This window comes from Pseudomonas sp. FSL R10-1350 (assembly GCF_009600525.1).
Taxonomy (GTDB): domain Bacteria; phylum Pseudomonadota; class Gammaproteobacteria; order Pseudomonadales; family Pseudomonadaceae; genus Aquipseudomonas; species Aquipseudomonas helleri.
Genome location: NZ_WIVR01000007.1, coordinates 1 through 113,362, shown reverse-complemented (window position 1 = coordinate 113,362; position 113,362 = coordinate 1). Strand labels below are relative to the sequence as shown.

Genomic DNA, 113,362 nt, shown 5'->3' with positions numbered 1-113,362 from the left:
AAACACCACCAGGTTCTTGCTGGCGACCCACCAGCGGTCGTTGTCGTACAAACGCTGGTATTGCGCCAAGCCAGCCCACTTGTAGGTCGGCAGAAAGGTCGAGGTGGTGAACGACAGAACGAACGTCCACAGGATGTAGCCATAGAAGCCCACCAACACGATGATCATGCTCGGCGCCAGCACCAGTTTGGGTAGCCAGCGTTGCAACACATCGAAGGGCGAGACTTTCCTGAACGCAGCAACAGAACTCATGGAGGAAATCCGTGCGAGGAAAAAGTAGAGACTGCTCCGGGCAGGAGCGAGCTTGTCTGGCGATCTTTTAGAACCTCAAAAGATCGCGAGGCGAGCTCGCTCCTACAGGAGTGGGGTTACTTGGCGGACTTGATCGCTGCGCCAAGTTTTTTGGCGGTGTCGGCCGGATCGGCTTTAGGGTCGTTGATGTAATTGGTGATTACGTCAAAGAACGCCCCCTGCACGGCCAGCGTGGTCGCCATGTTGTGCGCCATGCTTGGCTGCAGGCCGCCGGACTTGGCGTCTGCCAGGAAGTCCTTGGCCGAGGTCTGGGCACAGGCGTCAAAGCCGAGCTTTTCCATGTTGTTCAACATGTCGTTGCGAACCGGAATTGAGCCCTTGTTGATGCTGAAGACTTTCTGGAAGTCTTCACCCAGCGCCACCTTGGCAATGTCTTGTTGACCGGCCTTGGTGCCCTCGTCTTTCACCTTGAACACCGCCAGAGAGTCGATGTTGTAGGTGAAGGCTTTGTCAGTGCCCGGGAAGGCTACGCACTCATAGTCCTTGCCGGCGATTTTCTTGGCCGCGGTCCATTCACTCTTGGCCCAGTCACCCATGATCTGCATGCCGGCCTTGCCGTTGATGACTTTGGCCGCTTCCAGGTTCCAGTCCTGGCCTTTGCCATCGGCGTCCATGTAGGTCGCGACTTTCTTCAGCTCGGTCAGCGCCTTGACCATTTGCGGGCCGGTCAGGGCATCGTTGTCGAGGTCAACCAGGGCTTTTTTGTAGCCATCGACGCCCATGACCGAGAGCACCACCGCTTCAAACACGGTGCTGTCCTGCCAAGGCTGGCCGCCGTGGGCAAGCGCAATAAAGCCCGCGGCCTTGAGCTTGTCACCGGCTGCGTAGAATTCTTCGAGGGTGGTCGGTGGTTTTTCGATACCGGCTTTTTTGAAGACTTCAGGGTTGATCCACAGCCAGTTCACGCGGTGGATATTCACCGGCACGGCCACGTAATCACCGTCGTACTTCACGGTGTCGGAGACTTTCTTGTCGAGCAAGCTGTCCCACTTTTCGTCTTTGGCGACCGTCTTCAACACGTCAGTGTCGAGCAGCCCGGTAGACGCCCACTCTTGAATGTCCGGCCCTTTGATCTGTGCCATACCCGGCGGGTTACCCGCCACAGCACGGCTTTTCAGTACGGTCATCGCGGTGGCACCGCCCCCCCCGGCGACAGCGCCGTCCTTCCAGGTGAAACCGTCTTTTTCAACTTGAGCCTTCAGCACATCGACAGCAGCTTTTTCGCCACCTGACGTCCACCAGTGCACCACTTCAACCGAACCTTTGGAGTCGGCGGCATAGCTGCTCAGAGGGAATAGTGTGGCGAGAGAGATAACGACGGCGAGGCGATTGAATGAATTCATGAGATGCCCTTTCTTGTTGTTATAGCTGTGCAAGTCTTTTGCTTGCGCTACCAATGAGTGTATCCACGCGCCACCCGCCTCAAGTAACGAAGAGACGTCTGTTTGTCACCGTCCGGTGACATTCCAGAACGCGGCCACGGGGCTGTTTGAGATCTTTCAGTATGAGCAACGTCAGCCATCTTGTAGGCCAGAACCGTTGAAATCCCCACGAGATACAGTTTTTTCCGCATTGCCTGTAGGACGCATCCCGAAGTCGTTTTCCCACGTTGTACCCGCAAATAACATCAGCGAGTCTGCTACTCATCGTCGTAGAAAAAGAACGGATGCCGACCCCCTCAGGAGATTTTAGCCATGACAGAACGTAACTTAACGTCCCGGAATCATTGCTTCATTTACCCCATCAAAGATCAGGAAGGTCGCCCCTACGCCTGGAAAATCGATATTCAACGCGCGGGCAAAGTGCATGTGCATCACTTTGCTTTCGACCAATATGGCGGCGAGATTCCCGCCCTGGAGGCCGCCGAAAACTTGCGCAACCAACTGGTCCTGAAAATGCCGCAGTCTTTTACTTATGAAGACCGCCAGCGCCTGATGCCGCATAACACCAGCGGCCACCCCGGCGTGTACCGCGTGCAGTCCAATCAGATTGATTACTGGCGTGCCACCACGCGCATTCACGGCTACAACCTGAGCAAGAGTTTTCGCATTGACAAGTATGGCGATGACCAGGCCAAACAGCTGGCGCTTGAGGAGCGTGAACGGCAGCTAACCCTGTGCAGCGACCCCTACGATGTCGCCATGGAGAAGCTCCAGCATCACTTCAGCCAGACCAGCCGGCGCGTGCGCGAAAACCGTATCAAGGCGGCGATGCACAAGCCCCGCGAGCCAAAGCCCACCGCCCAGGAGGTCTCTGGCACGCAGATGGAACGCATACTGCCGATCAGCGCCGAGCAGGCCAGCCTGTCTATCAGTCGGCATTTCGCGGCAAGTACAAAGTGACACGCAAGCCGCCCACACGCAGGTTTTGCAAGCTCACTTCACCGCCATGGCTGTGGGCGATGCTGCGCGCTATTCCCAGCCCCAAGCCATAGCCTTGTTGCTGCCCAGCCAGGCGAAAGTGCGGCTCAAACACCTGCTCAAGACGCTGTTCGGGCACGCCCGGCCCCTCGTCGTCGACGGTCAGCACAAACGCTTGCTCGTTGTCGTCTATGCGCAAGTGCGCGTTGGTGCCGTACTTGAGTGCGTTATCAATCAGGTTGCCCATGCAGCGGCGCAGGGCCAGGGGTTTGCCGTGATAAGGACTGGTCGCTCGCCCCTGCAGCGTTACCCGGCCATTCCCCTGCGGCAGCACATAGGGTTCTATCAGACAGTCGAGCAAAGTATTGACGTCGACCGGCTCGATATTCTCGTGAATGTCGGTGTCTTTCACGCATTGCAGCGCACCTTTGACCAGCATTTCCAGCTCGTCCAGATCGCGACCAAACTTGTATTGCAGTTGCTCGTCATCCAGCAGTTCCACGCGCAAACGCAGCCGGGTGATGGGCGTGCGCAGGTCATGGGAGATGGCGCTGAATAACTGACCACGCTCGGTCAGGTATCGGCTGATGCGCGCGCGCATGGTGTTAAAGGCCCGCCCCACTTCAACCACTTCGCTGCCGCCGCCCACTTCGACAGGCTGGACCTCGTCTTCGCCCAGTGACATGTCACGGGCCGCCCTCGCCAAACGCTTGAGCGGGCGGCTTTGCCAATGCACCAGCACGCCGATAAACAACAGCAAAAAGATACTGCTCAGCACGATAAACCACAGTTGCAGCGCAGGCAGCCCTTCTTCTTCAAGGCTGGTGTAGGGCTGGGGCAGCAAGGACGCGATGTACAGCCACTCGCCCTGAGCCATCTGGATTTGCGTCACTAGCACCGGCGGGTCAACCGGCTCCAGAGTCAGGGCAAAGTGCGCCCACGAACGCGGCAGCTCATCGAGCTTCAGGCCCGCGTTGAAAATACGTAAGTCCTGGGGGCTGACAAACTTCACCGACAGATCGACATCAGGCCCCAGCGACTGGCGTAGCACTTGGTCCACGGCGTCCAGCACTGCTTGTTTACGCTGGGTTGGCGGTAACACCTGCATGTCCAGCGGCCGGTCATTGAGGCTGACGACAAACCGCGTGCCGCCCATGCTGCGCATTTGATCCAGCACCAGCGGGCGATAGGCCAGCGGCAGGGAGCGCAAGTACGTCACCGTGGCGTTCATGGAGTGCGCCATGCTGCGGGCACTGTTGACCAGGCCTTCAAGCTGGGTGGTGCGCAATTGTGAGAGCCAGATGGCACTCGACAACGTCTGCGCCAGCAAGATGGCCAGCAGCGTCAGCAGTAACATGCGACCCAGCAACGAACGGGGAAGATGCAGGCGGGATAAAAACTTAATGGCCATTTCCGACGGTGACCTCAGCTGCCAACTGGTAACCGCTGCCACGGATCGTGCGGATAAGCCGTGGCGGCTTCTCGGTGTCACGCAGGCGCTGGCGCAAACGGCTGACCGCCATGTCGACAATGCGATCCAGCGGCATCAGATCGCGGCCACGGGTGGCGTTGCCAATCATGTCGCGATCCAGGATCTGCTGCGGGTTGTCCAGAAACAGCTTGAGCAAGGCGAAATCCGCCCCGGACAAAATCACCTCTTCGCCATCGGTATGGAACAGCCGATGGGTCACGGTGTTGAGCCGCCACTCGTCAAACGCCATAACTTCATGACCGGCGCTCGCACTGGAAAACTGCGCACGGCGCAACAAGGCCTTGATGCGCGCCTGGAGTTCACGGGGGCTGAAAGGCTTGCCCAGATAGTCATCAGCGCCCAGTTCCAGGCCGATGACCCGGTCGGCTTCATCGGAACTGGCGGTGAGCATGATGATCGGAATTTGCGCAAAACGCGGGTGCTGGCGCACCCAGCGGCACAGGCTGAAACCGTCTTCGTCGGGCAGCATCACGTCCAGGATCAATAAATCGCTGGCCTGCTCATCAAGCGCCCGCCTGAAGCCCGCACCGTCCGCCACGGTGCGCACCTGAAAGCCGGCACGGGTGAGGTAGATATCAAGGAGCTCGCGAATTTCCTGGTCATCATCGACCAGCAAAATGGATTTGCCGGATGTGCTCACAGGCGCTGATCCTTATTGTTGTTATGGACGAAAGATCACTCGGTAGGAGCGAGCTTGCCTCGCGATCTTTTCAACGGTCAAAAGATCGCGAGACAAGCTCGCTCCTACAGTCAACCGAACGCTTGTTGCAGTGCCACGCCGGCGCCGATCAAGCCCGAGTACGGTGCGGTCACCAGCCAGACCGGGATACCTTTGAGATAGTCGCTCATGCAGCCTTTGTCGGCAAAGCTTCGGGCAAAGCCGCTGGCCACAAAAATATCGGCAAAGCGCGGGATCACGCCGCCAACAATGTACACCCCGCCACGCCCGCCGACTGTCAGCACGTTGTTGCCGGCCACACGGCCCAGCCAGCAACTGAAGTGCTCCAGCACCTGCAACGCCACCGGATCACCCGCCAACGCTGCCGCAGTGATCGCCCGGTCGCTGTCCAGCACCGGCTCATGCCCGTCGACCGCACAGATCGCCCGATACACACGCGGCAAACCGCTGCCGCTCAAGATACTTTCGGCGCTGACGTGGCCGATTTCGTTGTAGATGTGCTGCCACAACTGCACTTCACGCGGGTTGCTCATGGGCAGGTCGACGTGGCCGCCCTCCCCCGGCAAGGCCATCCATTGCTCGTCGCCCAGGTTGAGCAACGTGCCTACGCCCAACCCCGTGCCTGGCCCGATGACCACCGCCGGGCGCGCCGGATCGGCAATGCCGGGGCACACCTGGCGCACGTCTTCGGGTTGCAAGCGCGTCATGCCCAGGGCCATGGCGCTGAAGTCATTGATCAGTAGCAGGTGATCGACCTGCAAGGTTTCGCAAAACGCCGACCGGCTCAAGCGCCAATGGTTGTTGGTAAAGCGAAACTCGTCGCCACTCACCGGCCCGGCCACCGACAGGCACACCGAACCCACCGCACCGGGCGCCAGGTTCAACTCATTAAGGTAAACCGTGATTGCGTCTTCCGGGCAGGCGTAATCGGCCGTGGCCAACACGCTGACTGAACGCAACTGTTCGTCTTCCCAGAGGGCAAAACGGGCGTTGGTGCCACCAATATCACCGACGAGGGCGAGTTTCATTTCAGGGATTCCAGAGACGAGGTAAAGGTACTCGCGCCCTGCTCGGCCGAACTGAAGGCCTGACGCATAAACGCAAACAACTCGCGCCCGGTACCGACGGCATTGCTCAAGGTGCCGACAGCCGGGGTGCGTGCGGCGAATTCTGCCTCATCCACCAACAGTTGCAACGTGCCTTTTACGCCATCGACGCGAATCAGGTCACCGTCCTGGACCCGCGCCAGCGCGCCGCCCACTTCCGCCTCGGGGCTGACGTGAATCGCCGCCGGGATTTTGCCCGATGCCCCGGACATGCGTCCGTCAGTAATCAGCGCCACTTTGAAGCCGCGATCCTGCAGCACGCCCAAGAACGGCGTCATCTTGTGCAGCTCTGGCATGCCATTGGAGCGCGGGCCTTGAAAACGCATCACGGCAACAAAGTCGCGTTCCAGTTCACCGGCCTTGAAGGCATCGGCCAGTTGCTGCTGGTCCTGGAATACCCGCGCCGAAGCTTCGACAATCTGATGTTCGGGCGCAACCGCCGAGACCTTCATGACCCCGCGCCCCAAATTGCCTTCCATCACCCGCAGGCCGCCCTCGGCCGAGAACGCACGGGCAACCGGGCGCAAAATAGTCTCGTCGAGGCTTTCGATCGGGCCATCACGCCAGACCAGCTGGCCATCCACGAGGAACGGCTCGCGGGTGTAGCGGCTCAAGCCGTAACCGGCCACGGTGTTGACGTTTTCGTGCAACAACCCGGCTTCGAGCAGCTCACGAATCAGGAACGCCATGCCGCCCGCGGCCTGGAAGTGGTTGATGTCGGCTTTGCCGTTTGGATACACATGGGACAGGGTTGGCACCACCTCGGACAGGTCGGCCATGTCTTGCCAGGTCAACTGAATACCCGCTGCCATGGCAATCGCCGGCATGTGCAGGGTGTGGTTGGTGGAGCCGCCAGTCGCGTGCAGGGCAACGATGGAGTTGACCAGAGAACGCTCGTCCACGATCTCGCCCAGCGGTGTGAAGTTACCGTTTTGCTGGGTCAGACGGGTGACTTGATGCGCCGCTTCGCGAGTCAGGGCATCGCGCAATGGCGTGTAAGGATTGACGAAAGAAGCACCCGGCAAATGCAGGCCCATCACTTCCATCAGCAACTGGTTGGTGTTGGCGGTGCCGTAAAAGGTGCAGGTGCCGGGGCTGTGATAGGACTTCATCTCGGATTCCAGCAGCTCTTCACGGCTGGCTTTGCCTTCAGCGTAGCGCTGACGTACGTCGGCTTTTTCTTTGTTGGAAATGCCCGACGGCATCGGCCCGCCCGGCACAAAGATGGTCGGCAGATGACCGAAGCGCAGCGCGCCCATCAGCAGGCCCGGCACGATTTTGTCGCAAATGCCCAGCATCAGCGCCGCGTCGAACATGTTGTGCGACAGCGCCACCGCGGTCGACAGCGCGATCACTTCGCGGCTCAACAGGCTCAGTTCCATGCCGGCCTCGCCTTGGGTCACGCCGTCGCACATTGCCGGGGTGCCGCCCGCGAACTGGCCCACAGAACCCATTTCACGCAGGGCTTGCTTGATTTGTTCCGGGAAGTGCTCGTATGGCTGATGCGCCGAGAGCATGTCGTTATATGACGAAACAATTGCCACGTTGGCGGCGTTCATCAGCTTGAGGGTGTTTTTGTCTTCTGTGCCACATCCGGCCACGCCATGGGCAAAGTTGGCACATTGCAGCTTGCCGCGTTGCGGTCCGTCACTGGCCGCATCACGAATAAGCGTCAGGTACGCCTCGCGGGTAGCTCGACTGCGGGCAATAAGACGCTCGGTGACTTCAAGAACGCGGGGATGCATGTGTTGAACTCCAGGCTAACGGATGTGGCGACCTGTGCGTGTCCTATGCTGACTGAGGCTCGCAGACGCGTGCTCAGTCGTTCGGACCCGTTGATTCAGGTCACTCGTTGTAGATAAAACAAAATATTGCCACTTAAATGGCTTGTTTTCTATTTTTATGAGAATAATCTTGTAATTCCAACAACAAATTGATGACAGGTGCTGTCCATGACATTACGAATCGCAATCAATGGTTTTGGCCGGATCGGCCGTAACGTCCTGCGAGCACTGTATACCCAAGGCTACCGACAGGACTTGCAGATCGTCGCCATTAACGACTTGGGCGACAGTTCAATCAACGCTCACCTGCTCAAGTACGACACCGTTCACGGCACGTTCGATGCCACTGTTGAGCATGATCAGGAAAGTCTGACGGTCAATGGTGACCGAATCGCGGTGAGCGCCATCCGTAATCCGGCTGAACTGCCTTGGGCCGACCTGAAGGTTGATGTGGTGTTTGAGTGCACCGGTTTCTTCACCGAGCGTAGTAAAGCAGAGGCTCACATTACGGCCGGTGCGCGTAAGGTGATTATCTCGGCTCCGGGTAAAAATGCCGATGCGACGGTGGTCTATGGCGTTAACCACGACATTCTGCGCCAATCGCATCAAATCATTTCCAACGCGTCGTGCACCACCAACTGCCTGGCGCCTGTGGCGCAAATCCTCAACCGCGAATTCGGCATTGCCAACGGCCTGATGACCACCATCCACGCCTACACCAATGACCAGAACCTCACCGACGTTTATCACACCGACCCGTACCGCGCGCGTTCGGCCACGCAGAACATGATCCCGAGCAAAACCGGCGCCGCCGAAGCCGTGGGTCTGGTGTTGCCAGAGCTAGCCGGCAAGCTGACCGGCATGGCGGTACGCGTGCCGGTGATCAACGTGTCGCTGGTCGACCTGACGGTTGAACTGACACGCGAAGTCACGGCGGCAGAAGTTAACGCGGTGTTTAAAGAAGCCAGCCAACATTCCAAGGTGCTGGGTTACAACAGCCTGCCGCTGGTTTCCAGCGACTTCAACCACAACCCGCTGTCGTCGATTTTTGACGCCAACCACACCAAGGTCAGCGGCAAGCTGCTTAAAGTGCTGGCGTGGTACGACAACGAGTGGGGCTTCTCCAACCGTATGCTCGACAACTGCCTGGCGCTGCACAACGCGGAGTGACGCGATGATCGGTATCAGCTTCACCACGGCCACCTTGGCGGCGCGCAAGCGCATCGCCCTGGTGGCGCATGATCACTGCAAAGGGTTTTTGCTGGACTGGGCCGAACGCCACAAGGCCGCGCTCAGCCAGCATGACTTGTGCGCAACGGGCACCACCGGCCTGTTATTGAGCAAACGCCTGGGGTTGCCGATCGAAAGCATGATCAGCGGTCCGTTGGGCGGTGATCAACAAGTGGGGGCGCAGATCGCCGAGCAGAAAATCGACATGCTGGTGTTTTTCTGGGACCCGTTCGAGCCACAGCCCCACGACCCGGACATCAAGGCCCTGCTGCGCGTGGCGGCAGTGTGGAACATTCCGGTGGCGAGCAATGAATGCACCGCTGACTATTTGCTCAGCAGCCCCCTGATGAACCAGCCGCACGAACACCGCATTCCCGATTACGCCGCGTATTTGAAAGGCCGGGCATAACCTGGGATAGAACACATATCTTGTGGGAGCGGGCTTGCTCGCGAAGAGGATCGACTCGGTCAACCCTCAGACCGCGTCGCCCCAATCGCGAGCAAGCCCGCTCCCACAGACTGAACTGCCCAAGCAACAAACTCAAAACATCACTTGACCAAACACACAGATGATAAGCATTATCATTCGCTCAAAATCGGTCGGGTAGTGCTGTGAGTCAGTCCCAGTTCAATCAAGTCTTCCTTACTCAGCGGGTGACCTTGCTGCGCACGTTACAGCGGATGGTGAATAACCCCAGTACCGCCGAAGACTTGCTGCAAGAGACTTACCTGCGGGTTACCCGCGCCTTGAACGAGCGTTCGGTCGAGCACCTGGAACCGTTTGTCTACCAGACCGCGCGCAATCTGGCGCTCGATCACCTGCGCTCGCGGCGCATTCAGGCACGTACGGTGGTTGAAGATGTCCCGATCGAAGTGCTTGAGGGCATTGCCTCTACCCACAGCACCCCGGAAGAAGCCCACCAAGCAGCGCAATTACTGGAGCGTTTGAGTGTGAGCCTGAGCCAGTTGAGCGCACGTCAGCAGCGGATTTTTATCCTCAGCCGGCTGCATGGCTGCAGTTATCAAGAGATCGCCGAAGAACTTGACGTGTCATTGAGTACCGTTCAAAAGGAACTCAAATTGATCATGGCAATCTGCATCGGGGTAGCCGACAGGCTGAATCGGCCTTAACCTTGCCCTTCAATGCCACGCGAACGCCCTGAAACTGCCAAGGAACCTCTGTGACGGACACTCACAAATCTGCTGCGCCCGACCCGGCGCACGAGGTGCTGCAAGACAGCGCCATGGATCAGGCACTGGATTGGCTGATCACCCTTGAGTGTGCGAGCGACGAACAGAAAATCGTGTTTGAGCAGTGGCTGAATGCCGACCCGGCGCACGCCAGGGCGTTTGCCAAGGCCAACGCCATCTGGAACGGGCAACCCGTGCTAGACGCTGCACAAACCCTGCAAACCCGACGCAAACCCAGCGTACTGCGGCGTATCAGCCGGCATTGGAAGCACGTGGCTGCGGCGGCGGTGCTGGTTCTGACAGTCGGTAGCTATACCAACGTGCCGTTACGCCTTCAGGCAGACCACCTGACCGTGGTGGGTGAGCGCCAGCGCCTGCAACTCGAAGACGGCTCCAAAGTGCTGCTCAATACCAACTCGGCATTTTCCAGCAAAGTGGTGAATACCCAGGCCCGCGCCCGGCTGTTGCAGGGCGAAGCCTTTTTTGAAGTCCCGGCCAATCTTGAACTGCCCATGGTGCTGGATGCCGGCCCGGTGCGCGTCAGCGTGCGTGACACCGCGTTTGCAGTGAGCTACTTCAATGGCGAAGCGCAAGTGCGGGTGCAGCGCGGTGATGTGGACTTGCGGGTGAACAGTGTCGGCACACAAATGCGCCTGTCGGCGGGCAACAGCGTCAGCATTGGCCCGAACGGCTTCGGCCGCCCCACCACCCTCAACCCCCAAACCGACCTTGCCTGGGTGCAAGGCCGATTGGTGTTTGAAAACTGCCCGATGAGCAAAGTGCTCGATGAAGTGCGCCGCTACTACCCCGGCTGGATCGTCAACAACAACGAAAAACTCGCCAACGTGGCCGTCACCGGCAACTACCGGCTCGATCAGCCACTGGATATCGTGCGCTCGCTGGCCCACATCACCTCCAGCCGCCTCTCGGAATACCCGGCGCTGGTCATCCTCAATTAAAAAAATTAGATTAATCGACTCTTTTTTTACTCGATAGCCCAAGGTCATTCGTCTCGTTGTGATCAATGCAACTGATTCGCATTTTGAGTCAGCTTCGCAACTACAAGACTTGTCACTTCTGGAGCGCTATCAATGCCCACACGTTTCAACAGCCGGTCCACTTCCAACGCTCGCACTGGCGGCTTGCACCAGTGCACATTGTCGTTGTTGACCGTTGCCATGCTGATGGCTGGCGTACAGGCCGCACCGGCCCTGGCCGCAACCGATCCGCAGCCAGCCAGCCGCTCCGTGGGCAGTTATAAGTTTGCGATCGCTCAGCAGCCACTCGCCTCTGCGTTGAATGACTTCAGCAGCGTGACCGGATGGCAAGTCGGCCTGCCAGCAGAACTGGCACAGGATGTGGCATCGCCCGGCGTACGTGGCTCCCTGACCCCAGAAAAAGCCCTGGAGCGCCTGCTCACCGGCACCAACCTGACGTACCGCAAGCTGAGCACTAACAACATCGTGCTGGAAAAACGCAGCGCGACCTCCGGCACCCTGGCCTTGCAGCAAGTGACCATCAGTGCCACGCGTAACGCACAAGACGTCAGCGCCGTACCCAGCACCGTCACCGTTCATGACCGCCTGGACCTGGACCGCGAAAACGTTAACACCATCAAAGACCTGGTTCGTTATGAGCCGGGTGTTTCGGTAGGCGGCGCCGGTCAGCGCGGCGGCATCACCGGCTACAACATTCGCGGCATCGACGGCGACCGGATCCTCACCCAGATCGATGGCGTTGAGATCCCGGACTCGTTCTTCAACGGCCCTTACGCCCAGACCCAACGTAACTACGTTGACCCTGAAATCATCAAAAGCGTAGAAATCCTCCGCGGCCCGGCGTCCGTGCTGTACGGCAGCAACGCCATTGGCGGTGCCGTCAGCTACTTCACCCTGGACCCGGACGACATCATCAAGCCGGGCCAGGACGTTGGCGCCCGCCTCAAAACCGGTTACAGCTCGGCTGATCGCAGCTGGCTCAAGTCGGGCACCGTGGCCGGTCGCTCGGGTGATTTCGACGGTTTGCTGCACTTTAGCCAGCGCGATGGCCATGACACCGAATCGTACGGCGACCGTGGCGGCAACGGCCTGGCCCGTACCGCGGCCAACCCTGAAGACGTGAGAACCACCAGCGTGCTGGCCAAGGCAGGCTGGAACTACAACGATGACGACCGTCTGGCCTTCACCTACGAGAAGTACAAAAACCACGACGACGTCAATGTGAAGAGCGCCGTCGGCGGGCCGTTCACCAATGGCCAGCCATTGGGCATGTACCGCTCGCGTACCGGCACCGACACGGTGAGCCGTGAACGCTTCGGCCTGGTCAACACCATGACGGTCGACAGCCTGGTTGCTGATCACATCAAGACCAGCTTGAACTACCAAATCGCCAAAACCGACGAGACCACGCTGGAAGATTATTTCCCGTTCACCCGCAATGTCATGCGCTCTCGCGACACCACGTATCAAGAGAAGCAATGGGTCCTCGACGCACAAGCAGACAAGGCCTTTAGCATCGGTGAAACCGATCATTTGCTGACCTACGGCGCCACCCTGAAAAACCAGAAAGTCACCAGCTCGCGCAGTGGCTCGGGTACGTGCCTGGCAGTAGGCCGCGGCTGTACGGCAATCGGCGCTGACAGCCCGTCAGATTATCTGGTCAAGTCCAGCGACTTCCCGGACCCGACCATCAACACCTACAGCCTGTTCGCCCAAGACCAGATCAGCTGGAACGACTGGACGTTCTCACCGAGCTTGCGTTACGACTACACGCGCCTGACGCCGCACATTACCCAAGAGTTTCTCAACACGATCCCGGCCGATGAACGCGCCAACGTCAGTGACGAGAAGAAAATCTGGCACCGCGTATCGCCAAAATTCGGCCTGACGTACGCCCTGACTGAGCAATACACCTGGTACGGCCAGTACGCGGAAGGTTTCCGTACGCCGACGGCCAAAGCGCTGTACGGCACCTTCGAAAACCTGGCGGCCGGTTACAAAGTAGCGGCCAACCCGAACCTGGAACCGGAAAAAAGCAAAAGCTTCGAAACTGGCCTGCGTGGCAAGTTTGATGCGGGTTCATTCGATGTAGCGGTGTTCTACAACAAATACCGCGACTTCATTAACGAAGACGCCATCACCCCCGGCTACAGCGAGACCACGTTCCAGAGCAACAACATCAAACACGCCACCATCAAGGGTGCCGAGGTTAAAGGTCAGTTGAACCTGGATGCGTTCGGTGCACCAAAAGGTCTGTACACCCGCGGTTCGGTGGCTTATGCCCACGGCAAAAACGACGACAACGGCGAGCCGATCAACAGCGTCAACCCGCTCAAAGCCGTTATGGGCTTGGGCTACGACCAGGAAACCTACGGCGCTCTGGTTAGCTGGACACTGGTCAAGCGCAAGGACCAGGTGGATAACACCAGCTTCTTTGCCCCGGACGGCACCAGCAAGCAATTCAAGTCGCCAGGTTATGGCGTAGTGGACCTCACCGGTTTCTACAAAGTCACCAAGGACGTCACCGTCAACGCCGGCCTGTACAACCTGACCGACAAGAAATACTGGAACTGGGATGACGTGCGCGGCTACGACAGCGTGGGTGAAGCCGGTGTGCTCAACCCCGCCAACATGGACCGCCTGACCGCTCCAGGTCGCAACTTCTCGGTCAATTTGGTGTGGGACATCTGATAGACACATCCACTGCGTAGTCTTTTCAGGCTACGCAGTGAGGAATTTTTACTGTGATGCGTCTTCTTGATCGTCTAGTTACAAAGCGCATCTCATTCTCAAGGATATTTGCATGACCACTCCTGATACCGCACAGCGTCCAGCCTTGCGTTCTCAACGCCTGAACCAGATCACCAACGAGCCGCATCAAAAGCTCGATGCGCTGGTAAAAGCTCACAAGCCTTTCGACACCCGCGAAAACTTCGCCCGTTTTGTTGTGGCTCAATACCTGTTCCAATCCGAGCTGCAAGCGCTGTACACCGACGCGGCCTTGAAAGAGATCGTGCCGGACCTGCCAGAGCGTTGCCGTGCAGAACAAGCCAAGGCTGACCTGGCTGACCTGAACACCCAGGTGCCTGCTCCAGTCGCTGGCGCAGTCAATGCTCCGAGCAAAGCTGAAGCCTTGGGCTGGATCTTTGTGTCGGAAGGCTCCAAGCTTGGCGCTGCGTTTTTGATCAAGCGTGCTGTGGCACTGGAACTGAGCGAAACTTTCGGTGCGCGCCACTTGGGCGAACCGGCCGGTGGTCGTGCTGAAGGCTGGAAGAGCTTCGTTAAAACCCTCGACGGCCTGGAACTGAGCGCCGAAGAAGAAGCCGACCTGGACAAAGGTGCAGTCGCCGCGTTTGAACGTTTTACCGTATTGCTGGAACATGCTTACGCTGCTGAGCCAGAACTGGCCTAAGCAGGATCTGCTCGGTCAGCGAGCGCTGACCGAGTATCTTTTTCTGCGCCTTGAGCCTATGACACACCCAACTCAATCCTCATCCAAAATCGCCCGCTTCCTGTTTGGCGTGCTGGCCTACGTCAGCTTGGGCATCGGCCTGATCGCCATCGTGATCCCAGGCTTACCCACCACCGAATTTATTTTGCTCGCTGCCTGGGCTGCGACCAAAAGCTCCCCTCGCCTGAGTGCCTGGCTCGAAAACCACCGTTTGTTTGGCCCGATTTTGTTCAATTGGCGCAACGGTAAAATCATCCAGCGCAAAGCCAAAGTCAGCGCCACCATCAGCATGCTGCTGTGTGCCGGGTTGATGCTTTATGTACTTGATCACGACTGGCCGGTGTTCCTGGCCATTGCCGGCATGAGCATGGGCAACCTGTGGATCTGGTCCCGCCCGGAACGCTTGCCGCTGGCGAGCGAGTAACGGCCTGACTAACTGTAGGAGCGAGCTTGCCTCGCGATTTTTTGATTTTTTAAAAGATCGCGAGGCAAGCTCGCTCCTACAGTTTTATTGGGGGTTAGAGCGTTAACGCCCCGCTGTACAGCCCGTACGCCGCGCCCAGCGCGGTAATCACGACTGCCGCGAATATCAGCGGCTCTATGCCCTTGAACAACGCCTGCCCTTGCTCACGCTTGGCCTTGGCAAACAGAAATATCCCCGGCGCATAGAGCAACGCAGACAACAGCAAGTATTTGGGCCCCGCCGCATACAGCAACCACATCGCGTAGATCAAAGCGATGGCCCCTATCAGCAGGTCCTTGACCCGGCTACGACTGGCCTTGGCGTAGGTTTCACCGCGCACACACAACAACACCGAATACGCCGCCGACCAGAAGTACGGCACCAAAATCATCGATGAAGCGAGGTAGATCAGGGTGGTGTAGGTGCCCGCAGACACCAGCGTGATGACCAGAAACAGCTGAATCATGATATTGGTCAGCCACAGGGCGTTGACCGGCACATGGTTGGCGTTTTCCTTTTTCAGGAACGCCGGCATGGTTTTATCCCGGGACGTCGCGTACAAAATCTCGGCGCACAACAATGCCCATGACAGCAGCGCCCCGAGCAATGAAACCGCCAGGCCGATGCTGATCAGAATCGCCCCCCAATCCCCCACCACATGCTTGAGCACCCCGGCCATGGACGGGTTTTGCAGTTGCGCCAGTTCGGGCTGAGTCATGATGCCCATCGACAGCACGTTCACCAGCACCAGCAACGCCAGCACGCCGAGAAACCCGATGACGGTGGCCTTGCCCACATCGGAACGCTTTTCGGCGCGCCCCGAGTAGACACTGGCGCCTTCGATGCCGATAAACACAAACACGGTGACCAGCATCATGTTGCGCACCTGGTCCATCACACTGCCGACGCTGGGCATTTCTGAGCCCCACAGGTCACGGGTGAAGATGTCGGCTTTAAACGCCACGCCGGCCAGCACGATAAACATCACGATCGGTACGATTTTCGCGACGGTGGTGAGCTGGTTGATAAACGCGGCCTCTTTGATGCCGCGCATCACCAAAAAATGCACGCCCCACAGCAACAGCGATGCACAGCCAATGGCAATGGGCGTATTGCCTTGGCCAAACGCGGGGACGAAAAAACCCAAGGTGCTGAACAGCAACACGAAGTAACCCACGTTGCCCATCCAGGCACTGATCCAGTAGCCCCAGGCCGACGAGAAGCCCATGTAGTCGCCAAACCCGGCCTTGGCGTAGGCGTACACCCCCGAATCCAGCTCTGGCTTGCGATTGGCAAGGGTCTGGAACACAAAGGCCAGCGCCAGCATGCCCACCGCCGTGATTGCCCAACCAATCAATACCGCAGCGCCAGCGGCTCGTTCGGCAATATTTTGTGGCAATGAAAAAATACCGCCGCCAATCATCGACCCGACCACTAACGCAATCAAGGCATTGAGCCGAAGCTTCTGGGTCTGCTGAGACATCGCTACCTCTTTGTTGGGTGTTTTATTAATGCTGCTGATCTAGCGACAGACACTTGCGAGTAAATAAATGTTCGACCCACACGTTTAATAAAGTTGCGCTATAAGCCTGATTTTTTTAACAGCAAGATTTTCTATTAAAGACCAAAAACCAGCGCAGATGCAGATGACGTTTTCATTTCACAGGCCGTTAAATGAAACATCCGGCCCACATTTGCAAATTCTCAAATAGTGTCTAGCTTCATTCCCCACGACGAATCAATTAAAGCCGCTGTATTACCTGAAAGCCCTCTGGAGCCGGGTTTCCAGCGCGCGTCATAAAAATGCGCAATAGCGACCTCCCCGCTCTACTGACAATGGAATGTAGTCATGACCTGACCTAAGTCAACAGGGTAAGCAAACAACGCAATAACCTCTGAGACATCACTTCACATGGATTGGAGTCACTCTAAATGTCTGACACTCCTGGAAAACTTCGACTAGGTGCATTGGTTGCTCTGGTAGTCGGTTCAATGATTGGCGGCGGGATCTTTTCGCTGCCGCAAAACATGGCAGCAAGTGCGGATGTCGGGGCGATTTTAATCGGCTGGGCAATCACCGCCGTGGGCATGCTGACCCTCGCATTTGTGTTCCAGACCCTGGCCAATCGAAAACCCGACCTGGACGGCGGCGTGTACGCCTACGCCAAAGCCGGGTTTGGCGATTACATGGGCTTTTCGTCTGCCTGGGGGTACTGGATCAGTGCCTGGCTGGGCAACGTGGGTTACTTCGTGCTGCTGTTCAGCACACTCGGTTACTTCTTCCCGATCTTCGGTGAAGGCAACACGGTCGCCGCCATCGTCGGCGCGTCAATCCTGCTCTGGGCTGTGCACTTTCTGGTCTTGCGCGGCATCAAGGAAGCAGCGTTCATCAACTTGGTGACCACCGTCGCCAAGGTCGTGCCGCTGATTCTATTCATTCTGATTGCACTGTTCGCGTTCAAACTGGACATCTTCACCAGTGACATCTGGGGCCTGAAAAACCCGTCGCTGGGCAGCGTGATGGACCAGGTGCGCAACATGATGCTGGTCACCGTGTGGGTGTTCATCGGTATCGAAGGCGCGAGCATCTTCTCGTCCCGTGCCGAAAAACGCTCAGACGTCGGTCGCGCCACCGTGATCGGTTTTATCACCGTGCTGCTCTTGCTGGTGCTGGTGAACGTGCTGTCGCTGGGCATCATGACTCAGCCAGAACTGGCAAAACTGCAAAACCCTTCGATGGCGGCCGTGCTTGAACACGTGGTCGGCCACTGGGGTGCGGTGCTGATCAGCGTCGGCTTGATCGTGTCCTTGCTGGGTGCCCTGCTGTCGTGGGTGTTGCTGTGTGCAGAGATCATGTTCTCGGCCGCCAAAGACCACACCATGCCGGCGTTCCTGAAGAAGGAAAACGCCAACCACGTACCGGTCAACGCCCTGTGGCTGACCAACGTGATGGTGCAGATCTTCCTGATCATCACCCTGTTCTCGGAAAGCACCTACCTGTCGCTGATCTATCTGGCGACCTCGATGATCCTCGTGCCTTACCTCTGGTCGGCGGCCTACGGCCTGCTGCTGGCGGTGCGCGGCGAGACTTACGAGAACGCCCTGGCTGAACGCAAAAAAGACCTGATCATCGGTTCTGTCGCACTGATCTACGCGATCTGGCTGATCTATGCCGGTGGTCTGAAGTACCTGCTGCTCTCGGCCCTGCTGTATGCACCTGGCGCCATCTTGTTCGCCAAGGCCAAACGCGAAAGCGGCCAACAAGTGTTTACCAACATCGAGAAAGTGATTTTTGCAGCAGTGATTATCGGTGCCCTGGTGGCAGCGTATGGCCTCTACGACGGCTTTCTAACCCTGTAATACCCTGTTTTATGTACTTTGGAGGATGACTGTAATGACCACGGAAAAAGTGAAGTACGGCGTGCATTCCGAAGCCGGCAAGCTGCATAAGGTTATGGTGTGTTCCCCAGGCCTGGCTCACCAGCGTCTGACCCCGAGCAACTGCGACGAGCTGTTGTTTGATGACGTTCTCTGGGTCAACCAGGCCAAGCGTGACCACTTCGATTTCGTCACCAAAATGCGCGATCGCGGGATTGATGTGCTGGAGATGCACAACCTGCTGACCGATATTGTTGCCATTCCAGAAGCGCTGGACTGGATCCTTGACCACAAGGTCACACCAAATCAAGTGGGCGTAGGCCTGGTCAATGAAGTCAAAGCCTGGCTCAAGAGCCTTGAGCCGCGCCACATTGCCGAGTACCTGATTGGCGGTGTCTCTGCTGACGACCTGCCCAATAGCTTCGGTGGCAAAACCATCCAGATGTTCCGTGACTTTCTGGGCCACACCAGCTTTATCCTGCCGCCCCTGCCCAACACTCAGTTCACCCGTGACACCACCTGCTGGATCTACGGTGGCGTAACGCTGAACCCGATGTACTGGCCAGCCCGCCGTCAGGAAACCCTGCTGACCACGGCAATTTACAAGTTCCACCCTGAGTTCACCCAAGCTGAATTCAAGGTCTGGTACGGCGACCCGACCGTTGACCACGGCAATGCCAGCCTCGAAGGCGGCGACGTCATGCCAATCGGCAAGGGCGTGGTGCTGATCGGCATGGGCGAGCGCTCGTCACGCCAGGCCATCGGCCAACTGGCACAGAACCTGTTCAAGAACAAAGCGGTTGAGCGTGTGATTGTTGCCGGGCTGCCCAAGTCTCGGGCGGCGATGCACCTGGACACCGTGTTCAGCTTCTGCGATCACGACCTGGTGACCATCTTCCCGGAAGTGGTCAATCAGATTGTCGCCTTCTCCCTGTACCCGGATGAAAGCAAAGCCGGTGGCATTGACGTTCGCCGTGAAGAAGCCAGCTTCCTCGATGTGGTCGCCAAGGCCTTGGGCCTGAAAGCCCTGCGCGTTGTCGAAACCGGCGGTAATAGCTTCGCCGCCGAACGCGAGCAGTGGGATGACGGCAACAACGTCGTGGCTCTGGAGCCGGGCGTGGTCATCGGCTACGACCGCAACACGTACACCAACACCCTGCTGCGCAAGGCCGGTGTTGAAGTGATCACCATCAGCGCCTCTGAACTGGGACGCGGCCGTGGCGGCGGTCACTGCATGACCTGCCCGATCGTACGCGACCCAATCGATTACTAAGTCACCCATTGATTGCTTGCGCTGACCCCACAAGGGGCGGCGCAAGCCGGTTAACCAGAAACCCAGGAGATCCCCATGGCGTTTAACATGAAAAACCGCAGCTTGCTGAGCTTGGTTCATCACACCCCTCGTGAGCTGCACTTCTTGCTGGATCTGTCCCGTGACCTCAAGCGCGCCAAGTACACCGGTACTGAAGAGCCGCACTTGAAAGGCAAGAACATCGCGCTGATTTTTGAAAAAACCTCGACCCGCACCCGTTGCGCGTTCGAAGTCGCGGCCCACGACCAGGGCGCGCACGTGACTTACATCGACCCGGTTTCTTCGCAAATCGGCCACAAAGAAAGCATGAAAGACACCGCTCGCGTTCTCGGTCGCATGTTTGACGCCATTGAATACCGTGGCTTTGAGCAAGTGGTTGTCGAAGAGCTGGCCAAGTACGCAGGCGTACCGGTGTTCAACGGCCTGACCGCTGAGTTCCACCCGACGCAAATGATCGCTGACGTGCTGACCATGCGCGAACACAGCGACAAGCCGCTGCACAACATCAGCTACGCCTACCTGGGCGATGCGCGCAACAACATGGGTAACTCGCTGCTGCTGATCGGCGCCAAACTGGGCATGGACGTGCGCATCGCCGCACCAAAAAGCCTGTGGCCAGAAGAAGCTTTCGTCAAACAGTGCCAGGAATTCGCCAAGGAAAGCGGTGCCAAAATCACCCTGACCGAAGACCCGAAAGCAGCGGTCAAAGGCGTGGACTTCATCCACACCGACGTGTGGGTATCGATGGGCGAGCCGGTTGAAACCTGGAACGAACGCATCAAGCTGCTGCTGCCTTACCAGGTCAACACCGACATCATCAAGGCGGCAGAAAACCCGCGCGTGAAGTTCATGCACTGCCTGCCAGCGTTCCATAACAGCGAAACCAAAGTCGGCAAGGACGTGGCAGAGCATCACCCGAACCTGAAAAACGGCATTGAAGTGACCGAAGAAGTGTTCGAGTCGCCGGTCAACATTGCCTTTGAACAGGCTGAAAACCGCATGCACACCATCAAGGCCATTCTGGTGGCGGCGCTGGCTGATATCTAAGCCCTGGTTCGGTTGGCCTGTGCACACCGGCCTTCTGTGGGAGCGGGCTTGCTCGCGATGGATTCAGCGCGCGTTCAGAGACAGACCGCGTCGTCAGCATCGCGAGCAAGCCCGCTCCCACACCACAGCGTCGCTTACCCTCCCCTTTAAATAAGGACATTTTCTATGCGTATCGTCGTTGCACTGGGCGGTAACGCCCTTCTTCGTCGCGGTCAGCCCATGACCGCTGACAACCAACGCGAAAACATCCGTACGGCCACCGCCCAAATCGCCCGCGTCGCCCCTGGCAATGAACTGGTGGTGGCGCACGGTAACGGCCCGCAAGTGGGCCTGCTGTCGCTGCAAGCCGCTGCCTACACTGACGTCGCGCCCTACCCGCTGGACGTACTCGGGGCTGAAACCGAAGGCATGATCGGTTACATGATCGAGCAAGAACTGGGCAACCTGCTGCCCAAAGACGTGCCTTTCGCCACCTTGCTGACCCAGGTAGAAGTCGACCCCAAAGACCCGGCCTTCCAGAACCCGACCAAGCCGATCGGCCCGGTGTACAGCGAAGCTGACGCCAAGCGCCTGGCCGCTGAAAAGGGCTGGGACATTGCCCCGGACGGCGACAAGTTCCGCCGCGTGGTGCCAAGCCCCAAACCTAAACACATTTTTGAAATCCGCCCGATCAAATGGCTGCTGGAAAAAGGCACCGTGGTGATCTGCGCGGGCGGTGGCGGTATTCCGACCATGTACGGCGAAGATGGCAACCTCAAGGGCATTGAGGCGGTGATCGATAAAGACCTGGCCTCTTCCCTGTTGGCCCAACAACTCAACAGTGACCTGCTGGTGATCGCCACAGACGTCAATGCCGCCTTTATCAACTGGGGCAAACCTGACCAGAAAGGCATTGCTCACGCGCACCCGGACGAACTGGAAAAACTCGGCTTTGCCGCCGGTTCCATGGGCCCGAAAGTCGAAGCGGCCTGCGAATTTGCCCGCAAGACTGGCAAGACTGCTGTTATCGGCGCACTGGCAGACATTGAAGCAATCGTTCAAGGTAAGGCAGGTACTCGAGTGAGCACCGAGAAATCGGGTATTACCTACTTTTGAACCCAAGGGCAGACCTGGCGGTCTGCCCTTGATTACTTAGCCTCAAGGAGCAGCTCTATGGCCTCGTTCGACCCCGGTCACCTGCATATCCGTCGCGCACCGCTGCAGCCGGGCGACTTTGGTTATGACATCACAATCGATTACCAGGTCGTTCAGGACCCCAAAGAAGGCAAGTCGATGCAGTTCGACATGCACGGCCAGATCAATGGCAAGGATTTCAAGGAATCGTTCACGCTGCCCAAGGACATGGCGTTCGACTTTGCCCGGGTAGGCTTCAAGATTGCCGTGAAAAACGGCATGCCAAAGAGTGCGACTATTTGGTCGATGCACAAAGAATACGACGAGATGTTCGAGGACGTCAGAAAACAACTTGGCCACGAATTGGGCGACCCGGTAAAACCCGAGCATCTGGAATAACCCCCTCCTGTAGGAGCGAGCTTGTCTCGCGATCTTTTAAACGATCAAAAGATCGCGAGACAAGCTCGCTCCTGCAGAGCCGATGTGCGGCTCACATTTCACCAATCCTCCCCGCCAAGGCATACTGGCCATCCCCTGGCTTAAGTTTTCTCGTTCCCATGCGTATCCATGTCAGTTTTATCGACCGTGTCGGCATCACCCAGGAAGTTCTGGCGTTGCTCGGCGGGCGTAATCTCAACCTGGATGCCGTGGAGATGGTGCCGCCCAACGTCTACATCGACGCCCCGACCCTCAGCCCGCAAGTACTCGACGAGCTGCGCGAAGCGCTGTTTCGGGTCAACGGCGTGCAGTCGGTGCGGGTGGTCGATATCCTTCCCGGCCAACGCCGCCACTTGCAACTCGACGCCCTGCTCGCCGCCATGACCGACCCGGTACTGGCGCTGGACAGCGGTGGCCACGTGCTGCTGGCCAACCCGGCGCTGGTCACGCTGTACGGCCGTGACCCTACCGGTGAAAGCATCGGCGAGCTGTTTAGCGATCCCGGCCTGCTCAATGTGTTGCTGGAAAACGGCTTTCGCCTGCCGTTGCGCGAAGTGACGCTCAACGGCCAGCCGCTGATGCTCGACGCCACGCCGATTACCGACGCCGGTGCCTTGCTCACGCTGTACCAGCCCAGCCGTATTGGTGAGCGGCTGGCCGCCCTACATCACGACCACGCAGAAGGCTTTGACGCGCTACTCGGTGACTCCCCGGCGATCCGCACCCTGAAGGCCCGTGCCCAGCGCGTGGCGGCGCTGGATGCGCCCTTGCTGATTCAGGGCGAAACCGGCACCGGCAAAGAACTCGTGGCCCGCGCCTGTCATGCGATCAGCACCCGTTTTGCAGCGCCGTTTTTGGCTTTGAACTGCGCGGCGCTCCCGGAAAACCTGGCCGAAAGCGAGCTGTTCGGCTATGCCCCCGGCGCCTTCACTGGCGCCCAGCGCGGCGGCAAACCGGGGCTGATGGAGTTGGCCAACCACGGCACGGTGTTTCTCGATGAAATCGCTGAAATGTCGCCCTACTTGCAAGCCAAGCTGCTGCGTTTTTTGAATGACGGCAGCTTTCGTCGGGTGGGCGGCGAGCGTGAGGTCAAGGTCAACGTGCGGATCCTCAGCGCGACCCACCGTAACCTCGAAAAAATGGTCAATGAAGGGACGTTTCGCGAAGATCTGTTCTATCGCCTGAACGTGCTGAACCTTGAGGTGCCGCCGCTGCGCGAGCGCGGCCAGGATATTTTGCTGCTGGCACGCGCCTTTATGCAGCAGGCTTGCACGCAGATCCAGCGCCCGGTGTGCCGCCTGGCACCCGGCACTTATCCGGCGTTGCTGGGCAATCGCTGGCCGGGCAATGTACGGCAATTGCAGAACGTGATTTTCCGCGCGGCCGCGATCTGTGAAAGCACGCTGGTGGATATCGGTGACCTCGACATCGCAGGCACTTCGGTGGCCCGGCAAAGCGATGGCGAGATAGAAACCCTGGAGCTGGCGGTCGAAACGTTCGAAAAAGCCCTGCTGGAAAAACTCTACGTCAGCTACCCCTCAACTCGCCAATTGGCCAGCCGCCTGCAAACCTCGCACACCGCCATTGCGCACCGCCTGCGCAAGTACGGCATCCCGGGTAAAAATTAATCCAGAAAAGCCACATGTTCCGTATTGAATTCATTCCAGCGGAACGATTTCGATACAGGCACGCCAATCCTCAGTAACCCAAGGCTTTGATCCACTTGGATTTTTTAATTGCGCCAGCACTGTAGCGATTTCGCTACAGCGTGATGAGTCAGTCATCTGCGAAACCAACCTAAGCCACTGATAAATAAGCCTTTTTATAAACTGGCAACCATCTTGCAGTGATCATGGCAATTAGCTCGACCTGCACGAGCATTACACCTGTGACCACCAGACATGTCTGGCCCTGAGGAGTTTCGATGAGCGAATTGCGTTTTACTGAAGACCACGAATGGCTGCGTGCCGAAGCCGATGGCAGCGTGACCGTTGGCATTACGGCTTTTGCGCAAAACGCTCTGGGCGATGTGGTGTTTGTTCAGTTGCCAGAGTTGCAGGCTTACGACAAAGGCGCTGAAGCCGCCACGGTTGAGTCGGTCAAGGCCGCCAGCGGCGTGTACATGCCACTGGACGGTGAAGTCCTCGAACTGAACGCTAAACTCGAAGACAGCCCGGAACTGGTCAACGAGGATCCGCTGGGTGAAGGCTGGTTTTTTCGCTTTAAACCGGCTGATCCCGAGGCGCTCGGCAAACTGCTGACGCAGGACGCTTACGACCGCTTGATCAAAGCTCAAGACGACAACTGAGGAGCCGGCCATGACGATTAATCTCAGCACTGCCAATGAATTCATCGCGCGCCACATCGGCCCGCGTCAGGCCGACGAACAGGCCATACTCACCACGCTGGGCTTTGACTCGCTGCAAGCGCTCAGCGCCAGCGTCATCCCGGAAGGTATCAAGGGCACCAGCGTACTCAACCTGCCCGCTGGCCAAAGTGAAGCCGATGCCCTGGCATCGATCAAAGCCATCGCGGCGAAAAACCAGTTGCATAAAACCTATATCGGCCAAGGCTATTACAACTGCCACACGCCTTCGCCGATCTTGCGCAACCTGCTGGAAAATCCGGCCTGGTACACCGCTTACACGCCGTATCAGCCGGAAATCTCCCAGGGTCGTCTTGAAGCCTTGCTGAATTTCCAGACGTTGATCAGCGACCTCACCGGCCTGCCGATTGCCAACGCTTCGTTGCTCGACGAAGCCACCGCAGCCGCCGAAGCCATGACCTTCTGCAAACGCCTGAGCAAGAACAAAACCAGCGAGCGCTTTTTCGCCTCCCGCCACTGCCACCCGCAAACCCTCGATGTGCTGCGCACCCGTGCCGAGCCGTTGGGCATTGAAGTGGTGGTGGGGGACGAGCGTGAGTTGAGCGACCTGTCGCCGTTCTTCGGCGCCCTGCTGCAATACCCGGCAAGCAACGGCGATGTGTTTGATTATCGCGATCTGGTTGAACGCTTCCACGCCGCTAACGCGTTGGTGGCGGTAGCGGCTGACTTGTTGGCGCTGACCTTGCTGACGCCGCCCGGTGAGTTCGGCGCCGACGTGGCCATCGGCAGCGCCCAGCGCTTTGGCGTGCCACTGGGCTTCGGTGGCCCGCACGCGGCTTACTTTTCGACCCGCGATGCCTTCAAGCGCGACATGCCGGGGCGTCTGGTCGGCATGTCAGTAGACCGTCACGGCAAACCGGCGCTGCGTCTGGCGATGCAAACCCGCGAGCAACATATCCGCCGCGAGAAGGCCACCAGCAACATCTGTACCGCTCAAGTGTTGCTGGCCAACATCGCCAGCATGTACGCCGTGTACCACGGGCCTCAGGGCTTGACCCAGATTGCCCGGCGCATTCATCAGTTGACTGCAATCCTTGCCCAGGGCCTGAAATGGCTGGGACTGAACGTTGAACAAAGCCAGTTTTTCGACACCCTGACCCTGCACACCGGCAACCGCACCAGCGCGCTGCACGCCAAGGCTCAGGCCCGGCACATCAACCTGCGTGTGGTCGATGACGAACGCCTTGGGCTGTCGCTGGACGAAACCAGCAGCCAGTCTGACGTCGTTGCTCTGTGGGCCTTGCTCGCAGTCGATGGCCAGACGCTGCCTGACTTCGACGCGCTGGCCCAATCGGTAACAGGCACGCTGCCTGCGGCGTTGCTGCGCCAGTCGGCGATTCTGAGCCACCCGGTGTTCAACCGTTATCACTCCGAAACCGAGCTGATGCGTTATCTGCGCCGCCTGGCTGACAAAGACCTGGCGCTGGACCGCACCATGATCCCGCTGGGCTCGTGCACCATGAAGCTCAACGCCGCCAGCGAAATGATCCCGGTGACCTGGGCCGAGTTCGGCAACCTGCACCCGTTTGCCCCTGCCGAGCAAAGCCAGGGCTATCAGCAACTGACCCGCGAGCTGGAACTCATGCTCTGCGAGGCCACCGGCTACGACGCCGTGTCGCTGCAACCCAACGCAGGCTCCCAAGGTGAGTACGCAGGCTTGCTGGCCATTCGTGCTTACCACCAGAGCCGTGGCGAAGAGCGCCGCGACATCTGCCTGATCCCCTCCTCGGCCCACGGCACCAACCCGGCGACCGCACACATGGCCGGTATGCGCGTGGTGGTGACCGCCTGTGACGCGCGCGGCAACGTCGACATTGAAGACCTGCGCGCCAAGGCCATCGAACACCGCGATCACCTTGCCGCGTTGATGATCACCTACCCGTCGACCCACGGCGTGTTCGAAGAAGGCATCCGCGAAATCTGCGGCATCATTCATGACAACGGCGGCCAGGTGTACATCGACGGCGCCAACATGAACGCAATGGTCGGCCTGTGCGCACCGGGCAAGTTTGGCGGCGACGTGTCGCACCTTAACCTGCACAAAACCTTCTGCATCCCCCACGGCGGTGGCGGCCCGGGCGTTGGCCCGATTGGCGTCAAGTCGCACCTGATCCCGTTCCTGCCGGGCCACAGCGCCCTGGAGCGCAAGGAAGGCGCGGTGTGTGCCGCTCCGTTCGGCAGCGCCAGCATTCTGCCGATCACCTGGATGTACATCCGCATGATGGGCGGCGAAGGCCTGAAACGCGCCTCGCAGCTGGCCATTTTGAACGCCAACTACATTGCCCGCCGTCTCGAAGAGCATTACCCGGTGCTGTACTCGGGCGCCAACGGCCTGGTGGCGCACGAATGCATCCTCGACCTGCGCCCGCTCAAGGAAACCAGCGGCATCAGCGTTGATGACGTGGCCAAGCGCCTGATCGACTTTGGCTTCCACGCCCCGACCATGTCGTTCCCGGTGGCGGGCACGTTGATGATCGAGCCGACTGAAAGTGAATCCAAACAAGAGCTGGATCGCTTCTGCGAAGCCATGATCCGCATCCGCGAGGAGATTCGCGCGGTCGAAAACGGCAGCCTCGACAAAGACGACAACCCGCTGAAAAACGCCCCGCACACGGCCGCAGAAATCGTTGGCGAGTGGACCCACCCGTACAGCCGCGAACAAGCGGTGTACCCGGTCGCGTCGTTGATCGAAGGCAAATACTGGCCACCGGTAGGCCGTGTCGACAACGTGTTCGGTGACCGCAACCTGGTCTGCGCGTGCCCGTCGATCGAGAGCTATCAGGAGGCTTGATCCCGATCCGTAGGAGCGAGCTTGCCTCGCGATCTTTTGATCTTTTAAAAGATCGCGAGACGAGCTCGCTCCTACACGTTTTGCTTGCCAATTCATCTATAAGAAACCGGAGAACCCTATGTCGTTAAACGTGTTCGACCTGTTCAAAATTGGCATCGGCCCTTCCAGTTCCCACACCGTCGGCCCCATGCGGGCTGCCGCTCGTTTTGTCGAAGGTTTGGCCCGCGAGGGTTTGCTGCCGAGCACGGCCTGCGTGAAAGTCGAGCTGTATGGTTCCCTCGGCGCCACCGGTAAAGGTCACGGCAGCGACAAAGCCGTGTTGCTGGGGCTTGAAGGCGAACTCCCGGACACCGTCAACACCGAAACCGTGGCTGAACGCCTGGCCCGGATTCGCAGCAGCGGGCGTTTGAACCTTAACGGCGAACACGCCATCGATTTCAACGAAAAACTGCACCTGGCGATGATTCGCAAACCCTTGGCTTTTCACCCCAACGGCATGATTTTTCGTGCCCTGGACGCCGCCGGAATACAGATTCGCAGCCGCGAGTATTACTCGGTCGGCGGCGGCTTTGTGGTGGATGAAGACGCTGCGGGCGCTGACCGCATCGTCGAAGACAGCACGCCACTGAAGTACCCGTTCAAAACCGCCAAAGAGCTGCTGAACCATTGCACCACGCAGCACTTGTCCATCAGCCAGGTGATGCTGGCCAACGAAAGCGCCTGGCGCCCGGAAGCCGAAACCCGCAGTGGCTTGCTGCACATCTGGCAAGTGATGCAGGACTGCGTCAGCGCGGGCTGTCGCAATGAAGGCATTTTACCCGGTGGCTTAAAGGTCAAACGCCGGGCCGCCGCGCTGCACCGTCAACTGTGCGGCCACCCGGAAGCCGCCCTGCGCGATGCGCTGTCCGTGCTCGACTGGGTCAATCTGTATGCACTGGCGGTAAACGAAGAAAACGCCAATGGCGGGCGTGTGGTCACCGCGCCCACCAATGGGGCTGCGGGGATTATCCCGGCCGTGCTGCATTACTACATGCGCTTTATCGGCGGTGCCAACGAAGACGGCGTGGTGCGGTTTCTGCTGACGGCTGCCGCCATCGGCATTTTGTACAAGGAAAACGCCTCGATCTCGGGCGCCGAAGTCGGCTGCCAGGGCGAAGTCGGTGTGGCCTGCTCCATGGCCGCGGGCGCGCTCTGCGAAGTGCTGGGCGGCAGCGTGCAACAAGTCGAGAACGCCGCCGAAATCGGCATGGAACACAACCTGGGGCTGACCTGCGACCCGATTGGCGGGCTGGTGCAAGTGCCGTGTATCGAGCGCAACGCCATGGGCTCGGTCAAGGCTATCAACGCCGTGCGCATGGCGTTGCGCGGCGACGGCCAGCACTTTGTCTCGCTCGACAAGGTGATCCGCACCATGCGCCAGACCGGCGCCGACATGAAAAGCAAATACAAAGAGACCGCCCGCGGCGGTCTGGCTGTCAACATTATTGAGTGCTGATTTTCAAGGAGTCACGAATGTCCACCGAACACTTGCTCATCACCCCGCTGCACGCACTGCACCTTGAACTCGGCGCCCGCATGGTGCCGTTTGCCGGCTATGACATGCCCGTGCAATACCCGCTGGGCGTGATGAAAGAACACCAGCACACCCGTGAACAGGCCGGATTGTTTGATGTTTCGCACATGGGGCAGATCTTGCTGACCGGCGCCGGTGCCGCCAAAGCCCTGGAAACATTGGTGCCCGTCGACATCATCGACCTGCCGGTGGGCATGCAGCGTTACGCCATGTTCACCAACGAGCAAGGCGGCATTCTGGATGACCTGATGGTTGCCAATCTGGGCAATGACCGGTTGTTTTTGGTGGTTAACGCCGCCTGCAAGGCGCAGGACCTGGCGCACCTGCGCAAACATCTGGGCGCCCACTGCGAGATCCAGCCGCTGTTTGAAGAGCGCGCCCTGCTGGCCCTGCAAGGCCCGGCAGCGGTAAAGGTGTTGCAGCGCCTGACACCTGACGTGGCCAAAATGACCTTTATGCAATTTGAGCCTGTGACGCTGCTGGGCGCGGCGTGCTACGTCAGCCGCTCGGGTTATACCGGTGAAGACGGCTTTGAGATCTCGGTACCGACAGCACACGCAGAAAAACTCGCCCGCGCACTGTTGGCTGAACCTGAGGTTCAGGCCATTGGTTTGGGCGCACGTGATTCTTTGCGCCTTGAAGCCGGTCTGTGCTTGTACGGCCACGACATGAACGAAAAAACCACGCCAATTGAAGCCAGCCTGTTGTGGGCGATCTCTAAAGCGCGTCGTGCCGACGGCCCGCGTGCGGGTGGCTTCCCAGGTGCCGACACCATTTTTGCTCAGCAACAACAAGGGGTTGCACGAAAAAGGGTCGGCCTGCTGCCCCAGGAACGCACACCGGTGCGTGAAGGCGCCGAGGTGGTCGATGCACAGGGTAACGTCATCGGCACAGTGTGTAGCGGCGGCTTTGGCCCTACCCTGGGCGCACCGCTGGCCATGGCGTATCTGGACAGTGCATTCACCCCGATAGACACCGAGGTCTGGGCGATTGTTCGGGGTAAACGTGTGCCGATGAAAGTGTCTAAACTGCCGTTTGTGGCGCAACGTTATTATCGGGGCTAAACCCCGGGCTTTTTATACAGTTGTATGACACTTGCGTGCCATACAACTGCCACAAAACAGTGCGAAGTTTCGATAGTGAAAAAAGCACTTTAAACATGAAAACAATTGAACACCTCTATGAACACACTCTCTTTAACGCTACCCACACCCCACTGTAGGAGCGAGCTTGCTCGCGATCTTTTGATCTTTTAAATGCGTTGCTATAAGTGAACTACATGAGGTTATAAAGGGGGGTATTTAAGGGGCTTGTTTTTTTAATCCTGTTTTCGTAGAGTTTGACCACTGTGTTTGCATGGGTCGCTGGAATCGTGACCTGGGCAGTAGCTCTATGTTTGCTACAACCCGTTCTGCGTCTCTTACTTTCCTGCAACCCAGCACCAGTCCTCTTTCAACGTAAGGAGGCTGCCATTAATTGTTAGCGTCAAGGAATTAAGAAATGTCTCAACGTCAGAGCGGTACCGTCAAGTGGTTTAACGACGAGAAAGGTTTTGGTTTCATCACTCCGGAAAGCGGTCCGGATCTGTTCGTACACTTCCGTGCCATTCAAGGCAACGGTTTCAAAAGCTTGAAAGAAGGCCAGAAAGTGACCTTCATCGCTGTTCAGGGCCAAAAAGGCATGCAGGCTGACGAAGTTCAAGCCGAAGCCTAAGCTTCTGTTCCACAAAAGCCTCTGATGCTGACATCAGAGGCTTTTTTATGGGCGCAATTTCGTAAGATGGGTTTTTCCTTCACGAGAGCCTGCCATGTCGAAACCACCACTTAGCCCCCAAGGCGATTTCCCCGCCGCTGGCCTGGGGCGCCGTCTGGCAGCCATGTTCTATGACTTTTTGCTGTGTACGGCCCTGCTGATCGTGACCACGTTTATCTACAAGCTGATCATGATGAGCTTTATCGGTGAAGCCAAAATGCGCGAGCTGACCGAAGCCGGGGCGCTGGATGGCGACCCGTTGCTCTCGACCATTTTGTTGTTTGTCCTGTTCGCGTTCTTTGCCAAGTTCTGGACCCACAGCGGCCAAACCCTGGGCATGCAAGTGTGGGGCGTGCGCGTGCAAAACGCCGATGGATCGGCGATCAGCCTGTGGCAAGCGCTGTTGCGCTTTATGGTGTCGATTGGTTCGTGGCTGTGTTTAGGGCTGGGGTTTATCTGGTCTGTGTTCGATAAACGCAAGCGCACCTGGCACGACATGTACTCCGACAGCCAACTGGTTCGCATCCCTAAACAGAAGAAATAAAAAAAGCCCGTATCTCGCGATACGGGCTTTTTATTTTTGCTGTGTTTGTGTGGTGACTGCCGTTTACTGGAGAAACGGGTTGCTGCGCACCCTTCGCAGCCTTCGGCAGCGACTACAAGGGTTGGTTACTCTGCCAGCTTGAAGGTAATGAAGCTGGCGCGGCCCTGACGCAGTACACGCATCGAGACCGAACGATTTTTTGGCAATGCCTTGGCAATTTCAGTGAATTGCTTGGCATCGGTAATCGCCTGATTGTTCAGATGAGTGATCACGTCACCCGGTTGCAGACCAATCAACGCCGCAGGACCGTCCTGTACGTCTTTGATGATCACGCCACCTTTGATGTCGTTGGCTTTCTTCTGCTCGTCGGTCAAGTCAGCGACAGCGACGCCCAGACGGTTGCTGCTTTGCTCAGCACCGGTCAGGCCAGCCATCTCCTTGCCTTCATCCGGGATAGCGCCCACGGTGAGGTCCAGGGTTTTGCGCTTGCCGTCACGCACCACTTCAAGGGTGGCTTTGCTACCGGCTTTCAGCGCGCCTACCAGGTGCGGCAGGTCGGCCGACATGACGATCGGCTGGCCATTCATGCTCAGGATCACGTCACCTACTTGCAGACCGCCTTTGGCAGCCGGGCCGTTGTCCAGTACTTGAGCAACCAGCGCACCGGCAGGTTTTTCCAGACCGAAGGATTCCGCCAGGTCTTTATTGACCTCTTGAATCACCACGCCCAACCAGCCACGGCTAACCTTGCCGCCGGCTTTGAGTTGGTTGGAAACGTCCATGGCCACATCGATAGGGATCGCGAACGACACGCCCATAAAGCCACCGGAACGGGTGTAGATCTGTGAGTTGATGCCGACCACCTCACCTGCCAGGTTGAACAGCGGGCCACCGGAGTTACCCGGGTTGATTGGCACGTCAGTCTGGATGAACGGCACATAACTTTCATTCGGCAGGCTGCGGCCGATGGCGCTGATGATGCCTTGGGTGACGGTGTGGTCAAAGCCGAACGGCGAGCCGATCGCTACCACCCATTGACCGGCCTTGAGGTCCTGAGACTTGCCCAACTTCAGCACCGGCAGGTTTTTGCCATCAATTTTCAGCAGGGCCACATCGGAACGCGGGTCGGTACCGACCAGCTTGGCTTTCATTTCGCTGCGGTCAGACAGACGCACGATGATTTCGTCAGCGTCAGCCACTACGTGGTTGTTGGTCAGGATGTAGCCGTCCGGGGAGATGATAAAACCCGATCCCAGCGATTGAGCTTCGCGCTGACGCCCACCTTGGCCACCGCCCATGCCTGGCGGCATGCCGCGTTCAAAGAAATCACGCAATCCCGGCGGCAAGCCTTCGAGGTCTGGCATGTTCGAGACTTTGCGGTCCGGCAGCTTTTGCGTCGTACTGATGTTGACGACGGCGGGTGATGCCTGCTCGACCAACTGCGTGAAGTCGGGCAACTGCGCTTCAGCCAGCGCGGGCACTGCCTGGCCGAGCATCAGCACGGCAGCAAAAATGGGTAAGTAAGACTTCAATCGAGGCATTGGTTTACAGCTCCCGTTAATAGCCAGCAGGGTTGTGCAATGAGTCCCAAAAACTTAAGCCAGCATAGACCGGTTTTTGGGCGGACCAGAAACAAACAAGGTCAGAGCCCATTAGGCACTGACCTTTGTAAAAAAAATGAAAAAAACAATTTGAAATGTTCACCGCTCATTTCAGTGTTCCATCAAGGTTTGACCGTCGTCGAGGGTTCGGCCTGCCCTGCCCGCATCGAGAGTGCAATACGCTCTGCGGTGCCCATCGGGATCTCGCCCACCACGGTTGCGAGGATCTCTGCGTCAGGGGTCGAGAGGTGCCTTGAGACCGCAACAGTCGGACCCAGCTGCAGGCGCATGTCGGGCACAGCGTCGCCTTTCAGGGGTTCGAGGAACACCGAGAAACGCGTCAAGCCGTCGTCATACATGAGGCTGGTGACTTCTGTTTTGGTTTTGGGATCACGACGCACGTTGCTGCTCAAGAGTTCAAACCCTGGCGGCAACCAGTCGGAATGCCAGCTGTGCACAGGTTTGCTCACAGGTGCAGCCGCTTGAGAGGTGGCCACGGCCTGACAACGGTCACCGGGGGTGAGCTGGCTGTCGTTGGGCGGCGTCGTTTCAAGGTGGGTGAACTGAAAACGTTCCAGCAACTGCCCTTTGTCATTGACCAGCAATGACTTCAAAGGCAAGCCGGTTTCACGGTCCAGGTACAGTTCAACGCCATAGCGATGCTGGTCACGCGGGGTTAACACAATGACCGCCACAGGGCGACCGGCTACCCGCGAATCACCCGCGCGAGTCACGGCATACCAGTTTTCAAGGCGTTGCAAATCCAGCTGTCGCGCGGTGGTGTCGGCGACATCTGCAAGGCCGTTGATCAGTTTGCCAGTGACGCACTCGGTGCGCCCATCGGCACGAACCACCTCATAAGGTGCACCATCAAGCTGCACCAGTCGTTCACGCACTTTGCCGTCTTGCACGCGGTGCCAGATGCGATGGGTCGAAAAACTCCCATTGCGCTCGTAAACAAACGTGCCTTGATAGCTTTGCTGCTGCTCAGCCGCGCCTAAGCGTTTTAGCCAGTCTTGGGCGTCATCGGCATGAGCAGGTACAACAAAAAAACCACTGAGCAGAAGCGGTAACAGAGGTAGGACGCGCATGATGGCCCTTAACGGTTTTCCAGGCTTGCAGCTCGTGCGTAAGGCAGAGGGCTTTCAGTTCCTTTCATGGCCGCTTGTTCAGCGTGCTGGCGCAAATAGCCCGGCAAACGCTGATTCTGCCAACCAGCCTGGCCTTGCAGTACACCATTGGCCATTGGCCCGGTGCCCTGATCAGAGCTCTCACTGTAGTTGGCCAGTACCGCCGGGCCTTTAACTGTCGGCGCACTCAGGCTCGGCTGATTGCCTTGCTGGGCCAGTTGGGCGCCCACGATGTCATCCTGGTTGTACAGTCTGACACCCGCCAGAACAGCCACCGTCACCGAGGCAGCAACTGCCAGGCGGCCAATGCTTTGCCAGTGACTGCGCTTGGCTTTGGCGGGTGTTTGTTCTTCGGCCAGTGCGGCCGATACTGCAGATGCGATGTCCAGGCGAGGGATCAGCAGATCTTTGTGCATCACAGCACGGGCAACCTGATAGCGATTCCAGGTGGCACGTGTTTGTGCATCGTCAAAGGCATTCAATACCCGACGTAATTCCAGTTCGTCCGCTTCGTTATCCATCACTGCGGACAGCGATTCCTGCAGGGCTTCACGACTCATGGCGGTTCCTCTCTTGGCTGTCGCCGCTGTCTCAGTTTTCCTGCAACAACGGCTGCAGGGCTTTATCGATGGCTTCCCGAGCACGGAATATCCGGGATCGTACGGTACCCACCGGACATTGCATGACGCTCGCAATATCTTCGTAACTCAGACCATCAAACTCACGTAAAGTTAATGCCGTACGTAAATCTTCTGGCAGTAGCTGAATGGTGCGGTGAACCGTGCCTTCGATCTCATCGCGAAGCAAAGAACGCTCCGGCGATTCCAGATCTTTCAGACCGTGATCACCATCATAAAATTCAGCATCTTCAGAACTCACATCGCTATCGGGTGGACGACGACCGCGTGACACCAGATAGTTTTTCGCCGTGTTAATGGCGATGCGGTACAGCCACGTATAAAAGGCGCTGTCTCCGCGAAAATTGCCAAGTGCACGGTAAGCCTTGATAAAGGCTTCTTGTGCCACGTCCTGGGCTTCATGGGTGTCGTGCACAAAACGCACGATCAACCCGAGAATTTTGTGCTGGTATTTCAGCACTAGCAGATCAAATGCACGCTTGTCGCCGCGCTGCACGCGCTCGACCAGCTGCTGATCCTCTTCCTGGGTTAGCATGAATACTCCTCATAAGACCGGGAGGAAGAGTGTTTTGCTAATTGATCAGGCTTGCAAACATAGACTCGGGCTTTTCGCAAAAGTTCTCTCCCCCCTGGCAAGTTTCCTGCGCACTCGGATTTGGCACGCACGAAAACGCAGCTCGGGCCTGGCCGGCTGCGTCAATAATCTTGTCGTCAAAGTCACCTGCGCGGGCCGTAAAATCAACCCCGTATGGCATTGACGCAACTCCCCTTTATGGCGGGCAACCTGCTATTGAACCCTGAGCTGTCGGAAAAGTTCCAAAATTCAGATCAGGTGTAACGTCTATAGCAGGATAAAATACAGTTCGTGCGCAGGTTGTGCCCGACGCGCAGCCTCTGGTTTACCGATTTATTCTGCAAAACGGCATGCAGATCGCCACACTCTGAGGCACACTTCTCGCCCGCTGTAATGACCCAACGCCACAAAGGCCCGGCTATTGTGCCGATCCCCCCCTCTATATACTAGTGGGCGCTTTTTTTGCGGACATAAGAAGAATGAGCCAACATTTTCAACACGATGTGCTGGTGATTGGCAGCGGGGCTGCCGGTCTGAGCCTGGCGCTGTCACTGCCAGGCCATATGCGCATTGCAGTTTTGAGCAAGGGCGACCTGGCCAACGGCTCGACATTTTGGGCACAAGGCGGCGTCGCTGCCGTGCTGGATGACACCGACACGGTCCAGTCCCACGTCGAAGACACCCTCAATGCCGGGGGCGGCCTGTGTCATGAAGATGCCGTGCGTTTTACGGTCGAACACAGTCGCGAAGCCATTCAGTGGCTGATCGACCAGGGCGTGCCCTTCACCCGCGATGAGGACGCCGACCCTGAGCACCCAGGGTTTGAGTTCCATCTCACCCGTGAAGGCGGCCACAGCCATCGGCGCATCATTCACGCCGCCGATGCCACCGGCGCGGCTATCTTCAAGACTCTGCTCGAACAAGCCCGCCAGCGCCCCAATATTGAATTGCTCGAACAACGCGTGGCCGTTGATCTGATTACCGCCCGTCGCCTGGGCCTGGAAGGTGACCGCTGCCTCGGTGCCTACGTGCTCAACCGCGCCACCGGCGAAGTCGACACCTACGGCTCGCGCTTCACCATTCTGGCCTCAGGCGGCGCAGCCAAGGTATACCTCTATACCAGCAACCCCGATGGCGCCTGCGGTGATGGCATTGCCATGGCCTGGCGCTCGGGATGCCGGGTCGCGAATCTGGAATTCAACCAGTTCCACCCCACTTGCCTGTATCACCCGCAAGCCAAGAGCTTTTTAATCACCGAAGCCCTGCGTGGCGAAGGTGCACACCTCAAGCTGCCGAATGGCGAGCGCTTTATGCACCGTTTTGACCCGCGTGGTGAACTGGCCCCGCGGGACATCGTGGCCCGCGCCATCGACCACGAAATGAAACGCCTGGGCATTGACTGCGTGTACCTGGATATCAGCCATGAATCCGACACGTTCATCAAGACCCATTTCCCGACGGTCTATGAACGCTGCCTGGAATTTTCCATCGACATCACCAAACAGGCGATTCCGGTGGTGCCTGCGGCGCACTACACCTGTGGCGGGGTCATGGTGGACGGTCACGGGCGCACCGACGTCCCCGGCCTGTATGCCATTGGCGAAACCAGCTTTACCGGCCTGCACGGTGCCAATCGCATGGCCAGCAACTCATTGCTGGAATGCTTCGTGTACGCCCGCTCTGCGGCAGACGACATCCTCACGCAACTCGAACACATCGACATTCCGGATTCGCTGCCCAGCTGGGATGCCAGCCAGGTGACCGATTCGGACGAAGACGTGATCATCGCCCACAACTGGGATGAGCTGCGGCGCTTTATGTGGGACTACGTGGGCATTGTCCGCACCAACAAGCGCCTGCAACGGGCCGAGCACCGCGTGCGCCTGCTGCTGGACGAAATTGACGAGTTTTACAGTAACTATAAAGTCAGCCGCGACCTGATTGAGCTGCGCAACCTGGCGCAAGTGGCCGAGTTGATGATCCGCAGTGCAATGGCGAGAAAGGAGTCACGGGGGCTGCATTACACCCTCGACTACCCGGACATGCTGCCTGAGGCGCTGGACACTATTCTGGTGCCAACCACCTACGCCGACTGAACTTGAGTCGCACGCGCAAGCGCCGGTGCTGATCCGGCGCCAGCGCGTCACGCGGAATGCACACCGCCCTCACCCACCACTCGCCCGGCACGCGGAACCGCAGCAGCACCATCATCGGCAACGCCAGGCTGTCGCGTTGCAACTGCACGGCCTGCCAGCCCTTGGCCCGACTCCATAACTGCCAACCCTCGGTATTTCGGCGAAGACCACTGAAGGCCTTGGCGTGGGTCAATCGAATATGCCGGGGCACTGCCCAAACGCCATGCATCAGGCACAACAACAGCCCAAGCAGGCGAGCCCACACGGGTATCGAAAGAAGGCAGATTGAGATCAGTGCCAGCGATTGCGCTGCCAGATACGCCGCCAGCAATTGCCCGGAGGCGTGCCAGCGGCATTCAAAAAAATCACTTGGGCTGGACACGGTCCAGAATCATGCGGACCATGCGCTGCAGCTCGGGGTCTTGAGACTCGCTGCGCTCCATGAACCAGCCGAACATGTCCTGGTCTTCGCACTCCAGGAGCTTGCGATAGACTTCGCGATCAACGTCATTGAGGTGCGGGTAAACCTCCTTGACGAACGGTACCAACAGTACGTCCAGCTCAAGCATGCCGCGGCGGCTGTGCCAGTAGAGACGATTGAGTTCAACATCTTCGACCATGGAGCGCTCCTCAAATAGAGCGCAAGTATACAGACCGATCCAAGAGAGAACAGTCGGCTTTGGTCGGTTGTCGAGAACCTTTGCGAACTACCCATTTACAGGTCACCCCTCTATGATGTGTCCCAGACTTTACAACCTGCGATGACTCATGGCCGACTCTGCTTTTTTCTGCACCTTGTCTCACGAAGGCGTTCTTGCTGTTATTGGCAACGACGCCAGCAAGTTCCTGCAGGGACAACTCACCTGTAACCTCAATTATCTGAGCGACACGCACTCAAGCCTCGGTGCGCGTTGCACGCAGAAAGGCCGGATGCAGTCGAGTTTCCGTATCCTCCTCGAACCGCAGGGCTGCTTTCTGGCCATGGCGCGTGAACTGGTCGAGCCACAATTGGCTGACTTGAAAAAGTACGCGGTGTTCTCCAAATCAAAATTGACCGATGACAGCGATCACTGGGTGCGCTTTGGCCTGAGCCAGGGCGACGCAGTATTGCAAGGCCTGGGCATCGACCTGCCTGCCGACACCGACAGCGTCGCCCGTGCGAATGGCCTCATCGCCATTCGTGTATCAGAGGGCCGCGCAGAACTGTGGGCGCCGTCCGAGCAAGCCGAACACCTGCACCAGCAGTTGAAGGCCCAGTTGCCTGAAGCCGATATCAACCAATGGACACTCGGCCAGATCCGCGCTGGCATTGGTCAGGTCATGCCGCAAACGCGCGAACTGTTCATCCCGCAAATGATCAACCTGCAAGCGGTAGGCGGTGTCAGCTTCAAAAAGGGCTGCTACACCGGGCAAGAAATCGTTGCGCGCATGCAATACCTCGGCAAGCTCAAACGCCGTCTTTATCGCCTGTCGCTTGAGGCGGGCAATGCGCAGCCAGAGCCTGGCACGCCGCTGTTTGCACCGACACACAGCAGCGCCGTGGGCGAAGTGGTGATTGCTGCTCATACTCCGGAGCGTATTGAACTGCTGGCCGTGTTGACATCTGACGCGGTGGAAGCGGGAGATATTCACGTGGGCGATCTGCAAGGCCCTGCGCTGACCTTGCTTGACTTGCCTTACCAACTCGACCGTGATCGTGAGATACAGCGTTAATTCTCGAGAATAAAAATGAGCATGTTGGCGAGCAAAGTCCAGATGGACTTGGTAAAGGCCATCGTTCGAGATGACCTGGTTTTGCCCACGCTACCGGAAGTGGCGTTAAATATTCGCAAGGCAGCGGAAAACCCGGAAATCAGCGTCAGCAACCTCAGCAAAGTCATCGGTCGCGATACCGCGCTGGCGGCGCGGCTGATTAAAGTCGTCAACAGCCCGCTCCTGCGCGCGTTGTACGAAGTGACAGACTTGCACACCGCCATCACCCGGCTGGGCGTGAATTACAGCAGCAACCTGGCCATTGGGTTGGTCATGGAACAGATCTTCCACGCCCGCTCGCCCGTCGTCGAAAGCAAAATGCGCGACGTCTGGCGACAAAGCCTGGAGGTGGCCGGTGTGTGCTATGCGTTTTGTCGGCGGTATACCTCGCTCAAACCCGATCAGGCAGCGCTTGGCGGGTTGGTGCATCAAATTGGCGTATTACCGATCCTGATTTATGCCGAGGAACATAACGAACTGCTCGCAGACCCCGTGTCGCTGAACCATGTGATCGAGCGCATTCACCCGGTGATTGGCGACAAATTGCTCGCGGTCTGGGAGTTTCCGGAAATGCTGCTCAAGCTGCCGGGTCAATATCAGGACGTTGGCCGAGAGTCCAAGGCCATCGACTACATCGACCTGGTGCAGATCGCCACGGTGTTCTGCGAACAGCGCGACACCCCGACACTCAGCCACAACCTGAATGCGCTGCACGCATTCAAACGGCTTAAGCTGGATGCTGACAGCGAGGTGTTTCAGCAACAAATGAACGATGCACGCGGGATGTTCATGTAACGCCACACCCGTAGCCGTGACGGGCCTTGCGAGGCGGCCGCAAGATCAAAAGATCGCGAGGCAAGCTCGCTCCTACAGCACGCTAAATCTGTAGCAGTTGACGAGCTTTGCGAGGCTACGTCCGGCTGCGAAGCGGCCGTAAAATCATCCAACCCTGTACCGGCCGGTGCGCCGTAAGATCAAAAGATCGCGAGCAAGCTCGCTCCTACAGAACCCGTAGTCGCTGCCGAGGCACGAAGGCTGCGATAACTCGCGCCTACAGCGAACGATTGTCGGCTGCCGATACGAAGCTCACCCGCACTTTTAGCCCGCGCTCGGCGCCGTCATGCAGGCTGATGTGGGCCAGATGCGCGCGGCAGATTTCGCCAACAATGGCCAGCCCCAAACCACTCCCCGCCACTTGCTGGTTACGTCGATAAAACCGCTCAAACACTCGCTCACGGTCTTCATACGGGATACCCGGACCGTCGTCTTCAACTTCCAGTACCGCTGGCAAGGACACCCGCAAGATCACGTTACCCCCAGTACAGGTGTGCGCCAGTGCGTTGTCGATCAGGTTGCTCAATAGCTCATTGAGCAAGGTCGGTTCGCCGCGCAGCCAGACCGGCTGGTCGGCTTCCAGCGCCAGGGCCACGCCTCGGGAATGCGCCAGGGGCGCCATGGCCATGCCCAGCTCTCGGGCCAGTTGGCTGAGATCGAGCAATTGCGCCCCGCCCTCAGCAATCGCCCTCGCACCATTTTCAATACGCGCCAGCGACAACAACTGGTTCGCCAAATGCGTCAGCCGGTCGGTGTCTTTAACCGTTTGTTCCAACGTGTGACGCAAAACCTGCGAGTCATGTGTGCGCAAGCCCAACTCAATGCGGGCCTTGAGCACGGCCAGCGGGGTGCGTAACTCATGGGCCGCGTCGGCAATAAACTGCGCCTGGCGCTCAAACTGCCAACGCAGGCGCTCGGTAAAGTGGTTCAAGGTTTGCACCAGCGGCCTTAGCTCACGCTGCACAGGCACCAGCGGCAACGGCCGCAGATCATCCGGCTCGCGCTCTTCAACGGCGGTACGCAAACGCTCCAGCGGGCGTAAGGCGGCGCTCACGGCAAACCACACCACTAACAATGCGCCCAGCCCCAGCATGCCCAGACGCAGCAAGGTGTCAGCCATCAGGCTGCGCGCCATGGCCACGCGTGCCTCATCGGTTTCTGCCACGCGAATCTCGGCCATGCCATTCATGTTCGGTTCGCTAACGGCCTTGAGCAGGCTCACCACGCGGACGTTTTGCCCACGGTATTCAGCGTTGTAAAAACGCGCCAGCGCCGGGTAATCGTCAGTCCGTGGCGTGCCGGGTGGCGGTGCCGGCAAGTGTTCATAGCCCGAAATCAGCCGCCGCTGAATATCGTAAACCTGGTAATAGATGCGTCCGGCACTGTCGTAGGCAAAGGTATCGAGTGCCACGTAAGGTACGTCGGCACTCAGGCTGCCATCACGCTGTGACAAGCCGGCGGCGATGGTGCGGGCGGATGCCAGCAAGGTGCGGTCGTAAGCCGTGTCGGCGGCTTCGCGACCATTGAAGTAAGCACTCAGGCTGCTGGCGAGCATCAGCACCACCAGCAACAGGGTCAGGGTCCACAGCAACCGCCAACGCAGGCTGTCGACTTTAAACATCACGGCCTTCCAGCAAGTAACCCAGGCCCCGGAACGTCACAATTGCCACCGCATGGCCGTCGAGTTTTTTGCGCAAGCGGTGCACGTAGATTTCAATCGCGTCCGGGCTCGCTTCTTCGTCCAGACCAAACACTTGAGCCGCCAGTTGCTCCTTGCTCATGACCCGCCCCGGCCTTGCGATCAACGCTTCCAGTACGGCCTGCTCGCGTGAGGTCAGGGTCAGTAATTCGTCTTTTAGCGTGAAGCGCCGGGTCTCCAGATCGTAAACCAGCGGGCCGCAGCGCTGCTGACGCTCGCCACCCAACACGCTACGGCGCAACAGGGCTTTGACCCGCGCTTCGAGCTCAGCCAGCTCAAACGGTTTGGCCAGGTAATCATCGGCGCCCAGATTGAGCCCATGCACCCGGTCCTTGACGTCACTGCGTGCGGTCAGCATCAACACCGGCAAGGTTTTGCCCCGCGCGCGCAAACGCGCCAGCACCTCAAAGCCATCCATTCGCGGCAGGCCCACGTCCAGAATGGCCATCGCATAGTCTTCGCTGCTCAGTGCCAGGTCAGCGGCCACACCATCGTGCAGGACGTCCACGGTCAGGCCAGTACTTTTCAACGCTTGAGCAACACTCTCGGCCAACTGCAACTGATCCTCGACCAAAAGAACACGCATCGGATTTACCTCATTATTTTTGTTCAGGCCTGTGGCTCTGTGCGCGAAGTGTACAGACGCAAACGGGGCTGTGAACCCCAAATAAACACTGAAAGAAAACTGAAAGGTTCACGAAAGGTTGGCGGATTAGGATTCGCCAACAAACAGTTACATCTGTTGCGCAAATGATTTTTTAGCGCTGCGCAAAACACCTCGACGTGTTTTCGCCAATAAGAACAATAATGGAGCACACCGTATGCTGACGCCTCAGCCTATCGCCCTTTGCCTTCCTGCTTGCCCCGTCTTCGCTCACCGCCACACAGGCCTGCGAACGACATTCTGTTGCCCCTCGCTGTACCCATGACGCTGACGATGCACGGCACTTGCCCTGCGTAAACGTTGGCGATGGCCACGACTGATAACAGCACTTTTCTGCTCATTTAAAACAATAACTCCTGCGGAGACATTATGAATTTCTCACTGCGCTCTTTGGCTCTTGCTGCCGGCTGCATGTTGTTCGCTGGCCAATTGATGGCTGAACCTAAACGCCCTGAATGTATCGCCCCGGCCTCCCCTGGCGGCGGTTTTGACCTGACCTGCAAGCTGGTGCAAAGCGCACTGGTAAACGAAAAACTGCTCAGCAAACCGATGCGCGTGACCTACATGCCGGGTGGCGTGGGCGCGGTGGCGTATAACGCGGTAGTCGCGCAGCGCCCGGCAGACGCCGGCACGTTGGTGGCATGGTCCAGCGGTTCACTGCTGAACCTGGCACAAGGCAAGTTCGGGCGTTTCGATGAAGGCGCTGTTCGCTGGCTCGCGGCCGTCGGCACCAGCTACGGCGCGCTCGCCGTGAAAAAAGACTCGCCCTACAAGAATCTTGACGATCTCGTTCAAGCACTGAAAAAAGATCCGGGCAGTGTGGTGATTGGTTCTGGAGGCACAGTGGGTAGCCAGGACTGGATGCAGACAGCACTGGTCGCCAAAGCAGCAGGTATCAACCCGCGTGAATTGCGATACGTAGCGCTGGAAGGCGGCGGCGAAATCGCCACGGCCTTGCTGGGCGGCCATATCCAGGTCGGCAGCACCGATATTTCCGACTCCATGCCTCACATCCAGAGCGGTGACATGCGCCTGCTGGCGGTCTTCGCCGATGAGCGTCTCGACGACCCGCAAATGAAAGAGATCCCGACCGCCAAAGAACAGGGCTACGACATCGTCTGGCCGGTGGTGCGCGGCTTCTACTTGGGGCCAAAAGTCAGCGATGCCGACTATGCGTGGTGGAAAGAGACCTTCGACAAACTGCTGGTGTCCGAAGACTTCGCCACCTTGCGTGATCAGCGCGAACTGTTTCCGTTCTCGATGACCGGCCCGGAGCTGGACGCCTACGTGAAGAAACAAGTGACTGATTACAAAGTCCTGGCCAAGGAATTTGGCCTCATTCAGTAACCGTCGCTGATCGCTGACTGTGCCCTTTACCGTGGGGCACAGCCCTGGAGTGAACCATGCTCTTACAACGTGTTTTTGCCTCGGCGCTGCTCATCGTCTGCCTCTGTCTGGCGGCGATGGCCTGGCCCTATCAGGCGTCTTTTTCTTACGAACCGGTCGGCCCACGCGCCTTCCCGCTGTTGATGCTCGGCCTGATGAGCCTGGGTTTGATCTACATGATCTTTCGCCCCTCGCCGGTGGTGCACAGCGAAGATGACCCGCAACTGGATCGCGAAACCCTGATCAAAATCGGCCTGTGTGTCGTGCTATTGCTGATCTTTGCCGGCACCTTCGAAACCCTCGGTTTTGTCCTCAGCGCCATCTTGGCCGGCATCCCGATGGCACGCCTGTATGGCGGCCGCTGGTTGCCGAGCATTGTGATCATCAGCCTGATGAGCGTCGGTCTTTATCTGCTGTTTGATAAAGCGATGGACGTTCCGCTGCCGCTTGGCCTGCTCGAAGTTCTGGAGAACTGATATGGATACTTTTAGCTATTTGGGCCAGGGCTTCGGCGTCGCGCTCAGCCCTTACAACCTGGTTACGGCACTGTGCGGCACCTTGATCGGCACCGTAGTCGGCCTGCTGCCCGGCCTTGGCCCGATCAACGGCGTGGCCCTGCTCATCCCGATTGCCTTCGCCCTCGGCCTGCCGCCAGAGTCCGCGCTTATCTTGTTGGCCGCGGTGTACCTGGGCTGCGAATACGGCGGGCGTATCAGCTCGATTTTGCTGAACATCCCCGGCGAAGCATCGACGGTCATGACCACCCTTGACGGCTACCCAATGGCCCGTAAAGGCCTGGCCGGCGTGGCGTTGTCGCTCTCGGCCTGGAGCTCGTTCATCGGCGCATTCATTGCCACCTGCGGCATGGTGCTGTTTGCCCCGCTGCTGGCCAAATGGGCGATTGCCTTCGGCCCGGCAGAATACTTTGTGCTCATGGTGTTCGCGATTGTCTGCCTGGGCGGCATGGCCGGCGACCGACCGCTCAAGACGTTTATCGCAGCACTGATCGGCCTGTTTCTGTCGTGCGTCGGGATCGATGCCAACAGCGGTGTGTATCGCTTCACCGGCGATAACATCCACCTGACTGACGGCATCCAGTTTGTCGTGTTGGTGCTCGGGCTGTTTTCCATCAGCGAGATTCTGCTGTTGCTGGAAAAAACCCATCGCGGCCAGGAAGCCGTGAAAGCCACCGGCCGTATGATGTTCAACCTCAAAGAAGCCTCCGCGGTGTTCGTAGTGAACATCCGCTGCGGTTTGCTGGGCTTCATCATGGGCGTGCTGCCGGGTGCCGGTGCAACCTTGGCCAGTGCTGTTGCCTACATGACGGAGAAACGTCTGGCCGGTGCCACAGGCACATTCGGTCAAGGTGACTCGCGTGGTCTGGCGGCACCCGAAACCGCTATCGGCGCTTCGGCGTGCGGTGCCCTGGTCCCGATGCTGACACTCGGTGTACCGGGTTCCGGCACCACGGCGGTGATGATCGGCGCCTTGTCGCTGTACAACATCACCCCGGGCCCACTGCTGTTTGAACAGCAACCGGACATTGTCTGGGGCCTGATCGCTTCGTTGTTCATCGCCAACATCATGCTGGTGATCCTCAACATTCCGATGATCCGCATCTTCACGCGCATTCTGGCCGTGCCTAACTGGGCACTGGTACCGGTGATTGCCATCATCACGGCGATTGGCGTGTATGCCGTGCACGCAACCACCTTCGACTTGTTCTTGATGATCGCCATCGGCATCTTCGGTTATATCCTGCGCAAGCTCGACTTCCCGCTGTCGCCGGTCCTGCTGGGGTTCATCCTGGGCGGGCTGATGGAGCAGAACCTGCGTCGGGCGCTGTCGATTTCCAATGGTGCACTGGAGATTTTGTGGGCCAGCCCGATCACCATGAGTGTCTGGGGCCTGACCGCCGTGATGCTGCTGTTCCCTATCGTGCGTATCTGGCGCAAGCGCAGCGCCAAACGCCACACCACAGCCAATGCCTGAATCAGGCGTTAAAGGCTGCGAGTAACACCGCCGCCAGTCGCCCTGACTGGCGGTTGCCTTTATGGCAACCCATTAAAACGCCTGGCGGGCGCCCTGCTCGCCAGGTAACGAGTTGATCACCAACTTTTGTGCAATCAACTTAAACACCCATGCAAGCGTATGTATAAAACACTCGCATCTATGTAGGAATATTCCATTACTGTCATGGACATTCCTACAACCTTGCCACGTTGTTGAGTCGTCAGCAGACCGATTATTTTTAGCACATCAAGAATGATCTTCTCGTCCGGCACACTCCTCAATGCAAGGGCAACATATGAAAAAGTGCAGTTTTTCCAGGCGACCACTCTCGCCGGATACACCCTCTACATCGCCTGATTTCATACCCTCTCTAACGCCTAAAGAGCATGAAGTCCTCAGTTGGTGCGCCCAAGGAAAAACCAGTGCCGAGGTGGCGCTCATTCTGAACAGATCAGAAACAACGATCAATTTTCATATCGCCAATGTACGAATGAAATTCGGCGTCACGTCACGTCACGCCGCCGTCATCAAAGCCATTAAGCTCGGCATGCCGCTGCTGCCTTAGCGGGCAATAAAAAGGCGTGCCAAGGACTATAAGCATGAGCCTATCAACATCCTCTCTCTCACTATCAGACTGCACCAGCGATGATGCGTTTTGGCCCCCCATCAACTTGACATCGCTCAGGAAGGCACTGTCCTTGAGTTCAAGTATCAGTGAAGGGCGGCTTAGAACAGCAGCGCACGGTGCAACTGCCACCGTCAATAAAGCACTGACCGTGTGGCAGCAGCATGTTCAACAACAAGGTTATGGGTATTTAGAAGAAGTACCCGCCCCCACTGTCAATAACTGTTCCGTGTTGGTGGCTCACTACCTCAGCGCTGTTGAAGCCACTGCAGCCATTGAGCTTTATCAGCACTTTAAAATTGAAAAGTGCGGACGCCGCTGTTCTATGAATGAACCGTCTGCCGCCCATTTGTTCACGCATGAGTACCGACATCATGACGAATGAAATGATTAGATTGGCTTCGTACTGGTATCTGGAAATCGGGCTTGCGATGATCGCGATGATCGACCGTGATGCAGTGTTTGGTGCCTGCCTGGGGGCGTGGGTGGTCACCAGTGCACGCAGGTCTCTCAAGGGCTGGCAACATGCAGGCTCCTTCCTGCTGAGCGCCTGCGTCGGTTATTTATTCACCCCTGTTGCCCTGCCACACTTAAACGGTTTATCCGTGGGAGTCACTGCATTTATTTGCGCACTGGTGGTCATACCCATCAGCATAAAACTCATGATTTGGGTGAGCTCTGCAGATATTTTCGATGTACTGCGACGTTTTAAAGGGCCTAAATAAATTAACGGCGAGCGGCATCATACTCAAGACGGGCTGACAGCTCTTCAACTTGACGAAGCAACAGATAAAGCTGTTGTTTTTCTTCGGCCACTTTATACACAACGCGTTGATCGGAGCGTTTTAATGTTCGAAACATCAATACCATTTTTCGTTCATGTTCCGACAGCCTGCCTACGGATTCGACCACCGTCGCCGGCGACTGCAATAACATTGGACCCTGACCACCAAATAGCCAGTCAAGCGAGACACCATGTGCGCTGGCAAGTTCCATACACACCGAGTAAGGAATGCGATCACGCCCTTTCCAACTACTGAGTGTTTGCGGACTTACTCCCAGAATCTCAGAAAGCCCGGAGTCTGTTTTAACGCGGGTTATTTTTTTCAACCGTCCAAGTATTTCAATAGATTTACTGCTACTCAATTTGAATTTTTCCAATTTGACATTGTTGTGTTTTTTGGCAGAATTTACGCGTATTGAGTATTTTTTAGTTATAGATATGTAACATTTCCCATCAAAACAAAAGACTATTGAAACAGCCCATTAGGAAAAAACAAACACATAAAGAAAACCAGAAAAAAAGATTACTTATCCGGAGTCATAATTCTTACAAGAACAGTTAAAAAGGATTACTCATCATCAAAAAACTGACTAACCCCGACATAAGGTGTCAGCCTGCATGATCAACGGATTGATCTTTCTTTGAAATTAACGTGCTTATTCAAACGAGCACACAACAATAGTTCAATTGGAGTCAGTCATGAGCACCTATAAAATGGTTTGTCCGCATTGCTTAAGCAGAATGCGTATTCGCACCAGCGAAGGTCGACATATCTTCTTACGCGTCGCTTATTTGCAATGCACAACCGAAGCCTGCGGCTGGTCAGTCAGGGCAGAATTTGAAATGACCCATGAGCTGTCTCCCAGTGGTATGCCGAACCCGGACGTGCGCCTGCCGGGTGTCAATCAGGAGTTGCGCCAAGCGGCGCTACCCTCCGAAAAAATCACTGCCGAGGGCGCCCGCGCATGACTCTTATTTATTCGCAAATCGAAGACCACCCCTACCTTCAGCAAGCTGCGCTGGTGTTCTTGCAACGTTATCAGGCTCAGCACCCCGGTAACGATCAGGTGCTTTTTTGCAAGGCAGTTCGGTATTTGGTCACGACGTTTGAATTAAGCACAGCGCTTGCGGAAAAGCTGGTCAGTCATGCCTATGGCGATTTAAAAACCATTCATGAACGACGACGTCTGGACGTCAGTGCCAGCAGCGACACGCTCGCTGTGATTACCGACCCGGCCAACGGCATGACCTGGGCTGTGCCTGTCGCCGCAATAGTCGGCAGAGTGATTGAGGCGCCCGATAACTGTCGCTTGCGCCTGGTCTGACCCGCACAGGCTCAGATCATTGCGCCTCAGCACACCAGGCGCCTTACCTGGTGTGCCAACGGCGTGTGAGCCCTGATCAAACAGGCGGTAACTTCCAGTCGATCGGGGTCAGGCCATTTTGCTCAAGGAACTTGTTGGTACGGCTGAAATGCCCATTGCCGATAAACCCACGGTAAGCCGACAACGGCGACGGGTGCACCGAGGTCAGCACCAGATGTTTAGTCGCATCGATCAGCTTTTGCTTACTCTGCGCATGGGCACCCCAAAGCAAAAAGACCAGCTGTGGTTGCTGCTCACTGACGATTTGAATAATGCGATCGGTAAAACGCTCCCAGCCTTTTTTGGCATGGGAGGCGGCAATCCCCCGCTCCACAGTCATCGTCGTGTTAAGCAACAACACGCCCTGATCCGCCCAGGACTGCAAACAGCCGTGAGGCGCGATATCAATATTCAAGTCACGCTTGAGTTCTTTATAGATATTGACCAGCGAAGGCGGCACTGCGACACCCGGCTGAACCGAGAAACACAAACCATGAGCCTGGCCAGGCCCGTGATAGGGGTCCTGCCCCAAAATGACCACTTTGATGTTGTTCAGCGGCGTTGAGTTCAGCGCATTGAAAATCAACGGCCCGGGCGGGTAGATTTCTTTGCCGGCGGCATGTTCCTGGCGCAAAAAATCGCGCAGCTCACCCATGTAGGGCTCATCGAACTCCTCACGCAAAGCCTGCTTCCAGGCAGCTTCAAGTTTTATACGATCATCCGACGTCATGGCTACACCCTTAAAAACAATGCCGCGGACACTAGAAAAGCTCGCTCCCATTGTCAATTGATCAATACCCGCAGCGCAGACTGACGATACGCACGCCAGCCTGCGACGCAGGGATTAGTCGCGTTACGTGCTCTGTGTTTTATCGACCTCCCCAGCCTCGGCCGTACCCTCCCCCATAACCATAGTGATACCCAGGTCCTGGGCCCCAGTAGTGTGGCGACGGGGCGTAGTAAGGGTGCGGGTAGACGTAATAAGGTCGGTAAACGCCGTAGTAATAAGGTGCTGGCACCGTATAAACATCAGAGCGATAAACGCTGTAACCCGAGTTATAAGGCACACACGCAGACACAGCCAAACCCAATACAACAATAGTGAGTAGACGTCGGAACATGGCGGCCTCCTGGACCGCGAAGGGGCACGATCCAGCGGCGCTGGACGGCGCCAAACAGCAATGCTGCCTGACGATTTATATGACCGCAAAAAGCAGACTCAGTGCCATGCAACACTAACCCTCAGACCAGTGGCCAGGCCAGTACGCGACAAGGTGTATAGCGCAGCGCCATTGCACAAGGCATACACTGGCGCCACCGATGCCAGCCACTCCACGGACACCCGACATGACAGCCCCCAACCTCTGCCCCGCCTGTGGTGCGCGTAATGACTGCTCTATGGCCAGTGCACAGACCGAGCACCTGCCCTGCTGGTGTTACAGCGTCAGCATTGATCCTGAGATCTTGCGGGCTTTGCCGCCCGAGCAACGCAACAGCGCATGCCTGTGCCCCCGCTGCGCCGACGTACTCAGCCAATTACCTCCAGCGCCCCCAAAACACCTCGCGTAAGATACAGGCCTGTATCTCTTGTGATTGATCGCTATGCGCGTAGACCGATTTCTGAGCAACCTGCCCCAGTTCAACCGCCAGCAGGCTCGCTTGTTGCTGATTGAAAAGCGCGTGCGGGTTGATGGCCAGATCGTCTCTGACCCGCACCATGACATTCGCGAGTTCAGCCGGGTTGAGCTCGATGAACACGTGTTGCAAGTCGGCAAACCCGCGCGTTATTTCATGCTGCACAAACCGCCTGGCTGCGTCAGCGCCACCCAAGACCCCGAGCACCCGACCGTGCTCGATCTGCTGAACGAAGACGACAAGCACGACTTGCACATCGCGGGTCGACTGGACTTCAACACCAGCGGCTTGATGCTCATCACCAATGACGGTCATTGGTCTCGCCACCTGACGCAACCACAAACCAAACTACCCAAGGTGTACTACGTCGAAACTGAACAAGACATCACTGACGCTTACATCACCCGGTTCGAACAGGGCGTATATTTCGCCTACGAAGACCTGACCACCTTGCCTGCCACACTTGAACTGCTCGGCCCACGCTCGGCGCGCTTGAGCATTGTGGAAGGTCGCTATCATCAGGTTAAACGCATGTTTGGCTACTTCGACAATAAGGTCGTGCGCCTGCACCGTGAAAGCATTGGCCCGCTGATGCTCGACAGCCGACTCGCCCCGGGCGAATACCGCGCGTTGACGTCTGAGGAAATCCAGCAGTGCTGCCCTGCGATGCAACCGCTGTAGAAGCGAGCTTGCCTCGCGATCTTTTGATCGTTGAAAAGATCGCGAGACAAGCTCGCTCCTACAGATGTGAACTGCGCTTAAGGCCACGCCTGCCTGTCACAATCGCGGCGCATTATCAGTCTGACAGACGCTCGATTCACTGGAGTCAGACCCATGATGAAGCCCGAAATCGCTGTGCTCGACATTCAGGGGCAGTATCGAATTCACACTGAGTTCTACCGCTCTGATACCGCGCAAAACACCATCATTCTGGTCAATGGGTCGATGTCCACAACAGCATCGTTCGCCCAAACCGTCAAAAACCTGCACCCGCACCTCAACGTCGTCCTTTACGATCAGCCCTACGCAGGCCAGTCCAAACACCATAACCGGCATCAGACCCCTCTGACCAAAGAACTGGAAGCCGACGTGCTTCTGGAGTTGATTGAGCACTTCGACGCCCAATACGTGCTGTCATTCTCATGGGGAGGCACCGCCGCGCTGACCGCGCTGGCCAGCTCACCCCGGCGTATCGAAAAAGCCGTCATCAGCTCATTTTCGCCCCTCATCAATGTCCCCATGCGCAACTACCTGGAGCGCGGCCGCCGCTGCCTGGCAGACTGCAACCGCACGCAGGTCGGCAATCTGGTCAACGACACCCTGGGCAAACACCTGCCTTCCCTGTTCAAGCGCTTCAACTATCGGCACGTCAGCACCTTGGCCGAACACGAATACGCGCAGATGCACTTTCACATCAACCAGGTGCTGAGCGGCGACCCTCAGTGCTATCTCAAGGCCACACAACGCATTGAAATACCGGTGCTGTTCATCAATGGCGAATGGGACGAATACACCGCCGCCAATGACGCACGGCAATTCGCACACGCGATCCGCGACAGCCAATTTGTCAGCGTAGAAAACACTGGACACTTTCTGGACATGGAACACAAACAGGCCAGCCACATCAGCAAGATTGCCTTGCTCGACTTTTTAAAACCGCCAGCGCCTGTCATCACAAGGCCCGCACAGCGACTGTCGATAGCGCTGTAACGGTGCTTGAAACACGAAAAGGTTTTAACCAACACCCTGAAATGCACGTTTCAAGAATAAAAAACTTCTCATCAAGGCCGACTTCTGGTAAAAAGTTAGCCGCTTTGAGCGGGTATAGTTTAGTGGCAAAACGAAAGCTTCCCAAGCTTTAGTTGAGGGTTCGATTCCCTCTACCCGCTCCAATTCTGCTTCTCCCTCGTTGTCCAGTATTCTCCTCTCCAGCTATCCACGCCCGCCCTCAGCCTCCAAACATCTCTTCCGACAAGCCACTCATACTCCTCATACGCAATGGGTCGTCGTTTGCGTACTGAAATTCGTTGGCTACCCCTTCAAGATTGGACCGGATCATCCTGTATCCACAGCGCCAGACTTGGAGAAATACCTTGCTGACTGACGGTCTTTACAACGGCTTTTTTATGCATAGAAAATATGCATAATGAGAGCATTCAGGATTCAATACGACAGGGCCAAAAACCTCGCCAATCAGCAAAAGCACAAAGGCATTAGTTTGGCTGATGCGGAGCAAGTGTTTTACGACGAGGCTGGCGTAACTATTCAGGACCATGACCACGACGAAGAACGCTGGGTCACCATGGGGCTGGATGCAAAGGGCCGTGTACTGGTTGTCGCCTATACGTATCGAGATCCGCATTTTGTGCGCGTCATCAGTGCCAGACTGGCAACCAAACATGAACGACGCCAGTACCAGGAGGCTTGAACCATGAAAGACGAATACGATTTCAGTACTGGCAAACGCGGCGCGGTTGCCAGCAGCAAAGGCAAGACACGTATCACCATCATGCTCGACGATGTCGTGATTGAAGCAGCCCGCAACCGCGCGGAAAGTGCGGGTACAGGCTATCAGACGTTGATCAATAACCTTCTCCGACAAGCATTGGTCTCTGAAGACGCGCACAACCTGGCCCCTGCTCCGAAAAAACGAGCCAGTACGTTGTAGGTGATTAACGATGGGATCAGCCAGTCAGATGTCGAAGCGTTGGAGCAACAACTCATCGCTGTCGCCGTCGAATTAAATCGAGTTTTAGGCACGCCAAAACCGAGCAAATCCAAGGCTAATGAATACCTTTAAGAAGGTACGCAGTTGCCTCACTAGCAACAGGCTGTAGGAGCGAGCTTGCCTCGCGATCTTTTAAAGATCAAAAGATCGCGAGACAAGCTCGCTCCTGCAGATTGGATTTACAACACGCTCTCACGCAGTTGCGGAAAGACCTTCGACACTTTGTTCAGCAGGTAGTCGCCATATTCCCCGTTGAAGGCGTGCACGTTGGCCTGGTCCCAGCGTTGGGCGCTGTCGTCTTGTTGTTCAACCGCAGGCAAGCCTTCAATGGGCTGGACCCGCGCGCGGTAGTTGGGGTCGAAGAACAGCGGGAATGACAGGCGGTCCGAACCCGAGGTGTTGCGCGCCACGCGATGCGGTGTCGAGCGGTACAGGCCGCCGGTCATGCGGTCGAGCATGTCGCCGATGTTGCACAGAAACGCGCCGGGGATCGGTGTCGCTTCAATCCAGCCTTGCGGGGTGCGCACTTGCAGGCCGCCTATGCTGTCCTGATGAAGGATGGTCAGCAGCCCGTAATCAGTGTGCTCGCCCACGCCCCATTGCACATCCAGCCCTTCTGGCACGGGTTGCGAGGGGTAATTGAACAGCCGGAACAGTATCAGCGGGTCGGCGGTGTAGCGGTCGTGGAAATACTGCGCGTCCAGCCCCAGGCTCAGGGCGACGCCTTCGAGCAGCCGATGCCCAAGCTGAGTCACCGCCTCCATGTAGGCAAGAATGGTCTCGCGAAAACCAACAACATCCGGGAACAGGTTTGCACCATGCACCGGGGTCCTGGCCACGACTTCGGGTGCCGTGTCGCCCAGCTCAGTGCCCAGATACAAGCCCTCTTTCCAGTCGGGGCGGTTTGAGGTCAGTTCGCCGCCCAGCGGAAAGTAACCCCGCCAGGCACGTCCGCCGAGCTCCATGCGCCAGCGCAATTTGGTGGCTTCGTCCAGGGCAAAAAACTCATGGCTCAAGGCTTCAAGGCGCTGAACCAGTGCCGGGTCAATGCCATGCCCGACGACATAGAAAAACCCCTGTTCGCGGCAGGCGCGGCTGATCTGCTCGGCGACGTCACTGCGCCCGCTTGCAGTGAACAATGGCGCCACATCAATGATGGGTAACTCTCGGATCGCAGTGCTCATGACCACTCAGCCCTCAAACGGCAGACGAAAAAGGTGTACGGATATCCGCCAAAAATTTCTGCGTGCGCGGATGTTCCGGGTTCTGGAAAAAGCTTTCGGCAGGCGCTCGTTCGAGTACCCGGCCCTGGTCCATAAATAAAACCCGGTCGGCCACTTCACGGGCAAAGCCCATCTCGTGGGTCACCACGACCATGGTCATGCCATCGCGGGCCAAGTCGCGCATCACCAGCAACACTTCACCGACCATCTCCGGGTCGAGCGCACTGGTCGGCTCGTCAAACAGCATCAGCGGTGGGCGCATCGCCAGCGCCCGGGCAATGGCCACGCGCTGCTGCTGACCACCGGATAAATTGATCGGAAAGGCACTCGCCTTGTGCGCAAGGCCCACACGGTCGAGTAACGCCATGGCTTCTTTTTCAGCGTCTGCCCGGCTCAGGCCGCGCAGACGAATCGGCGCCAGCGTGCAGTTTTCCAGCACGGTGAGGTGCGGGAACAGGTTGAACTGCTGAAACACAAAGCCGATGTGTGAGCGGAACTGGTTAAGGTCCAGGTCCTTGGCGTGGATGTCCTGGCCATCTATCAGAATGCGCCCGGACTTGATCGGCTCCAGGCGATTGAGGGTGCGGATCAAGGTCGACTTGCCCGACCCCGACGGCCCGCAAATCACGACTACCTCGCCCTTGGCAATGTGCTCATCGACATCCACCAGTGCCTGATAGGTGCCGTACCACTTGTTAACTTTTTCCAGGCGAATCATCAGGTCACCTTGCTGTTGTCAGTTAAGGAAACACGTTGCGTCTGACGCCGCTCCAGCCAGAAGGCGAAACGTGACAGGCCAAAGCACAATACAAAATACGTGAGCCCCAGAATCAGGTAGACCTGAGCCGGCATGGTGAACACTTGGGTGTTGATCTGCGAGGCGATAAAGGAGATTTCCGTGAGGCCAATGATGTAGCCCAATGAGGTTTCTTTGATCGTCGAGACAAACTGGTTAACCAGCGACGGCAGCATGGTGCGCAGCGCCTGTGGCAGGACCACCCAGCGCATCGTGCGCCAGTAGCCGAACCCCAGCGAACGCGATGCCTCCACCTGCCCGCGGTCCAGCCCCTGCACCCCGGCGCGAACGATCTCTGACAGGTACGCCGCGTCGAATATCACTAGTGCAATCAGCATGGTGGTGAATTGATCGGTCTTGAACCCGGTGAGGCTGGGCAGAAAAAAGTACGCCCAAAAAATCACCATCAATAACGGGGTGCCACGCACCACAAACACCAGCGCCGTGACCGGCCAACGCAGCCAGCGCCACGGGCTGAGCCGCGCCAGGCCGAACAGCACACCCAGCGGCATCGCCAATACCAGCGCGGCAGACGCCAGGATCAAGGTCAGCGCCAACCCGCCAAGCGGACCGTTGGGGTATTGACCGACCAGGAAGTACACCCAGTACGAATCGATCAACTCTAATGTGGTCATCGTGATTTCGCCTGCACGTAGCGGTGTTGATACCACGCCGCAGCACCGGTAATCAGCAGCGACACGCTGAGATAGGCCGATGTGGCAAAGGCAAAGGATTCAAGGCTGCGGAATGTTGCGGTTTCAACCTGCCCGGCCTGATACATCAACTCGGCCACACCGACTACCGTGGCGATGCTGGTGTTTTTCCACAGATTGAGGGTTTGCGAGATCAGCGGCGCGACGGTCACCCGCAAAGCTTGCGGCAAGACCACCAAACGCATGCTCGCCAGATAACCAAAGCCCAGGGCACGCCCGGCTTCCAGTTGCACAGTGGGGATCGCCCGGATACCGCTGCGAATGTCTTCGCTCATAAAGGCTGCGGTGTACAGCGTCAGTGCGACGATGGCACTGATGGCCTCGATGTTGCCGGCGTAGAGCCACTCGCGAAAGGACTCGGGCAAAAACTCGGGCGCCGCGAAATACCAGAACAGCATGTGCGCCAGCAGCGGAATATTGCGGATGGACTCGACGTAGGCAAAACCCAGCCATTGCAGCGGCCGCACAGGTGACAGGCGCAGCAAGGCAATAAACAGGGCCAACGGAAGTGCGCACACTAACGTGACACAGGCGAGCTTGATGGACAGCATCAAGCCACTGAGCAGCATGTCGTGGTATTGACCGCTCAGGAGTAACGAATAATCAAAATCCAGCATCTCGCGCAAAACTCTTGGAGACCGGCCGGCCATTCATTGGCGTTGCCTGGGGTTACCAGACCAGCAATGTCATGACCGGCCCGCCTAATGGCAGCGGTTACTCAACCTGATCGGAGTCGATCTTGAAATGGCGCTCGGCCTGGTTCGATTTGGTGCCCGGGCCGTACCATTTCAGGTACAGCTTCTCGGCTTCGCCCGAGCTTTCAAGTCGCGCAAGAGTCTTGTCGACAGCCACTTTCAAGTCGCCGCTGTCTTTGGGCAATGCCAGCGCCAGCGCTTCGGTGCTGAGGTTTTCAGGGAGAATTGCGTAACCTTTGGCGCCCGCACCGATCTTCGCAAAATCGTTGGTCAGCGCAGATTCATCATCGACAAACGCCTTGCCTTTACCTTGCTGCAACGCTAGCAGTGCTTGTTGCGAAGTGTCGAAGGTCACGACTTTAGCGGTCGGCAGCGCCTTGAGGATGTTGGGTTCCTGAGTACCGCCTTTGACGGTGAGGATTTTTTCTCCGGCCAGTTGATCAAGTGCCGTCACGCCGCTGGATTTCTTCACCATGGCTTTTTGCCCGGTGATCAACACTGAATACGAGAAATCGACCAGCGCCTCACGTTCTTTGTTGTGGGTCAGAGAAGCGGCCAGCAGATCGACGCGGCCCTGCTGCAACTCTGGAATCCGCGCAGCTACGGCGATCTGCTTGTAGACCGGCTTGACGCCCAGGTCCTTGGCAATTTCATTGCCCAGATCAATCTCATAACCAATGATCTGACGGGTCTTGGGGTCAACGAAACTGTTGGGCTCATCAGTACCCAAGGTACCGATCACAATCTCGCCCTTGTTTTTGATGGAGGCGACATCGGCAAAAACGCCAGCGCTCACGAGAGACAAAGCAACTGCAACGGCCGAACTCAGAAGGCTAATTCTCATCTCAGGATCTCAGAAGAAAAACTTAAGAACGTGACCCCGCCACTGATCAGCAGTGCAGGCCATTAGCCTTGAAGTCTAACAACCCGAACCATTGGTAATAAAAGAACTATTTAATATATCTATATCGCATTAATGATTGTCGGACAGCTGTGACGAGCGCCATTCCTCCCTGTGGGAGCGGGCTTGCTCGCGATGCAAGCGACTCGGTCTATCTGTTACACCTTGTCGATCCAATCGCGAGCAAGCCCGCTCCCACAGAGTACAGACGCTTTAATTCCCCTTCATCGCCGCCGTCAGCTTGTCGACGTTGTAGCGGAACATTTGTGCATACGTTGGCGCCGGGCCATCGGCAGGTGACAACGATTCAACGTAAAGCTCGCCACCCGGCTGCGCGCCGCTGGCATCAGCGATTTGCTTGACCAGCCGCGGGTCGCTGGAGTTTTCGAAGAAGTAGGTGCTGACGTGTTCTTGCTTGATCTGTTTGATCAGCTTGGCCACGTCCGAAGCCGACGCTTCAGTCTCGGTCGAAAAGCCCAGCGGCGACAGGAAGGTCACGCCGTAGGCATCGCCGAAGTAACCAAACGCATCGTGCGAGGTCAGGACCTTGCGTTTGTCACTAGGGATTGCCTGGACCTGCGCGCGGGCATAAGCATCCAGTTGCTCCAACTGCTGGATGTACTGCTCGCCTTTGGCCTGATAATCGCTGGCATTGGCCGGGTCAGCCTTTTGCAAGGCGCTGATGATGTTACGCACATACACCACACCGTTCGCCGCACTGTTCCAGGCATGCGGATCGGTGATGCGCTTGCCGTCTTCTTCCATGCTGCGGGTCTTGATGCCATTGGACAGCACCACCGGCTGGCCCTGGTAACCCGAGGCCTTGATCAAGCGGTCAAGCCAGCCTTCCAGGTGCAGACCGCTGACAAACACCAGATTGGCCCGCTTCAACGCCTGCGCGTCATTGGGCGTTGGCTCGTAGGCATGCGGATCGCCGTTAGGGCCGATCAGCGAGGTCACGTGCACATGGTCACCGCCCACGTTCTGCACCATGTCGGCAAGCACGGTGAATGACGCCACCGCTTCGATGGGTTTTGCCTGGGCAAGACCGGCCATACTCGACAATGCAAAAACAGCAGCCAGCAGCATTTTTGGCTTCATGCGAATCCCCTTTGGGTGAGTGTCGGAAATCAGTGGGTGAGATGCGTTTTCGGGAGCAAGCGACGGACAATTCCACTGCGGCCAAACAGCAGCGAAATCACATAAAAAGCACTGGCGGTCAGCACAATCGCCGGGCCGGAAGCGACGCCGGCATGAAACGAAACGATCAAACCAATAAAGCCCGAGAGCGTGGCGACCACGGTCGAAATGATCATCAGCGCACTTAATGATGTGGCCCAGAACCGCGACACGGTGGCCGGGATGATCATCATGCCCACCGCCATCAACGTGCCCAGCGCTTGAAAACCGGCTACCAGATTGAGCACTACCAGCAGCAAAAACAGCACGTGATACAGCGAGCCTTTACCCCCCACCGCACGCAGGAAGCCGGGGTCGAAACACTCCAGTATCAGCGGTCGATAAATCAGGGCGAGCACGATCAAGGTGAATGAGGCGATGCAGCCGACCATGAAAATGGCCTGGCTGTCGATGGCCAAAATGGTGCCGAAAAGTACGTGCAGCAGGTCCACGCTGGAACCATGCAACGAGACAATCAACACCCCGGCAGCCAGCGAAGTGAGGTAAAAACTCGCGAAACTGGCGTCTTCGCGCAAGGTCGTAAAGCGGCTGACCAACCCGGCCAGTAACGCCACCAACAACCCGGCGATCAACCCGCCAAAGCCCATGGCGGGCAATGACAAACCGGCGAACAAAAAGCCGACTGCCGCACCGGGCAATACCGCGTGGCTCATCGCATCACCGACCAGGCTCATGCGTCGCAACATCAACAACACACCCACCGGACCGGAGCCGATACCCAGCGCCAGGCAAGCCACTAAGGCGCGGCGCATAAAGCCAAATTCAACAAACGGTTGCACGACCATCTGATACAGCATCATGAAGGCTGCTCCTCGTTCATATCGCAGGCCGTGGCATCGTCACTCCAGTACTCGGCCATGTTGCGCGCGCGGCGCAAATTGTCGGCGTGCAACACAGTCGCGGTATCGCCCCAGGCAATCGCCTCGCGCGCCATCAGCAGCGTATTGGGGAAATGTTTGCGCACCTGTTCGATGTCATGCAGCACCGCGATCACGGTGCGGCCCTGACCGTGCCAGTCGCGGATCAGTTTGAGCAGGTCTTGAGTGGTGCGGGCATCAATGGCGGTAAAGGGTTCGTCCAGCAAAATCACCGAGGCGTTCTGCATCAACAAGCGCGCAAACAGCACCCGCTGAAACTGCCCGGACGACAACGAGCCGACACTGCGATCTTCAAACCCTTCAAGCCCGACGGCGATCAACGCCTCCTGGGCCTGCCGGGCTTGCTCACGGCTGACGCCACGAAAGGCACCGATGCTGCGCCATGCGCCCATCAGCACCGTATCGACAACATTCAGGGGGAAGCTGCGATCGATCTCGGCCGCTTGCGGCAAATAACCAAGATTGCGCAACGCCAGATTCCCGCGATCCACCCGCCCGGCGGCGGGCTTTAGCGTGCCGGCAATGGTTTTGATCAGCGTCGACTTGCCGGCACCGTTAGGGCCGACAATCGCAGTCAGGCTGCCTGCATCGAAGCAACCGCTGATGTGATGCACCGCCGGTCGGCGCTCATAGGTGACGGTCAGGTCATCCAGGCTAATGCTCGCTGCACTCATGGAATCGCCACCGCCCAGGCGATGCCCAGCCACAGCACCACCAACACACACAACGAGGTTAACAGTCGCTTACCCGCAGACTGGGCCAGCGCAGAACTGACAATGCCTGCAACAAGGGGGGATCGGGGAGTCTTCACGCGGGTCGCTCGAAATATAATGTAATGATATTACATCCCAGCAAACTGTTATGCCTAGTGAATACATGCTACTGGCCAGCGAAATCTGTACAGCCTGCACCCGCAGCAAATCCGCACTCAGCAGAAAACGCGGCTGTATCAAGCACTTGCCTGAGGCGCGTGCCATTTTGTCGCACCACCCTTGATCGCTTGATTGACGCGGCGTGGCGCCTCGCCAGAACGCAGGCTCGGTACACATCGCTGTGAGTCGAGAAAAAGCAGTGGTAGATTCCCGCCCCATGAGATTTGCCCGTGACCACCGTTCGCTCGTTGCCTGGATGCTGCTGGCTTTCATCCTGTTCAACGGCCTCGCCTGCAGTATCTGCCACGGGCAGATGCTCGGTGCGTTTTCGCGGGCACCTACACGGATGGAGTGCGGCATGAGCCACACCCCCAGCCATGCCATGAAAGGCATGTCGAAGATCAGCGACATGTCACCAACGTCCATGAAAGCCATGGAAGACACCTGCTCATTTGCCGCCTCGGTGGCTCAGGCGTTGATCTTCTTTATCGCACTGGGCTGGCTGATCCGCCGTGCACGCCCCACTCGAGCCCAGCCCCGTGACCCGCTCAAACCCCCGCCCCGCTACGTGATCCCCAGGCTTCAACCACAAGCCCCGTAACCCCACGTTCGTTCACGGCGCGCACCTGCGTCGCTCACTGATTCGACAACGTTATGCCGGCGCGCAGTGCGTGTGCGCGCGGCTTTGTGGTGAAAACATGTCTGAACACATTGTAAAAATGGCGCCTGTGGCGTCAGGGCACTTGCTCGCCCTGTTGAAACGTACCGGCTTGCCGATCAAACCGTTGCTGCTGGCCAGCGCCAGCATTTGGCAACTCCCGGCCCTGGCCGACGCCCCCACACCCGTGGTCCTCGAGGCGTTACAGGTCAACGCCACCGCGCTCTCCCCGCTGCAGGACCCGCTGCACCTGGATGAGCAGAACACCACCGGCAGCCGACTGGGCCTCACCGCCCGCGAAACCCCGGCCACGGTCGAGGTCAAAACTCAGCAAGACATGCAGGTCAAAGGCCTACGCACCACCAAAGAGGTGTTTTCCGACATCAACGGCGCCACGGTCGGCAACGTCCCGGGCAACCCGGCCGTACTGACAATGCGCGGCTTCAGTGGCAGTGCAATTAATGTGATGCAAGACGGCGTGCGCGTGGCGTCCTCGACCCTTGTCACCCGTGATGTCGACACCTGGAACTACGAGCGTGTCGAAGTGCTCAAGGGCCCGTCTTCGGTGTTGTCTGGCGAAGGCGCGCTGGGCGGCGCGGTGAACATGATTACGCGCAAGGCCAGCCTGGATGGCCAGCACGTGGACGGTATGTTCAGTGCTGGCAGTTTCAACACCCGGCGTGCCGCGATCGGGGTCAACCAGCCGCTGTCCGACACCGTGGCCGTGCGGGCGGACATCAGTTCGCTGAGTTCCGACAGCCTGTACGACATCGATCATCAGAACACCAGCGCTTTGGGCCTGACGGGCAGCCTGCTCTACACCCCCAATGACGACCTGTCGATGCTGTTTGCCATCGACCATTTCGACGATTCCTACGACTCGGCCTACCAAGGCTCGCCCTTGGTGGCCGCTTCCGCGGCGGGCCACGCCAGCGGTATCGTCAAAAACCCTTATGGCCTGGTCATCGACAAATCGGCCCGCTACCTGAACTACAGCCCGGACGGCGCGCACTCTGGGGCCCGCAGTACTGCGTTGCGCTGGACCACGGATTACCGCCTCAACGATGACTGGTCGCTCAACAACCTGGCCAGTTACTACACCGCAAGGCGAGATTTCTTTCTCTCGGGCGAGCAAACCTACAACCGCAGCACCGGACTGCTGGACCGCACCGACCAGCGCATCAGCCACGATCATCAGTTCTGGAGCGAACGCTTGAGCGCGACCAACGACACGCTGCTGGGCGATTTCCGTAACCGGTTTACGGTCGGTGGCGAATTTAACTACACCCGCTTCAGCAACCCCCGACAAAACGGCACCACTACTTCGGTTGACCCGCACAACCCGGATGTCGGCAGCTTCCCGTCCAGCGACAGCAACAACTGGCCCGGCGCCGGTAACAACGTGGTGTATCAGTCCAATATGGACACCACCGCGCTGTTTGCCGAAGACGCCTTCAACCTGACACCCGACTGGTTATGGGTCGGCGGCGTGCGCTACGAAGACATCGACCTGCGTCGTGCCATCACCGATCTCAACCTGGGCACCCGGCAGTCATTCAACCCGACCTACCGGCCGTTTTCATGGCGCATGGGCACGGTGTATAACCTGACGCCTGACGTGCAGCTTTACGCTCAGTACTCAACGGCCGTGACACCGGTGTCGTCCTTGCTGCTGATCTCGACCGCCAATGGCGGCTTCGACCTGTCCAAAGGGCGTTCAGTGGAAGTCGGCTTCAAGGCCAGTGCCTTTGACGGGCGTACCACGGTGCTGGGCTCGCTGTACTGGATTCGTCTCAATGACATTCTGACCCGCGACCCCAACGACGCGACGCTGACCATTCAAGGGGGCAGCCAGGTTTCCAAGGGCATGGAACTGAGCACATCGACCCAATTGACCTCGCAACTGCAGCTCGATCTGGGGGTTTCGCTGGTGGATGCGCGCTACGACGAACTGATCGAAGCGGGCGGCGCGGATCGCTCCGGCAACCACCCGGTCAACGTCCCGCACACCACCGCCAATGCCGCCGTGCTGTACCGTTTGAACACCTTGCCAGTGACGCTTGGGGCTTTCGTCAAGCACGCCAGCGGGTTCTACACCGACACGGCCAACACCTATTTTGTGGAGGGCCACACCACGCTGGATGCATCGATCAGTTATGAGCTGAAAAACGCCACCGTGACCTTGCGCGGCCGCAACCTCACCAACGCGTTCTATGGTGAGTATTCCGGCTATTCATCGACGCAGGTGTTTCTGGGAGCACCCCGCAGTGCCGAGTTGGGCGTAACGTTCAAGTTCTAACCGGGAGTGGCGTGTGAACGTCACCCACGTTCACACGCCAGTGTTGGAGGATCAATGGCCTTGCGCTTCACCCTTGATCCACTCAATGAACTGACGGGTCATTTCGCTGACGCCTTTTTGCCGCTGCGTCAGCAAGTAATAAGCGAGCTTGTGCCGCATGCTCAGGTGAGGAAACGGAATCACCAACTCTCCATTGCGCACGGCCCGCTCGCACAGTTCGATGGCACACAAAGCCACGCCATGCCCCTCGATCGCCAGTTGCGCCAGCACGTTGGAGTCCGTCACCACATGCCCGGTGCGCACATGCAAATCCGCCTGCGGGTAAAGCGCCAGCCAGCTCTCCCAATCGTGGTAATGCCGGTCGTGCAACAACGGCTGACTTGCCAGGTCGGCCGGTATATGGATGGCTTGCGCCAGCGCAGGTGAACACACAGGTACATAGTTAAGCCCCATCAAGTACTCGGCCTCAAAACCGGGCCAATCAGAGGTCCCCCACTTGATGGCCAACTCGACTTCGTCGGGAAACTCGACCCGCTGAGTACTGAGCAACTGCTGAATATGCAGCGCCGGAAAACGCCGAGTGAAGTGTTTAAGCCGAGGCGTCAGCCAAAACGCACTCATCACCGGCTCCGCCTCGATGTACAACACCGGCGGTGCTGCTTGCCGGGCACACTTTTCGAACGCGCCAACCAATTGCTCAAAAGGCCCGCGAATATCACTCAGCAATGCTGCCCCCGCCTTGGTCAGCGTGACGGTGCGCGTGGAGCGCACAAACAAGGGCACCCCCAGTACCTCTTCCAGCTTCACAACCTGCTGGCTGACCGCCGACTGCGACAAGTGCAGCAGATTCGCCGCGCGCGTAAAGCTGCCCTGCTCGGCCACTGTTTTAAAGGCCAGCAATAACGTGAGATGGGGCAAACGCTCTGTGAACTTATTCATAAGAGGTCGTTATCAGTCCATTACTAAATCGCGATTCTCTCTGCGCGAGAGCCTGCCTACATTAGCCGCAGACCCCGAAAATAAAGGGGGCCTATCCAATAATTACAATAGTTGGGACTCAATATGCTGCAAAACACGCAGAAAGACCTAACCCTGATTTTCACCAGTATCGCGGTGATTTCGCTGACGGTTATCGGCCTGATGATGTTTCCCGATCAGGCCAAAGTGCTGGCCGATCATCTGTTCACTTCCGCCACCATGACCTTCGGCACGCTGGTGCAAGTGCTGGGGTTTGTCTGCGTCATCCTGATCGTCGGTCTGGCCTTCAGCAAGTACGGCAACATCCGCTTGGGCGAAGGCAAACCGGAGTACAAAAACACCAGTTGGATCTTCATGTTCATTTGCGCAGGGCTCGGCTCGGCAACCATGTACTGGGCCTTTATGGAGTGGGCGTATTACTACCTCACACCGGGCCTGGACATTGCCTCCGCCAGTAAGCAAGCACTGGAAATGAGCATCGCGTACTCGTTCTTTCACTGGGGCATCACCCCTTGGGCGATCTACGGCATTGCCTCGCTGGCGATGGCGTATCACTTCCATGTCCGCAAAAACAAAGGCCTGAGCCTGGCGGGCATTATTGAGGCGATTACCGGCTTCAAGGCCCATGGTCCGGTGGGACGAATCATCGACCTGATCTTCCTGTTTGCCACCTTCGGCGGGCTGGTCCTGACCACCACCCTCACCGCGTCGACCGTGGCTAAAGGGCTGTCCGATCTGACCGGCCTGACTGACGGCTTTTTGCTCAAGGCCTGTCTGGTGATGTTAGTCACCGTGGTGTTCTCGCTCAGTTCCTGGATCGGCATCAGCTCCGGCATGCAGCGCCTGGCCAAGCTGGCCTGCGGCATGACCATGCTTTTCGCTCTGGTTGTATTGCTGCTTGGGCCAACCCTGTTCAGCATCAATAACACCGCCAACGCTATTGGCCTGACACTGCAAAATTTCATCCACATGAGCCTGGCCACGGATCCAACCGGTAACGGCGAATTTGCTCGCGGCTGGACGGTGTTTTATTGGCTGTACTGGATCACTTATGCGCCGGGCGTGGCCATTTTCGTCACCCGTGTGTCCAAGGGCCGCACAATCAAGGAAGTGGTCATGGCCATGATCCTCGGGGGCTGCGGCGGGTGCTGGTTCTTCTTCGGCAGCCTGCAGAGTTTTGCCATTCACCAGTTCATCACCGATGTGGTCAACGCGCCCGCCATGCTCAGCGGTGCCGGTGGCGAAGCGGCAGTCTCGCTACTGTTGAACAGCCTGCCTTTTGGCAAAGTACTGTCGGTCATCTACTTCGTGTTGATGCTGGTTTTCCTGGCCTCGCACCTCGACGCCGTGGCCTACACCGTTGCCGCAACCAGCACCCGCAATCTGCGCGAAGGCCAGGACCCGGCGCCGTCACTGCGTTTGTTCTGGTGCCTGCTGCTAGCCGCGTTGCCACTGGCGATGCTGTACATCAACGCCTCACTCAACACCTTGAAAACAGCGGTGATCCTGACCGCCATCCCGTTCATTTTTATCCTGTTCGTAAAAATCTGGGGCCTGTTGAAATGGCTGCGTGAAGACTATGCCGCCATGCCCGCCAGTCTGATTGAAGAACAGAGCGAACGCCTGTCCACCATGGATGCCGCCCAAGCAAGCGCCGCCCGTGCCCACCAACGCCACAGTGCTGCACCGACTCTGGAAACACAGCCATGAAAATCATAGATGTAGAAGCCATCTGGTTGCGCGTGCCTGCGCTCGATCAACCCTGCGAATGGGGTGAGGATGCGTTGATCGTACGCATCCATACCGACACCGGGCTGATCGGTGTCGGGGAAACCGACAGTTCCCCGGCGGTGGTCAAAGCCTTGATCGAAACTCCGGCCTCCCACGAAACCTGCCAGGGATTGCGCGACATACTGCTGGGCGAAAACCCGCTGGAAATCGACCGTTTGTGGAAGAAGATGTACCGCCAATCCGAATACATGGGCCGCCGCGGGGCGGCGATTCATGCGATCAGTGCGCTGGACATCGCACTCTGGGATCTTGCCGGACAGCATTACGGCGTGCCGGTGCACACGTTGCTGGGCGGAAAATACCGTGAGCACATCCCGGCTTACGGCACGTTTATTCCAAGGCCCGACGAAGCCGGTAACCGTGAACTTGTGCGGGGGTTGCTGGCCCAGGGTTTGCGCAGCATCAAGTTGGGTGGCGCCGGGTTTGGCGAGGACCTGCGCAAAGACCAGGCATTGCTGCGAGTCATCCGGGAAGAAATCGGTGAGGACGTGCAACTGCAAATCGACCTGGTGGGCCGTTGGCGAAACTATCCGCACGCACTGGCGCAATGTGATGCATTGCGTGAGTTCGATCTGAACTGGATCGAAGAGCCCCTGCCCTCCGACGATACGCGCGGCTTGGCGTATCTGGCTGAGCGCTCGGGCATGCGCATATCCGGCGGCGAAGGCTTGGCCACACGCCATGAATTCCGTCACTTCCTCGAAGCATCAAGGCCCGCGATCATTCAGCCCGACATTACCCGCTGCGGCGGTATCAGCGAGATGCGCCACATCTACGAGCTGGCACAACTGAATGGCGCGCAATTGGTCCCTCACGGTTTCAGCACCGGAATTTTGCTGGCGGCCACGGTGCACTTTCTCGCCGCCAGCGAGTTCGGTGAACTGATCGAGTACTCACAAAGTGACAGCCCGCTGTTCCGGGGGTTGGTGAAAAACCTGTTGCCACTGCATGACGGCCAGGTCCCTGTGCCCGATACACCCGGACTGGGCGTGGTGCTGGACGAGGCCATGATTGAGCGCTACCGCGTTCACCGCTGAATCCAGGAGATGAGACATGACGAATCTGATCATTGAACACGTTGAAGTCTTTGCCTGCACGCCGCCGGTACGCGGCTCTACCTGGACCCCGGAACAACCCGAGCCGTGCACCACGCATACGTTTATTCGTATCACCACCCGTGATGGTGTGGTGGGCAGCGCGGCCACGGATGCTTACACCTCGCATCATCGCGATGCTGTACTGGCTGAAACGCTGCGCGACATGATCCCGGATCTGATCGGCCGCTCAGCACTGGATCGCGAAGCACTGTGGCTGCACTTTCATCCCAAGGCGTATGCGCGTTCGGCGCAAGCTCAGGCCCTGATTGATGTTGCGTTGTGGGATATTGCCGCACAAGCGGCCGGGCAGCCCTTGTTCAAACTGCTCGGCGGTTACCGCGAGCATATTGACGCTTATGCCAGCACTCCGGTGCTGGCGACGCCGCACGCTTATGTCGAGGCCGTGCAACAACTGGCCGAGCGAGGCTATCGGGCAATCAAGTTTCACTGCTGGTGCGACCCGGCACGGGACCTGGAGATGATTGAACAGGTGCAGCATGCACATGCCGATAAAGGCCTGGCGCTGATGCTGGATGTAGAACAGCGTTATGACCTGAACGCGGCGTTGAGAGTGGGCCGGGTACTGGGTGAGCTGGGTTACGCCTGGTTTGAAGCGCCGCTGGATGACTATGACCTCGCCGGCTATCAGCAACTGACGGAGCGGCTGAATGTGCCGGTGCTGGCGGCCGGCAATGCCATTACCGACTATCGATTGGTGGCCTTTGCCGTCCGGCAACACTGCTGGAGCCGGGTACGGGTTGACGTGATGACCTGCGGCGGCATTACACCCGCGCTTAAAATCATCCATAACGCCGCCGCCAATGGCATTCAGGTCGAACTGCAAAGCTGGGGCCATGCGCTTGCACAAGCTGCCAACCTGCACCTGATGCTCGGGCAGCCAACCAGCAGCTACTTCGAGCAGGCGTGCGAATATGAGCTGTTCGAATTTTCCACAGCCAACCCGATCCGCACCAATCCACGCGGGCAAGTCACCGCACCGGGCTATGCGGGTTTAGGCCTTGAAATCGACTGGGCCCAGATCGAGCGGTGTGCAGACATACACCTCAAGCAATAAAGCAATGTGCAGGAGCGAGCTTCGCGATCTTTGGGTGTTTAAAAAGATCGCGAGGCGCAGGGGTTAACGGCTGCTTTTTTTCACGCTGTACATGGCCGTGTCGGCCTGGTGCAGCAGTTGCCGGGCGTCATCGCCATGTTCGGGGTAAACGGCGATGCCGATGCTGGGGAGGGTGTTGAGTGTCTGCCTTTCAATCAACAGGGGCTGGCTCAATTCAGTGCGGATGTTCTCGGCGACGATCGACCCGTCTTCTGGCCGTTTGAGGTTTTCAAGCACCACTACAAACTCGTCGCCACTCATTCTGGCCACGGTGTCGCTTTCGCGCACACAGGCTTTTAAGCGCAGCGCCACGTGTTGCAGCAACACGTCGCCAACGCCATGCCCGTAACTGTCATTGATCCGTTTGAAGTCATCCAGATCGACATACAGCACTGCCAGATATTGCTGCTCGCGTTTGGCCCGGGCCAGCGCGCTGTTTAAACGTTCGTACAGAAACTCGCGATTGGGCAAGCCGGTCAGTGCATCGTGCTGCGCCAAAAACTGCAGGTGAGCGTGGAGTTTTTTTCTTTCAATGGCCGCTGCAATCTGGGCGGATACGAACTGCAGCAGCTCTTTGTGCGCCTCGGTATAGGGTTCACTGCCCAATGAGCTCTTGACCAGCACCGCACCGATAATGCCGTTTTGCGCTACCAACGGGGCGCCCAGCCACGACGCTGAACCCTGCTCGGCGTGCAGTAGCATCTGCTCACTGCGGATGACCTCCTGGCTCAGCCGCGTCACCTCGTCCAGCGGCCAATCCCCGTGCTCTGCAACCCGATAAGGAAAACTCAACAAACCATCCGGTTGATCACACAGTGCGACCGAAAAGTTTATTGCTGGCAGCCACTGACCGATCAACGCGTGAACGCGCTTGAACAACTCCAGCAAATCCCCTGCCCCATGGGCGGCTTCGGAGATGGCAAACAGCGCCAACTGACGGGACTCGGCCAGTTTGCGCTCAGTAATGTCACGGGCCACCGCGATGTGCAGCCGATAGTCTTCTGACCAGCGCGCAGACCACAAAATATGTATGACACTGCCGTCTTTGCGTAGATAACGGTTCTCGAAATTCGGCAGGGGGTCGCCCTCCCTGACGTCATTGGCAGCATGCACGGTGCGTTCACGGTCAGCCGGGTAAACCAGATCGATAATGCAACGGCCGATCAGTTCGTCCTGCTCATAGCCAAAAATACGCAGGCAGGCCGCGCTGACATAAACAATGTGGTACTTGCGGTCCACGACGCAGACCGCATCCAGCAACTGATCAATAAAACTGGCTTGAGACAGGTATCTTTTGATGTCCATAAAGCCCTCGATGCCTCGAGATTAAACGTGAACATCCATCCCTATCCCTGTGTTGCCCCATGACTGCACTCCCGGCAGATCACGTTACTTGTTGCTGCCCACCAGCCCTGGCAAGGCATGCGCCAGCGCGCTGATGGCAAAGCCGATAAACATCACGCCACACAAACGTGTAATCAGCAATTGATGGCGTTGATACAGCGCACGGACATGACCCGCGCCGACGATGCCGATCAAGATCACATACGCCAGTGCGCCGCCGACAAAGCTCAGGGCGATGAGCCAGGGCAGCATGCTCCAGGTGAGCAGTTCAGCACGCCCGGACAGCAGCGCGGTGAAGGTCGCCACGGCCACCGGGTAGGCTTTGGGGTTGGTCAGGCCAAAGAAAATACCGTGGGCAAACGGCTTTCGGGCCGGGCCTTCCTCGGCCACGCTGCTGCGTTTGGCACGCACGGCGCGCAGGCCCAGCCAGAACAGGTAAAGGCCGCTGATCAAGCCCAATACGTTGAATGCAGTGCTGCCAAACTCCCGCGCGCCGACAATCGCAATCAACGCCGTGCTGCACCAAATCACATCACCCAGCAAATGCCCGCACAGGAAGCCGGCCCCCGCACGACGCCCACGGGCTGCGCCAATGCCGAACACAGCCAGGACACCCGGGCCCGGAGTAATGCCATAGATAAAGCCCGACGCCAGCACGGCCAGCCACAATGAAGAAGTCATGCACAACGCTCCAAAAAATTCAGACTTCACGCTGTCCAGTCGCCGGTGAAGTCGTTCGATTTTGCACGTTCTGCAGCGTTATGTAACCGCGTGTTCAACAAAATGCCCTGCTTTCTTCAAACAGCCTCGGCATTCAGGCGGTAACCCTTAACGGCGGCGCCCCAAAACGTTGACCACCACCCGGTCAACCCAGCCCCAGATACGCTGTTTGACCCGCCCCCACAATGGCCGGGACTGCCAGGCTTGCAAGGTGATCGGCAGGCTTTGCGCGAAGTCGTTCATAAAGCTGGCCGCCACGGCTTTGCTCAGCGTCGGGTCGATGGCTTCCAGGTTGGCCTCAAGGTTAAAACGTAGATTCCAGTGGTCAAAGTTGCACGAGCCAATGCTCACCCAGTCGTCGACCAGGACCATTTTCAGGTGCAGAAAGCACGGCTGATATTCAAATATCTGCACCCCGGACTTGAGCAACCGCGGGTAGTAACGATGCCCGGCGTAACGCACGGACGGGTGATCGGTGCGGGGGCCGGTCAATAGCAACCGCACATCGACCCCGCGATTGGCCGCGCGACGCAGCGAGCGCCGCACACTCCAGGTGGGTAGAAAGTAAGGCGTGGCCAGCCAGATGCTGTGCTGGGCGCTGTTAATGGCCCGCACCAGCGATTGCAGAATGTCGCGGTGCTGATGGGCATCGGCATAGGCCACTCGGCCCAGGCCCTGGCCCTGTTGAGGCGCCTTGGGCAATCGCGCGAGGCCAAAGTGGGTGGCAGGCTTCCAGGCTTTGCGGCTGATGTTGGCGCGCCATTGGCGCTCAAACAGCATCTGCCAGTCCTGCACCAGCGGCCCCTCAATCTGCACCATCACCTCGTGCCAGTCGCATACGTTTTGCGCAGGCTGCCAAAACTCATCGGTAATACCCGTCCCGCCTACCACCGCCAATTGCTGGTCCACCAGCAACAGCTTGCGGTGATCGCGGTACAGATTGTTCAGCCCCCGGCGCCAGCTCAGCGGGTTGTAAAAGCGAAGCTCCACGCCCGCTGCCAGCAGCCTGAGGCGCAAGGCTTCGGTAAACGCCAGGCTGCCATAGGCATCGAACAGGCAGCGCACCCGCACCTCACGCAACGCGGCGCGCTCCAGCGCCTGGACCGTGACTTCAGCGCACTGCCCGGCCTCGACCAGATAAAACTCCAGATCAATGTGGTCCTGTGCCTGATCGATAGCCGCTAGCATCTGCGGGAAAAACTGCGGGCCATCGATCAGTAACTTGAATTGGTTGGCGCCGTGCCAAGGGAACACCGCGCCCGCCATCTTAGCGAGCCGTGAAAATCAGCACCGCGTTCACCGGTACTGAAAAGCTGATAGCCGACAAGCCGGCGGATTTACGCAAGGTTTCGAGCTCTGGCTGCAAGCCAAAATCTTCAGCCTGAAGCATCAACGGTTCGAGGGTTACAACCTGGAAGCGCTGTTCATCCAGCCGCGTCGCCAGCAACTCGGCCTCATAGGTGTGCTGTTTGCCACGCAGGCTCACGGTGACCGGCAGGCGCAATTCCACTTGAGCACCCGGCGCCAGCTCGTTGATGGGCTGCAGATTGATTTGCGCGGTGATTTGCGCCTCGGGGAAATGCTTGAAGTCGAACAACTGGTCACGCATGCGCTCATCGCGCAAAGGCACCGCGCTGTTGACCGAGTCCATTTCAATCCGCAATTGCGCGTGGCCCTTGCGGTCGACTTTGCCGTGCAAGACCAGAAAGCGGTGCTTGTTCGCGACATTGGCATTTTGCGTGGTGATAAATGAAAGCCGTGATGACTCACCGTCCAGGTACCAACTGGCCTGAGCCGACAGGCTCACCCCGAGGGTTAATAGCAACGCACCAGCGGCGGATAAAAACGTCTTGAACATAAAAACTCATCGGCAGGTAAACGGCCTCTAGTGTGAGTGCTTTAGCGCCGTCCGGGCATATTTTTTTACTCCGCTTTAGAGCACTCGTCCATCGCGCCAGTTCCTTGGCCGGACGCTGTCATACAAGCATCACTCAATTGTCATGGTCATGACACTGGCGCTCCCTAGCCTGAGATTGCACACCTCAGTCGACAAGGCGGGCTTGAAGCCTGCACGGAGATTCGCAATGGCCCAGATCGCCCGTATCCGCGACACCGCTCAAGAACGCCGACTGCAGGCTGAACGCTTGCTTGGCCCAGAGGCCTTGCGTGAGGCGCAAGCCTTGCGCTTCCGGGTTTTCAGTGGCGAGCTGAACGCCAAACTGAAAAGCGCCGACTGTGGCCTGGACATCGACGACTACGATGCGCATTGCGAACACATCGGGGTCCGCGACCTCAACACCGGCCTGCTGGTGGCAACCACTCGCTTGCTGGATCACAGCGCAGCACGAAACATCGGTCATTTTTACAGCGAAGAAGAATTCAGCCTTCACGGCCTGGCGCACCTGCAAGGCCCGATTCTTGAAATCGGCCGCACCTGTGTCGATCCGGCCTACCGCAATGGCGGCACCATCGCCGTGCTGTGGGGCGAGTTGGCTGAAGTCCTTAACCAGGGCGATTACCACTACCTGATGGGTTGCGCGAGCATCCCGATGCAAGACGGTGGCATTCAGGCCCAGGCGATCATGCAGCGTCTGCGCGAGCGTTACCTGTGCACTGAACATTTGCGCGCCGAACCAAAAAACCCGCTGCCCGCGCTGGACGTTCCGGCGAACGTCATCACCGAAATGCCCCCGTTGCTCAAAGCCTACATGCGACTGGGCGCGAAGATTTGTGGTGAGCCGTGCTGGGACGAAGATTTCCAGGTCGCTGACGTCTTTATCCTGCTCAAGCGCGACGAACTGTGCCCGCGCTATGCACGCCACTTCAAGGCAGCCATGTAATGAACCGCCTGCGCCTGTATGGGCGAGTGGTTCGGGTGTTGGCGGTGGTCAGCCTGGGATTGGGCATGGCGAGTATTTTCGCCCTGCTCCATCGGTTGCACCTGAACAGCGCCATGGATCGGCGCCAACGCTGGACACAGTTCTTCATGAAGCGGCTGAGCAATGCCCTGCCGTTTCAAGTCACCGTGGTTGGCGAGCGACCTGTCACACCGATGTTGTGGGTCAGTAATCATGTGTCGTGGACCGACATTGCCTTGCTCGGGCAACTGACGCCGCTGTCTTTTCTGTCCAAGGCCGAAGTGCGCAGCTGGCCTGTGGCGGGTTGGCTGGCGGACCAGGCCGGTAGCCTGTTTATCCGCAGGGGCGCGGGTGACAGCCAAACCATTCGCGAGCAGATGAGTTGTCATTTGCAGCAACAGCATCCGTTGTTGATGTTCCCGGAAGGCACGACCACCGACGGGCGTTCAGTACGCACCTTCCATGGCCGTTTGTTGTCAGCGGCGATAGACAGTGACGTGGCGTTGCAACCGGTGGCGATTCGTTATTTGCGCAATGGCGAGAGCGACCCGATCGCACCGTTTATTGGCGATGACGACTTGCTCTCGCATTTGCTGCGTTTGTTTGCTCACGAGCAGGCACAGGTTGAGATACACCTGCTGGAGCCGATTGCATGTGAGCAGCAAGAACGCGCAATGCTGGCGTTCAAAGCGCAGGAAGCGATTCGCCAAGTGGTCAGCGGAGCACCGCAAACCCGTCCGCAGACTGAGTGCGAGCCGGCGGCGGCTTAGCCGACTCTCGCTCCTAAAGGTGTATTGCGTACAACCTGTAGTCGCTGACGAGGGACGAAGGCTGCGAAAGATCAAAAGATCGCGAGGCAAGCTCGCTCCTACAGGTTATCGCGCACCCCTGTAGCAGTTGACGAGCTTTGCGAGGCTACGTCCGGGCGCGCAGCGGCCGTAGATCGCAGCCTGCGGCGGCTACTACGCTTTTACCGCGCCCGCCTGTAGTCGCTGACGAGGCACGAAGGCTGCGAAAGATCAAAAGATCGCGATGCAAGCTCGCTCCTACAGATGTATTGCGAAACCTCGTAGCAGTTGACGAGCTTTGCGAGGCTACGTCCGGGCGCGCAGCGGCCGTAGATCGCAGCCTGCGGCGGCTCCTACGCTTTTACCGCGCCCGCCTGTAGTCGCTGACGAGGCACGAAGGCTGCGAAAGATCAAAAGATCGCGAGACAAGCTCGCTCCTACAGGTGTATTGCGCCCCCCTGTAGCAGTTGACGAGCTTTGCGAGGCTACGTCCGGGCGCGCAGCGGCCGTAAAAAGGGCCGAGATCAAAAGATCGCGAGCAAGCTCGCTACTACAGGTTTTATGGCGTCTGGCTGAGTTTTTCGCGGGCAGCAAACGCCTGCAGTTGCGGGTAGAAGGCGCTGAAGTCTTCACTCAGCGGCTCATACAAGGCATGCAAGTCGCGCATGGCGCCGCTCAGTTCTTGTGGGTGCGAAAGACGCCGGGCGATGCCATTGAACACTTGCTCCAGCACGCCAAAGTCTCGATAGGACCCCAACCAGTCGTGCGCAGCCATGTGCGGGGCGATGCTGGCCAGACGCTTGGGCAACTGGGGTTGCGCAACCAGCAGCGCATAGAACGTTGAGGTGAAGCGCTCAAGCGGCCCTTCGGCGTATTGCGCCCAATCCCGCGCCAGGCAATGGTCGAAGAAAACGTCCAGTACAATGCCGGCATAGCGCCGCCGGGTCTGGGTGAAACGCGACAACGACTGATCAACCAACGGGTGCGCGTCGGTGAAGACGTCGATGCTGCGGTGCAACTGGATCGCCGACTCTATCGCCGGGCTGTATTGGCCCTGCAGGCGCCCTTTCACGAAGTCGCCATAGAGACTGCCGAGCAATTCTTCTGGCCGCTGGCCGCCAAGGTGCAGATGTGCGAGATAATTCATGCCGCGCAGTTTAGCACCGCGCTATTACGCACGACCAAAACATATCGTTATAACTCGATATACCGATTTGAGCTGACGTCAGATCAAATACATATTTGTATATCGCGATATTCCGATTTAAAGTTCGCCTCATCGCGATATAACGCTACACCTCATGAGCACTGCCACTATGCCGATCGACCTCGACGAAATAATAAAAGCGCTGGCACACCCAGTACGCCGAGAAATCATTCGCCTGCTTAAAGACCCGCAGGTCGAGTTTCCTGACCAGCATCACAGCACTGAGCACGGTGTGTGCGCAGGCCAGTTCGACCAACGCTTCGGGTTGTCGCAATCCACTGTTTCCGCCCACCTCGCCACTTTGCAGCGCGCTGGCTTGATCAGCAGCCAAAAAGTCGGCCAGTGGCACTTTTTTAAACGCAATGAGGAAACCATTCAGGCCTTCCTCGCAACACTGAGCCAAGAGCTTTAACAAGGAATTCCATGCCTCTCTCGCTACTTATCCTGGCGCTTAGCGCCTTCGCCATCGGGACCACCGAGTTTGTGATCATGGGCTTGCTGCCCGATGTCGCAGCCGACCTGGGGGTTTCCATTCCGGGCGCTGGCTGGCTGGTAACGGGCTATGCCCTGGGCGTGGCCATTGGCGCGCCGTTTATGGCGCTGGCCACCGCCAAGTTGCCGCGCAAGGCCGCGCTAGTGGCGTTGATGGGCATCTTTATTGTTGGCAATCTGCTTTGCGCCCTGGCCAGTGATTACGAGGTGCTGATGCTGGCCCGCGTGATTACCGCCCTGTGCCATGGCGCGTTCTTCGGTATCGGCTCGGTGGTGGCTGCCGGCCTGGTGCCTGCCAACAAGCGCGCTTCTGCGGTCGCACTGATGTTTACCGGCCTGACCCTGGCAAACGTCTTGGGTGTACCGCTGGGCACCGCCTTGGGCCAGGTTGCAGGATGGCGCTCGACATTTTTTGCCGTGACGGTGATTGGTGTGGTGGCGTTGATCGGCTTGATCCGCTTTTTGCCCACCAAGCGCGACGAAGAAAAACTCGACATGCGCGCCGAGCTGGCCGCCCTCAAAGGCGCCGGGATCTGGCTGTCGTTGAGCATGACGGCATTGTTTTCGGCCTCCATGTTCACCCTCTTCACCTACGTCGCGCCGCTGCTCGGTGACGTGACAGGCGTATCGCCTACCGGCGTGACCTGGACCCTGCTGCTGATCGGCCTGGGCCTGACTGTCGGCAACATTATTGGCGGCAAGCTGGCGGACAAGCGCTTGGGCGCGACGTTGATCGGCGTGTTTATCGCAATGGCCGTGGTCTCGACCGTATTGACCTGGACCAGCGTGGCCCTGATTCCAACCGAGATCACCCTGTTCTTGTGGGCCACCGCTTCATTTGCCGCGGTGCCCGCCTTGCAAGTCAACGTGGTGACCTTCGGCAAAGCCGCTCCCAACCTGGTGTCGACCCTGAATATTGGCGCCTTTAACGTCGGCAACGCCCTGGGCGCCTGGGTAGGCGGCAGCGTGATTGCCCACGGCTTCGGCCTCACCAGCGTACCGCTGGCCGCCGCAGCGCTGGCGATACTGGCGCTGCTGGTCACCCTGATTACTTTTCGCCAGAACGGTAACCCCGAACTGGCCTCTGCCACACACTGATCCTTGAGAGGGCTGCATTAATGACCACGATTTTTGATCCGATCAAGCTGGGCGACCTTGAGCTGCCTAACCGCATCATCATGGCGCCGCTGACCCGCTGCCGTGCCGAAGAAGGCCGTGTGCCAGGCGCTCTGATCGCGGAGTACTACGTACAGCGCGCTTCAGCAGGCTTGATACTCAGCGAAGCCACTTCGGTTACCCCGCTGGGTGTTGGCTACCCGGACACCCCCGGTATCTGGTCCGACGAACAGGTTCGCGGCTGGACCAACGTCACCAAGGCCATCCATGCCGCCGGTGGGCGCATTTTCCTGCAACTGTGGCACGTTGGGCGGATTTCCCACTCGCTGTATCTGAACGGTGAACTCCCCGTCGCACCGAGCGCCATCGCCGCCAAAGGCCATGTCAGCCTGGTTCGTCCAAAGGCAGACTTCGAAGTGCCACGCGCTCTGGAAACGGCTGAGATCGCCGACATCGTCGAGGCTTACCGTACCGGTGCCGAAAACGCCAAAGCCGCAGGTTTTGACGGCGTTGAGATCCATGGCGCCAACGGTTACCTGCTCGATCAATTCCTGCAAAGCAGCACCAACCAGCGCACCGACCAATACGGTGGTTCGTTGGAAAACCGTGCCCGCCTGATGCTGGAAGTCACCGATGCGGTAGTCGAAGTCTGGGGCGCTGGCCGCGTTGGCATGCACTTGTCGCCTCGCGCAGACCTGCACGACATGGGCGATGACAACCGGGCTGAAACCTTCGGGTATGTGGCTAAAGAACTGGGCAAGCGCGGTATCGCGTTTATCTGCGCCCGTGAGCGTGAAGCAGAAGACAGCCTGGGCCCACAGCTCAAAGAAGCGTTTGGCGGCCCTTACATCGTCAACGAAGGCTTCACTAAAGACAGCGCCAATGCCTTGATCGCTGCCGGCAAGGCCGACGCTGTTGCGTTTGGCGTGCCTTTTATTGCCAATCCTGACCTGCCAGCCCGCTTGAAGGCCGATGCACCGCTCAATGAGCCACATCCAGAGACCTTCTACTCCAAAGGCCCTGTCGGCTTCATTGACTACCCGACGCTGTAAGCCCGCGCTTAAACACCGGCCTGCTTGTGGCCGGTCTTTAAACACATAAAAAAACGCCCAAGGCCATTCAAGCCCTGGGCGTTTTGTTTTAAATGCAGGTAACGGCTTAAACGCTTAAGTGGCGCGCCAGAGCACTTTTTAACGGGCAAAAAAAAGGGGCGGTTTGACCCGCCCACATTTTTTCCCTAATCCCTTTTGTTCCTTCTCATCATCCTGATGAATTGCATCCTGCAATGTCCTTAACGTTCTTCCTTGAACGCCGTGTCTATCCGTCGACACAGTTAAGATACTAGAGCCTTCTAAAATTGCTGCAAGCGCACCAGTTATAGATTTTTATTACAAAGCAGCGCCTTAAAAAAATACAAAACCTATTACTTTCAACGAGTTATAAAACTCAACAAGTAAGAAAAAGTCATTCATTCCTACGTCTTTCGCCGTTGGCTTACAGAAAACGTAAGTAAAGGCTTACATCCGATCGCAGATAAAGCTCAACTTCGTACGTGTCATCCCATTTCAAGCCCACACATTTTTAAGAACAGGCCTGAATTGACTTGGCGCAAAAAATGTCAGCCCATAAAAAAACCCCGAAAGCTCGGGGTTTTAGTCAGCACACTTCGTTTACTGAAACAGTGATTCGCTCGACAAACCATTACGTTCAAGAATCTCACGCAGTCGCTTGAGGCCTTCAACCTGGATTTGTCGTACACGCTCACGGGTCAAGCCAATTTCCAGCCCGACATCTTCAAGGGTACTGCTTTCATGCCCACGCAAGCCGAAGCGGCGAATCACCACCTCGCGCTGTTTGTCGGTGAGCTCGGATAGCCACTCATCAATACTCTGCGACAAATCATCGTCCTGCAGCAGCTCACAAGGGTCTGTAGGGCGATCATCGGTGAGGGTATCAAGCAGTGTTTTATCGGAGTCCGGGCCTAAAGAAACGTCTACCGAAGACACACGTTCGTTGAGCCCAAGCATGCGCTTGACCTCCGAGACGGGTTTTTCGAGCAGATTGGCGATTTCTTCAGGGGAGGGTTCGTGATCGAGCTTTTGCGTCAGTTCGCGCGCAGCTCGCAGGTAGACATTGAGCTCTTTTACAACGTGGATCGGTAAACGGATAGTACGGGTCTGGTTCATGATTGCCCGTTCAATCGTCTGACGGATCCACCAGGTGGCGTAGGTCGAGAAGCGGAACCCGCGTTCCGGGTCAAATTTCTCGACTGCCCGAATCAGGCCCAGGTTGCCCTCTTCGATCAGGTCAAGCAGTGAAAGCCCACGATTGACGTAACGTCGGGCGATTTTCACCACCAGTCGCAAGTTACTTTCAATCATGCGTTTGCGCCCAGCGGGATCGCCACTTTGCGATAAACGCGCAAAATGGACTTCTTCTGCTGGTGAGAGCAACGGGGAGAAGCCAATTTCATTGAGGTACAGCTGAGTCGCATCGAGCGCCCGGGTGTAATCAATGTACTTGTGCTGCTTTGAGGCAGCTGCTTTTTTCGACTTGGTGCGAGCTGTAGGGGTTGAGTCGTTTTCTTCTGACATCAAGTCACAATCGATGCTGGAGCCCATAAGGAGCACCTCATCGTCGATGTCAAACCCCGGCGCTTCTTTGCTGAGAGCCATTGTAATAGTCCTTTGGTGAGTTCGACCTCAAGCTCAAGCATCGCCTTTATCCTTGGCAACGCTGGAGCCTGTTCCTTTCATCTACATCAGGAACAGGCTGGTAACTGATCAACGGCGTGGAAGGAATTGCAATGGATCTACAGGTTTACCCTGGCGGCGAATTTCAAAGTGAAGTTTCACCCGGTCTGTACCAGTTGACCCCATTTCGGCAATTTTCTGCCCGACCTTGACCTGCTGCCCCTCCCGTACCAAAAGCCTGCGGTTGTGGCCGTAGGCACTAACATAGGTGTCACTGTGTTTGATGATGACCAGTTCGCCGTAGCCCCTCAATCCACTGCCAGCGTATACAACTGAGCCATCAGACGCAGCCAAAACAGGCTGTCCCAAATCTCCGGCAATATCAATACCTTTATTCAAACTACCGTTTGAAGAAAATTTCCCGATCAAAATCCCGTCAGCGGGCCATCCCCAGCCTTTAGGTGCAGGGCCTGCAGGCAAAGGCTGCGTGTTGACCGGTGTCGCCGTCGTGGCGACCGGGCGCTTGGTGACGGTGGTTTTACTGCCTGATGAAGACGAAACCACGGTGGTTGTCGTGCCCCCTGAAGGGACAGTTCCTGCACGTCCATCGAAACGAATTGATTGCCCCGGAACGATCGTATACGGGGCCGCAATGTTGTTTTTTGCCGCCAGCGCTTTCCAGTCCCAACCGTAGCGAAAGGCAATCGAGAACAACGTATCGCCACGCTTGACCACATACTGACCGGTGGTCACAGCCGGGCGCTGAGCCACACCGTTAACGCCACTTGTACCGCTTTTGGACGCGCTGGAACACGCCGCCAACATCGCCAGGGAGACACTTAACACCAGACCCGCCACTACTCTCTGATAGCTTATGGTCCCCATACGCTGCGTAATGACTGTGAGACTCACCCGCCGCTCCCTTTGAAGATGGCTAAAAATTAGAACGCCAGTCGCGGCCCTCATTGGGCGCAAGTATAACTGGCTGTACAGCTTTGCAGACGGCAAAGCCCATTCATAAACGTATTGTTTAAACCCTAAACAGGCACCGGACGGGCCTGACCACTGCGCTGTATGACCCGTACCCGGCTTGATAATTCAGCCGGGCAGCGCTAAAGAATCAGGCCAGCGGCCCATTAAGCAGCGGTACAAACCGCACATTGCCGATTACGCGCCTGGCAAAACCGTGCGCTTCACGCACGATCAGCATCAGTTGCTGAACGTCACCGGCACCGACCGGGATCACCAGGCGCCCGCCCGGAGCCAGTTGGTCGAGCAAGGCTTGCGGTACATCCGTGGCCACGGCGGTGACGATAATGCCGTTGTAAGGTGCAAGCGCCGGCCACCCTTCCCAACCATCGCCCCAGCGAAAGACCACGTTACGCAAGTTAAGCTCAAGCAAACGTTCTTTGGCGCGATCCTGCAGCACCTTGATGCGTTCGACCGAGAAAATCCGCTCAACCAACTGCGACAACACCGCTGTCTGGTAACCCGAACCGGTGCCGATCTCCATGACTTTGTCCAGCGGGCCGTCTTCGAGCAGCAGCTCGCTCATGCGCGCCACCATATACGGCTGGGAGATGGTCTGGTTGTTGCCAATCGGCAGCGCCGTGTCTTCGTAGGCACGGTGGGCCAGGGCTTCATCAACAAACAGGTGACGAGGTGTGCGCCGAATGACCTCAAGCACTTTCTGGTTAACGATGCCCTCTTCACGCAGGCGCTGAATCAGCCGCTCACGTGTCCGCTCCGAGGTCATGCCAATGCCGCGATGCATCAGGCCATCCTGCTCACGCCCCATCAGCCCAACCCCTCCAGCCAGCCATCGAGGCTTTTGAAGGCATCACCAAAGGTGCGATCCAGTTGTAACGGGGTAATCGACACATAACCCTGCATCACGGCGTGGAAGTCCGTGCCGGGGCCGCCGTCTTCCGCGTTGCCCGCGGCGGCAATCCAGTAACCCGCCTTGCCACGCGGATCGACCATGCGAACCGGCGCCGCTGCACGGGCGCGATGGCCCAGGCGGGTGAGCTGGATACCGCGGATCTTGTCCAGCGGCAAATTGGGAATGTTGACGTTCAGCACGGTGCGCGGTGGCAGCTCAAGCAGGTGATGTGCATCCACCAGCTTGCGCGCGAAATAGGCCGCCGTCGGCAGGTTGTCGACCTGGCGCGAGACCAGCGAGAACGCAAACGAAGGACGCTCCAGAAAGCGCCCTTCAAGGGCTGCTGCCACGGTGCCCGAATACAACACGTCATCACCCAGGTTGGCACCCAGATTGATCCCCGATACCACCATGTCCGGCTGCTGCTCCAGCAGGCCATTGAGGCCCAGGTGCACGCAGTCGGTCGGCGTCCCGTTGATGCTGATAAAGCCATTGGTCAGGGTATGCGGATGCAACGGGCGGTCGAGCGTCAGCGAGCTGCTCGCGCCACTTTTGTCTTGATCGGGGGCAATCACCACGCACTCGCAATAATCCGCCAAGGCGTCATAAAGCGCAGCTATCCCCGGGGCGCTGACCCCATCATCGTTTGAAATCAGAATACGCATAGGCTGTCCGTTTGCCCCAAAGACACCAGATCAACAAGTTCGCGCACCAGAACAGTGGCGAAGCATCCGGCCGGCAGTACAAATTCCAGTTGCAGAATATCTGGTTGCGGATAATGCCACGTCAGTCGGCCAATGGGCAGCCGCAGAATACGTCGCTCGTGGCTCATGCCAGCGCGAACCAGCCAGTCACGCAAATCGGCTTCACGCTCGGCAATGGCTTGCTCCAGCACCTGGGTCGCACCTGTGGTCGGTGAATCACCTTCGCCCCACTGCGGGCCGGTCGGGTGCAGATCAAGGATAGCCAATCTCGGGTCGTTGCACTCCGCTTCGCCCGCCGGGAAAAAGCTCCGACTGTCGGTGAAGGCCAGCAGATCCCCTACCTGCGCACGCTGCCAGTTGCCATCGGCGACGCGGGCAGCCAGCACCTGATTGAACAGATAGCTGCGTGCGGTAGAGAGTAGCCGCGAACGGACATTGCGCTGCTCCGGCAAGGCTTTGCGCGCCGCGTAGTCCCGCGCCTCGCCCAGATTGCCGCCTTCCCAGCCAAAACGCTGGGTGCCGAAATAATTCGGTACACCCTCACGGGTGATCAATTCCAGACGTTGCTGCAAGGCGTCTTTGTCGGCGTTCAGTTGTGTCAGGCGCAACGTGAAACCGTTTGCCGCGTGGGCACCGCGTTGCAGTTTACGTTTGTGCCGCGAGGTCTTGAGGATCTTCAGCGTGTCGTTTTCAGCACCTGACAGGTCAGGGTCCGCCTTGCCCGGCAACTGCACACTGAACCATTGGCGGGTCAGCGCCTGACGGTCCTTCAGACCGGCGTAGCTCACCGTGCGCAAAGGCACGCCTGCGGCCTTGGCAATGCGCCGCGCCGCTTCTTCGGTATTCAGACCACGCTTTTCTACCCACAACCACAGGTGCTCGCCATCCCCGGACAGCGGGATATCCAGCACTTCATCGACCTGAAAATCTTCAGCCGTGGCTTTTAGCACTGCGGTGCCCAACGGCACGCCGTGAGCTGTCGGCCCCAGCAGATCAAACTCGTTCATGCGCGAACCAACAAAGCGATGGAATGCACCGCGATGCCTTCTTCACGGCCCACGAAGCCGAGTTTTTCAGTGGTAGTGGCTTTTACGTTTACCTGGTCCAAATCAACCTCAAGATCCGCTGCAATCAGCGCACGCATCGTTTCAATGTGCGGTGCCATTTTTGGCGCCTGAGCAATGATGGTGTTATCGACATTACCGACTTTCCAGCCTTTGGCATGGATCAATCCGACGATATGGCGCAACAGGACACGGCTGTCCGCGCCCTTGAATTGCGGGTCGGTGTCCGGAAAATGCTTGCCGATATCGCCCAGCGCCGCCGCCCCCAGCAATGCATCGCTGAGCGCGTGCAGCAGCACGTCGCCATCAGAGTGGGCCAAGAGCCCGAATTTATGAGCAATACGCACGCCGCCCAGGGTTATAAAATCGCCTTCAGCAAAACAGTGCACATCATAGCCGTGGCCAATACGCATAAAAAAACGCCCCGATTAAGTCAGGGCGTGATTCTACCTACTTTGCTCAACATTAGGCGCTTAGTGCACGCGCGTGATGCCGCAAGTGGTCGTCAATGAAGCTGGCGATAAAGAAATAGCTGTGGTCGTAGCCCGGCTGCAGACGCAAAGTCAGCGGATGGTCCGCCAGTTTGGCTGCTTGTTGCAGCGCTTCAGGCTTGAGCTGGACAGCCAAAAAGTCATCCCGATCACCTTGGTCTACCAGCAACGGCAGCTTTTCAGTGGCCTCGCTGATCAACACACAGGCATCCCACTCGCGCCAGCGCGCACGCTCTTCACCCAGGTAATGGGTAAACGCCTTCTGCCCCCAAGGGCAATCCATCGGATTGCTGATCGGCGCAAACGCCGACACCGATTGATAGCGCCCCGGGTTGCGCAAGGCACACACCAGAGCCCCGTGACCGCCCATCGAATGCCCGCTGATGCCGCGTTGTTGCGACGCAGGGAAATGAGCCTCAACCAATGCAGGCAATTCCTGCACCACATAATCATGCATCCGGTAATGCTGGGCCCAAGGTTGCTGGGTGGCGTTGACATAAAAGCCCGCCCCCAGGCCGAAATCCCACGCACCTTCCGGATCATCCGGCACACCTTCGCCACGCGGGCTGGTGTCCGGGCAAACAATAATCAGGCCTAACTCGGCGGCCAGTTTCATGGCGCCAGCCTTGTGCATGAAGTTCTCATCGGTGCAGGTCAGCCCCGACAACCAGTACAGCACCGGCAGCTTGACGCCCTGCTCGGCCTGAGGTGGCAAATACACGGCAAACACCATGTTGCAGCCCAGGACTTCAGAGCGATGCTGGTAACGCTTGTGCCAGCCGCCAAAGCTTTTCTGGCAGGAAATATTTGTTAAGGGCATTAGGAGCAGCTCCAGGCTTTTAGCTGCAAACCGCATGATAGGCCCACTGTAGGAGCGAGCTTGCCTCGCGATCTTTTGATCGTTAAAAAGATCGCGAGGCAAGCTCGCTCCTACAGCGTCAGTGATTGGGCTTACCCCGGCTTGTAGCTATTCGTCAGAATTTAATAACAGTACGAATGCTTTTGCCTTCGTGCATCAGGTCGAATGCCTTGTTGATGTCTTCCAGGCCCATGGTGTGGGTGATGAACGTGTCCAGCGGGATTTCGCCGGTCTGCGCCATGTCGACATAGCTTGGCAGCTCGGTACGACCGCGCACGCCACCGAACGCCGAACCACGCCATACGCGGCCTGTCACCAACTGGAATGGACGGGTCGAGATTTCCTGGCCGGCACCGGCAACGCCGATGATCACCGACTCGCCCCAGCCTTTGTGGCAGCATTCCAGCGCCGCACGCATCAGTTGCACATTGCCGATGCACTCAAAGGAGAAATCAACGCCGCCGTCGGTCATGTCGACGATCACTTCCTGGATCGGGCGATCAAAATCTTTCGGATTAACGCAGTCCGTCGCGCCCAGCTGTTTGGCAATCTCAAACTTGGCTGGGTTAATGTCGATGGCAATGATCCGCGAGGCCTTGGCTTTGACTGCGCCAATCACTGCTGACAGGCCGATGCCGCCCAAGCCAAAGATCGCCACGGTGTCGCCCGGCTTGACCTTGGCGGTGTTGAGCACTGCGCCAATCCCGGTGGTGACGCCGCAACCCAGCAGGCAGACTTTCTCCAGCGGTGCGTCTTTTTGAATTTTGGCGACGGAAATTTCCGGGAGTACGGTGTACTCCGAGAACGTCGACGTGCCCATGTAATGGAAAATCGGCTCGCCTTTGTAGGAGAAACGCGTGGTGCCGTCGGGCATCAAGCCTTTGCCTTGAGTCGAACGAATGGCCTGACAGAGGTTGGTCTTGCCCGACAGGCAGAATTTACATTGGCGGCATTCCGGGGTGTACAACGGGATCACGTGGTCGCCAACGGCCACCGATGTCACGCCCTCACCGATGGCTTCTACGATGGCGCCGCCTTCGTGGCCCAGGATCGACGGGAAGATGCCTTCCGGGTCCGCGCCCGACAAGGTGTAGGCATCGGTGTGGCAAACGCCCGACGCTACAACCCGCAGCAGCACTTCGCCAGCCTTGGGCATGGCGACATCCACTTCTACGATTTCCAGTGGCTTTTTGGCCTCGAACGCTACGGCAGCACGTGACTTGATCATCCATCGTCTCCAGCAAAGTAAAAACAAGGTGCCGAGTGTAAATCAGCTCTGAGTGATTAATAATCCAGGCAAAAGCAAAACATTATTGCTCTACAGGGATAATCAACCGTGAACGAAAACCGTTGGGAAGGTATAGACGAATTTGTCGCGGTGGCTGAGTGTGGCCAATTCACGGCGGCGGCAGAGCGCTTGGGCGTATCGTCTTCGCACATCAGCCGCCAGGTGGCGCGCCTTGAAGAACGCTTGCAGACCCGTCTGTTCTACCGCAGTACCCGAAAGGTCACGCTGACCGAAGCCGGGCAAACCTTTTTGCAGCACTGCCAGCGCCTGCAAGATGGCCGCGAAGAAGCACTGCGTGCCATCGGTGACCTGACCAGCGAGCCCAAAGGCATGCTGCGCATGACCTGTGCCGTAGCCTATGGCGAACGTTTTATCGTGCCCTTGGTGACGCGTTTTATGGGTTTATACCCACAATTGCGGGTCGACATTGAACTGACCAACCGGCCACTGGACCTCGTACACGAAAGTCTCGACCTGGCGATCCGGCTGGGCCGACTGCATGACTCAAGCCTGGTCGCAGCCCGCCTGGCCCCCAGACGCATGTACGTGTGCGCGTCGCCGTCGTATCTGGAGCGATACGGGCGGCCCCATAGTTTGTCGGAATTGAGCCGCCACAACTGCCTGATTGGCAGCTCAGACATCTGGCAACTGGAGCAGGATGGGCGAGAATTCTCGCAGCGGGTGCAAGGCAATTGGCGCTGCAACAGTGGGCAAGCGGTATTGGACGCGGCGTTATTGGGGGTTGGCTTGTGTCAGCTACCGGACTACTACGTGCTGGAGCATTTGAAGACCGGGGCGCTGGTGTCGTTGCTCGATGCGCACCAGCCACCCAATACCGCGGTGTGGGCGCTGTACCCACAACAACGGCACTTGTCGCCCAAAGTCAGAAAGCTGGTGGATTACCTGAAGGCAGGCTTGGCCAAGCGGGAGGAGTATTCGGGATCATAGAAACCTGTGTAGGAGCGAGCTTGCCTCGCGATCTTTTAAAAGATCAAAAGATCGCGAGGCAAGCTCGCTCCTACAGTGAGGATCAGCGGTTAGCCCAGCGCAGCCGCAGCCATTCAAGGTCTTCGGGGCGGGTGACTTTGATGTTGTCTGAACGGCCTTCGATCAGGCGTGGCGCCTGCCCCGCCCATTCCATTGCCGAGGACTCGTCGGTAATGGTCGCATCCGACACCAGGCTGTCAGCCAAGGCGCGGTGCAGCGCACCCAACCGAAACATCTGCGGCGTGTAGGCCTGCCAGATCAAGCTGCGGTCGACGGTTTCGACCGCCCGGCCATTTTTGTCCACGCGCTTGAGCGTGTCCCGCGCCGGAACCGCCAGCAAACCACCGACCGGATCATCTGCCAGCTCGTAGAGCAGCTTGTCGAGGTCTTCGCGTGACAAATTAGGTCGCGCGGCATCGTGTACCAGCACCCAGTCATCATCACTGGCGCCCTGCGCATGCAGGTACAACAAGGCGTTCAACACCGAATCGGCACGCTCGCGGCCACCGTCAACCCGGGCAATACGCGGGTCGGCAGCACATCGCAAAGAGGGCCAGAACGGATCATCAAACGCCAGACTGACCACCAAACCTTTAAGGCCAGGGTGATCAAGGAAACAGCCAAGGCTGTGTTCAAGAATACTGCGCCCGCCCAACTGCAAATATTGCTTGGGACGGTCTGCGGCCATACGGGCACCCACGCCCGCGGCAGGAATCACGGCCCAAAAGGCCGGTGAGGCGATTCTCATTGGGCCAACTGGTAGAGGGTTTCGCCCTCTTTAACCATTCCCAATTCATGGCGGGCCCGTTCTTCAACGGTCTCCATGCCTTTTTTCAACTCGAGGACTTCCGCATCCAGCACGCGGTTACGCTCCAATAGCACTTCGTTTTCAGCATGCTGATCAGCAATTTGCTGCGTCAGATCTGTCACCTGCGCCAAACTCCCATTCCCCACCCACAGGCGATACTGCAGGCCAGCCAGAAGCAAGAGCAAAATGAGGAACAACCAATTGGGACTGCGCATCGAATATCAGGTATCCAGTGAAAAGACAGCCATGCCGACAAACGTAAACAACCAACAGTACAAAGCCTGGAAGAACCAGGCTTGTACTTGATAAGCATCAGGTTAGTGTCAAAACACCCACGATGGCGAGTTTTCTGACGCAACCTGTTGTCTTTTTACCACCAACTGCTTAGCCGCGGAACTCGCCACGACCGTTGTACTTGGCTTTAGCACCCAATTGCTCTTCGATACGCAGCAATTGGTTGTACTTGGAAACGCGGTCCGAACGGCACAGGGAACCGGTTTTGATCTGGCCAGCCGAGGTGCCCACGGCCAGGTCGGCAATGGTGGAATCTTCGGTTTCACCGGAACGGTGCGAGATCACAGCGGTGTAACCCGCGGCCTTGGCCATCTGGATGGCTTCCAGGGTTTCGGTCAGGGTGCCGATCTGGTTGAACTTGATCAGGATCGAGTTGGCGATGTTTTTATCGATGCCCTCTTTCAGGATCTTGGTGTTGGTCACGAACAGGTCGTCACCTACCAGCTGAACTTTCTCACCGATTTTGTCGGTCAGGATTTTCCAGCCATCCCAGTCAGACTCGTCCAGACCGTCTTCGATGGAGATGATCGGGTAGCGCTGAGTCAGACCTTTGAGGTACTCGGCGAAACCTTCGGAGCTGAACACCTGACCTTCGCCGGACAGGTTGTATTTGCCGTCTTCGTAGAATTCGCTGGCCGCGCAGTCCAGTGCCAGGGTCACATCAGTGCCCAGGGTGTAACCGGCGTTGGCGATCGCTTCGGAGATCACTTTCAGTGCATCTTCGTTGGACGCCAGGTTAGGTGCGAAACCACCTTCGTCGCCCACTGCGGTGTTCAGGCCACGGGCTTTGAGCACAGCTTTGAGGTGATGGAAGATTTCGGTGCCCATGCGCAGTGCGTCGGAGAAGGTCTTGGCGCCAACTGGCTGAACCATGAACTCCTGGATATCGACGTTGTTATCAGCGTGTTCGCCACCGTTGATGATGTTCATCATCGGGACCGGCATCGAGTAAACACCCGGCGTGCCGTTCAGGTTGGCGATGTGCGCGTACAGCGGCAGGTCCTGGTCCTGAGCTGCAGCCTTGGCTGCTGCCAGAGACACCGCCAGGATTGCGTTAGCGCCCAGCGAGCCTTTGTTTTCAGTGCCGTCCAGCGCGATCATCGCGTGGTCCAGCGCTTTTTGATCAACTGGGTCTTTACCCAGCAGCAGGTCGCGAATCGGGCCGTTGATGTTGGCAACCGCTTTCAGCACGCCTTTGCCCAGATAACGGCTCTTGTCGCCATCACGCAGCTCCAACGCTTCGCGCGAGCCAGTGGAAGCACCGGAAGGCGCGCAAGCACTGCCGATGATGCCGTTGTCGAGAAGCACGTCGGCTTCCACAGTGGGATTGCCACGGGAGTCGAGAACTTCACGACCTTTGATGTCGACGATTTTTGCCATTGTTGTAAGCACTCCAAAGTTGACGAAAACGACGCAGCTGAGGGAAATCTGGTTATCGCCGGCAAGGATCGAAAAACGGGCAGCCTTGCGGACGATAAAGCTCGGGCCACAAGAGCCCGAGAAATCGTGCGGTACTTTACCGGAGAAAAGCGGATCAGGCCGTTTCTATTGTCGGAAAACTTTTAACCAACTCATCCAGCGACTTCAGTTGAGCCAGGAAGGGCTCAAGCTTGTCCAGACGCAAGGCGCAAGGGCCATCGCATTTGGCATTGTCAGGATCCGGGTGCGCCTCAAGGAACAGACCGGCCAGGCCCTGGCTGATGCCAGCCTTGGCGAGGTCGGTAACCTGGGCACGACGACCACCGGCAGAATCGGAGCGACCACCGGGCATTTGCAGCGCGTGGGTCACGTCGAAAAAGACCGGGTATTCAAATTGCTTCATGATGCCGAAGCCCAGCATGTCGACCACAAGGTTGTTGTAGCCAAAGCTTGAGCCACGCTCACAGAGGATCAACTGATCGTTGCCCGCTTCTTCGCACTTGCTCAGGATGTGTTTCATTTCCTGAGGAGCAAGGAATTGGGCTTTTTTGATGTTGATCACGGCACCGGTCTTGGCCATGGCCACAACCAGATCAGTCTGGCGCGACAGGAAAGCCGGCAACTGGATGATGTCGCAGACCTCGGCGACCACGGCTGCTTGCGCAGGCTCGTGGACGTCGGTGATCACCGGCACACCAAACGCTTGCTTGATGTCCTGAAAAATCCGCATGCCCTCTTCGAGGCCGGGGCCACGGTAAGAGTTGATCGATGAACGGTTAGCCTTGTCGAAACTGGCCTTGAAGACGTAAGGGATACCGAGCTTTTCGGTAACACGTACGTATTCTTCGCACACCTGCATGGCCATATCACGGCTTTCCAGCACGTTCATGCCACCGAACAAGACCATTGGCTTGTCGTTGGCAATGTCGATATTGCCTACGCGGATAATTTTTTGCGCCATGCTGATTAAGCCTTCTTCTCGTGTTGCGCCAATGCTGCTTTAACGAAACCGCTGAACAGAGGGTGACCATCACGAGGAGTCGAGGTGAACTCCGGGTGGAACTGGCACGCCACGAACCAAGGATGATCCGGTGCTTCAACCACTTCTACCAGCGCGCCGTCACCGGAACGACCGGTCACTTTCAGGCCCGCTTCGATCAGCTGTGGCAGCAGGTTGTTGTTCACTTCATAGCGATGGCGATGACGCTCAACAATCACGTCCTTGGCATAGCAATCATGAACCTTGGAGCCGGCTGCCAGTTGGCAGTCCTGCGCGCCCAGACGCATGGTGCCGCCCAGATCAGAGGTTTCGGTACGGGTTTCGACTGCACCGGTGGCGTCTTCCCACTCAGTGATCAAGCCCACAACCGGGTGGCCGCTGCTGCGATCGAACTCAGTGGAGTTAGCGTCTTTCCAGCCCAGCACGTTACGTGCGAACTCGATAACGGCCACTTGCATGCCCAGGCAGATACCCAGGTAAGGCACCTTGTTCTCACGAGCATATTGAACCGCGGTGATCTTGCCTTCTACGCCGCGCAGACCGAAGCCGCCCGGAACCAGAATGGCGTCAGCGCCTTCGAGCAGTTCAGTGCCTTTGTTTTCGATGTCTTCGGAATCGATATAACGCAGGTTGACCTTGGTACGGTTGGAAATACCGGCGTGGCTCATCGCTTCGATCAGCGACTTGTACGCGTCCAGCAGTTCCATGTACTTGCCAACCATGGCGATAGTGACTTCGCGCTCAGGGTTGAGCTTGGCGTCGACCACTTTATCCCATTCGGACAGGTCGGCGCTGTTGCACTGCAAGCCAAAACGCTCAACGACGAAATCATCCAGGCCCTGAGCGTGCAGCATGCCCGGGATCTTGTAGATGGTGTCGGCGTCTTCCAGAGAAATGACCGCACGCTCTTCAACGTTGGTGAACAGCGCGATCTTGCGACGCGAAGACACATCAACGTGGTGATCGGAACGGCAGATCAGAACATCTGGCTGCAGGCCGATGGAGCGCAATTCTTTAACCGAGTGTTGCGTTGGTTTGGTTTTCGTTTCGCCAGCAGTGGCGATGTACGGAACCAGAGTCAGGTGCATCAGCATGGCGCGCTTGGCGCCCACTTCGATGCGCAGCTGACGGATAGCCTCGAGGAACGGTTGGGACTCAATGTCACCCACAGTGCCGCCAATCTCGACCATCGCTACGTCGGCATCGCCGGCGCCCTTGATGATCCGACGCTTGATTTCGTCAGTGATGTGCGGAATCACCTGGATGGTCGCCCCCAGGTAATCACCACGGCGCTCCTTGCGCAGGACGTGTTCGTAAACGCGGCCCGTGGTGAAGTTGTTGTTCTGGGTCATGGTCGTGCGGATGAACCGCTCGTAGTGGCCCAAGTCCAGGTCGGTCTCGGCGCCGTCATGAGTGACGAACACTTCACCGTGCTGGAACGGGCTCATGGTGCCCGGATCAACGTTGATGTAGGGGTCCAGCTTCAGCATGGTGACCTTAAGTCCCCGCGCCTCCAGGATGGCTGCCAATGAAGCCGAGGCAATGCCTTTCCCCAATGAAGAAACAACACCGCCCGTGACGAAGATGTAGCGCGTCATGAAAAACCCTAGAAGTCTGCGTTAAAGCGGTCAGAGCCGCCGGGGAGAGCGAAGGAAGGCCGAAGCCCCCAATCACCAGCATTAGTCACAGTGCACCTTTCGAAAAACTGCTGCGTTGAAACAGACCGATGGAGACCAACGGTTCGATACAAGCCACACATTTTTTTAAAATCGCCCAGCAAAGACTGCTTGGTAATCGGCAACATCTGCAATTCCGGTGAATTTACAGAAGTTGTATCAAGAAGGGAGCGTAGTCTACCGGAAAGCCCCTTTCAGCTCAAACCTTGATCGCTGGAAGTTGGCAACCACTGCAATTGCCAACGCCCACAGGGATCGCAAGCCAGTCCCTGAAGGTTTGCCACCACCAATAACTGCTCATTGCGGTACAACAGCGGCAATCTGCCACGCACAAAGCCGGGTACACCGTGCTCGTTGAGCAAACGTTTGAGATCCCGATGCCCGCGCTGCGCCAGTTGCATCACCTCACCACCTTGACGATAGCTCACGTGCAAAGGACCTGCGGGAATCTCGCCGAGCAAACGTAACCGACCATTACCCGGCAGGCTCAATGGTAAATCTGTCTGCTCCCACGCCAATGGCGCAACAGGCTGACGCAACCAGTCACCGCTCAACCACCAGAGGTGACCGCCAGCCCGGTGTAACTGGCCCTCGGCCAATGTCCAGATTGGTTGCGCATCTTCGCGGGCATCGCGCAGGGTTTCCCACCCGGCCCAATGATCGGTGTCCGGCAGTTGAGTGAAACCGGCCAGCCAATGGCGCAACGCGTTGCGTTGACGGGCCGCTGAAAGCCCGGCAATCGGTGCCAGCGCCAGGGACGGCAGGCCAAGCCAGGAGAACTCGGTGTGCGGGGTTGCCGCGGCGAGATCCTGTTGCGCCAACTCGTCGAGCAGGCCTTGCGCCTCGGCACAATGGGCAGCAGTGCGCGCCAAGCTCGCAGCAGCTTGCGGCCAGCGCTTGGTCAGGGTGGGAAAAACTTCATGGCGCAGATAGTTACGCGAAAAATCGGTTTGGGTGTTCGAAGGGTCTTCGACCCAGCTCAAGCCGTGCGCGCGCGCGTAGGCTTCCAGCTCGGCGCGAGAGACATCCAGCAAGGGACGACACAAATGGCCCTGCCCCAGCGCCCGCTCACGGGGCATGGCCGCCACCCCGCTCACCCCTGCCCCGCGCAACAGGCGAAACAACACGGTTTCTGCCTGATCATCACGGTGCTGGCCCGTCAGCAAGACTTCGCCCGCCTGGGTGACAGCTTCAAAAGCCTGATAGCGCGCTTCTCGTGCAGCACGCTCAAGGCTAGCGCCTGGGCGGACCTGCACCTGGAACACCTGTAACGGCACAGCCAGCGAATCACACAGCACCTGACAATGCGCCGGCCAGGAATCAGCAGCCGCCTGCAAGCCATGATGCACATGGACGGCGCACAGAGCAGGAAGCGAGTGGGTTTGACGCAGATGGGCGAGCAGGTGCAACAGAACGGTTGAATCAAGGCCGCCAGAGAGTGCGACGTGCCAGGCATTGGCGTTGCGCCAGGGGGTCAGGGCTTGAAGCAGTTGCGTTGAGAGGTTGGGCATGTCGAGCACCGTCCAGATCAAAAGCCCCTCACCCTGGCCCTCTCCCGGAGGGAGAGGGGACTGACCGGATGCGAACTCTAGAACACCGCTAATCAGCGCCTCCCCCGGAGGGAGGGGAACTGACCGGGTGCGAACTCTAGAGCACCGCTAATCAGCGCCTCCCCCGGAGGGAGGGGGACTGACCGGATGCGAACTCTAGAACACCGCTAATCAGCTCCCTCTCCCCCCGGGAGAGGGTTGGGGTGAGGGCAAGCTTTGATCAGAGACCGTAGCTCATCAGGCGGTCATAACGACGCTTGAGCAAGGTTTCGGTGTCCAGCTTTTTCAGCATGTCCAATTGCGACAGCAGCTCACCACGGATGGTCGCAGACGCTGCGGCCGGATCACGGTGGGCACCGCCCAATGGCTCGGTGATGATCTTGTCGACAATACCCAGGCCTTTGAGGCGCTCAGCGGTAATGCCCATGGCTTCTGCTGCGTCCGGAGCTTTTTCGGCGGTTTTCCACAGAATCGAGGCGCAACCTTCTGGCGAGATCACCGCGTACGTTGAGTACTGCAGCATGTTCAACTGGTCGCAAACACCAATTGCCAATGCACCGCCCGAACCGCCTTCACCGATAACGGTAGAGATGATCGGGGTTTTCAGGCGAGCCATCACCCGCAGGTTCCAGGCAATCGCTTCGCTCTGGTTACGCTCTTCAGCGTCGATCCCAGGGTAAGCACCCGGTGTGTCGATGAACGTCAGGATCGGCATTTTGAAGCGCTCGGCCATTTCCATCAGGCGGCACGCCTTGCGGTAGCCTTCTGGACGCGGCATACCGAAGTTACGACGAACCTTCTCGCGCACTTCGCGGCCTTTCTGGTGACCGATCACCATCACGGGCTGGTCATCCAGACGCGCAATACCGCCCACAATGGCGGCGTCATCCGAGAAGTGACGGTCGCCGTGCAACTCGTCGAACTCGGTGAAGATGTGATCGATGTAGTCCAGGGTGTAAGGACGACGCGGGTGACGGGCCAGACGAGCAATTTGCCAGCTGGTCAGCTTGCCGAAAATATCTTCAGTCAGCGTTTTGCTTTTGTCTTGCAGGCGAGAGATTTCATCGCTGATGTTCAGCGAGTTGTCATTACCGACCAAGCGCAACTCTTCGATTTTGGCTTGCAGGTCAGCAATCGGCTGTTCGAAATCAAGAAAATTCGGGTTCATAAGCATCCGTCTTGGGTCGGCGGCAAAGCATGCCAGCGGGTTTGAAGCCCAGCATTTGCTGGTGAATCCAACCCGACTGGGGCAGCCGGTTGATCTGTATCGCGCCTACCTTAAGGGAGAGGCGCTCTCAGGTCGAGATTAAAAATTCAGGTCGAGGTCAGGGCGCGTGTATCGCCCCTGACCGTCAACGGTATTGGAGGAAGACGTTGTCTCGCCCAAACTGGTCACGCAACGCTTGAATCAAGCTGTCTGCCGGATCAATTCGCCAACTTTCGCCAAACTGCAGCAAAGCCTTGGCGTCTGCGCCGGTGTAGTCCAGGGTGATCGGGCACGCTCCACGGTGTTTTTTGAACAACTCGCCCAAAAAACGCAATTGATCGCCTTTGAGCGCCGCTTGCGTCACTTTCAGACGCAAACTTTCAGCCAGGCTGGTGCGCGCTTCTTCCATGCTCATCACACGCTTGACCCGCAAACGCAGGCCGCCGGAGAAGTCATCATTGCTGACCTCACCTTCGACCACCACCATTGCATCAGTCTGCAACAGCGATTGCGCCGAATGGAAGGCCTCGGCAAACAGCGAGGCTTCGATGCGCCCTGAACGGTCGTCCAGGGTGATAAAGCCCATCTTGTCGCCCTTTTTGTTCTTCATCACACGCAAGGCAATGATCATCCCGGCGACGGTCTGAGTGTCCCGCGCCGGTTTCAGATCAATGATGCGCTGACGGGCAAAGCGGCGGATCTCACCTTCATATTCATCAATCGGGTGGCCGGTCAGGTACAGCCCAAGGGTGTCTTTCTCACCTTTGAGACGTTCCTTGAGGGTCAGTTCCTTGGCCTTGCGGTGGTTGGCATAGACATCCGCGTCTTCTTCGACAAACAAACCGCCAAACAAGTCGGCATGCCCGCTGTCGTGGGTGCGCGCAGTCTGTTCAGCCGACTTGATGGCCTCTTCCATCGCCGTCAGCAACACCGCGCGGTTCAGGTCGATATGCGCCTGATAAGCCTTCGGCTCGTCATAGAAGTACGGCCCAAGACGGTCCAGCGCACCACTGCGGATCAAACCGTCGAGGGTACGCTTGTTGATCCGCTTGAGGTCAACACGGGCACAGAAATCGAACAGGTCGGTAAACGGGCCGTCTTTGCGTGCTTCGGTAATGGCCTCGACCGGCCCCTCACCCACCCCTTTGATCGCGCCCAGGCCGTAAATAATGCGGCCTTCGTCGTTCACCGTGAACTTGAACTCCGAGGCATTCACATCCGGCGCATCAAGACGCAGCTTCATGCTGCGAATTTCTTCGATCAGGGTCACAACTTTGTCGGTGTTGTGCATATCCGCCGACAACACCGCGGCCATGAACGGTGCCGGGTAGTGAGTTTTCAGCCAGGCCGTCTGGTACGACACCAGACCGTAAGCAGCGGAGTGAGACTTGTTAAAGCCATAACCGGCAAATTTCTCTACCAGGTCGAAAATGTTACCGGCAAGGTCGGCATCAATATTGTTGTTGCCACAGCCTTCGATGAAACCGCCGCGCTGCTTGGCCATTTCTTCAGGCTTTTTCTTACCCATGGCTCGACGCAGCATGTCAGCGCCGCCAAGGGTGTAACCGGCCATGACCTGAGCAATCTGCATCACCTGTTCCTGATACAGGATGATGCCGTAGGTCGGCGCCAATACCGGCTTGAGGCCTTCGTACTGGTAGTCGGAGTGCGGGTACGCCAGTTCGGCGCGACCGTGCTTACGGTTGATAAAGTCATCAACCATGCCTGATTGCAGCGGGCCCGGACGGAACAGGGCCACCAGTGCGATCAAGTCTTCAAGGCAGTCGGGCTTAAGCTTTTTGATCAGCTCTTTCATGCCGCGCGACTCAAGCTGGAACACCGCAGTGGTCTCGGCTTTTTGCAGCAATTGGTAAGTGGGCTTATCGTCCAGAGGGATGAAGGCGATGTCCAGCGGCGCTTCATTGACCTTGGCGCGGTCACGGTTGATGGTTTTCAGCGCCCAGTCGATGACCGTCAGGGTCCGCAGACCGAGGAAGTCGAACTTCACCAGACCTGCCGACTCAACGTCATCCTTGTCGAACTGGGTGACCAGACCGCCACCCTCTTCATCGCAGTAAATCGGCGAGAAGTCCGTGAGTTTGGTCGGGGCGATAACCACACCACCGGCGTGCTTACCGACGTTACGCACAACGCCTTCAAGCTTGCGCGCCATTTCCCAGATTTCAGCAGCCTCTTCATCGACCTTGATGAAGTCGCGCAGGATCTCTTCCTGCTCAAAGGCCTTTTCGAGGGTCATGCCCACTTCGAACGGGATCATCTTAGACAGGCGGTCAGCCAGGCCGTAGGACTTGCCCTGAACCCGTGCCACGTCGCGGATTACCGCCTTCGCAGCCATCGAACCAAAGGTGATGATCTGGCTTACGGCGTTACGCCCGTATTTTTCAGCCACGTATTCAATAACCCGGTCGCGACCATCCATGCAGAAGTCGACGTCAAAGTCGGGCATCGATACCCGTTCCGGGTTAAGGAATCGTTCGAACAGCAGGTCGTATTCCAGCGGATCAAGGTCGGTGATCTTCTGCACATACGCCACCAGCGAGCCGGCACCCGACCCCCGGCCAGGCCCCACCGGCACGCCGTTGCTTTTGGCCCACTGGATAAAGTCCATTACGATCAGGAAGTAACCGGGGAAGCCCATCTGGATGATGATATCCAGCTCGAAATTCAACCGATCGACGTACACCTGACGCTTGGCGTCGTAGTCTTCGGTGGTGTCTTTGGGCAGCAGAACGGTCAAACGCTCTTCAAGGCCTTCAAAGGACACTTTGCGGAAATATTCATCGATGGTCATGCCATCGGGAATCGGGAAGTTGGGCAGGAAGTGAGTGCCCAGCTTCACGTCAATATTGCAGCGCTTGGCAATTTCGACCGTATTGGCCAACGCCTCCGGCAGGTCACTGAACAGCTCGGCCATTTCTTCGGCGCTTTTCAGGTACTGCTGGTCGCTGTAGTTCTTGGAGCGACGCGGGTCATCCAGCGCCCGGCCTTCACCAATGCATACGCGAGTTTCGTGAGCCTCGAAATCTTGCTGCTTGATGAAGCGCACATCGTTGGTGGCCACCAATGGCGCACCGATCTCATCGGCCAGCGCAACCGCGGCGTGCAGGTGCTCTTCATCATTGGGACGGCTGGTGCGCTGAACTTCGAGATAAAAGCGCTCGGGGAACACCGCCATCCACTCAAGCGCCAGGGTGCGCGCCTCTTCGGCGTTACCGCTGAGCAGCGCCAGGCCTATCTCGCCCTCTTTGGCAGCCGACAGCATGATCAAACCGTCGGCAGCTTCAGCGACCCACTCACGCTCAATGATCACCTGACCATTGCGCTGACCGTCGATAAAGCCCCGCGAGATCAGCTCGGTCAGGTTGCGGTAACCCACGGCATTCATCGCCAACAGGCTGATACGGCTCAGCGGGTTATCCGGATCTTTGTTCGACAGCCACAGATCGGCACCACAAATCGGCTTGATACCGCCGCCCATGGCGGTTTTATAGAATTTGACGAGAGAACACATGTTGTTCTGATCGGTCACCGCAACGGCGGGCATGTTCATGCCGGCCAGGGTTTTGATCAGCGGTTTGATCCGCACCAGGCCATCGACCAGGGAGTATTCAGTGTGCAGGCGCAGGTGAACGAATGAAGCCGGCATGGTGATCCTGTCTATCAGCTTTGGAAAACAACAAGGCCCGGATTGTACCGGGCCTTGGCAAAAACATCAGCCTCGCGACTAAACCTTGGCAAGGCCTTCACGCGCTTCGTACGCACGACGAACCGGGCCGAACGAGCGTCGATGAATAGGCGTGGGGCCCAAACGCTCAAGGGCTTCCAGATGGACGGAGGTCGGGTAACCCTTGTGCCCACCGATACCATAACCGGGGTATTGCAGCTCAAAGGCCGCCATCTCGCGGTCACGGCTGACCTTGGCCAAAATCGAAGCGGCAGCAATGGCCGGGACCTTGCTATCGCCCTTGACCACCGCTTCAGCCGGCATGGCCAGCTTGGGGCAGCGGTTGCCGTCAATCATCGCCAGCTTAGGGGTGATGCTCAGCCCCTCTACCGCCCGCTGCATGGCCAGCATGGTGGCGTGCAAAATGTTCAGTTCGTCGATTTCTTCGACTTCAGCCCGCGCAATGCACCAGCTCAAGGCTTTTTCGCGAATCTCATCGAAAAGCTTTTCACGACGCGCTTCGGTCAGTTTTTTCGAGTCGTTGAGGCCCGCAATCGGGCGCTTCGGGTCAAGAATGACCGCTGCCGTGACCACGGCACCGCATAACGGGCCACGACCGACTTCATCAACACCGGCAACCAGGTCTTCAACCTGATTGACCAGATTGAAGTCCAATCCGATTTGCATAGTCACTGTACTCATTAAGATTTTGCGATCAGGCCCAGCACTGCGTCTGCGGCCTGATTGGAAGCGTCGAGACGCAATGTGCGATGGATCTCGTCAAAGCCGCGTGTTTGTTCCTCACCCCCATCCAGCAAAGGCAAGACGGTGTCAGCCAGCGCGTCTGGCGTTGCAGCATCCTGCAACAGTTCAGGCACCAACAGGCGTTGAGCCAGCAGGTTCGGCAGCGACACGTACGGGCTTTTGACCAGACGTTTGAGGATCCAGAACGTCAGCGACGACAAGCGATACGCAACCACCATCGGCCGTTTGTACAGCAGCGCCTCAAGGGTCGCGGTGCCGGAGGCGATCAACACCGCATCACAGGCGGCCAGCGCCAGGTGTGACCGGCCATCGAGCAAGGTCAACGGCAAGTCACGGCCCACCAGCGATTGCTCAATCTGAATACGACGCGCGTTATTGGCGCACGGCAATACAAAACGGACCTCAGGACGCGCCTGATAGACCTTCTGCGCAGCATCCAGAAACAAACCGCCCAGTTTGCCGACTTCCCCGCCGCGACTGCCGGGCATCAAGGCGATCAGCGGGCCATCGGGCAGGCCCAATTCAGCACGCGCAGCAGCACGGTCAGCTTCAAGCGGGATGGCATCGGCCAACGGGTGGCCGACAAAACGCACCGGCACGCCCTTCTCTTCATAGAATTTGGCTTCAAACGGGAACAGCGTGAGCATCAAGTCGCAGCCTTCGCGAATTTTCAGCACCCGCTTCTGACGCCACGCCCACACAGACGGGCTGACGTAGTGCACGGTCTTGATCCCGGCACGGCGCAATTGCAGCTCGATGTTAAGGGTGAAGTCAGGGGCGTCGATACCGATAAACACGTCAGGCTTTTCAGCAATCAGCGTTTTAACCAGCTCTTTGCGGCGCTTGAGCAGCTCACGCAGGCGGCCAAGCACTTCTACCAGGCCCATGACCGACAAGCGCTCCATCGGGAAGTAAGAGCTCATGCCCTCTGCTTCCATCAATGGACCGCCGACGCCAATGAACTCGATATCCCCATGACGGGCCTTGAGCGCACGCATCAGCCCGGAGCCGAGAATGTCACCGGAGGCTTCGCCAGCCACCAGAGCAATACGCAATCTGGCCATGATTAGCGCGTAATGCCGCGAGTAGAGGAACGGATCGACTCGACGAACATCGCCACTTCAGGGAACTGCACAGCCGGTTCGGCCAGTTCAGCCAGCGCCTGGTCGACGGTAAGGCCCTGTCGGTAAACCACTTTGTAAGCTCGGCGCAGGGCGTGAATGGCTTCATCGCTGAAACCACGGCGGCGCATGCCTTCAAAGTTCATGCTGCGCGCTTCGGCCGGGCTACCGAACACGGTGACAAACGCCGGAACGTCTTTACCGATGGCAGTGCCCATGCCCGAAAAACTGTGCGCACCGATATGGCAGAACTGGTGAACCAGCGTGAAGCCGGACAGGATCGCCCAGTCACCCATGTGCACATGGCCCGCCAAGGCGGCGTTGTTAACCAGAATGCAGTGGTTGCCAATCACGCTGTCATGCCCGATATGGGCATAGGCCATGATCAAGTTGTGATCACCCAGCGTTGTTTCAGCACGGTCCTGCACGGTGCCGCGGTGAATGGTGACGCCTTCCCGAATAACGTTGTGATCACCAATCACCAGGCGCGTTTCTTCGCCTTTGTACTTCAGATCAGGTGTGTCCTCGCCTACCGAAGAAAACTGGTAGATGCGATTGTGTTTACCGATCCTGGTTGGGCCTTTAAGAATTACATGCGGCCCAATCACAGTCCCCTCGCCGATTTCCACACCTGCGCCGATGATCGACCAAGGGCCGACCTCGACGTCGTCGGCCAAAATGGCCGTCGGATCGATGATTGCGCGAGGGTCAATCAAACTCATAGTTTGCGTTCCGCACAGATGATCTCAGCCGAGCACACTGGCTTGCCGTCAACCGTGGCCTGGCATTCAAATTTCCAGATGGAGCGCTTGCAGCTCAGGAACTTGGCTTCAAGGATCAGTTGATCCCCTGGCAGTACAGGCTGGCGAAAGCGCAGCTTGTCGGAGCCGACGAAATAATAGAGCGTGCCGTCGGAAGGCTTCAGATCCATCATCTTGAAACCCAGAATGCCAGCGGCCTGAGCCATCGCTTCAATGATCAGGACGCCCGGCATGATCGGGTGCGCCGGGAAGTGACCGTTGAAGAAAGGTTCATTGATGCTGACATTCTTGTAGGCACGAATGCGCTTGTTCTCGACATCCAGATCCACCACTCGGTCCACCAGCAGGAACGGGTAACGGTGGGGCAGATATTCGCGAATCTCGTTGATGTCCATCATTTCGTGGGGAAGCCTGTAATAAAGATTGGGCGCGCGCGACTAAGGCGCGCTCCTCTAGCAAATCAAGGAAGCAAACCAGTGGCTATGCACTCTTGATATGGAAAATGTACTAGCCCTCTGAAGAAGCTTTACCGTCCGGGGTCACTTCCCCGACGCGCTTTTCCAGATGTTTTAGCCGTCTTGCAATGTCATCCAGCTGACGTATGCGTGCCGCACTTTTGCGCCACTCTGCAGCCGGCTGCATGGCAGTACCGGAAGAATAGGCTCCTGGCTCGGTGATCGAATGCGTCACCATCGTCATGCCAGTCAAGAACACGTTGTCACAAATTTCAATGTGACCGACCAAACCAACTCCGCCTGCGAGCATGCAGTGCTTACCGATTTTAGTACTACCGGAAATGCCTACACACGCGGCCATCGCCGTATGGTCACCCACCTGAACGTTGTGCGCGATCTGGATCTGGTTATCCAGTTTGACGCCATTGCCGATCAACGTATCGGCCAAAGCACCCCGATCAATGGCCGTGTTGACGCCAATTTCGACATCATCACCGAGGGTCACACCGCCAATTTGAGCGATTTTCTGCCAAATACCTTTTTCGTTGGCGAAACCAAAACCTTCGCCACCCAACACGGCACCCGACTGAATCACCACACGCTTGCCGATATGCACATCGTGGTACAGGGTCACACGAGGTGCCAGCCAGCCGTCTTCACCAATGGTGCAACGCGCACCGATAAAGCAATGCGCACCGATGGTGACGCCGGCAGCGATTCGCGCACCGCTCTCAATGACCGCAAACGCACCGATGCTCGCCATTGGATCAACCACCGCATCGTCCGCAATCACGGCCGAAGGGTGAACCCCGGCAGTGGCTTTGGGCTTGGGGTCGAACAAATGGGAAATTCGGGCATACGCCAGGTAAGGATCGGGCACAACCAGCGCATCCCCCGCGTACTCCTCGGCATCCGCCGCCTTGAGCAATACCGCTCCAGCGTGGCAGTCAACGAGGTATTTACGGTATTGGGGATTAGCCAGAAAGCTCAACTGAGCTGGGCCGGCCTCTTGCAAAGTGGCCAGCCCAGTAATTTCTTTCTCCGCGGAGCCACGCAAGGTGGCCCCGAGGAACTCGGCCAATCGGCCGAGTTTTATAGTCGCGGTCATAATTACTTCAGCTGATTCATGCGCTCAATCACTTGGCGAGTGATGTCGTACTGAGGTTTTACATCAATCACAGCACCACGCTCGAACACCAGGTCAAAGGCGCCTTTCTTGATGACTTCTTCAACAGCGCTGTCCAGTTTTGGCTTCAGCTGTTTCAGCATTTCACGGTCAGCAACGGCCTTGGCTTCGTTCAGCTCCTTGGACTGGAACTGGAAGTCACGGGCCTTTTGCTTGAATTCAAGCTCCAGACGCTCACGCTCGCCTTGCTGCATTTTGTCGCCGCCGCTAACCAGACGGTCCTGGATGCCCTTGGCGCTGCTTTCCAGGTTTTTCAGTTTAGTCAGTTGTGGGCCAAATTTCTTCTCGGCATCCACGGCATAACGCTTGGCAGCGTCGGATTCAAGCAGTGCCATTTGATAGTTCAGCACAGCAATTTTCATGTCGGCAAAAGCCGGGCCCGCTGCCAAGAGCGAAGCCAGGAGAACCAATTGAGTCAACTTACGCACGATGCACTCCTAAAAAATCCGTTGTCTGTATCTATAGTCAGGCTTTTAGAAAGTCTGGCCGAGGGAGAATTGGAACACTTGAGTGTCTGCGTCATCCGGTTTCTTGATCGGCATGGCCAAGCTGAAGCTCAGCGGGCCAAGCGCAGTTACCCATGTCACACCTACACCCACAGAACTGGCCATATTGCTAAAGCTGATATCGCAATTCTTGGTTTCGCCCTTGCAGTTGGTGTCGAACACGTTACCCACATCCCAGAAGACGGAAGTGCGCAGGGAACGTTGATCCTTCACAAACGGCATCGGGAACAGAACTTCTACACCACCCTGGATCAGCACGTTACCACCGAACGGCAGCGGGTCTTGATCCGGGTCGGCAATCGTACCCGGGTTCTTACCGGTACTCGGCGTACTGCGTGGGCCCAGTGCGCTGTCTTTAAAGCCACGTACCGAGTTGAAACCACCCGCGTAGTAGTTCTCGTAGAACGGCAGACCTTCAGTCGAACCGTAACCATCACCATAGCCCAACTCTGTGTGCAGGCGAGCGGTGAAGGTATCGCTCAACGGCTGGAACAACTGTGCACGATAGTCCAGTTTGTAGAACTGCAGGTCGCTGCCAGGAATGGTGGTTTCCAGCACCAGGCTCTGCGACGTACCACGGGTTGGCAACACGCCTTTGTTCAGGGTCGACTCGGACCAGCCAATCGATGCCTTGAAGTTGAGATACTTGTCACCTTCACGGTTTACGAAGTCGAAGATCTCGTCAACGGTGTAACGACCAGTGCTGATTTCATCCTGCTGAACGGTCAGGCCGTAGGTCAGACGGGAGGTATCGCTGATCGGGTAGCCCATGGTAACGCCAGCACCCAGGCTGTCGACCGAGTAGTTGGCAACGTCAACGTCCAGCTCTTTGTAGTCAGTGGTGCGGTAGAAAACGTTGTAGCCCAGGCTCACACCGTCCGGCGTCCAGTACGGGTCAACGTAGCTGAAGTTGTAACGGCTTTGGTATTCGCTGCGGGTCAGGCCGATGCTGACCTTGTTACCCGTACCCAGGAAGTTGTTCTGGGTAATCGAGCCACCCAGGATCAAACCGGCGCTCTGAGCAAAACCGACGCTGGCAGTGATCGAACCCGACGCTTGTTCTTCAACAGCGTAGTTCACGTCAACCATGTCGTCAGTGCCTGGCACTGCCGGAGTTTCAACGTTCACTTCCTTGAAGAAGCCCAGACGCTCAAGGCGAACCTTGGACTGGTCGATCAGGTAAGTAGAAGCCCAACCGCCTTCCATCTGGCGCATTTCACGACGCAGCACTTCGTCTTCCGACTTGGTGTTGCCGCGGTAGTTGATACGGTTCACGTAAGCACGCTTGCCCGGATCGACCACAAAGGTGATAGCAACGGTGTGGTTTTCCGGGTCTGGCTGAGGCACGCCGTTAACGTTGGCGAAGGTGTAGCCTTCGTTACCCAGACGACGGGTGATCAGCTCGGAGGTGGTGGTCATCAGCTTGCGCGAGAACACCTGACCTGGCTGAACCAGCAGCAGCGACTTGATCTGATCTTCCGGGACCTTGAGGTCACCGCTCAGTTTGACCGAGCCGACATTGTATTTTTCGCCTTCGTTCACGTTGACCGTGATGTAGACGTTCTTTTTGTCAGGGGTGATCGATACCTGGGTCGAGGCGATATCCATGTTGATATAGCCGCGATCGAGGTAGTAGGAACGCAGACGCTCCAGGTCACCCGACAGTTTTTCACGCGCATACTTGTCGTCGTTCTTGAAGAACGACAACCAGTTGGTAGTTTTCAGTTCGAACAGATCAACCAGGTCAGATTCCGGGAAGACCGTGTTACCCACCACGTTGATGTGCTGGATAGAGGCAACGGTGCCCTCGTTGATGTTGACCTTCAAGGCAACGCGGTTGCGCGGCTCAGGCACCACTTCGGTGTCTACCGTCGCCGAGTAGCGGCCTTGGGCAACATACTGACGTTGCAGCTCGTTACGAACACCTTCAAGGGTCGCACGCTGGAAGATTTCGCCTTCAGCCAGGCCCGATTGTTTCAGGCCTTTCATCAGGTCATCAGTGGAGATCGCCTTGTTACCGTCAATGGTGATGCTGGAGACGGAAGGACGTTCGACAACCGTAATGACGAGCACATTGCCATCACGACCCAGTTGGATATCCTGAAAGAACCCGGTTTTGAACAACGCACGAGTGGATTCCACCAAACGGCGGTCATCCGCTACCTCACCCACGTTCAGCGGTAACGCGCCAAACACGCTGCCGGCGGAAACCCGCTGGAGCCCGTTGACACGGATATCAGAGATAGTGAAGGACTCGGCGTGAACTTCGGCGATCATCAGTACGGCGAGAACCGCAGTTAGCAGCAGACGTTTCATGAAGTCCTTTCTTATTCCAACTGGCAATAAACAAACTGCCGCAAAATGCGGCAGATTCGCAATTCAGCGAAGTGTTTACAGTCGTCCCAAGTCGTTGACCAGAGCAAGTAACATCACTCCGACCACCAAACTGATACCGATCTGCATCCCCCAACCCTGTACCCGATCCGACAAGGGACGACCACGCGCCCACTCGATCAGATAAAACAACAAGTGCCCACCGTCCAGGACGGGAATGGGCAACAAGTTCAGAACCCCCAGGCTAATACTCAGATAAGCCAGGAAATTCAAGAAATCAGCAACGCCCGACTGGGCAGAAGCGCCCGCCACTTTAGCAATGGTTATCGGTCCACTCAAGTTTTTTACCGAGAGCTCGCCGAACAACATTTTCTTCAGTGAATCGAGCGTCAATACGCTCATGGTCCACGTACGCTTGACCCCTTCGCCGATGGCGGCGACCGGGCCATAGCTGACTTCGCGAATCATCGCAGGTGGCCAATCGACACCTTTGACCCCTGCCCCCAGATAACCGGTCGCCGCCTCACCTTCACCGCGAGCGGCCAGAACCACCGGCACCTCAAGCGCAACACCGTCGCGCTCGACACGCAAATCTACGCGGGCCGCGGGCCGCAGACGAACCCAGTCCACAACTTGTTGCCAGTCATTGATGGCCTGACCGTTCATGGACAGCAGTTTGTCACCGGTCTTGAGGCCAGCGGCCTGGGCCGGACCTTTAGGGTCAAGTTCTGCCAAAACGGCTGGCAGCTCAGGGCGCCATGGCCGAATACCCAACGATTTGATCGGATCCGGCTCATCAGCCCCTTTCAGCCAGTCATGCAAAACCAGCTGGTGGGAGCTTTCAACATCGGAATCGGGGCCGCGCACCGCAACCTGAATGGAACCGCTTTCGCCGAGGCGACGCACCAGTTGCAGGTTGACGTTCGACCAGCCCACCGTTGGCTGGCCATCAATTGAAACAATTTCCTGACCGGCTACCAGGCCGGCTTGTGCCGCCAGGCTGCCGCTTTCGACCGCGCCGATCACCGGGCGCACCTGCTGGCTGCCCATCATTGCCAGCACCCAGAAGAACGCAATGGCCAGCAAGAAGTTGGCCACAGGCCCGGCTGCGACGATGGCAATGCGCTGCCCGACGGTTTTGCGGTTGAAGGATTGATCCAGCTGGTCGGCCGGAACATCGCCTTCACGCTCGTCGAGCATTTTTACGTAGCCGCCCAGCGGAATCGCTGCAACGACAAACTCAGTACCCTGACGGTCATGCCAGCGTAAGAGAGGCGTACCGAAGCCCACAGAAAAGCGCAGAACCTTGACGCCGCAACGGCGCGCCACCCAAAAGTGACCGAATTCATGAAATGTGACCAGCACCCCCAATGCCACCAGGGTGCCAACAATCATATAGAGCGCACTCATCTACTTTCTCCGCGATTCTGTCCGGCTCCGACATGTACCACTTGTCAGTTGTTACGGCTCAACCACTGCTCAGCTCGCAGTCGCGCTTGGGTATCTACCGCAAATACAGCATCCAGCTCATCGACTGCAATCACAGGCTCATTGCTTAACACATCTTCAATAAGGTTGGCGATTTGCGGGTAACGAATCTTGCCGTCAAGAAACGCCGCCACCGCCACTTCGTTTGCTGCATTGAGGGTCGCGGGTGCGCTGTTACCCGCTTCGGCTGCTTCTCGACACAGACGCAAACACGGGAAACGCTGTTCGTCCGGACGCTCAAAGTCCAGCCGCGCAACCGCAAACAGATCCAGCGGCGCAACACCCGAGTCGATGCGCTCAGGCCACGCCAGGGCATTGGCAATGGGTGTGCGCATGTCCGGATTCCCGAGTTGGGCCAAGACCGAGCCATCCACGTAATCGACCAGCGAATGAATCACGCTTTGTGGGTGGATCACCACTTCAACCTGGCTTGGCTTGGCATCGAATAACCAGCAGGCTTCGATCAGCTCCAAGCCCTTGTTCATCATGCTCGCCGAATCAACGGAAATCTTGCGCCCCATCGACCAATTGGGATGAGCACACGCCTGATCCGGAGTGACATGTTGCAGCAACTCTAATGGCGTTTCGCGGAACGGTCCGCCCGACGCCGTCAGCAATATACGCCGCACACCGACCGAACCCAGGCCGCGTGCGTAGTCCTGTGGCAAACACTGGAAAATCGCGTTGTGTTCACTGTCGACAGGCAGCAATACCGAACCGCTGCGACGAACGGCCTGCATAAACAGATCGCCGGTCATGACCAGCGCTTCTTTATTGGCCAAGAGAATTTTTTTGCCAGCGTTAACCGCTGCCAACGTAGGACGCAAACCAGCCGCACCCACGATTGCTGCCATGACCGTGTCAACTTCTGGAGCAGAAGCCACCTGACACAAGCCTTGCTCACCCACCCACACTTCAGTGCCGAGCTTTGCCGCCTGCAAACCGGCCCGCAGTTGGCTGGCTGCATGCTCGTGCGGCACCACAACTACTCGCGGCTTGTGTTCGAGACACAAGGCCAGAAGCTCCGGGATACGGCTAAAACCGCTCAGGCCAAAGACCTGATAGCGGTCAGGGTGACGCGCAATAACATCCAGGGTGCTCAGGCCAATCGAGCCTGTAGCCCCCAGCACCGTAATCTGTTGAGGTCGACTCATGATCCGGCAATCCAGAGCAGTACAGCAAACAACGGAACCGCCGCCGTCAGACTGTCGATACGGTCCAGCACCCCGCCGTGACCTGGCAGCAGGTTACTGCTGTCCTTGATACCGGCCTGACGCTTGAACATGCTTTCGGTGAGGTCGCCCACCACCGACACCAGCACAATCATCGCTGCACCCAAGAGTGCTGCGATGATTTCGCCAACGCTCCAGCCACGCACCAGACCGACAGCAGCCGTGATCAGCAGACTGAGGATCAAACCGCCATACACGCCTTCCCAGCTCTTGCCCGGGCTGACTTTAGGGGCCAGCTTGCGTTTCCCGAACTTGCGCCCGGAAAAGTAAGCGCCGATGTCAGCGCCCCACACCAGCACCATGACCGCCATGATCAGCCAGTTGCCCAGCGCCATCGCCTTGATCAGCACCAGCCCTTGCCAGGCCGGCAGCAAAATCAGCAGGCCAATCACCAGCTTGGTCAAGGTTGCCGACCAGCGCTCGGCCGACTCAGGAAACGTCAGCACCAGCCAGGTTGCAGCGCCCCACCACAAAATTGCGGCGCCCAGCACCCAGGGCGCCAGATCCGGGAAAACGTACAAACCAAACAGCAGCAGAGCCACGAGTACTGCAAAAGCCACCCGCGCCAACTGAGCTTCGAAGCCCGCCAGACGCGCCCATTCCCAGGCACCCAAGGTCACGACCAGGCCGATAAACAGCGCAAAGCCAGACCCTTCGAGCAGGAAAAACCCGCACAAAGCGATGGGCAGCAATATGAGTGCAGTAATGATGCGTTGTTTAAGCATTAAACCCGGGCTCCAGCTTCAACCTGCTCACTCGTTTTACCGAAGCGACGTTGGCGAGAAGCGAAATCAGCCAGCGCATTGCGCATGGCTTCGTGTTTGAAGTCCGGCCAGAACAGGTCGGAGAAGTACAGTTCGGCATACGCCAACTGCCACAGCAGGAAATTGCTGATGCGGTGCTCGCCGCCTGTGCGGATGCACAGGTCAGGCAAAGGCAGATCGCCAGTCACCAGACAGTTTTGCAACAGGCCCGGGGTGATGTCTTCAGGCTGCAGATGCCCCGCCTGAACTTCACGCGCCAGGCGCTGTGCGGCCTGTGCAATGTCCCACTGGCCGCCGTAGTTAGCGGCAACCTGCAGTACAAAGCGATCAGGCCCTGCCGTCATCTGCTCCGCCTCACGCATCGCCGCCTGTAATTCAGGGTGGAAGCGCGAACGGTCGCCGATGATCCGCAAGCTGATGTTGTTGTCGTTGAGGCGCCGGGCCTCACGCCGTAGCGCCTTGAAGAACAAGTCCATCAAGGCGCTGACCTCAGCGGCGGGGCGCTGCCAGTTTTCACTGGAGAACGCGAACAAGGTGAGCACCTCGACCTTGGCCTCGACGCACACCTCAATCACTGCGCGAACTGCATCCACTCCCGCTTTATGCCCGGCAACACCTGGCAGAAAGCGTTTTTTCGCCCAGCGATTATTACCATCCATGATGATCGCGACGTGGCGCGGCACCGATGATGGCTCTGTCTGCTTGGTCTTTTCCATAAAACGCCCAGACCCTTATACGGCCATCAGGTCCGCTTCTTTCGCCTTGGTAGCCGCATCAATGTCTGCCTCGGCCTTGTCGGTCAGCTTCTGAATATCAGCAGCGGCGCGACGCTCTTCGTCTTCGCTGATTTCTTTGTCTTTAACCAGTTTTTTCAGGTCGCTCAACGCATCGCGACGGATGTTGCGAACAGCAACACGCGCGTCTTCAGCGGCGCTACGAGCTTGCTTGGTGAAACCTTTACGGGTTTCTTCAGTCAAGGCCGGCATGGAGATCAGCAGCAGCTCACCCAGGTTGGTCGGGTTGAGGTTCAGGCCAGCGCTCTGGATAGCCTTGTCGACCGCGGCCAGCATGTTGCGCTCAAACGCCACAACTTGCAGGGTACGCGAGTCTTTTACCGTTACGTTGGCAACGCTGCTCAACGGGGTATCGGCGCCGTAGTAAGGCACCATCACGCTGCCCAGGATGCTTGGGTGCGCTTTGCCGGTGCGGATCTGGCCAAAAGCATGGGCCAAGGATTCCAGCGACTTCTGCATGCGCGTTTGAGCGTCTTTTTTGATTTCATTGATCATTGTTGAACTTCCTCGATCAGAGTCCCTTCAGCGCCGCCATGGACAATATTCAGCAAGGCGCCGGGCTTGTTCATATTAAATACACGCAATGGCATTTTATGGTCACGGCACAGACAAATGGCCGTAAGGTCCATAACACCCAGTTTGCGATCCAGTACTTCATCGTAAGTCAGATGATCGAACTTCTCGGCATGCGGGTCTTTAAATGGATCTGCGGTGTACACGCCGTCAACCTTGGTTGCTTTAAGCACCACGTCAGCGTCGATTTCAATAGCACGCAAGCAAGCAGCAGAATCCGTTGTAAAGAACGGATTACCGGTGCCTGCAGCGAAAATCACCACATCTTTAGCGTTCAAATGACGCATTGCCTTGCGACGATCGTAATGATCAGTCACACCAACCATCGAAATAGCCGACATTACGATGGCAGAGATATTCGCACGTTCCAGCGCATCGCGCATGGCCAAGGCGTTCATCACGGTTGCCAGCATGCCCATATGGTCGCCAGTCACTCGATCCATACCGGCCGCGCTCAGGGCAGCACCGCGGAACAGGTTGCCACCACCGATCACCAAACCTACCTGGACGCCGATGCCGACCAGTTGGCCCACTTCCAGCGCCATGCGGTCGAGTACTTTGGGATCGATCCCGAACTCTTCAGAGCCCATCAGGGCTTCACCGCTTAGCTTGAGTAGGATGCGTTTATAGCGAGTTTGATAACCAGCGCCCTGCTGAGCCATTGCGAATCTCTCCTGCCGCGTTTTAAAAAAATCTGTGCGAGGCCACTTTCAGCCCGCGCTTACTCTAGCGTGGCGCTGCACAGCAGCACCATCGGAACACGACTTATGCAATCGGTTCCGCAAGAAAAGGTAAAACCCTCTCCCATTTGAAAAGAGGCTGCGCGCGTGAGCGGGCAGCCTCTTCGGGTCGACAGTGTAAAACTGTCTTATTGCTTGGCTGCAGCCAGCTGAGCAGCAACTTCTTCAGCGAAGTTGTCGACTGGCTTCTCGATGCCTTCGCCTACTTTGAAGTAAGTGAAGGAAACGATTTCAGCGCCGGCTTTCTTGGCCAGCTCGCCAACTTTGATCTCTGGGTTCTTAACGAAAGCTTGCTCAACCAGGCTAGCTTCGGCCAGGAACTTGCTGATGCGGCCTTTGATCATGTTTTCAACGATGTTTTCTGGCTTGCCGGCAATCTTGTCAGCATTGAGGCTCAGGAACACCGCTTTTTCACGCTCGATCGCGTCTTCAGAAACTTCCGAAGGCAGCAGGAACTCTGGGTTGCTTGCAGCAACGTGCATAGCGATGTCTTTGGCCAGCTCAACGTTGCCGCCTTTCAGAACAACAGCTACACCGATTTTGTTGCCGTGCAGGTAACCACCGACAACGTCACCTTCAACGCGAACCAGGCGACGGATGTTGACGTTTTCGCCAACTTTGCCGACCAGTACCAGGCGATCAGCTTCTTGAGCTTCGATCAGAGGCTCAACAGTCGTCAGCTTGTCAGCGAATGCTTTTTCAACGCTGGCAGCAACGAATGCTTTGAAGTCGTCCTGCAGGGCCAGGAAGTCAGTCTGCGAGTTCACTTCCAGCAGAACTGCGGATTTACCGTCTTCCTTCAGAGCGATTGCGCCTTCAGCAGCAACGTTGCCTGCTTTTTTGGCAGCCTTGATGGCGCCGGAAGCACGCATGTCGTCGATGGCTTTTTCGATGTCGCCGCCAGCCTTGGTCAAGGCTTTCTTGCAGTCCATCATGCCTTCGCCAGTACGCTCACGCAGTTCTTTAACCAACGCTGCAGTAATCTCTGCCATTTCAAAATTCCTCTTGGATAGGTTTTCAACCATTCCACCCGACCGAACGGGCGTTCAATTCGTATGAAGCCTGCCTCGAGGCTCCCAGCCAGCCGCATTCTGATACAGCAATGACGAGAGCATGTCCAATAAATGGATTTCGAGGTGGCAAAAAGGGGGCCAAGCCCCCTTTTTGCGCACTGAGTAAACGCTAGGCGTTAGTTACTCAGCCTTCAACTACCGCTGCAGCTGGAGCTTCTTCGACGAAAACGTCGGTGCCGCCAGCAACGTGGTTGCGACCACGGATAACAGCATCAGCCATCGCACCCATGTACAGCTGGATAGCGCGGATTGCGTCATCGTTGCCCGGGATGATGTAGTCAACGCCTTCTGGGCTGCTGTTGGTATCGACAACGCCGATTACCGGGATGCCCAACTTGTTAGCTTCGGTGATCGCGATGCGCTCGTGGTCAACGTCGATAACGAACAGTGCGTCTGGCAGACCGCCCATGTCCTTGATACCACCCAGGCTACGATCCAGCTTTTCCAGATCGCGAGTGCGCATCAGCGCCTCTTTCTTGGTCAGCTTGGCGAAAGTACCGTCTTCTGCTTGAACTTCAAGGTCACGCAGACGCTTGATGGAAGCACGGATGGTTTTGAAGTTGGTGAGCATGCCGCCCAACCAGCGGTGATCGACGTACGGCGAGCCGCAACGTGCTGCTTCTTCAGCAACGATCTTGCCAGCGGAACGCTTGGTGCCGACGAACAGAATCTTGTTTTTGCCCTGGGCCAGACGCTCTACGAAAGTCAGAGCTTCGTTGAACATTGGCAGGGTTTTTTCAAGGTTGATGATGTGGATCTTGTTACGCGCGCCAAAGATGTATTTACCCATCTTCGGGTTCCAGTAACGGGTTTGGTGACCGAAGTGCACACCGGCCTTCAGCATATCGCGCATATTGACTTGGGACATGGTAGTTCCTTAATAAGTCGGGTTAGGCCTCCACGTATCCCAACGACCAACCAGCAGCTTCGAGCTGAAGGCACCCAGGTCATCGTGTCGATACGTGTGTGGGTTTGTGCTCTGCGGGCTATACCCGCAAAGCGGCGCATTTTATATCACAAGACACCTAAAAAACGAAGCGCGAATTCAGACTTTATTGCTAAGCCGTTGTCGCACAAGGATTTGCGCCCTGTAGGAGGGGCCGCCCCGTCTTCGACGCCGCGCTGTCGCGCTGCAAACAGGACAGCGATTATCTTCAGCTTCCCCCAATCGGTTCCCTCTCCTTCGGGAGTGTATGGACCGGGGACATAGCGAACACTTTGTTCGGAGACATAGCGAACAGTTAACGAAGCTTTTTCCCTG

At 57.6% G+C, this 113,362-nt stretch carries 109 protein-coding genes, 1 tRNA gene and 3 pseudogenes (1 of these 113 cut by a window edge); 48 read left to right on the top strand and 65 right to left on the bottom strand.

What is annotated here, in order from left to right:
• Together GHO25_RS05805 and GHO25_RS05800 are read right to left on the bottom strand one after the other, a co-directional pair.
• Window positions 1-252: the 5' portion of a carbohydrate ABC transporter permease gene (locus tag GHO25_RS05805; RefSeq protein ID WP_048367941.1), read on the bottom strand. The gene continues 657 nt to the left of window position 1, outside the view; the window shows 252 of its 909 coding nt (coding positions 1-252); its start codon is at window positions 250-252; the stop codon falls past the left edge of the window.
• Window positions 253-368: 116 nt separating this feature from the next.
• Complete coding sequence (locus GHO25_RS05800) at window positions 369-1,655, bottom strand: ABC transporter substrate-binding protein (protein ID WP_048367943.1); 1,287 nt, start codon at window positions 1,653-1,655, stop codon at window positions 369-371.
• Window positions 1,656-2,006: 351 nt separating this feature from the next.
• Between GHO25_RS05800 and GHO25_RS05795 the strand changes: the two genes are divergently transcribed.
• Complete coding sequence (locus GHO25_RS05795) at window positions 2,007-2,654, top strand: AP2 domain-containing protein (protein ID WP_048367945.1); 648 nt, start codon at window positions 2,007-2,009, stop codon at window positions 2,652-2,654.
• On the opposite strand, the pseudogene GHO25_RS26845 reads toward GHO25_RS05795, so the two are convergent.
• The 5 genes and pseudogenes from GHO25_RS26845 to edd all read right to left on the bottom strand — a co-directional run.
• Window positions 2,623-2,901 (bottom strand): annotated as a pseudogene (locus GHO25_RS26845) (sensor histidine kinase); the annotation flags it as partial. The gene GHO25_RS05795 and the pseudogene GHO25_RS26845 overlap by 32 nt on opposite strands.
• A gap of 195 nt (window positions 2,902-3,096) precedes the next feature.
• Window positions 3,097-3,549: pseudogene (locus tag GHO25_RS26840) on the bottom strand (HAMP domain-containing protein); the annotation flags it as partial.
• A gap of 523 nt (window positions 3,550-4,072) precedes the next feature.
• Window positions 4,073-4,804: a response regulator gene (locus GHO25_RS05785; protein ID WP_048367950.1), complete on the bottom strand. Its 732-nt coding sequence runs from the start codon at window positions 4,802-4,804 to the stop codon at window positions 4,073-4,075.
• A 110-nt stretch (window positions 4,805-4,914) separates the two neighbouring features.
• Window positions 4,915-5,871, bottom strand: coding sequence for a glucokinase (locus tag GHO25_RS05780; protein WP_153329579.1), 957 nt, complete (start codon window positions 5,869-5,871; stop codon window positions 4,915-4,917).
• Window positions 5,868-7,694 carry a phosphogluconate dehydratase gene (gene edd, locus GHO25_RS05775; RefSeq protein ID WP_153390118.1) on the bottom strand — a complete coding sequence of 609 codons (1,827 nt, stop codon included), beginning with the start codon at window positions 7,692-7,694 and terminating at the stop codon, window positions 5,868-5,870. The genes GHO25_RS05780 and edd overlap by 4 nt, the downstream gene beginning before the upstream one ends.
• Window positions 7,695-7,901: 207 nt before the next feature.
• Between edd and gap the strand changes: the two genes are divergently transcribed.
• The 7 genes from gap to GHO25_RS05740 all read left to right on the top strand — a co-directional run bounded on the left by gap (window position 7,902) and on the right by GHO25_RS05740 (window position 15,027).
• Window positions 7,902-8,903 carry a type I glyceraldehyde-3-phosphate dehydrogenase gene (gene gap, locus GHO25_RS05770; protein WP_048367955.1) on the top strand — a complete coding sequence of 334 codons (1,002 nt, stop codon included), beginning with the start codon at window positions 7,902-7,904 and terminating at the stop codon, window positions 8,901-8,903.
• Window positions 8,904-8,907: 4 nt separating this feature from the next.
• Window positions 8,908-9,372, top strand: a complete 465-nt coding sequence (locus tag GHO25_RS05765; RefSeq protein WP_048367957.1) for a methylglyoxal synthase — start codon at window positions 8,908-8,910, stop codon at window positions 9,370-9,372.
• Window positions 9,373-9,575: 203 nt separating this feature from the next.
• On the top strand, window positions 9,576-10,094 hold the full coding sequence (locus GHO25_RS05760) for an RNA polymerase sigma factor (RefSeq protein ID WP_048367959.1): 519 nt from the start codon (window positions 9,576-9,578) through the stop codon (window positions 10,092-10,094).
• Between the two features lie 50 nt (window positions 10,095-10,144).
• Window positions 10,145-11,113 (top strand): FecR domain-containing protein, encoded by a 969-nt coding sequence (locus tag GHO25_RS05755; RefSeq protein ID WP_048385447.1) that lies wholly within the window; start codon window positions 10,145-10,147, stop codon window positions 11,111-11,113.
• A 132-nt stretch (window positions 11,114-11,245) separates the two neighbouring features.
• On the top strand, window positions 11,246-13,843 hold the full coding sequence (locus GHO25_RS05750) for a TonB-dependent receptor (RefSeq protein WP_153329577.1): 2,598 nt from the start codon (window positions 11,246-11,248) through the stop codon (window positions 13,841-13,843).
• 112 nt (window positions 13,844-13,955) lie between these two features.
• On the top strand, window positions 13,956-14,564 hold the full coding sequence (locus GHO25_RS05745; RefSeq protein ID WP_048367964.1) for a biliverdin-producing heme oxygenase: 609 nt from the start codon (window positions 13,956-13,958) through the stop codon (window positions 14,562-14,564).
• A gap of 58 nt (window positions 14,565-14,622) precedes the next feature.
• Entirely contained in the window at window positions 14,623-15,027 is a 405-nt protein-coding gene (locus tag GHO25_RS05740) for a YbaN family protein (protein WP_048368458.1), read from the top strand.
• Window positions 15,028-15,121: 94 nt separating this feature from the next.
• Here GHO25_RS05740 and arcD (GHO25_RS05735) read toward each other — a convergent pair whose 3' ends face one another.
• The gene (gene arcD, locus GHO25_RS05735; protein WP_153390117.1) at window positions 15,122-16,549 is read right to left on the bottom strand and encodes an arginine-ornithine antiporter; all 1,428 of its coding nucleotides are present in this window, start codon (window positions 16,547-16,549) and stop codon (window positions 15,122-15,124) included.
• A 449-nt stretch (window positions 16,550-16,998) separates the two neighbouring features.
• On the opposite strand from arcD (GHO25_RS05735), the gene arcD (GHO25_RS05730) reads away from it, so the two are divergent.
• From arcD (GHO25_RS05730) to GHO25_RS05675, 12 genes are all read left to right on the top strand, one after another.
• On the top strand, window positions 16,999-18,426 hold the full coding sequence (gene arcD / locus GHO25_RS05730; RefSeq protein WP_048367967.1) for an arginine-ornithine antiporter: 1,428 nt from the start codon (window positions 16,999-17,001) through the stop codon (window positions 18,424-18,426).
• Between the two features lie 34 nt (window positions 18,427-18,460).
• Window positions 18,461-19,717, top strand: a complete 1,257-nt coding sequence (gene arcA, locus GHO25_RS05725; RefSeq protein WP_048385453.1) for an arginine deiminase — start codon at window positions 18,461-18,463, stop codon at window positions 19,715-19,717.
• A gap of 75 nt (window positions 19,718-19,792) precedes the next feature.
• Window positions 19,793-20,803 (top strand): ornithine carbamoyltransferase, encoded by a 1,011-nt coding sequence (locus GHO25_RS05720; RefSeq protein ID WP_123749764.1) that lies wholly within the window; start codon window positions 19,793-19,795, stop codon window positions 20,801-20,803.
• Window positions 20,804-20,968: 165 nt separating this feature from the next.
• Window positions 20,969-21,898, top strand: a complete 930-nt coding sequence (gene arcC, locus GHO25_RS05715) for a carbamate kinase (protein ID WP_048385455.1) — start codon at window positions 20,969-20,971, stop codon at window positions 21,896-21,898.
• Between the two features lie 57 nt (window positions 21,899-21,955).
• Window positions 21,956-22,315: a DUF5064 family protein gene (locus GHO25_RS05710; RefSeq protein WP_048367973.1), complete on the top strand. Its 360-nt coding sequence runs from the start codon at window positions 21,956-21,958 to the stop codon at window positions 22,313-22,315.
• Between the two features lie 158 nt (window positions 22,316-22,473).
• Window positions 22,474-23,982 (top strand): sigma-54-dependent transcriptional regulator, encoded by a 1,509-nt coding sequence (locus GHO25_RS05705; protein ID WP_048385459.1) that lies wholly within the window; start codon window positions 22,474-22,476, stop codon window positions 23,980-23,982.
• 296 nt (window positions 23,983-24,278) lie between these two features.
• A complete protein-coding gene (gcvH, locus tag GHO25_RS05700) occupies window positions 24,279-24,662 on the top strand; it encodes a glycine cleavage system protein GcvH (protein ID WP_048367977.1) in 384 nt (127 codons plus the stop codon).
• A gap of 10 nt (window positions 24,663-24,672) precedes the next feature.
• Window positions 24,673-27,531, top strand: a complete 2,859-nt coding sequence (gene gcvP, locus GHO25_RS05695; protein WP_153390116.1) for an aminomethyl-transferring glycine dehydrogenase — start codon at window positions 24,673-24,675, stop codon at window positions 27,529-27,531.
• Between the two features lie 118 nt (window positions 27,532-27,649).
• Entirely contained in the window at window positions 27,650-29,026 is a 1,377-nt protein-coding gene (locus GHO25_RS05690; RefSeq protein WP_153390115.1) for an L-serine ammonia-lyase, read from the top strand.
• A 17-nt stretch (window positions 29,027-29,043) separates the two neighbouring features.
• The gene (gene gcvT / locus GHO25_RS05685; protein ID WP_153390114.1) at window positions 29,044-30,168 is read left to right on the top strand and encodes a glycine cleavage system aminomethyltransferase GcvT; all 1,125 of its coding nucleotides are present in this window, start codon (window positions 29,044-29,046) and stop codon (window positions 30,166-30,168) included.
• A gap of 436 nt (window positions 30,169-30,604) precedes the next feature.
• Window positions 30,605-30,817: a cold-shock protein gene (locus GHO25_RS05680; protein WP_007977299.1), complete on the top strand. Its 213-nt coding sequence runs from the start codon at window positions 30,605-30,607 to the stop codon at window positions 30,815-30,817.
• A gap of 94 nt (window positions 30,818-30,911) precedes the next feature.
• Window positions 30,912-31,400 (top strand): RDD family protein, encoded by a 489-nt coding sequence (locus GHO25_RS05675; RefSeq protein WP_153390113.1) that lies wholly within the window; start codon window positions 30,912-30,914, stop codon window positions 31,398-31,400.
• A gap of 125 nt (window positions 31,401-31,525) precedes the next feature.
• On the opposite strand, the gene GHO25_RS05670 is transcribed toward GHO25_RS05675, so the two are convergent.
• The 4 genes from GHO25_RS05670 to rpoE all read right to left on the bottom strand — a co-directional run bounded on the left by GHO25_RS05670 (window position 31,526) and on the right by rpoE (window position 35,304).
• A complete protein-coding gene (locus tag GHO25_RS05670) occupies window positions 31,526-32,941 on the bottom strand; it encodes a DegQ family serine endoprotease (RefSeq protein ID WP_048367988.1) in 1,416 nt (471 codons plus the stop codon).
• Between the two features lie 182 nt (window positions 32,942-33,123).
• Entirely contained in the window at window positions 33,124-34,092 is a 969-nt protein-coding gene (locus GHO25_RS05665; RefSeq protein ID WP_048367989.1) for a MucB/RseB C-terminal domain-containing protein, read from the bottom strand.
• 8 nt (window positions 34,093-34,100) lie between these two features.
• Window positions 34,101-34,691, bottom strand: coding sequence for a sigma-E factor negative regulatory protein (locus GHO25_RS05660; protein ID WP_048367991.1), 591 nt, complete (start codon window positions 34,689-34,691; stop codon window positions 34,101-34,103).
• Between the two features lie 31 nt (window positions 34,692-34,722).
• A complete protein-coding gene (rpoE, locus tag GHO25_RS05655; RefSeq protein WP_048367992.1) occupies window positions 34,723-35,304 on the bottom strand; it encodes an RNA polymerase sigma factor RpoE in 582 nt (193 codons plus the stop codon).
• A 518-nt stretch (window positions 35,305-35,822) separates the two neighbouring features.
• Between rpoE and nadB the strand changes: the two genes are divergently transcribed.
• Entirely contained in the window at window positions 35,823-37,439 is a 1,617-nt protein-coding gene (nadB, locus tag GHO25_RS05650; RefSeq protein WP_153390112.1) for an L-aspartate oxidase, read from the top strand.
• On the opposite strand, the gene GHO25_RS05645 is transcribed toward nadB, so the two are convergent.
• Both GHO25_RS05645 and GHO25_RS05640 read right to left on the bottom strand, forming a co-directional pair.
• The gene (locus GHO25_RS05645; protein ID WP_178109997.1) at window positions 37,408-37,860 is read right to left on the bottom strand and encodes a protein YgfX; all 453 of its coding nucleotides are present in this window, start codon (window positions 37,858-37,860) and stop codon (window positions 37,408-37,410) included. The two genes, nadB and GHO25_RS05645, sit on opposite strands and share 32 nt — an antisense overlap.
• Complete coding sequence (locus GHO25_RS05640) at window positions 37,844-38,098, bottom strand: succinate dehydrogenase assembly factor 2 (protein WP_048385476.1); 255 nt, start codon at window positions 38,096-38,098, stop codon at window positions 37,844-37,846. Before GHO25_RS05640 ends, GHO25_RS05645 begins: the two co-directional genes overlap by 17 nt.
• A gap of 148 nt (window positions 38,099-38,246) precedes the next feature.
• Between GHO25_RS05640 and GHO25_RS05635 the strand changes: the two genes are divergently transcribed.
• Entirely contained in the window at window positions 38,247-39,191 is a 945-nt protein-coding gene (locus GHO25_RS05635) for a folate-binding protein YgfZ (RefSeq protein WP_153390111.1), read from the top strand.
• 15 nt (window positions 39,192-39,206) lie between these two features.
• Entirely contained in the window at window positions 39,207-40,025 is an 819-nt protein-coding gene (locus GHO25_RS05630) for an HDOD domain-containing protein (RefSeq protein WP_048368000.1), read from the top strand.
• Between the two features lie 256 nt (window positions 40,026-40,281).
• Here GHO25_RS05630 and GHO25_RS05625 read toward each other — a convergent pair whose 3' ends face one another.
• Both GHO25_RS05625 and GHO25_RS05620 read right to left on the bottom strand, forming a co-directional pair.
• Entirely contained in the window at window positions 40,282-41,685 is a 1,404-nt protein-coding gene (locus GHO25_RS05625) for a sensor histidine kinase (protein WP_153390110.1), read from the bottom strand.
• Window positions 41,678-42,349 (bottom strand): response regulator, encoded by a 672-nt coding sequence (locus GHO25_RS05620; protein WP_048368003.1) that lies wholly within the window; start codon window positions 42,347-42,349, stop codon window positions 41,678-41,680. The genes GHO25_RS05625 and GHO25_RS05620 overlap by 8 nt, the downstream gene beginning before the upstream one ends.
• 447 nt (window positions 42,350-42,796) lie before the next feature.
• Between GHO25_RS05620 and GHO25_RS05615 the strand changes: the two genes are divergently transcribed.
• The 6 genes from GHO25_RS05615 to GHO25_RS05590 all read left to right on the top strand — a co-directional run bounded on the left by GHO25_RS05615 (window position 42,797) and on the right by GHO25_RS05590 (window position 47,176).
• Window positions 42,797-43,774 (top strand): tripartite tricarboxylate transporter substrate binding protein, encoded by a 978-nt coding sequence (locus GHO25_RS05615; protein ID WP_153330712.1) that lies wholly within the window; start codon window positions 42,797-42,799, stop codon window positions 43,772-43,774.
• A gap of 56 nt (window positions 43,775-43,830) precedes the next feature.
• Entirely contained in the window at window positions 43,831-44,289 is a 459-nt protein-coding gene (locus GHO25_RS05610) for a tripartite tricarboxylate transporter TctB family protein (protein ID WP_153390109.1), read from the top strand.
• Window position 44,290: 1 nt separating this feature from the next.
• Window positions 44,291-45,805: a tripartite tricarboxylate transporter permease gene (locus GHO25_RS05605; protein ID WP_048368007.1), complete on the top strand. Its 1,515-nt coding sequence runs from the start codon at window positions 44,291-44,293 to the stop codon at window positions 45,803-45,805.
• A 316-nt stretch (window positions 45,806-46,121) separates the two neighbouring features.
• Window positions 46,122-46,391: a helix-turn-helix transcriptional regulator gene (locus tag GHO25_RS05600; RefSeq protein WP_082148640.1), complete on the top strand. Its 270-nt coding sequence runs from the start codon at window positions 46,122-46,124 to the stop codon at window positions 46,389-46,391.
• A gap of 34 nt (window positions 46,392-46,425) precedes the next feature.
• Window positions 46,426-46,836: a head completion/stabilization protein gene (locus GHO25_RS05595; RefSeq protein WP_153390108.1), complete on the top strand. Its 411-nt coding sequence runs from the start codon at window positions 46,426-46,428 to the stop codon at window positions 46,834-46,836.
• Window positions 46,826-47,176, top strand: coding sequence for a putative holin (locus GHO25_RS05590; RefSeq protein ID WP_153390107.1), 351 nt, complete (start codon window positions 46,826-46,828; stop codon window positions 47,174-47,176). The genes GHO25_RS05595 and GHO25_RS05590 overlap by 11 nt, the downstream gene beginning before the upstream one ends.
• Before the next feature lies 1 nt (window position 47,177).
• Here GHO25_RS05590 and GHO25_RS05585 read toward each other — a convergent pair whose 3' ends face one another.
• Complete coding sequence (locus GHO25_RS05585) at window positions 47,178-47,597, bottom strand: helix-turn-helix domain-containing protein (protein WP_178109996.1); 420 nt, start codon at window positions 47,595-47,597, stop codon at window positions 47,178-47,180.
• A 337-nt stretch (window positions 47,598-47,934) separates the two neighbouring features.
• Here GHO25_RS05585 and GHO25_RS05580 point away from each other — a divergent pair, with 337 nt between their 5' ends.
• Window positions 47,935-48,204, top strand: coding sequence for an ogr/Delta-like zinc finger family protein (locus tag GHO25_RS05580; protein WP_048385491.1), 270 nt, complete (start codon window positions 47,935-47,937; stop codon window positions 48,202-48,204).
• Window positions 48,201-48,560, top strand: a complete 360-nt coding sequence (locus GHO25_RS05575; RefSeq protein WP_048368010.1) for a hypothetical protein — start codon at window positions 48,201-48,203, stop codon at window positions 48,558-48,560. The genes GHO25_RS05580 and GHO25_RS05575 overlap by 4 nt, the downstream gene beginning before the upstream one ends.
• Before the next feature lie 76 nt (window positions 48,561-48,636).
• Here GHO25_RS05575 and ung read toward each other — a convergent pair whose 3' ends face one another.
• Complete coding sequence (ung, locus tag GHO25_RS05570; RefSeq protein ID WP_153390105.1) at window positions 48,637-49,329, bottom strand: uracil-DNA glycosylase; 693 nt, start codon at window positions 49,327-49,329, stop codon at window positions 48,637-48,639.
• Window positions 49,330-49,946: 617 nt separating this feature from the next.
• Between ung and GHO25_RS05565 the strand changes: the two genes are divergently transcribed.
• The 6 genes and pseudogenes from GHO25_RS05565 (at window position 49,947) to GHO25_RS26835 (ending at window position 53,034) form a co-directional block, all read left to right on the top strand.
• Window positions 49,947-50,168, top strand: a complete 222-nt coding sequence (locus GHO25_RS05565) for a cysteine-rich CWC family protein (protein ID WP_153390104.1) — start codon at window positions 49,947-49,949, stop codon at window positions 50,166-50,168.
• 33 nt (window positions 50,169-50,201) lie between these two features.
• Window positions 50,202-50,915 carry a pseudouridine synthase gene (locus GHO25_RS05560; protein WP_153390103.1) on the top strand — a complete coding sequence of 238 codons (714 nt, stop codon included), beginning with the start codon at window positions 50,202-50,204 and terminating at the stop codon, window positions 50,913-50,915.
• A gap of 156 nt (window positions 50,916-51,071) precedes the next feature.
• Complete coding sequence (locus tag GHO25_RS05555) at window positions 51,072-51,944, top strand: alpha/beta fold hydrolase (RefSeq protein WP_178110000.1); 873 nt, start codon at window positions 51,072-51,074, stop codon at window positions 51,942-51,944.
• Between the two features lie 108 nt (window positions 51,945-52,052).
• A tRNA-Gly gene (locus GHO25_RS05550) sits at window positions 52,053-52,126 on the top strand.
• A 254-nt stretch (window positions 52,127-52,380) separates the two neighbouring features.
• Window positions 52,381-52,662 carry a BrnT family toxin gene (locus GHO25_RS05545; RefSeq protein ID WP_048368018.1) on the top strand — a complete coding sequence of 94 codons (282 nt, stop codon included), beginning with the start codon at window positions 52,381-52,383 and terminating at the stop codon, window positions 52,660-52,662.
• Window positions 52,663-52,665: 3 nt separating this feature from the next.
• Window positions 52,666-53,034 (top strand): annotated as a pseudogene (locus GHO25_RS26835) (BrnA antitoxin family protein).
• Window positions 53,035-53,141: 107 nt separating this feature from the next.
• On the opposite strand, the gene GHO25_RS05535 reads toward GHO25_RS26835, so the two are convergent.
• From GHO25_RS05535 to GHO25_RS05495, 9 genes are all read right to left on the bottom strand, one after another.
• Window positions 53,142-54,146, bottom strand: coding sequence for an isopenicillin N synthase family oxygenase (locus GHO25_RS05535; protein ID WP_153390100.1), 1,005 nt, complete (start codon window positions 54,144-54,146; stop codon window positions 53,142-53,144).
• Window positions 54,147-54,159: 13 nt separating this feature from the next.
• A complete protein-coding gene (locus GHO25_RS05530) occupies window positions 54,160-54,903 on the bottom strand; it encodes an amino acid ABC transporter ATP-binding protein (protein WP_048368023.1) in 744 nt (247 codons plus the stop codon).
• Window positions 54,903-55,616, bottom strand: coding sequence for an amino acid ABC transporter permease (locus GHO25_RS05525; protein ID WP_153334140.1), 714 nt, complete (start codon window positions 55,614-55,616; stop codon window positions 54,903-54,905). The genes GHO25_RS05530 and GHO25_RS05525 overlap by 1 nt, the downstream gene beginning before the upstream one ends.
• On the bottom strand, window positions 55,613-56,311 hold the full coding sequence (locus tag GHO25_RS05520; protein WP_048385503.1) for an amino acid ABC transporter permease: 699 nt from the start codon (window positions 56,309-56,311) through the stop codon (window positions 55,613-55,615). The genes GHO25_RS05525 and GHO25_RS05520 overlap by 4 nt, the downstream gene beginning before the upstream one ends.
• 97 nt (window positions 56,312-56,408) lie before the next feature.
• The gene (locus GHO25_RS05515) at window positions 56,409-57,233 is read right to left on the bottom strand and encodes an ABC transporter substrate-binding protein (protein WP_153390099.1); all 825 of its coding nucleotides are present in this window, start codon (window positions 57,231-57,233) and stop codon (window positions 56,409-56,411) included.
• Between the two features lie 270 nt (window positions 57,234-57,503).
• Window positions 57,504-58,391: a metal ABC transporter substrate-binding protein gene (locus GHO25_RS05510; RefSeq protein ID WP_153390098.1), complete on the bottom strand. Its 888-nt coding sequence runs from the start codon at window positions 58,389-58,391 to the stop codon at window positions 57,504-57,506.
• A gap of 29 nt (window positions 58,392-58,420) precedes the next feature.
• Entirely contained in the window at window positions 58,421-59,290 is an 870-nt protein-coding gene (locus GHO25_RS05505) for a metal ABC transporter permease (protein ID WP_153390097.1), read from the bottom strand.
• Entirely contained in the window at window positions 59,287-60,042 is a 756-nt protein-coding gene (locus tag GHO25_RS05500; RefSeq protein ID WP_153373707.1) for a metal ABC transporter ATP-binding protein, read from the bottom strand. The genes GHO25_RS05505 and GHO25_RS05500 overlap by 4 nt, the downstream gene beginning before the upstream one ends.
• Window positions 60,039-60,179: a hypothetical protein gene (locus GHO25_RS05495; protein ID WP_153326222.1), complete on the bottom strand. Its 141-nt coding sequence runs from the start codon at window positions 60,177-60,179 to the stop codon at window positions 60,039-60,041. The genes GHO25_RS05500 and GHO25_RS05495 overlap by 4 nt, the downstream gene beginning before the upstream one ends.
• Before the next feature lie 278 nt (window positions 60,180-60,457).
• Between GHO25_RS05495 and GHO25_RS05490 the strand changes: the two genes are divergently transcribed.
• Both GHO25_RS05490 and GHO25_RS05485 read left to right on the top strand, forming a co-directional pair.
• Complete coding sequence (locus GHO25_RS05490; protein ID WP_153390096.1) at window positions 60,458-60,841, top strand: DUF2946 domain-containing protein; 384 nt, start codon at window positions 60,458-60,460, stop codon at window positions 60,839-60,841.
• Between the two features lie 97 nt (window positions 60,842-60,938).
• A complete protein-coding gene (locus GHO25_RS05485; RefSeq protein WP_218581066.1) occupies window positions 60,939-63,197 on the top strand; it encodes a TonB-dependent siderophore receptor in 2,259 nt (752 codons plus the stop codon).
• A 51-nt stretch (window positions 63,198-63,248) separates the two neighbouring features.
• Here the strand turns inward: GHO25_RS05485 and GHO25_RS05480 are convergent, their stop codons facing one another.
• On the bottom strand, window positions 63,249-64,136 hold the full coding sequence (locus tag GHO25_RS05480; RefSeq protein ID WP_153390095.1) for a LysR substrate-binding domain-containing protein: 888 nt from the start codon (window positions 64,134-64,136) through the stop codon (window positions 63,249-63,251).
• A gap of 123 nt (window positions 64,137-64,259) precedes the next feature.
• Here GHO25_RS05480 and GHO25_RS05475 point away from each other — a divergent pair, with 123 nt between their 5' ends.
• Genes GHO25_RS05475 through GHO25_RS05465 form a run of 3 tightly spaced genes read left to right on the top strand, consistent with a single transcriptional unit; the run spans window position 64,260 to window position 68,138 of the window.
• The gene (locus tag GHO25_RS05475) at window positions 64,260-65,885 is read left to right on the top strand and encodes a BCCT family transporter (RefSeq protein WP_153390094.1); all 1,626 of its coding nucleotides are present in this window, start codon (window positions 64,260-64,262) and stop codon (window positions 65,883-65,885) included.
• On the top strand, window positions 65,882-67,003 hold the full coding sequence (locus tag GHO25_RS05470; protein WP_153390093.1) for a mandelate racemase/muconate lactonizing enzyme family protein: 1,122 nt from the start codon (window positions 65,882-65,884) through the stop codon (window positions 67,001-67,003). The genes GHO25_RS05475 and GHO25_RS05470 overlap by 4 nt, the downstream gene beginning before the upstream one ends.
• Window positions 67,004-67,019: 16 nt before the next feature.
• Window positions 67,020-68,138 (top strand): mandelate racemase/muconate lactonizing enzyme family protein, encoded by a 1,119-nt coding sequence (locus GHO25_RS05465; RefSeq protein ID WP_153390092.1) that lies wholly within the window; start codon window positions 67,020-67,022, stop codon window positions 68,136-68,138.
• A gap of 63 nt (window positions 68,139-68,201) precedes the next feature.
• Here the strand turns inward: GHO25_RS05465 and GHO25_RS05460 are convergent, their stop codons facing one another.
• From GHO25_RS05460 to GHO25_RS05445, 4 genes are all read right to left on the bottom strand, one after another.
• Window positions 68,202-69,482: a diguanylate cyclase domain-containing protein gene (locus GHO25_RS05460; RefSeq protein ID WP_153390091.1), complete on the bottom strand. Its 1,281-nt coding sequence runs from the start codon at window positions 69,480-69,482 to the stop codon at window positions 68,202-68,204.
• Between the two features lie 84 nt (window positions 69,483-69,566).
• The gene (locus tag GHO25_RS05455) at window positions 69,567-70,202 is read right to left on the bottom strand and encodes a LysE family translocator (protein WP_048368046.1); all 636 of its coding nucleotides are present in this window, start codon (window positions 70,200-70,202) and stop codon (window positions 69,567-69,569) included.
• 147 nt (window positions 70,203-70,349) lie between these two features.
• Entirely contained in the window at window positions 70,350-71,507 is a 1,158-nt protein-coding gene (locus GHO25_RS05450; protein WP_153390090.1) for a phosphatidylserine/phosphatidylglycerophosphate/cardiolipin synthase family protein, read from the bottom strand.
• A 1-nt stretch (window position 71,508) separates the two neighbouring features.
• Window positions 71,509-72,099 (bottom strand): YceI family protein, encoded by a 591-nt coding sequence (locus GHO25_RS05445; protein WP_048368049.1) that lies wholly within the window; start codon window positions 72,097-72,099, stop codon window positions 71,509-71,511.
• Window positions 72,100-72,325: 226 nt separating this feature from the next.
• On the opposite strand from GHO25_RS05445, the gene olsB reads away from it, so the two are divergent.
• Both olsB and GHO25_RS05435 read left to right on the top strand, forming a co-directional pair.
• A complete protein-coding gene (olsB, locus tag GHO25_RS05440) occupies window positions 72,326-73,081 on the top strand; it encodes an L-ornithine N(alpha)-acyltransferase (RefSeq protein ID WP_153326213.1) in 756 nt (251 codons plus the stop codon).
• Complete coding sequence (locus GHO25_RS05435) at window positions 73,081-73,869, top strand: 1-acyl-sn-glycerol-3-phosphate acyltransferase (RefSeq protein ID WP_153326212.1); 789 nt, start codon at window positions 73,081-73,083, stop codon at window positions 73,867-73,869. Before olsB ends, GHO25_RS05435 begins: the two co-directional genes overlap by 1 nt.
• Before the next feature lie 577 nt (window positions 73,870-74,446).
• Here GHO25_RS05435 and GHO25_RS05430 read toward each other — a convergent pair.
• Complete coding sequence (locus GHO25_RS05430) at window positions 74,447-75,034, bottom strand: ACP phosphodiesterase (RefSeq protein WP_048385529.1); 588 nt, start codon at window positions 75,032-75,034, stop codon at window positions 74,447-74,449.
• Between the two features lie 169 nt (window positions 75,035-75,203).
• On the opposite strand from GHO25_RS05430, the gene GHO25_RS05425 reads away from it, so the two are divergent.
• From GHO25_RS05425 to GHO25_RS05415, 3 genes are read left to right on the top strand one after another with little or no spacing between them, the layout of a single operon-like run.
• Window positions 75,204-75,506: a helix-turn-helix transcriptional regulator gene (locus GHO25_RS05425; RefSeq protein ID WP_048368055.1), complete on the top strand. Its 303-nt coding sequence runs from the start codon at window positions 75,204-75,206 to the stop codon at window positions 75,504-75,506.
• A gap of 11 nt (window positions 75,507-75,517) precedes the next feature.
• Window positions 75,518-76,684: an MFS transporter gene (locus tag GHO25_RS05420; RefSeq protein WP_048368057.1), complete on the top strand. Its 1,167-nt coding sequence runs from the start codon at window positions 75,518-75,520 to the stop codon at window positions 76,682-76,684.
• Window positions 76,685-76,704: 20 nt separating this feature from the next.
• A complete protein-coding gene (locus tag GHO25_RS05415) occupies window positions 76,705-77,754 on the top strand; it encodes an alkene reductase (RefSeq protein ID WP_153326210.1) in 1,050 nt (349 codons plus the stop codon).
• A gap of 618 nt (window positions 77,755-78,372) precedes the next feature.
• Here GHO25_RS05415 and rpoS read toward each other — a convergent pair.
• The 8 genes from rpoS to GHO25_RS05375 form a co-directional block, all read right to left on the bottom strand.
• Window positions 78,373-79,296 (bottom strand): RNA polymerase sigma factor RpoS, encoded by a 924-nt coding sequence (gene rpoS / locus GHO25_RS05410; RefSeq protein WP_372240924.1) that lies wholly within the window; start codon window positions 79,294-79,296, stop codon window positions 78,373-78,375.
• A gap of 189 nt (window positions 79,297-79,485) precedes the next feature.
• Window positions 79,486-80,307: a peptidoglycan DD-metalloendopeptidase family protein gene (locus GHO25_RS05405; RefSeq protein ID WP_048368462.1), complete on the bottom strand. Its 822-nt coding sequence runs from the start codon at window positions 80,305-80,307 to the stop codon at window positions 79,486-79,488.
• Between the two features lie 208 nt (window positions 80,308-80,515).
• Window positions 80,516-81,151 (bottom strand): protein-L-isoaspartate(D-aspartate) O-methyltransferase, encoded by a 636-nt coding sequence (locus GHO25_RS05400; protein ID WP_178109999.1) that lies wholly within the window; start codon window positions 81,149-81,151, stop codon window positions 80,516-80,518.
• 41 nt (window positions 81,152-81,192) lie between these two features.
• A complete protein-coding gene (surE, locus tag GHO25_RS05395; RefSeq protein WP_048385535.1) occupies window positions 81,193-81,942 on the bottom strand; it encodes a 5'/3'-nucleotidase SurE in 750 nt (249 codons plus the stop codon).
• A complete protein-coding gene (gene truD, locus GHO25_RS05390) occupies window positions 81,930-82,988 on the bottom strand; it encodes a tRNA pseudouridine(13) synthase TruD (protein ID WP_153390088.1) in 1,059 nt (352 codons plus the stop codon). The genes surE and truD overlap by 13 nt, the downstream gene beginning before the upstream one ends.
• The gene (gene ispF, locus GHO25_RS05385) at window positions 82,985-83,458 is read right to left on the bottom strand and encodes a 2-C-methyl-D-erythritol 2,4-cyclodiphosphate synthase (protein ID WP_048368067.1); all 474 of its coding nucleotides are present in this window, start codon (window positions 83,456-83,458) and stop codon (window positions 82,985-82,987) included. Before ispF ends, truD begins: the two co-directional genes overlap by 4 nt.
• A gap of 52 nt (window positions 83,459-83,510) precedes the next feature.
• Window positions 83,511-84,356: an S-formylglutathione hydrolase gene (fghA, locus tag GHO25_RS05380; protein ID WP_048368069.1), complete on the bottom strand. Its 846-nt coding sequence runs from the start codon at window positions 84,354-84,356 to the stop codon at window positions 83,511-83,513.
• A gap of 154 nt (window positions 84,357-84,510) precedes the next feature.
• The gene (locus tag GHO25_RS05375; RefSeq protein WP_048385541.1) at window positions 84,511-85,623 is read right to left on the bottom strand and encodes an S-(hydroxymethyl)glutathione dehydrogenase/class III alcohol dehydrogenase; all 1,113 of its coding nucleotides are present in this window, start codon (window positions 85,621-85,623) and stop codon (window positions 84,511-84,513) included.
• Between the two features lie 108 nt (window positions 85,624-85,731).
• Between GHO25_RS05375 and GHO25_RS05370 the strand changes: the two genes are divergently transcribed.
• Window positions 85,732-86,631, top strand: coding sequence for a LysR substrate-binding domain-containing protein (locus GHO25_RS05370; RefSeq protein ID WP_178109995.1), 900 nt, complete (start codon window positions 85,732-85,734; stop codon window positions 86,629-86,631).
• Window positions 86,632-86,713: 82 nt separating this feature from the next.
• Here GHO25_RS05370 and ispD read toward each other — a convergent pair whose 3' ends face one another.
• From ispD to GHO25_RS26310, 24 genes are all read right to left on the bottom strand, one after another.
• The gene (ispD, locus tag GHO25_RS05365; RefSeq protein WP_048368073.1) at window positions 86,714-87,418 is read right to left on the bottom strand and encodes a 2-C-methyl-D-erythritol 4-phosphate cytidylyltransferase; all 705 of its coding nucleotides are present in this window, start codon (window positions 87,416-87,418) and stop codon (window positions 86,714-86,716) included.
• Window positions 87,415-87,693, bottom strand: coding sequence for a cell division protein FtsB (gene ftsB, locus GHO25_RS05360; RefSeq protein WP_003440483.1), 279 nt, complete (start codon window positions 87,691-87,693; stop codon window positions 87,415-87,417). The genes ispD and ftsB overlap by 4 nt, the downstream gene beginning before the upstream one ends.
• A 169-nt stretch (window positions 87,694-87,862) precedes the next feature.
• Window positions 87,863-89,152: a phosphopyruvate hydratase gene (gene eno / locus GHO25_RS05355; RefSeq protein WP_048368076.1), complete on the bottom strand. Its 1,290-nt coding sequence runs from the start codon at window positions 89,150-89,152 to the stop codon at window positions 87,863-87,865.
• A 154-nt stretch (window positions 89,153-89,306) separates the two neighbouring features.
• Window positions 89,307-90,152 (bottom strand): 3-deoxy-8-phosphooctulonate synthase, encoded by an 846-nt coding sequence (kdsA, locus tag GHO25_RS05350; protein ID WP_048368078.1) that lies wholly within the window; start codon window positions 90,150-90,152, stop codon window positions 89,307-89,309.
• 5 nt (window positions 90,153-90,157) lie between these two features.
• Window positions 90,158-91,789 carry a CTP synthase gene (locus GHO25_RS05345; protein ID WP_048368080.1) on the bottom strand — a complete coding sequence of 544 codons (1,632 nt, stop codon included), beginning with the start codon at window positions 91,787-91,789 and terminating at the stop codon, window positions 90,158-90,160.
• A 272-nt stretch (window positions 91,790-92,061) separates the two neighbouring features.
• Window positions 92,062-93,378: a tRNA lysidine(34) synthetase TilS gene (gene tilS, locus GHO25_RS05340; RefSeq protein WP_153390087.1), complete on the bottom strand. Its 1,317-nt coding sequence runs from the start codon at window positions 93,376-93,378 to the stop codon at window positions 92,062-92,064.
• 259 nt (window positions 93,379-93,637) lie between these two features.
• Window positions 93,638-94,585 carry an acetyl-CoA carboxylase carboxyl transferase subunit alpha gene (gene accA / locus GHO25_RS05335; protein ID WP_048368083.1) on the bottom strand — a complete coding sequence of 316 codons (948 nt, stop codon included), beginning with the start codon at window positions 94,583-94,585 and terminating at the stop codon, window positions 93,638-93,640.
• A 184-nt stretch (window positions 94,586-94,769) separates the two neighbouring features.
• A complete protein-coding gene (gene dnaE / locus GHO25_RS05330; protein ID WP_153390086.1) occupies window positions 94,770-98,291 on the bottom strand; it encodes a DNA polymerase III subunit alpha in 3,522 nt (1,173 codons plus the stop codon).
• Window positions 98,292-98,369: 78 nt separating this feature from the next.
• Complete coding sequence (rnhB, locus tag GHO25_RS05325) at window positions 98,370-98,996, bottom strand: ribonuclease HII (RefSeq protein ID WP_048368085.1); 627 nt, start codon at window positions 98,994-98,996, stop codon at window positions 98,370-98,372.
• A 14-nt stretch (window positions 98,997-99,010) separates the two neighbouring features.
• Entirely contained in the window at window positions 99,011-100,138 is a 1,128-nt protein-coding gene (lpxB, locus tag GHO25_RS05320; RefSeq protein ID WP_153390085.1) for a lipid-A-disaccharide synthase, read from the bottom strand.
• A 2-nt stretch (window positions 100,139-100,140) separates the two neighbouring features.
• Window positions 100,141-100,917, bottom strand: a complete 777-nt coding sequence (gene lpxA, locus GHO25_RS05315; protein ID WP_048368087.1) for an acyl-ACP--UDP-N-acetylglucosamine O-acyltransferase — start codon at window positions 100,915-100,917, stop codon at window positions 100,141-100,143.
• On the bottom strand, window positions 100,914-101,354 hold the full coding sequence (fabZ, locus tag GHO25_RS05310) for a 3-hydroxyacyl-ACP dehydratase FabZ (protein ID WP_048368088.1): 441 nt from the start codon (window positions 101,352-101,354) through the stop codon (window positions 100,914-100,916). The genes lpxA and fabZ overlap by 4 nt, the downstream gene beginning before the upstream one ends.
• Before the next feature lie 109 nt (window positions 101,355-101,463).
• On the bottom strand, window positions 101,464-102,519 hold the full coding sequence (gene lpxD, locus GHO25_RS05305) for a UDP-3-O-(3-hydroxymyristoyl)glucosamine N-acyltransferase (protein WP_048368090.1): 1,056 nt from the start codon (window positions 102,517-102,519) through the stop codon (window positions 101,464-101,466).
• Between the two features lie 2 nt (window positions 102,520-102,521).
• Complete coding sequence (locus tag GHO25_RS05300) at window positions 102,522-103,025, bottom strand: OmpH family outer membrane protein (RefSeq protein WP_048368091.1); 504 nt, start codon at window positions 103,023-103,025, stop codon at window positions 102,522-102,524.
• Between the two features lie 45 nt (window positions 103,026-103,070).
• On the bottom strand, window positions 103,071-105,419 hold the full coding sequence (gene bamA / locus GHO25_RS05295; RefSeq protein ID WP_153326192.1) for an outer membrane protein assembly factor BamA: 2,349 nt from the start codon (window positions 105,417-105,419) through the stop codon (window positions 103,071-103,073).
• Window positions 105,420-105,494: 75 nt separating this feature from the next.
• The gene (gene rseP, locus GHO25_RS05290) at window positions 105,495-106,847 is read right to left on the bottom strand and encodes an RIP metalloprotease RseP (protein ID WP_153390084.1); all 1,353 of its coding nucleotides are present in this window, start codon (window positions 106,845-106,847) and stop codon (window positions 105,495-105,497) included.
• Between the two features lie 44 nt (window positions 106,848-106,891).
• Window positions 106,892-108,079: a 1-deoxy-D-xylulose-5-phosphate reductoisomerase gene (ispC, locus tag GHO25_RS05285; protein ID WP_048385560.1), complete on the bottom strand. Its 1,188-nt coding sequence runs from the start codon at window positions 108,077-108,079 to the stop codon at window positions 106,892-106,894.
• Window positions 108,076-108,882, bottom strand: a complete 807-nt coding sequence (locus GHO25_RS05280) for a phosphatidate cytidylyltransferase (RefSeq protein WP_153390083.1) — start codon at window positions 108,880-108,882, stop codon at window positions 108,076-108,078. Before GHO25_RS05280 ends, ispC begins: the two co-directional genes overlap by 4 nt.
• Entirely contained in the window at window positions 108,882-109,637 is a 756-nt protein-coding gene (uppS, locus tag GHO25_RS05275; protein WP_048368096.1) for a polyprenyl diphosphate synthase, read from the bottom strand. Before uppS ends, GHO25_RS05280 begins: the two co-directional genes overlap by 1 nt.
• A 15-nt stretch (window positions 109,638-109,652) precedes the next feature.
• The gene (gene frr, locus GHO25_RS05270) at window positions 109,653-110,210 is read right to left on the bottom strand and encodes a ribosome recycling factor (RefSeq protein ID WP_048368097.1); all 558 of its coding nucleotides are present in this window, start codon (window positions 110,208-110,210) and stop codon (window positions 109,653-109,655) included.
• On the bottom strand, window positions 110,207-110,950 hold the full coding sequence (gene pyrH / locus GHO25_RS05265; RefSeq protein ID WP_048368099.1) for a UMP kinase: 744 nt from the start codon (window positions 110,948-110,950) through the stop codon (window positions 110,207-110,209). Before pyrH ends, frr begins: the two co-directional genes overlap by 4 nt.
• A 206-nt stretch (window positions 110,951-111,156) precedes the next feature.
• Window positions 111,157-112,020, bottom strand: a complete 864-nt coding sequence (tsf, locus tag GHO25_RS05260; protein ID WP_048368100.1) for a translation elongation factor Ts — start codon at window positions 112,018-112,020, stop codon at window positions 111,157-111,159.
• Between the two features lie 205 nt (window positions 112,021-112,225).
• Window positions 112,226-112,969, bottom strand: a complete 744-nt coding sequence (gene rpsB, locus GHO25_RS05255; protein WP_019411593.1) for a 30S ribosomal protein S2 — start codon at window positions 112,967-112,969, stop codon at window positions 112,226-112,228.
• Window positions 112,970-113,115: 146 nt separating this feature from the next.
• The coding region (locus tag GHO25_RS26310) for a hypothetical protein (protein WP_218581065.1) at window positions 113,116-113,362 on the bottom strand (247 nt) is incomplete at its 5' end.

What these genes read in the sequence shown, in the direction of transcription:
- GHO25_RS05800 (WP_048367943.1), bottom strand. Translation starts at nt 1,655, where the DNA reads ATGAATTCATTCAATCGCCTCGCCGTCGTTATCTCTCTCGCCACACTA.
- GHO25_RS05795 (WP_048367945.1), top strand. Translation starts at nt 2,007, where the DNA reads ATGACAGAACGTAACTTAACGTCCCGGAATCATTGCTTCATTTACCCC.
- GHO25_RS05780 (WP_153329579.1), bottom strand. Translation starts at nt 5,871, where the DNA reads ATGAAACTCGCCCTCGTCGGTGATATTGGTGGCACCAACGCCCGTTTT.
- edd (WP_153390118.1), bottom strand. Translation starts at nt 7,694, where the DNA reads ATGCATCCCCGCGTTCTTGAAGTCACCGAGCGTCTTATTGCCCGCAGT.
- gap (WP_048367955.1), top strand. Translation starts at nt 7,902, where the DNA reads ATGACATTACGAATCGCAATCAATGGTTTTGGCCGGATCGGCCGTAAC.
- GHO25_RS05765 (WP_048367957.1), top strand. Translation starts at nt 8,908, where the DNA reads ATGATCGGTATCAGCTTCACCACGGCCACCTTGGCGGCGCGCAAGCGC.
- GHO25_RS05750 (WP_153329577.1), top strand. Translation starts at nt 11,246, where the DNA reads ATGCCCACACGTTTCAACAGCCGGTCCACTTCCAACGCTCGCACTGGC.
- GHO25_RS05745 (WP_048367964.1), top strand. Translation starts at nt 13,956, where the DNA reads ATGACCACTCCTGATACCGCACAGCGTCCAGCCTTGCGTTCTCAACGC.
- GHO25_RS05740 (WP_048368458.1), top strand. Translation starts at nt 14,623, where the DNA reads ATGACACACCCAACTCAATCCTCATCCAAAATCGCCCGCTTCCTGTTT.
- arcD (WP_153390117.1), bottom strand. Translation starts at nt 16,549, where the DNA reads ATGTCTCAGCAGACCCAGAAGCTTCGGCTCAATGCCTTGATTGCGTTA.
- arcD (WP_048367967.1), top strand. Translation starts at nt 16,999, where the DNA reads ATGTCTGACACTCCTGGAAAACTTCGACTAGGTGCATTGGTTGCTCTG.
- arcA (WP_048385453.1), top strand. Translation starts at nt 18,461, where the DNA reads ATGACCACGGAAAAAGTGAAGTACGGCGTGCATTCCGAAGCCGGCAAG.
- GHO25_RS05720 (WP_123749764.1), top strand. Translation starts at nt 19,793, where the DNA reads ATGGCGTTTAACATGAAAAACCGCAGCTTGCTGAGCTTGGTTCATCAC.
- arcC (WP_048385455.1), top strand. Translation starts at nt 20,969, where the DNA reads ATGCGTATCGTCGTTGCACTGGGCGGTAACGCCCTTCTTCGTCGCGGT.
- GHO25_RS05710 (WP_048367973.1), top strand. Translation starts at nt 21,956, where the DNA reads ATGGCCTCGTTCGACCCCGGTCACCTGCATATCCGTCGCGCACCGCTG.
- GHO25_RS05705 (WP_048385459.1), top strand. Translation starts at nt 22,474, where the DNA reads ATGCGTATCCATGTCAGTTTTATCGACCGTGTCGGCATCACCCAGGAA.
- gcvH (WP_048367977.1), top strand. Translation starts at nt 24,279, where the DNA reads ATGAGCGAATTGCGTTTTACTGAAGACCACGAATGGCTGCGTGCCGAA.
- gcvP (WP_153390116.1), top strand. Translation starts at nt 24,673, where the DNA reads ATGACGATTAATCTCAGCACTGCCAATGAATTCATCGCGCGCCACATC.
- GHO25_RS05690 (WP_153390115.1), top strand. Translation starts at nt 27,650, where the DNA reads ATGTCGTTAAACGTGTTCGACCTGTTCAAAATTGGCATCGGCCCTTCC.
- gcvT (WP_153390114.1), top strand. Translation starts at nt 29,044, where the DNA reads ATGTCCACCGAACACTTGCTCATCACCCCGCTGCACGCACTGCACCTT.
- GHO25_RS05680 (WP_007977299.1), top strand. Translation starts at nt 30,605, where the DNA reads ATGTCTCAACGTCAGAGCGGTACCGTCAAGTGGTTTAACGACGAGAAA.
- GHO25_RS05675 (WP_153390113.1), top strand. Translation starts at nt 30,912, where the DNA reads ATGTCGAAACCACCACTTAGCCCCCAAGGCGATTTCCCCGCCGCTGGC.
- GHO25_RS05670 (WP_048367988.1), bottom strand. Translation starts at nt 32,941, where the DNA reads ATGCCTCGATTGAAGTCTTACTTACCCATTTTTGCTGCCGTGCTGATG.
- GHO25_RS05665 (WP_048367989.1), bottom strand. Translation starts at nt 34,092, where the DNA reads ATGCGCGTCCTACCTCTGTTACCGCTTCTGCTCAGTGGTTTTTTTGTT.
- GHO25_RS05660 (WP_048367991.1), bottom strand. Translation starts at nt 34,691, where the DNA reads ATGAGTCGTGAAGCCCTGCAGGAATCGCTGTCCGCAGTGATGGATAAC.
- rpoE (WP_048367992.1), bottom strand. Translation starts at nt 35,304, where the DNA reads ATGCTAACCCAGGAAGAGGATCAGCAGCTGGTCGAGCGCGTGCAGCGC.
- nadB (WP_153390112.1), top strand. Translation starts at nt 35,823, where the DNA reads ATGAGCCAACATTTTCAACACGATGTGCTGGTGATTGGCAGCGGGGCT.
- GHO25_RS05640 (WP_048385476.1), bottom strand. Translation starts at nt 38,098, where the DNA reads ATGGTCGAAGATGTTGAACTCAATCGTCTCTACTGGCACAGCCGCCGC.
- GHO25_RS05635 (WP_153390111.1), top strand. Translation starts at nt 38,247, where the DNA reads ATGGCCGACTCTGCTTTTTTCTGCACCTTGTCTCACGAAGGCGTTCTT.
- GHO25_RS05630 (WP_048368000.1), top strand. Translation starts at nt 39,207, where the DNA reads ATGAGCATGTTGGCGAGCAAAGTCCAGATGGACTTGGTAAAGGCCATC.
- GHO25_RS05625 (WP_153390110.1), bottom strand. Translation starts at nt 41,685, where the DNA reads ATGTTTAAAGTCGACAGCCTGCGTTGGCGGTTGCTGTGGACCCTGACC.
- GHO25_RS05620 (WP_048368003.1), bottom strand. Translation starts at nt 42,349, where the DNA reads ATGCGTGTTCTTTTGGTCGAGGATCAGTTGCAGTTGGCCGAGAGTGTT.
- GHO25_RS05615 (WP_153330712.1), top strand. Translation starts at nt 42,797, where the DNA reads ATGAATTTCTCACTGCGCTCTTTGGCTCTTGCTGCCGGCTGCATGTTG.
- GHO25_RS05610 (WP_153390109.1), top strand. Translation starts at nt 43,831, where the DNA reads ATGCTCTTACAACGTGTTTTTGCCTCGGCGCTGCTCATCGTCTGCCTC.
- GHO25_RS05605 (WP_048368007.1), top strand. Translation starts at nt 44,291, where the DNA reads ATGGATACTTTTAGCTATTTGGGCCAGGGCTTCGGCGTCGCGCTCAGC.
- GHO25_RS05600 (WP_082148640.1), top strand. Translation starts at nt 46,122, where the DNA reads ATGAAAAAGTGCAGTTTTTCCAGGCGACCACTCTCGCCGGATACACCC.
- GHO25_RS05595 (WP_153390108.1), top strand. Translation starts at nt 46,426, where the DNA reads ATGAGCCTATCAACATCCTCTCTCTCACTATCAGACTGCACCAGCGAT.
- GHO25_RS05590 (WP_153390107.1), top strand. Translation starts at nt 46,826, where the DNA reads ATGACGAATGAAATGATTAGATTGGCTTCGTACTGGTATCTGGAAATC.
- GHO25_RS05580 (WP_048385491.1), top strand. Translation starts at nt 47,935, where the DNA reads ATGAGCACCTATAAAATGGTTTGTCCGCATTGCTTAAGCAGAATGCGT.
- GHO25_RS05575 (WP_048368010.1), top strand. Translation starts at nt 48,201, where the DNA reads ATGACTCTTATTTATTCGCAAATCGAAGACCACCCCTACCTTCAGCAA.
- ung (WP_153390105.1), bottom strand. Translation starts at nt 49,329, where the DNA reads ATGACGTCGGATGATCGTATAAAACTTGAAGCTGCCTGGAAGCAGGCT.
- GHO25_RS05565 (WP_153390104.1), top strand. Translation starts at nt 49,947, where the DNA reads ATGACAGCCCCCAACCTCTGCCCCGCCTGTGGTGCGCGTAATGACTGC.
- GHO25_RS05560 (WP_153390103.1), top strand. Translation starts at nt 50,202, where the DNA reads ATGCGCGTAGACCGATTTCTGAGCAACCTGCCCCAGTTCAACCGCCAG.
- GHO25_RS05555 (WP_178110000.1), top strand. Translation starts at nt 51,072, where the DNA reads ATGAAGCCCGAAATCGCTGTGCTCGACATTCAGGGGCAGTATCGAATT.
- GHO25_RS05545 (WP_048368018.1), top strand. Translation starts at nt 52,381, where the DNA reads ATGAGAGCATTCAGGATTCAATACGACAGGGCCAAAAACCTCGCCAAT.
- GHO25_RS05535 (WP_153390100.1), bottom strand. Translation starts at nt 54,146, where the DNA reads ATGAGCACTGCGATCCGAGAGTTACCCATCATTGATGTGGCGCCATTG.
- GHO25_RS05530 (WP_048368023.1), bottom strand. Translation starts at nt 54,903, where the DNA reads ATGATTCGCCTGGAAAAAGTTAACAAGTGGTACGGCACCTATCAGGCA.
- GHO25_RS05525 (WP_153334140.1), bottom strand. Translation starts at nt 55,616, where the DNA reads ATGACCACATTAGAGTTGATCGATTCGTACTGGGTGTACTTCCTGGTC.
- GHO25_RS05520 (WP_048385503.1), bottom strand. Translation starts at nt 56,311, where the DNA reads ATGCTGGATTTTGATTATTCGTTACTCCTGAGCGGTCAATACCACGAC.
- GHO25_RS05515 (WP_153390099.1), bottom strand. Translation starts at nt 57,233, where the DNA reads ATGAGAATTAGCCTTCTGAGTTCGGCCGTTGCAGTTGCTTTGTCTCTC.
- GHO25_RS05510 (WP_153390098.1), bottom strand. Translation starts at nt 58,391, where the DNA reads ATGAAGCCAAAAATGCTGCTGGCTGCTGTTTTTGCATTGTCGAGTATG.
- GHO25_RS05505 (WP_153390097.1), bottom strand. Translation starts at nt 59,290, where the DNA reads ATGATGCTGTATCAGATGGTCGTGCAACCGTTTGTTGAATTTGGCTTT.
- GHO25_RS05500 (WP_153373707.1), bottom strand. Translation starts at nt 60,042, where the DNA reads ATGAGTGCAGCGAGCATTAGCCTGGATGACCTGACCGTCACCTATGAG.
- GHO25_RS05490 (WP_153390096.1), top strand. Translation starts at nt 60,458, where the DNA reads ATGAGATTTGCCCGTGACCACCGTTCGCTCGTTGCCTGGATGCTGCTG.
- GHO25_RS05485 (WP_218581066.1), top strand. Translation starts at nt 60,939, where the DNA reads ATGTCTGAACACATTGTAAAAATGGCGCCTGTGGCGTCAGGGCACTTG.
- GHO25_RS05480 (WP_153390095.1), bottom strand. Translation starts at nt 64,136, where the DNA reads ATGAATAAGTTCACAGAGCGTTTGCCCCATCTCACGTTATTGCTGGCC.
- GHO25_RS05475 (WP_153390094.1), top strand. Translation starts at nt 64,260, where the DNA reads ATGCTGCAAAACACGCAGAAAGACCTAACCCTGATTTTCACCAGTATC.
- GHO25_RS05470 (WP_153390093.1), top strand. Translation starts at nt 65,882, where the DNA reads ATGAAAATCATAGATGTAGAAGCCATCTGGTTGCGCGTGCCTGCGCTC.
- GHO25_RS05465 (WP_153390092.1), top strand. Translation starts at nt 67,020, where the DNA reads ATGACGAATCTGATCATTGAACACGTTGAAGTCTTTGCCTGCACGCCG.
- GHO25_RS05460 (WP_153390091.1), bottom strand. Translation starts at nt 69,482, where the DNA reads ATGGACATCAAAAGATACCTGTCTCAAGCCAGTTTTATTGATCAGTTG.
- GHO25_RS05455 (WP_048368046.1), bottom strand. Translation starts at nt 70,202, where the DNA reads ATGACTTCTTCATTGTGGCTGGCCGTGCTGGCGTCGGGCTTTATCTAT.
- GHO25_RS05450 (WP_153390090.1), bottom strand. Translation starts at nt 71,507, where the DNA reads ATGGCGGGCGCGGTGTTCCCTTGGCACGGCGCCAACCAATTCAAGTTA.
- GHO25_RS05445 (WP_048368049.1), bottom strand. Translation starts at nt 72,099, where the DNA reads ATGTTCAAGACGTTTTTATCCGCCGCTGGTGCGTTGCTATTAACCCTC.
- olsB (WP_153326213.1), top strand. Translation starts at nt 72,326, where the DNA reads ATGGCCCAGATCGCCCGTATCCGCGACACCGCTCAAGAACGCCGACTG.
- GHO25_RS05435 (WP_153326212.1), top strand. Translation starts at nt 73,081, where the DNA reads ATGAACCGCCTGCGCCTGTATGGGCGAGTGGTTCGGGTGTTGGCGGTG.
- GHO25_RS05430 (WP_048385529.1), bottom strand. Translation starts at nt 75,034, where the DNA reads ATGAATTATCTCGCACATCTGCACCTTGGCGGCCAGCGGCCAGAAGAA.
- GHO25_RS05425 (WP_048368055.1), top strand. Translation starts at nt 75,204, where the DNA reads ATGCCGATCGACCTCGACGAAATAATAAAAGCGCTGGCACACCCAGTA.
- GHO25_RS05420 (WP_048368057.1), top strand. Translation starts at nt 75,518, where the DNA reads ATGCCTCTCTCGCTACTTATCCTGGCGCTTAGCGCCTTCGCCATCGGG.
- GHO25_RS05415 (WP_153326210.1), top strand. Translation starts at nt 76,705, where the DNA reads ATGACCACGATTTTTGATCCGATCAAGCTGGGCGACCTTGAGCTGCCT.
- rpoS (WP_372240924.1), bottom strand. Translation starts at nt 79,296, where the DNA reads ATGTCAGAAGAAAACGACTCAACCCCTACAGCTCGCACCAAGTCGAAA.
- GHO25_RS05400 (WP_178109999.1), bottom strand. Translation starts at nt 81,151, where the DNA reads ATGACCTCGGAGCGGACACGTGAGCGGCTGATTCAGCGCCTGCGTGAA.
- surE (WP_048385535.1), bottom strand. Translation starts at nt 81,942, where the DNA reads ATGCGTATTCTGATTTCAAACGATGATGGGGTCAGCGCCCCGGGGATA.
- truD (WP_153390088.1), bottom strand. Translation starts at nt 82,988, where the DNA reads ATGAACGAGTTTGATCTGCTGGGGCCGACAGCTCACGGCGTGCCGTTG.
- ispF (WP_048368067.1), bottom strand. Translation starts at nt 83,458, where the DNA reads ATGCGTATTGGCCACGGCTATGATGTGCACTGTTTTGCTGAAGGCGAT.
- fghA (WP_048368069.1), bottom strand. Translation starts at nt 84,356, where the DNA reads ATGCCCTTAACAAATATTTCCTGCCAGAAAAGCTTTGGCGGCTGGCAC.
- GHO25_RS05375 (WP_048385541.1), bottom strand. Translation starts at nt 85,623, where the DNA reads ATGATCAAGTCACGTGCTGCCGTAGCGTTCGAGGCCAAAAAGCCACTG.
- ispD (WP_048368073.1), bottom strand. Translation starts at nt 87,418, where the DNA reads ATGAGAATCGCCTCACCGGCCTTTTGGGCCGTGATTCCTGCCGCGGGC.
- ftsB (WP_003440483.1), bottom strand. Translation starts at nt 87,693, where the DNA reads ATGCGCAGTCCCAATTGGTTGTTCCTCATTTTGCTCTTGCTTCTGGCT.
- eno (WP_048368076.1), bottom strand. Translation starts at nt 89,152, where the DNA reads ATGGCAAAAATCGTCGACATCAAAGGTCGTGAAGTTCTCGACTCCCGT.
- kdsA (WP_048368078.1), bottom strand. Translation starts at nt 90,152, where the DNA reads ATGGCGCAAAAAATTATCCGCGTAGGCAATATCGACATTGCCAACGAC.
- GHO25_RS05345 (WP_048368080.1), bottom strand. Translation starts at nt 91,789, where the DNA reads ATGACGCGCTACATCTTCGTCACGGGCGGTGTTGTTTCTTCATTGGGG.
- tilS (WP_153390087.1), bottom strand. Translation starts at nt 93,378, where the DNA reads ATGCCCAACCTCTCAACGCAACTGCTTCAAGCCCTGACCCCCTGGCGC.
- accA (WP_048368083.1), bottom strand. Translation starts at nt 94,585, where the DNA reads ATGAACCCGAATTTTCTTGATTTCGAACAGCCGATTGCTGACCTGCAA.
- dnaE (WP_153390086.1), bottom strand. Translation starts at nt 98,291, where the DNA reads ATGCCGGCTTCATTCGTTCACCTGCGCCTGCACACTGAATACTCCCTG.
- rnhB (WP_048368085.1), bottom strand. Translation starts at nt 98,996, where the DNA reads ATGCAAATCGGATTGGACTTCAATCTGGTCAATCAGGTTGAAGACCTG.
- lpxB (WP_153390085.1), bottom strand. Translation starts at nt 100,138, where the DNA reads ATGGCCAGATTGCGTATTGCTCTGGTGGCTGGCGAAGCCTCCGGTGAC.
- lpxA (WP_048368087.1), bottom strand. Translation starts at nt 100,917, where the DNA reads ATGAGTTTGATTGACCCTCGCGCAATCATCGATCCGACGGCCATTTTG.
- fabZ (WP_048368088.1), bottom strand. Translation starts at nt 101,354, where the DNA reads ATGATGGACATCAACGAGATTCGCGAATATCTGCCCCACCGTTACCCG.
- lpxD (WP_048368090.1), bottom strand. Translation starts at nt 102,519, where the DNA reads ATGACCGCGACTATAAAACTCGGCCGATTGGCCGAGTTCCTCGGGGCC.
- bamA (WP_153326192.1), bottom strand. Translation starts at nt 105,419, where the DNA reads ATGAAACGTCTGCTGCTAACTGCGGTTCTCGCCGTACTGATGATCGCC.
- rseP (WP_153390084.1), bottom strand. Translation starts at nt 106,847, where the DNA reads ATGAGTGCGCTCTATATGATTGTTGGCACCCTGGTGGCATTGGGGGTG.
- ispC (WP_048385560.1), bottom strand. Translation starts at nt 108,079, where the DNA reads ATGAGTCGACCTCAACAGATTACGGTGCTGGGGGCTACAGGCTCGATT.
- GHO25_RS05280 (WP_153390083.1), bottom strand. Translation starts at nt 108,882, where the DNA reads ATGCTTAAACAACGCATCATTACTGCACTCATATTGCTGCCCATCGCT.
- uppS (WP_048368096.1), bottom strand. Translation starts at nt 109,637, where the DNA reads ATGGAAAAGACCAAGCAGACAGAGCCATCATCGGTGCCGCGCCACGTC.
- frr (WP_048368097.1), bottom strand. Translation starts at nt 110,210, where the DNA reads ATGATCAATGAAATCAAAAAAGACGCTCAAACGCGCATGCAGAAGTCG.
- pyrH (WP_048368099.1), bottom strand. Translation starts at nt 110,950, where the DNA reads ATGGCTCAGCAGGGCGCTGGTTATCAAACTCGCTATAAACGCATCCTA.
- tsf (WP_048368100.1), bottom strand. Translation starts at nt 112,020, where the DNA reads ATGGCAGAGATTACTGCAGCGTTGGTTAAAGAACTGCGTGAGCGTACT.
- rpsB (WP_019411593.1), bottom strand. Translation starts at nt 112,969, where the DNA reads ATGTCCCAAGTCAATATGCGCGATATGCTGAAGGCCGGTGTGCACTTC.